Source organism: Erythrobacter sp. NAP1 (genome assembly GCF_000152865.1).
Classification (GTDB): Bacteria; Pseudomonadota; Alphaproteobacteria; order Sphingomonadales; family Sphingomonadaceae; genus Erythrobacter.
Genome location: NZ_CH672390.1, coordinates 1 through 113,271, shown reverse-complemented (window position 1 = coordinate 113,271; position 113,271 = coordinate 1). Strand labels below are relative to the sequence as shown.

107 protein-coding genes, 2 tRNA genes and 1 other RNA gene (1 of these 110 only partly in view) are annotated in these 113,271 nt (G+C 62.2%); 58 read left to right on the top strand and 52 right to left on the bottom strand.

The genetic code is table 11. The features are described 5' to 3' along the window. Positions 1–153: the 3' end of a CocE/NonD family hydrolase gene (locus NAP1_RS00540; protein WP_007163244.1), read on the top strand. 1,620 nt of this gene lie to the left of the window's left edge; 153 of the gene's 1,773 nt are visible here — the last part of the coding sequence; its start codon lies beyond the left edge, outside the window; it ends in the stop codon at positions 151–153. Here the strand turns inward: NAP1_RS00540 and NAP1_RS00535 are convergent. The 7 genes from NAP1_RS00535 to rpsU form a co-directional block, all read right to left on the bottom strand. Beyond that, positions 150–1,148 (bottom strand): esterase-like activity of phytase family protein, encoded by a 999-nt coding sequence (locus NAP1_RS00535; protein ID WP_007163243.1) that lies wholly within the window; start codon positions 1,146–1,148, stop codon positions 150–152. The two genes, NAP1_RS00540 and NAP1_RS00535, sit on opposite strands and share 4 nt — an antisense overlap. Next, positions 1,149–2,645 carry an Asp-tRNA(Asn)/Glu-tRNA(Gln) amidotransferase subunit GatB gene (gene gatB / locus NAP1_RS00530; RefSeq protein WP_007163242.1) on the bottom strand — a complete coding sequence of 499 codons (1,497 nt, stop codon included), beginning with the start codon at positions 2,643–2,645 and terminating at the stop codon, positions 1,149–1,151. Continuing rightward, positions 2,638–2,802: a glutamyl-tRNA amidotransferase gene (locus NAP1_RS00525; protein ID WP_241761154.1), complete on the bottom strand. Its 165-nt coding sequence runs from the start codon at positions 2,800–2,802 to the stop codon at positions 2,638–2,640. Before NAP1_RS00525 ends, gatB begins: the two co-directional genes overlap by 8 nt. Next, positions 2,799–4,280: an Asp-tRNA(Asn)/Glu-tRNA(Gln) amidotransferase subunit GatA gene (gene gatA, locus NAP1_RS00520; protein WP_007163240.1), complete on the bottom strand. Its 1,482-nt coding sequence runs from the start codon at positions 4,278–4,280 to the stop codon at positions 2,799–2,801. The genes NAP1_RS00525 and gatA overlap by 4 nt, the downstream gene beginning before the upstream one ends. A gap of 16 nt (positions 4,281–4,296) precedes the next feature. Continuing rightward, positions 4,297–4,599, bottom strand: a complete 303-nt coding sequence (gene gatC / locus NAP1_RS00515; RefSeq protein ID WP_007163239.1) for an Asp-tRNA(Asn)/Glu-tRNA(Gln) amidotransferase subunit GatC — start codon at positions 4,597–4,599, stop codon at positions 4,297–4,299. A 40-nt stretch (positions 4,600–4,639) separates the two neighbouring features. Beyond that, positions 4,640–5,227, bottom strand: a complete 588-nt coding sequence (locus NAP1_RS00510; protein ID WP_007163238.1) for an FKBP-type peptidyl-prolyl cis-trans isomerase — start codon at positions 5,225–5,227, stop codon at positions 4,640–4,642. Positions 5,228–5,417: 190 nt separating this feature from the next. Next, positions 5,418–5,624, bottom strand: coding sequence for a 30S ribosomal protein S21 (gene rpsU / locus NAP1_RS00505; RefSeq protein ID WP_006834591.1), 207 nt, complete (start codon positions 5,622–5,624; stop codon positions 5,418–5,420). A 216-nt stretch (positions 5,625–5,840) separates the two neighbouring features. On the opposite strand from rpsU, the gene crcB reads away from it, so the two are divergent. From crcB to NAP1_RS00480, 5 genes are read left to right on the top strand one after another with little or no spacing between them, the layout of a single operon-like run. Continuing rightward, the gene (crcB, locus tag NAP1_RS00500; RefSeq protein WP_007163237.1) at positions 5,841–6,257 is read left to right on the top strand and encodes a fluoride efflux transporter CrcB; all 417 of its coding nucleotides are present in this window, start codon (positions 5,841–5,843) and stop codon (positions 6,255–6,257) included. Then, positions 6,254–7,441 (top strand): RluA family pseudouridine synthase, encoded by a 1,188-nt coding sequence (locus NAP1_RS00495; RefSeq protein ID WP_007163236.1) that lies wholly within the window; start codon positions 6,254–6,256, stop codon positions 7,439–7,441. Before crcB ends, NAP1_RS00495 begins: the two co-directional genes overlap by 4 nt. Next, positions 7,438–8,097: an HAD-IA family hydrolase gene (locus NAP1_RS00490; RefSeq protein WP_007163235.1), complete on the top strand. Its 660-nt coding sequence runs from the start codon at positions 7,438–7,440 to the stop codon at positions 8,095–8,097. The genes NAP1_RS00495 and NAP1_RS00490 overlap by 4 nt, the downstream gene beginning before the upstream one ends. Next, a complete protein-coding gene (locus NAP1_RS00485) occupies positions 8,094–8,348 on the top strand; it encodes a hypothetical protein (RefSeq protein ID WP_007163234.1) in 255 nt (84 codons plus the stop codon). Before NAP1_RS00490 ends, NAP1_RS00485 begins: the two co-directional genes overlap by 4 nt. Continuing rightward, positions 8,345–9,043, top strand: a complete 699-nt coding sequence (locus NAP1_RS00480) for an ATP12 family chaperone protein (protein ID WP_007163233.1) — start codon at positions 8,345–8,347, stop codon at positions 9,041–9,043. Before NAP1_RS00485 ends, NAP1_RS00480 begins: the two co-directional genes overlap by 4 nt. Here NAP1_RS00480 and NAP1_RS00475 read toward each other — a convergent pair. The 4 genes from NAP1_RS00475 to NAP1_RS00460 form a co-directional block, all read right to left on the bottom strand. Further along, positions 9,040–9,666, bottom strand: coding sequence for an ABC-type transport auxiliary lipoprotein family protein (locus NAP1_RS00475; protein WP_241761153.1), 627 nt, complete (start codon positions 9,664–9,666; stop codon positions 9,040–9,042). The genes NAP1_RS00480 and NAP1_RS00475 overlap by 4 nt on opposite strands. After that, a complete protein-coding gene (locus NAP1_RS00470; protein ID WP_007163231.1) occupies positions 9,663–10,610 on the bottom strand; it encodes an MlaD family protein in 948 nt (315 codons plus the stop codon). The genes NAP1_RS00475 and NAP1_RS00470 overlap by 4 nt, the downstream gene beginning before the upstream one ends. Before the next feature lie 62 nt (positions 10,611–10,672). Beyond that, complete coding sequence (locus NAP1_RS00465; RefSeq protein ID WP_007163230.1) at positions 10,673–11,548, bottom strand: ABC transporter ATP-binding protein; 876 nt, start codon at positions 11,546–11,548, stop codon at positions 10,673–10,675. A gap of 3 nt (positions 11,549–11,551) precedes the next feature. After that, positions 11,552–12,664, bottom strand: a complete 1,113-nt coding sequence (locus NAP1_RS00460; RefSeq protein WP_007163229.1) for an MlaE family lipid ABC transporter permease subunit — start codon at positions 12,662–12,664, stop codon at positions 11,552–11,554. Between the two features lie 133 nt (positions 12,665–12,797). Between NAP1_RS00460 and NAP1_RS00455 the strand changes: the two genes are divergently transcribed. The 5 genes from NAP1_RS00455 to NAP1_RS15730 all read left to right on the top strand — a co-directional run bounded on the left by NAP1_RS00455 (position 12,798) and on the right by NAP1_RS15730 (position 19,339). Next, positions 12,798–13,469, top strand: coding sequence for an enoyl-CoA hydratase/isomerase family protein (locus tag NAP1_RS00455; protein WP_007163228.1), 672 nt, complete (start codon positions 12,798–12,800; stop codon positions 13,467–13,469). A 42-nt stretch (positions 13,470–13,511) separates the two neighbouring features. Continuing rightward, entirely contained in the window at positions 13,512–16,265 is a 2,754-nt protein-coding gene (locus NAP1_RS00450; RefSeq protein WP_007163227.1) for a valine--tRNA ligase, read from the top strand. Between the two features lie 4 nt (positions 16,266–16,269). After that, a complete protein-coding gene (locus NAP1_RS00445; RefSeq protein WP_007163226.1) occupies positions 16,270–16,629 on the top strand; it encodes a VOC family protein in 360 nt (119 codons plus the stop codon). A gap of 169 nt (positions 16,630–16,798) precedes the next feature. After that, on the top strand, positions 16,799–17,536 hold the full coding sequence (locus tag NAP1_RS00440; protein ID WP_007163225.1) for a 7-carboxy-7-deazaguanine synthase QueE: 738 nt from the start codon (positions 16,799–16,801) through the stop codon (positions 17,534–17,536). A gap of 24 nt (positions 17,537–17,560) precedes the next feature. Continuing rightward, positions 17,561–19,339 carry a TIR domain-containing protein gene (locus tag NAP1_RS15730; protein ID WP_007163224.1) on the top strand — a complete coding sequence of 593 codons (1,779 nt, stop codon included), beginning with the start codon at positions 17,561–17,563 and terminating at the stop codon, positions 19,337–19,339. 12 nt (positions 19,340–19,351) lie between these two features. Here NAP1_RS15730 and NAP1_RS00430 read toward each other — a convergent pair whose 3' ends face one another. From NAP1_RS00430 to NAP1_RS00410, 5 genes are all read right to left on the bottom strand, one after another. Then, a complete protein-coding gene (locus tag NAP1_RS00430; protein WP_040464115.1) occupies positions 19,352–21,031 on the bottom strand; it encodes an ATP-binding protein in 1,680 nt (559 codons plus the stop codon). 140 nt (positions 21,032–21,171) lie between these two features. Next, positions 21,172–21,885, bottom strand: coding sequence for a TIGR02186 family protein (locus tag NAP1_RS00425; protein ID WP_007163222.1), 714 nt, complete (start codon positions 21,883–21,885; stop codon positions 21,172–21,174). A gap of 59 nt (positions 21,886–21,944) precedes the next feature. After that, on the bottom strand, positions 21,945–22,859 hold the full coding sequence (locus NAP1_RS00420; RefSeq protein WP_007163221.1) for a sulfite exporter TauE/SafE family protein: 915 nt from the start codon (positions 22,857–22,859) through the stop codon (positions 21,945–21,947). A gap of 81 nt (positions 22,860–22,940) precedes the next feature. Further along, the gene (locus tag NAP1_RS15725; protein ID WP_007163220.1) at positions 22,941–24,134 is read right to left on the bottom strand and encodes a hypothetical protein; all 1,194 of its coding nucleotides are present in this window, start codon (positions 24,132–24,134) and stop codon (positions 22,941–22,943) included. Then, entirely contained in the window at positions 24,134–25,561 is a 1,428-nt protein-coding gene (locus NAP1_RS00410; protein WP_007163219.1) for a glycosyl transferase family protein, read from the bottom strand. The genes NAP1_RS15725 and NAP1_RS00410 overlap by 1 nt, the downstream gene beginning before the upstream one ends. A gap of 95 nt (positions 25,562–25,656) precedes the next feature. On the opposite strand from NAP1_RS00410, the gene nhaA reads away from it, so the two are divergent. Then, positions 25,657–26,913, top strand: a complete 1,257-nt coding sequence (gene nhaA, locus NAP1_RS00405; RefSeq protein ID WP_050750394.1) for a Na+/H+ antiporter NhaA — start codon at positions 25,657–25,659, stop codon at positions 26,911–26,913. Positions 26,914–26,946: 33 nt separating this feature from the next. Here the strand turns inward: nhaA and NAP1_RS00400 are convergent, their stop codons facing one another. Beyond that, entirely contained in the window at positions 26,947–27,384 is a 438-nt protein-coding gene (locus NAP1_RS00400; protein ID WP_007163217.1) for a VOC family protein, read from the bottom strand. A 164-nt stretch (positions 27,385–27,548) separates the two neighbouring features. After that, complete coding sequence (locus NAP1_RS00395; protein WP_050750443.1) at positions 27,549–28,460, bottom strand: TorF family putative porin; 912 nt, start codon at positions 28,458–28,460, stop codon at positions 27,549–27,551. A 381-nt stretch (positions 28,461–28,841) separates the two neighbouring features. On the opposite strand from NAP1_RS00395, the gene NAP1_RS00390 reads away from it, so the two are divergent. The 3 genes from NAP1_RS00390 (at position 28,842) to NAP1_RS00380 (ending at position 34,775) form a co-directional block, all read left to right on the top strand. After that, the gene (locus NAP1_RS00390) at positions 28,842–29,648 is read left to right on the top strand and encodes a metallophosphoesterase family protein (RefSeq protein ID WP_007163215.1); all 807 of its coding nucleotides are present in this window, start codon (positions 28,842–28,844) and stop codon (positions 29,646–29,648) included. A 62-nt stretch (positions 29,649–29,710) separates the two neighbouring features. After that, positions 29,711–31,021 carry a UDP-glucose/GDP-mannose dehydrogenase family protein gene (locus tag NAP1_RS00385; protein ID WP_007163214.1) on the top strand — a complete coding sequence of 437 codons (1,311 nt, stop codon included), beginning with the start codon at positions 29,711–29,713 and terminating at the stop codon, positions 31,019–31,021. A 232-nt stretch (positions 31,022–31,253) separates the two neighbouring features. Further along, complete coding sequence (locus NAP1_RS00380) at positions 31,254–34,775, top strand: autotransporter domain-containing protein (RefSeq protein ID WP_007163213.1); 3,522 nt, start codon at positions 31,254–31,256, stop codon at positions 34,773–34,775. Between the two features lie 77 nt (positions 34,776–34,852). On the opposite strand, the gene NAP1_RS00375 is transcribed toward NAP1_RS00380, so the two are convergent. The 5 genes from NAP1_RS00375 to NAP1_RS00360 all read right to left on the bottom strand — a co-directional run bounded on the left by NAP1_RS00375 (position 34,853) and on the right by NAP1_RS00360 (position 38,046). Beyond that, positions 34,853–35,638, bottom strand: a complete 786-nt coding sequence (locus tag NAP1_RS00375) for a hypothetical protein (RefSeq protein WP_007163212.1) — start codon at positions 35,636–35,638, stop codon at positions 34,853–34,855. 77 nt (positions 35,639–35,715) lie between these two features. Then, positions 35,716–36,134: RNase P RNA component class A (gene rnpB, locus NAP1_RS16160), an RNA gene on the bottom strand. A 42-nt stretch (positions 36,135–36,176) separates the two neighbouring features. After that, complete coding sequence (locus NAP1_RS00370; protein ID WP_040464568.1) at positions 36,177–36,896, bottom strand: N-acetylmuramoyl-L-alanine amidase; 720 nt, start codon at positions 36,894–36,896, stop codon at positions 36,177–36,179. Positions 36,897–36,937: 41 nt separating this feature from the next. Continuing rightward, positions 36,938–37,591 (bottom strand): histidine phosphotransferase family protein, encoded by a 654-nt coding sequence (locus NAP1_RS00365; RefSeq protein WP_007163210.1) that lies wholly within the window; start codon positions 37,589–37,591, stop codon positions 36,938–36,940. A gap of 11 nt (positions 37,592–37,602) precedes the next feature. Next, positions 37,603–38,046, bottom strand: a complete 444-nt coding sequence (locus tag NAP1_RS00360) for a M67 family metallopeptidase (RefSeq protein ID WP_241761152.1) — start codon at positions 38,044–38,046, stop codon at positions 37,603–37,605. On the opposite strand from NAP1_RS00360, the gene NAP1_RS00355 reads away from it, so the two are divergent. Both NAP1_RS00355 and rpoH read left to right on the top strand, forming a co-directional pair. Next, positions 38,027–38,980, top strand: a complete 954-nt coding sequence (locus NAP1_RS00355; RefSeq protein WP_007163208.1) for an RluA family pseudouridine synthase — start codon at positions 38,027–38,029, stop codon at positions 38,978–38,980. The two genes, NAP1_RS00360 and NAP1_RS00355, sit on opposite strands and share 20 nt — an antisense overlap. A 132-nt stretch (positions 38,981–39,112) precedes the next feature. Continuing rightward, complete coding sequence (rpoH, locus tag NAP1_RS00350; RefSeq protein WP_007163207.1) at positions 39,113–40,009, top strand: RNA polymerase sigma factor RpoH; 897 nt, start codon at positions 39,113–39,115, stop codon at positions 40,007–40,009. A gap of 3 nt (positions 40,010–40,012) precedes the next feature. On the opposite strand, the gene NAP1_RS00345 is transcribed toward rpoH, so the two are convergent. Next, positions 40,013–40,639, bottom strand: a complete 627-nt coding sequence (locus tag NAP1_RS00345) for a hypothetical protein (RefSeq protein WP_007163206.1) — start codon at positions 40,637–40,639, stop codon at positions 40,013–40,015. 10 nt (positions 40,640–40,649) lie between these two features. Continuing rightward, positions 40,650–41,396 carry a helix-turn-helix transcriptional regulator gene (locus tag NAP1_RS00340; RefSeq protein WP_156777158.1) on the bottom strand — a complete coding sequence of 249 codons (747 nt, stop codon included), beginning with the start codon at positions 41,394–41,396 and terminating at the stop codon, positions 40,650–40,652. Between the two features lie 174 nt (positions 41,397–41,570). On the opposite strand from NAP1_RS00340, the gene NAP1_RS00335 reads away from it, so the two are divergent. The 7 genes from NAP1_RS00335 to NAP1_RS00305 are packed head-to-tail and all read left to right on the top strand — an operon-like array spanning position 41,571 to position 48,896. Next, positions 41,571–43,838 (top strand): marine proteobacterial sortase target protein, encoded by a 2,268-nt coding sequence (locus tag NAP1_RS00335; RefSeq protein ID WP_241761151.1) that lies wholly within the window; start codon positions 41,571–41,573, stop codon positions 43,836–43,838. Positions 43,839–43,894: 56 nt separating this feature from the next. Then, positions 43,895–44,461, top strand: a complete 567-nt coding sequence (locus tag NAP1_RS00330; protein ID WP_083776319.1) for a class GN sortase — start codon at positions 43,895–43,897, stop codon at positions 44,459–44,461. Positions 44,462–44,519: 58 nt separating this feature from the next. Then, positions 44,520–45,758: an aspartate aminotransferase family protein gene (locus NAP1_RS00325; RefSeq protein WP_007163202.1), complete on the top strand. Its 1,239-nt coding sequence runs from the start codon at positions 44,520–44,522 to the stop codon at positions 45,756–45,758. A 36-nt stretch (positions 45,759–45,794) separates the two neighbouring features. Next, entirely contained in the window at positions 45,795–46,490 is a 696-nt protein-coding gene (mtgA, locus tag NAP1_RS00320; protein WP_007163201.1) for a monofunctional biosynthetic peptidoglycan transglycosylase, read from the top strand. A gap of 5 nt (positions 46,491–46,495) precedes the next feature. Next, positions 46,496–47,485: a cation diffusion facilitator family transporter gene (locus tag NAP1_RS00315; protein ID WP_007163200.1), complete on the top strand. Its 990-nt coding sequence runs from the start codon at positions 46,496–46,498 to the stop codon at positions 47,483–47,485. After that, positions 47,485–48,090, top strand: coding sequence for a sigma-70 family RNA polymerase sigma factor (locus NAP1_RS00310; RefSeq protein WP_007163199.1), 606 nt, complete (start codon positions 47,485–47,487; stop codon positions 48,088–48,090). Before NAP1_RS00315 ends, NAP1_RS00310 begins: the two co-directional genes overlap by 1 nt. Further along, a complete protein-coding gene (locus NAP1_RS00305) occupies positions 48,087–48,896 on the top strand; it encodes an anti-sigma factor domain-containing protein (RefSeq protein WP_156777157.1) in 810 nt (269 codons plus the stop codon). Before NAP1_RS00310 ends, NAP1_RS00305 begins: the two co-directional genes overlap by 4 nt. A 69-nt stretch (positions 48,897–48,965) precedes the next feature. Here the strand turns inward: NAP1_RS00305 and NAP1_RS16375 are convergent, their stop codons facing one another. Beyond that, a complete protein-coding gene (locus NAP1_RS16375; protein ID WP_007163197.1) occupies positions 48,966–49,169 on the bottom strand; it encodes a hypothetical protein in 204 nt (67 codons plus the stop codon). Between NAP1_RS16375 and NAP1_RS00300 the strand changes: the two genes are divergently transcribed. Beyond that, positions 49,168–49,737 (top strand): fasciclin domain-containing protein, encoded by a 570-nt coding sequence (locus tag NAP1_RS00300; protein WP_007163196.1) that lies wholly within the window; start codon positions 49,168–49,170, stop codon positions 49,735–49,737. The genes NAP1_RS16375 and NAP1_RS00300 overlap by 2 nt on opposite strands. A gap of 129 nt (positions 49,738–49,866) precedes the next feature. Here NAP1_RS00300 and NAP1_RS00295 read toward each other — a convergent pair whose 3' ends face one another. The 4 genes from NAP1_RS00295 to NAP1_RS00280 form a co-directional block, all read right to left on the bottom strand. Further along, the gene (locus tag NAP1_RS00295; protein WP_040464109.1) at positions 49,867–50,559 is read right to left on the bottom strand and encodes an aspartate/glutamate racemase family protein; all 693 of its coding nucleotides are present in this window, start codon (positions 50,557–50,559) and stop codon (positions 49,867–49,869) included. A gap of 7 nt (positions 50,560–50,566) precedes the next feature. Then, the gene (locus NAP1_RS00290; protein ID WP_007163194.1) at positions 50,567–50,911 is read right to left on the bottom strand and encodes a hypothetical protein; all 345 of its coding nucleotides are present in this window, start codon (positions 50,909–50,911) and stop codon (positions 50,567–50,569) included. Then, positions 50,911–52,173 carry an ATP-dependent Clp protease ATP-binding subunit ClpX gene (gene clpX / locus NAP1_RS00285; protein WP_007163193.1) on the bottom strand — a complete coding sequence of 421 codons (1,263 nt, stop codon included), beginning with the start codon at positions 52,171–52,173 and terminating at the stop codon, positions 50,911–50,913. The genes NAP1_RS00290 and clpX overlap by 1 nt, the downstream gene beginning before the upstream one ends. Positions 52,174–52,382: 209 nt before the next feature. Beyond that, the gene (locus NAP1_RS00280) at positions 52,383–53,090 is read right to left on the bottom strand and encodes an ATP-dependent Clp protease proteolytic subunit (protein ID WP_007163192.1); all 708 of its coding nucleotides are present in this window, start codon (positions 53,088–53,090) and stop codon (positions 52,383–52,385) included. 116 nt (positions 53,091–53,206) lie between these two features. Between NAP1_RS00280 and NAP1_RS00275 the strand changes: the two genes are divergently transcribed. Next, positions 53,207–54,736: an amidase gene (locus NAP1_RS00275; RefSeq protein WP_007163191.1), complete on the top strand. Its 1,530-nt coding sequence runs from the start codon at positions 53,207–53,209 to the stop codon at positions 54,734–54,736. A gap of 54 nt (positions 54,737–54,790) precedes the next feature. Next, positions 54,791–56,119, top strand: coding sequence for a sodium:proton antiporter (locus NAP1_RS00270; protein WP_007163190.1), 1,329 nt, complete (start codon positions 54,791–54,793; stop codon positions 56,117–56,119). 75 nt (positions 56,120–56,194) lie between these two features. On the opposite strand, the gene tig is transcribed toward NAP1_RS00270, so the two are convergent. Beyond that, positions 56,195–57,766, bottom strand: a complete 1,572-nt coding sequence (gene tig, locus NAP1_RS00265; protein WP_007163189.1) for a trigger factor — start codon at positions 57,764–57,766, stop codon at positions 56,195–56,197. A gap of 59 nt (positions 57,767–57,825) precedes the next feature. Beyond that, positions 57,826–57,910 (bottom strand) — tRNA-Leu (locus NAP1_RS00260). Between the two features lie 179 nt (positions 57,911–58,089). On the opposite strand from NAP1_RS00260, the gene NAP1_RS00255 reads away from it, so the two are divergent. From NAP1_RS00255 to NAP1_RS00245, 3 genes are read left to right on the top strand one after another with little or no spacing between them, the layout of a single operon-like run. Next, positions 58,090–58,377, top strand: coding sequence for a DUF3297 family protein (locus tag NAP1_RS00255; RefSeq protein ID WP_007163188.1), 288 nt, complete (start codon positions 58,090–58,092; stop codon positions 58,375–58,377). A gap of 51 nt (positions 58,378–58,428) precedes the next feature. After that, the gene (gene der / locus NAP1_RS00250; RefSeq protein ID WP_007163187.1) at positions 58,429–59,856 is read left to right on the top strand and encodes a ribosome biogenesis GTPase Der; all 1,428 of its coding nucleotides are present in this window, start codon (positions 58,429–58,431) and stop codon (positions 59,854–59,856) included. Then, positions 59,856–60,350: a DUF2721 domain-containing protein gene (locus tag NAP1_RS00245; RefSeq protein ID WP_007163186.1), complete on the top strand. Its 495-nt coding sequence runs from the start codon at positions 59,856–59,858 to the stop codon at positions 60,348–60,350. The genes der and NAP1_RS00245 overlap by 1 nt, the downstream gene beginning before the upstream one ends. 43 nt (positions 60,351–60,393) lie before the next feature. Here the strand turns inward: NAP1_RS00245 and bfr are convergent, their stop codons facing one another. Continuing rightward, positions 60,394–60,897, bottom strand: coding sequence for a bacterioferritin (bfr, locus tag NAP1_RS00240; protein ID WP_007163185.1), 504 nt, complete (start codon positions 60,895–60,897; stop codon positions 60,394–60,396). Positions 60,898–61,057: 160 nt separating this feature from the next. Then, on the bottom strand, positions 61,058–61,273 hold the full coding sequence (locus NAP1_RS16615) for a bacterioferritin-associated ferredoxin (protein WP_007163184.1): 216 nt from the start codon (positions 61,271–61,273) through the stop codon (positions 61,058–61,060). 202 nt (positions 61,274–61,475) lie between these two features. On the opposite strand from NAP1_RS16615, the gene NAP1_RS00230 reads away from it, so the two are divergent. Further along, positions 61,476–62,222 (top strand): hypothetical protein, encoded by a 747-nt coding sequence (locus tag NAP1_RS00230; protein ID WP_007163183.1) that lies wholly within the window; start codon positions 61,476–61,478, stop codon positions 62,220–62,222. Positions 62,223–62,236: 14 nt separating this feature from the next. On the opposite strand, the gene NAP1_RS00225 is transcribed toward NAP1_RS00230, so the two are convergent. Next, positions 62,237–63,529 carry a DUF418 domain-containing protein gene (locus NAP1_RS00225; RefSeq protein WP_007163182.1) on the bottom strand — a complete coding sequence of 431 codons (1,293 nt, stop codon included), beginning with the start codon at positions 63,527–63,529 and terminating at the stop codon, positions 62,237–62,239. A 103-nt stretch (positions 63,530–63,632) separates the two neighbouring features. Next, complete coding sequence (locus NAP1_RS00220; RefSeq protein ID WP_241761150.1) at positions 63,633–64,622, bottom strand: SPOR domain-containing protein; 990 nt, start codon at positions 64,620–64,622, stop codon at positions 63,633–63,635. Between the two features lie 290 nt (positions 64,623–64,912). Between NAP1_RS00220 and NAP1_RS00215 the strand changes: the two genes are divergently transcribed. The 3 genes from NAP1_RS00215 (at position 64,913) to NAP1_RS00205 (ending at position 67,815) form a co-directional block, all read left to right on the top strand. After that, positions 64,913–65,641, top strand: a complete 729-nt coding sequence (locus tag NAP1_RS00215) for a ParA family protein (RefSeq protein WP_040464559.1) — start codon at positions 64,913–64,915, stop codon at positions 65,639–65,641. A 14-nt stretch (positions 65,642–65,655) separates the two neighbouring features. Continuing rightward, positions 65,656–66,279, top strand: a complete 624-nt coding sequence (locus NAP1_RS00210; RefSeq protein WP_007163179.1) for a hypothetical protein — start codon at positions 65,656–65,658, stop codon at positions 66,277–66,279. Between the two features lie 69 nt (positions 66,280–66,348). Continuing rightward, complete coding sequence (locus NAP1_RS00205; protein WP_050750393.1) at positions 66,349–67,815, top strand: SPOR domain-containing protein; 1,467 nt, start codon at positions 66,349–66,351, stop codon at positions 67,813–67,815. A 390-nt stretch (positions 67,816–68,205) separates the two neighbouring features. On the opposite strand, the gene NAP1_RS00200 is transcribed toward NAP1_RS00205, so the two are convergent. Further along, positions 68,206–69,441 carry a dihydroorotase family protein gene (locus NAP1_RS00200; RefSeq protein ID WP_007163177.1) on the bottom strand — a complete coding sequence of 412 codons (1,236 nt, stop codon included), beginning with the start codon at positions 69,439–69,441 and terminating at the stop codon, positions 68,206–68,208. Then, entirely contained in the window at positions 69,438–70,466 is a 1,029-nt protein-coding gene (locus tag NAP1_RS00195; protein ID WP_007163176.1) for an aspartate carbamoyltransferase catalytic subunit, read from the bottom strand. The genes NAP1_RS00200 and NAP1_RS00195 overlap by 4 nt, the downstream gene beginning before the upstream one ends. Positions 70,467–70,598: 132 nt before the next feature. Here NAP1_RS00195 and sppA point away from each other — a divergent pair, with 132 nt between their 5' ends. Continuing rightward, complete coding sequence (gene sppA, locus NAP1_RS00190; RefSeq protein ID WP_007163175.1) at positions 70,599–72,488, top strand: signal peptide peptidase SppA; 1,890 nt, start codon at positions 70,599–70,601, stop codon at positions 72,486–72,488. 106 nt (positions 72,489–72,594) lie between these two features. After that, positions 72,595–72,669 (top strand) — tRNA-Val (locus NAP1_RS00185). A gap of 14 nt (positions 72,670–72,683) precedes the next feature. Here the strand turns inward: NAP1_RS00185 and NAP1_RS00180 are convergent. Continuing rightward, positions 72,684–73,085 carry a hypothetical protein gene (locus NAP1_RS00180; RefSeq protein ID WP_007163174.1) on the bottom strand — a complete coding sequence of 134 codons (402 nt, stop codon included), beginning with the start codon at positions 73,083–73,085 and terminating at the stop codon, positions 72,684–72,686. 47 nt (positions 73,086–73,132) lie between these two features. Next, positions 73,133–74,683, bottom strand: a complete 1,551-nt coding sequence (locus NAP1_RS15720; protein ID WP_162013453.1) for a caspase family protein — start codon at positions 74,681–74,683, stop codon at positions 73,133–73,135. A 428-nt stretch (positions 74,684–75,111) separates the two neighbouring features. On the opposite strand from NAP1_RS15720, the gene NAP1_RS00170 reads away from it, so the two are divergent. From NAP1_RS00170 to NAP1_RS00155, 4 genes are read left to right on the top strand one after another with little or no spacing between them, the layout of a single operon-like run. Beyond that, a complete protein-coding gene (locus NAP1_RS00170) occupies positions 75,112–76,323 on the top strand; it encodes an acyl-CoA dehydrogenase family protein (RefSeq protein WP_007163172.1) in 1,212 nt (403 codons plus the stop codon). A 4-nt stretch (positions 76,324–76,327) separates the two neighbouring features. Continuing rightward, positions 76,328–77,431: an acyl-CoA dehydrogenase family protein gene (locus NAP1_RS00165; protein ID WP_007163171.1), complete on the top strand. Its 1,104-nt coding sequence runs from the start codon at positions 76,328–76,330 to the stop codon at positions 77,429–77,431. Between the two features lie 3 nt (positions 77,432–77,434). Continuing rightward, the gene (locus NAP1_RS00160) at positions 77,435–79,303 is read left to right on the top strand and encodes a beta-galactosidase (protein WP_007163170.1); all 1,869 of its coding nucleotides are present in this window, start codon (positions 77,435–77,437) and stop codon (positions 79,301–79,303) included. A 55-nt stretch (positions 79,304–79,358) separates the two neighbouring features. After that, positions 79,359–80,093 carry a hypothetical protein gene (locus NAP1_RS00155; protein ID WP_007163169.1) on the top strand — a complete coding sequence of 245 codons (735 nt, stop codon included), beginning with the start codon at positions 79,359–79,361 and terminating at the stop codon, positions 80,091–80,093. Here the strand turns inward: NAP1_RS00155 and NAP1_RS00150 are convergent. After that, a complete protein-coding gene (locus NAP1_RS00150) occupies positions 80,071–80,748 on the bottom strand; it encodes a Fe2+-dependent dioxygenase (RefSeq protein ID WP_007163168.1) in 678 nt (225 codons plus the stop codon). The genes NAP1_RS00155 and NAP1_RS00150 overlap by 23 nt on opposite strands. 84 nt (positions 80,749–80,832) lie before the next feature. On the opposite strand from NAP1_RS00150, the gene NAP1_RS00145 reads away from it, so the two are divergent. Further along, positions 80,833–81,600: a hypothetical protein gene (locus NAP1_RS00145; RefSeq protein ID WP_007163167.1), complete on the top strand. Its 768-nt coding sequence runs from the start codon at positions 80,833–80,835 to the stop codon at positions 81,598–81,600. Positions 81,601–81,676: 76 nt separating this feature from the next. Here NAP1_RS00145 and NAP1_RS15715 read toward each other — a convergent pair whose 3' ends face one another. Continuing rightward, positions 81,677–82,069, bottom strand: coding sequence for a hypothetical protein (locus NAP1_RS15715; protein WP_007163166.1), 393 nt, complete (start codon positions 82,067–82,069; stop codon positions 81,677–81,679). 140 nt (positions 82,070–82,209) lie between these two features. On the opposite strand from NAP1_RS15715, the gene serS reads away from it, so the two are divergent. From serS to NAP1_RS00125, 3 genes are read left to right on the top strand one after another with little or no spacing between them, the layout of a single operon-like run. Beyond that, positions 82,210–83,490 carry a serine--tRNA ligase gene (gene serS / locus NAP1_RS00135; RefSeq protein WP_007163165.1) on the top strand — a complete coding sequence of 427 codons (1,281 nt, stop codon included), beginning with the start codon at positions 82,210–82,212 and terminating at the stop codon, positions 83,488–83,490. Then, a complete protein-coding gene (surE, locus tag NAP1_RS00130) occupies positions 83,490–84,254 on the top strand; it encodes a 5'/3'-nucleotidase SurE (protein ID WP_007163164.1) in 765 nt (254 codons plus the stop codon). Before serS ends, surE begins: the two co-directional genes overlap by 1 nt. Positions 84,255–84,266: 12 nt before the next feature. Next, a complete protein-coding gene (locus tag NAP1_RS00125; protein WP_007163163.1) occupies positions 84,267–85,370 on the top strand; it encodes a TrkA family potassium uptake protein in 1,104 nt (367 codons plus the stop codon). Between the two features lie 134 nt (positions 85,371–85,504). Here the strand turns inward: NAP1_RS00125 and NAP1_RS00120 are convergent, their stop codons facing one another. Next, positions 85,505–85,903: a DUF1761 domain-containing protein gene (locus NAP1_RS00120; RefSeq protein WP_007163162.1), complete on the bottom strand. Its 399-nt coding sequence runs from the start codon at positions 85,901–85,903 to the stop codon at positions 85,505–85,507. 109 nt (positions 85,904–86,012) lie between these two features. On the opposite strand from NAP1_RS00120, the gene rimO reads away from it, so the two are divergent. The 7 genes from rimO to NAP1_RS16745 all read left to right on the top strand — a co-directional run bounded on the left by rimO (position 86,013) and on the right by NAP1_RS16745 (position 96,671). Continuing rightward, on the top strand, positions 86,013–87,413 hold the full coding sequence (gene rimO / locus NAP1_RS00115; RefSeq protein WP_050750392.1) for a 30S ribosomal protein S12 methylthiotransferase RimO: 1,401 nt from the start codon (positions 86,013–86,015) through the stop codon (positions 87,411–87,413). 248 nt (positions 87,414–87,661) lie between these two features. Then, positions 87,662–88,471, top strand: a complete 810-nt coding sequence (locus NAP1_RS00110; protein ID WP_007163160.1) for a transglutaminase family protein — start codon at positions 87,662–87,664, stop codon at positions 88,469–88,471. A gap of 86 nt (positions 88,472–88,557) precedes the next feature. Next, positions 88,558–90,018, top strand: a complete 1,461-nt coding sequence (gene zwf, locus NAP1_RS00105; RefSeq protein WP_007163159.1) for a glucose-6-phosphate dehydrogenase — start codon at positions 88,558–88,560, stop codon at positions 90,016–90,018. Further along, positions 90,011–91,816: a phosphogluconate dehydratase gene (edd, locus tag NAP1_RS00100; protein ID WP_007163158.1), complete on the top strand. Its 1,806-nt coding sequence runs from the start codon at positions 90,011–90,013 to the stop codon at positions 91,814–91,816. The genes zwf and edd overlap by 8 nt, the downstream gene beginning before the upstream one ends. A gap of 4 nt (positions 91,817–91,820) precedes the next feature. After that, positions 91,821–92,816: a glucokinase gene (locus NAP1_RS00095; RefSeq protein ID WP_007163157.1), complete on the top strand. Its 996-nt coding sequence runs from the start codon at positions 91,821–91,823 to the stop codon at positions 92,814–92,816. Next, positions 92,813–95,602, top strand: a complete 2,790-nt coding sequence (locus tag NAP1_RS00090) for a phosphoenolpyruvate carboxylase (protein WP_007163156.1) — start codon at positions 92,813–92,815, stop codon at positions 95,600–95,602. The genes NAP1_RS00095 and NAP1_RS00090 overlap by 4 nt, the downstream gene beginning before the upstream one ends. 133 nt (positions 95,603–95,735) lie before the next feature. Next, entirely contained in the window at positions 95,736–96,671 is a 936-nt protein-coding gene (locus NAP1_RS16745; RefSeq protein ID WP_007163155.1) for a L,D-transpeptidase family protein, read from the top strand. 4 nt (positions 96,672–96,675) lie between these two features. Here NAP1_RS16745 and tilS read toward each other — a convergent pair whose 3' ends face one another. The 5 genes from tilS to NAP1_RS00060 form a co-directional block, all read right to left on the bottom strand. After that, entirely contained in the window at positions 96,676–97,656 is a 981-nt protein-coding gene (gene tilS, locus NAP1_RS00080; RefSeq protein ID WP_241761233.1) for a tRNA lysidine(34) synthetase TilS, read from the bottom strand. Between the two features lie 74 nt (positions 97,657–97,730). After that, positions 97,731–98,651, bottom strand: a complete 921-nt coding sequence (locus NAP1_RS00075; RefSeq protein WP_007163153.1) for a tol-pal system YbgF family protein — start codon at positions 98,649–98,651, stop codon at positions 97,731–97,733. Between the two features lie 241 nt (positions 98,652–98,892). Then, positions 98,893–99,765 carry a helix-turn-helix domain-containing protein gene (locus tag NAP1_RS00070; protein ID WP_007163151.1) on the bottom strand — a complete coding sequence of 291 codons (873 nt, stop codon included), beginning with the start codon at positions 99,763–99,765 and terminating at the stop codon, positions 98,893–98,895. Positions 99,766–99,915: 150 nt separating this feature from the next. Beyond that, entirely contained in the window at positions 99,916–102,186 is a 2,271-nt protein-coding gene (ptsP, locus tag NAP1_RS00065; RefSeq protein ID WP_007163150.1) for a phosphoenolpyruvate--protein phosphotransferase, read from the bottom strand. Between the two features lie 114 nt (positions 102,187–102,300). Then, the gene (locus NAP1_RS00060) at positions 102,301–102,468 is read right to left on the bottom strand and encodes a DUF465 domain-containing protein (RefSeq protein WP_083776318.1); all 168 of its coding nucleotides are present in this window, start codon (positions 102,466–102,468) and stop codon (positions 102,301–102,303) included. Between the two features lie 293 nt (positions 102,469–102,761). On the opposite strand from NAP1_RS00060, the gene NAP1_RS00055 reads away from it, so the two are divergent. Both NAP1_RS00055 and NAP1_RS00050 read left to right on the top strand, forming a co-directional pair. Next, positions 102,762–102,959 carry a YdcH family protein gene (locus NAP1_RS00055; protein ID WP_007163148.1) on the top strand — a complete coding sequence of 66 codons (198 nt, stop codon included), beginning with the start codon at positions 102,762–102,764 and terminating at the stop codon, positions 102,957–102,959. A gap of 304 nt (positions 102,960–103,263) precedes the next feature. After that, positions 103,264–103,725 (top strand): DUF1465 family protein, encoded by a 462-nt coding sequence (locus tag NAP1_RS00050; RefSeq protein WP_007163147.1) that lies wholly within the window; start codon positions 103,264–103,266, stop codon positions 103,723–103,725. Between the two features lie 40 nt (positions 103,726–103,765). Here the strand turns inward: NAP1_RS00050 and glpK are convergent, their stop codons facing one another. Next, positions 103,766–105,238 carry a glycerol kinase GlpK gene (glpK, locus tag NAP1_RS00045; protein WP_007163146.1) on the bottom strand — a complete coding sequence of 491 codons (1,473 nt, stop codon included), beginning with the start codon at positions 105,236–105,238 and terminating at the stop codon, positions 103,766–103,768. A gap of 54 nt (positions 105,239–105,292) precedes the next feature. Here glpK and NAP1_RS00040 point away from each other — a divergent pair, with 54 nt between their 5' ends. Continuing rightward, on the top strand, positions 105,293–106,171 hold the full coding sequence (locus NAP1_RS00040) for an MBL fold metallo-hydrolase (protein WP_007163145.1): 879 nt from the start codon (positions 105,293–105,295) through the stop codon (positions 106,169–106,171). After that, entirely contained in the window at positions 106,156–106,878 is a 723-nt protein-coding gene (locus NAP1_RS00035) for a DUF4230 domain-containing protein (RefSeq protein WP_007163144.1), read from the top strand. Before NAP1_RS00040 ends, NAP1_RS00035 begins: the two co-directional genes overlap by 16 nt. On the opposite strand, the gene NAP1_RS00030 is transcribed toward NAP1_RS00035, so the two are convergent. Both NAP1_RS00030 and NAP1_RS00025 read right to left on the bottom strand, forming a co-directional pair. Continuing rightward, positions 106,868–107,311 (bottom strand): DUF1499 domain-containing protein, encoded by a 444-nt coding sequence (locus NAP1_RS00030; RefSeq protein WP_199796957.1) that lies wholly within the window; start codon positions 107,309–107,311, stop codon positions 106,868–106,870. The two genes, NAP1_RS00035 and NAP1_RS00030, sit on opposite strands and share 11 nt — an antisense overlap. Positions 107,312–107,374: 63 nt before the next feature. Beyond that, positions 107,375–108,982 (bottom strand): class I adenylate-forming enzyme family protein, encoded by a 1,608-nt coding sequence (locus NAP1_RS00025; RefSeq protein WP_007163142.1) that lies wholly within the window; start codon positions 108,980–108,982, stop codon positions 107,375–107,377. Positions 108,983–109,090: 108 nt separating this feature from the next. Here NAP1_RS00025 and nadA point away from each other — a divergent pair, with 108 nt between their 5' ends. Both nadA and NAP1_RS00015 read left to right on the top strand, forming a co-directional pair. Then, complete coding sequence (gene nadA, locus NAP1_RS00020; protein ID WP_007163141.1) at positions 109,091–110,092, top strand: quinolinate synthase NadA; 1,002 nt, start codon at positions 109,091–109,093, stop codon at positions 110,090–110,092. 37 nt (positions 110,093–110,129) lie between these two features. Beyond that, complete coding sequence (locus NAP1_RS00015; RefSeq protein ID WP_007163140.1) at positions 110,130–111,449, top strand: DUF2254 domain-containing protein; 1,320 nt, start codon at positions 110,130–110,132, stop codon at positions 111,447–111,449. On the opposite strand, the gene NAP1_RS00010 is transcribed toward NAP1_RS00015, so the two are convergent. After that, positions 111,446–112,390 (bottom strand): DMT family transporter, encoded by a 945-nt coding sequence (locus NAP1_RS00010; RefSeq protein WP_007163139.1) that lies wholly within the window; start codon positions 112,388–112,390, stop codon positions 111,446–111,448. The genes NAP1_RS00015 and NAP1_RS00010 overlap by 4 nt on opposite strands. 67 nt (positions 112,391–112,457) lie before the next feature. On the opposite strand from NAP1_RS00010, the gene NAP1_RS00005 reads away from it, so the two are divergent. After that, the coding region (locus NAP1_RS00005; protein WP_007163138.1) for an alkene reductase at positions 112,458–113,271 on the top strand (814 nt) is incomplete at its 3' end.

The following is a 113,271-nucleotide window of genomic DNA, read 5'->3' as shown; positions in this document are numbered from 1 at the left end:
ACACTGAGATTGGTCATCCAGGGGCGCGATCTGTTCGACCATCCCGCACTTGCACACGGCTATCCTGTAAACCGTGGCCAGCACACGGTTCATGCGGGCGGGAAATACGATTCACACCTGTTGGTGCCAGTTATCCCGCGCCAGGAAGACTAGTTCGCCAGCTCTCCGCCAACGATCTCGAACTTCATCAGCAGCGTGCGCTGGTTCGACGAGAAGTTGTCGTCGCTGACGAGGTAGAGGAAGGTGCGACCTGCTTCCTCGCGCACGGCGAGACCTTCGAAATTGTCGGTTGTGAGCGGCGGGGTAATCGTCATCAACTCGCGGCGCTCGCCTTCGGGCGTGTAGGTGACAATCGCTGCTCGGTTATCGTCGGCTGGCGACCACGAGCGGAAAAGGACTGTATAAGTCCCGTCTTGAAGCGCGTCCGCATCGGTTGGAACAGCTCCAAACTCGACAAGCTCCTGCGGCGGATTGACGGGAAACGGCGAATAGGTGTCGTCAGCGTAGTCGAAGAACTGGCAATTGGCTTGGCTTGGCGCAGCCAACCGCTGGACACAGATCAATTGGCTTTGGTTACCCAGCGCGAATGCTTCGATCCCGCTGTTTCCTTCAAGTTCGCCGAATACCGCTTCCGGGTCGAATAGGGTTCGGACAGGGGTGCCGGACAGATCATCGCCGTAGCTCAATATCCGGTGATTGCGCTCGAACGAGACGGCCCAGCCGGTCTCCGGATCGTAGATTATCCCTTCGCTGTCACCGTCTTCCTTGCCGGTCAGAACTTCGCCGGAGACGCCAAGCAACGGGCCCGTTTCAAGGTCGGCAATTCCCGTCAGCCGCCCGCCTACTTCGACCGGCGTCATCCAGACCCAGCGCGCATCGTCGGTGATGGCAAGCAGCCGCCCGCTTTGCGCATCCCAGCGAAGGCCCGAAAGCCCTCCAATATTTTCGCCCATGCGCGGGATATCGAGACCGCCGAGATACTCGAGCTGGCCGATGCGGGTGCGCGAAGGGTCGGCAGGATCGAGCGCCACGGCGACAACTTGCGTGTCACTCGCCTCGCGATGGTTCGCAAACAGCGCATAGCCGATGATCACGGCGCACAGCGCAACCGCGATTACGAGAAAGCGACGGCTGCGCGCCGAGTTCATCTAGCCCAGCTTGTCCTTGAGGATCTGGTTCACCACCGCCGGGTTAGCCTTGCCCTTCATCGCCTTCATCGTCTGGCCGACGAAGAAGCCGAAGAGCTTGTCCTTGCCGCCCTTGTACTGCTCAACCTTGTCCTCGTTTTTGGCGAGGATGTCGTCGATGGCAGCCTCGATCGCGCCAGTGTCGCTGACCTGCTTGAGGCCCTCTGTCTCGGCGATTTCGGCAGGCTCGCGGCCCTCTTTCAGGACGATCTCGAAGATTTCCTTGGCCTGACCGCCGCTGATCTCGCCCTTGTCCTGCATCGCGAGGATAGCAGCCTGACGCTCGGCGGTGGCGTGCTCGACATTGGCGTCGTCACCCAGCGACTTGATCACGCCCGGCGCAACCGAAAGCGCCCAGTTCGCAACCTGCGTCGCGACGGTCTTCTCGTCCTTGCCGGTGGCCTCAGCCGTCGCAGTGAGCAACGTTTCGAAGCGCGCAAAGGTCTCGACCTCGGCAGTCAGCTCGCGCGCGTTGTAAGGCGTAAGACCAAGCTCGCTCTCATACCGCGTGCGCTTGGCATCGGGCAGTTCGGGGAGCGAAGCGCGACATTCATCAAGGAAGTCGTCTTCCAACACCAGCGGCAGCAGGTCAGGATCGGGGAAGTAGCGATAATCGTGCGCGTCTTCCTTCGAACGCATCGTGCGGGTCGTGCCGGTTGCGACGTCGAACAGGCGCGTTTCCTGATCGACCGTGCCGCCGCTTTCCAAGACGTCGACCTGACGGTTCGCCTCATATTCGATGACCTGCATGACGAAGCGCACAGAATTGACGTTCTTCGTCTCGGTCCGCGTGCCGAGTTCCTCGCCCGGCTTGCGGACGGAAACGTTCACGTCGGCGCGCATCGAGCCTTCTTCCATGTTGCCATCGCACGAACCAACATAGCGCAGGATCGAGCGCAGCTTGCGCACATAGGCGCCGGCTTCGGCAGGCGAGCGCATGTCGGGGCGCGAGACGATTTCCATCAGCGCAACGCCCGAACGGTTCAGATCGACATAGGACATGGTCGGATGCTGATCGTGCATCAGCTTGCCTGCATCCTGTTCGACGTGGATGCGTTCGATCCCGATGATCTTGTCTTCGGGAATGCCGGTCTTCTCGTCCGCTTCGATCAGCAACTGCCCCTCACCCACGAGAGGGTGGTAAAGCTGGCTAATCTGGTAGCCCTGCGGCAGATCGGCGTAGAAGTAATTCTTGCGGTCAAAGCGCGACCACTGGTTGATCTCGGCCTCGATCGCCATGCCGGTGCGCACAGCCTGACGGATGCACTCGCGATTGGGCACGGGCAGCATTCCGGGCATCGCCGCATCGACGAGGCTCACCTGGCTGTTCGGCTCCGCGCCGAACGCGGTGGAGGCGCCCGAAAACAGCTTGGCGTTGGAAGTCACCTGCGCATGGACCTCAAGGCCGATCACGACCTCCCACTCGCCCGTTGCGCCCTGGATGCGATAGTCACTCATCGTTTGTCTCTTTGTCAGAAATCATCTTGCCATCAGGCCCGAACCGCGCCTCTCCGTGGTCGACATTCTTGCGCACCCAGTTCGCGACCATGAAGGTCAGCGGAACGGCGAGAATGATGCCAATCCCGGCGAGAAGCAGCGGGGTGTCGATGGTCACCACCACTTCTCCGGCGCTTGCTCGAAACCGCTGCGCTGCTGGATCGCAAGGCCGGCGTCGAGCACGGTCTGCTCGTCGAAGGGCTTGCCGACCAGTTGCAGGCCGAGCGGCAGGCCGTCGGGGTTAAGCCCGGCGGGAACGCTCATGGCCGGAAGGCCTGCGAGCGATGCGGGAACAGCGAAGACGTCGTTCAGATACATCGTCAGCGGGTCTTCGTTGAGGCTGCCCAGCGGGAAGCTTGCCGTCGGCGTGGTCGGCGCGAGGATCAGGTCGCACTCGCCCCATGCCTGCTCGAAATCGCGGGCGACAAGCGCGCGGACCTTCTGCGCCTGGTTGTAATAGGCATCATAAAAGCCTGCGGAGAGCACGTAGGTGCCGATCAGGATGCGGCGCTTGACCTCGTCGCCGAACCCTTCGGCGCGGGTGGCGGCGTACATGTCCTGAAGGCCTGCGCCTTCGGGCAGGTCGCGAAGGCCGTAACGCACGCCGTCATAGCGCGCGAGGTTGGACGAGGCTTCGGCTGGCGCGATGATGTAGTATGCGGGCAGCGCGTATTTGGTGTGCGGCAGCGAGACATCGACGATCTCTGCGCCTGCATCCTTGAGCCATGCCTTGCCCTGCTCCCACGAGGCAAGGATGGCCTCGTCGGTGCCGTCCATGCGGTATTCCTTGGGAATGCCGACCTTCTTGCCCTTGAGGTCTGCGTTGAGCGCCGCTTCCCAGTCGGGCACGTCCATCTTGAGGCTCGTCGCGTCCTTCGGATCGAAGCCCGCCATCGCGCCAAGCATGATCGCGCAATCCTCCACCGAGCGCGCCATCGGGCCAGCCTGGTCAAGCGAGCTTGCGAACGCGACCACGCCCCAGCGCGAGCAGCGGCCATAGGTCGGCTTGATCCCGCAAATGCCGGTGAAAGCGGCAGGCTGGCGGATGGATCCGCCGGTGTCGGTGCCGGTCGCAGCAGGCGCGATGCGCGCGGCAACCGCGCTGGACGAACCGCCCGAGGAACCGCCGGGCGACATGGCGGCGTTGCTGCCTTCCTTGCGCCATGGCGAGGCGACGTTGCCGAAGTACGACGTCTCGTTCGACGAGCCCATCGCAAACTGGTCGAGGTTGAGCTTGCCCAGCATGCCAGCACCCGCATTCCACAGGTTTTGCGAGACGGTGCTTTCGTATTCGGGCTTGAAGCCTTCGAGGATGTGACTTGCGGCGGTGGTCTGCACGCCGTGCGAAGCGAACAGGTCCTTCATGCCAATCGGCACGCCGCCCATTGCGCCCAGATCCTCGCCCTTCGCGCGCTTCGCATCCACCGCATCAGCAGCGGCGAGTGCGTGGTCGGGCGTGGTCACGATGAAGGCGTTGAGTTCAGCAGCGCTGGCGACCGCGGCGTTGAAGCTTTCAGCCACTTCGCGCGCGGTGAAGTCTCCGCCGGCAACGCCGTCGCGGATGGCTTTGACACCAAGATTTGTGAGGTCAGTCATGTGCGTTCAGCTCAACCTATTCGATAACTTTGGGCACGCCGAAAAAGCCGTGCTCGGCCGCCGGAGCATTGGCGAGCACTTCGTCGCGCTTGCCGCCGCCCGTTTTGGGATCGGCATCGACCACGTCGTCGCGAAGGCGCAGCGTGTTGGGAATGACAGCCGACATCGGCTCAACGCCTTCGACGTCTACCTCGCCAAGCTGTTCGACCCAATTGAGGATGCCGTTCAGTTCCGGCACCATGCGTTCGAGTTCTTCATCGCCCATCTTGATGCGCGCCAATGACGCGATCTTGGCGACGGTCTGTTTATCAACCGACATTGTTGTATTCCTCGGCGGGTGCAAATCACCCGGTTCAAGATTATTGCGGTGGTACTGTGCCCGGCACGTCCTGCGCCTGACCTTCCGGAGGGCCTCCAAGACCGCCTTGCATGGCGCGTTGCAGGATCGTTAGGTTCCGGTCGAAGACTTCGCGGCTCATGATATCGACCACTTCGATCTCGAACACGAGGTCTGCGTTCGGCGGGATCGGCGCGCCGGGAGGCGGCTCTGCACCATAGGCCATGTCGGACGGAATATAGAGCTCGTACTTCCCGCCTTTCTGCATCTGCTGAAGGCCCTGGTAGAAGCCTTCGATGGTGGAATCAGGCTCGACCGGGAACGGGCTGCCTTCCGGGAAGACGCCTTCGACCGGGAGCGGGATATCCTGCGATTCGTCGAACACTTCGCCGGTCGAGGCGAGCGAGCCCTTGTATTTTACGAAGACCATGTCGCCCTGCTCAGGGTTCGGCCCTTCGCCCGCGACCAGCGTGTCGATGCTGAAACCCTTGGGCACGGCTGCGAAAGCGAGGCTTGCGCCCACCAGCAGCGCGACGATGACGCCGAGCCAGATCTTGGTCAGCGAGCCCTTGGCAACGGGCTGAAGCGGAACGCGGGTAATTTCGGCCATTGATGATCCCTGAAGAAAGCAGGCGCCCCATAAGCAAAAGGGCGCGGAGACTGTCCGCGCCCTGATGGCTTATCCAGTGGCGGGTTTCAAGCATTTCGCGCTTGTTTTCGGCTCGGCCCTTCCGGGCGCAAAACCTGTTCCCACTTTGGCTGAAGGGCCTCGGCACAAAGCCGCTGCCCTTCGCGGCATCTTACTTGATGCCGTCGCGCTCCATGCGCTTACGCTCGAGCTTGCGAGCGCGGCGAACGGCAGCTGCCTTTTCACGGGCGCGCTTTTCGCTGGGCTTTTCGTAGTGACGACGCAGCTTCATCTCGCGATACACACCTTCGCGCTGCAGCTTCTTCTTGAGAGCGCGCAGGGCCTGATCGACATTGTTATCGCGAACCATGATTTGCATAAACGACTACTACCTCATTTCAAATGCGCCGAGCCCGCTAAACCGAATCGCGGGAATGCGCGTAAATTTGACGCTAAAAACGGCGCGAAACCCACCTTCCTAAGGCTCGGTCGCGCTGAAACTGGGGCCCACATAACGCTCAGCGGCGAAAATGGCAAGGCTTGGAGTGCTTTCACTGTGGCGGCGCAGCCACCTTGTCGCTAATGCGGACCGCTCATGAGCACCGCTTCACTCTCCCCAGCCCTTGCATCACTCTACGTCGCCCTTGGCGGCGGGATCGGTGCTGTCGGCCGCTATCAGGCGGGACGGCTGGTCACGCATATGGCGCCTTCGGGCGCAACATTCCCCTGGCCCACGCTTGCCGTCAACGTGGTTGGCAGCCTTGCGATGGGCCTTCTGTTCGGCTGGCTGGCGCGGGCAAGCGTGGCCGCACAAACGGGCGAAACGCTGCGGCTGCTGGTCGGGGTTGGCCTGCTCGGCGGGTTCACGACGTTCAGCGCGTTCAGCGCAGAGATGGTCACGATGATGCATCGCGCTGCATACCTCCCGGCCCTCGCCTATGTCGGTGTTTCGGTGATCGCCGGGATGGCCGCTTTCATTATCGGTCTTGTCATGGGGCAAAGTTCATCATGAACAAGAATGCAAACGAAGTACGCCAATTCACCGTCTCGGACGACGATGACGGCATCCGCCTCGACCGCTGGTTCAAGCGTAACCTGCCGAAGATCGGATTTGCGACCATCTCGCGCTGGGCACGGACCGGTCAGGTGCGCGTCGATGGCGGGCGTGTGAAACCGGAAGATCGGCTCGAAGCAGGGCAGGTTCTGCGCGTTCCGCCCGGCGGTGAAGACCAGAAACGCGGTCCCAAGCCGCGCCGCCCTCTGACCGAGGAAGAGATCGCCGAGGCGCGCGCCATGGTGATCCGCGAAACGCCGAGCGCCATCGTGCTCAACAAGCCGCCTGGTCTCGCGACGCAGGGCGGAAGCAAGACAACCAAGCATGTCGACGGGCTGCTCGATGCCTTTGTCGATGATCAGGAGGAGGACGCCCCGCGGCCGCGCCTCGTCCACCGGCTCGACAAGGATACTTCGGGCGTGCTGCTGATTGCGCGCACACCGGGAAGCGCGGCGACCTATTCGCGCAAGTTCTCAGGCCGAAGCGCGCGCAAGGTCTACTGGGCGCTGGTCGTGGGCGTTCCCGAAGTGCGCGAGGGCACAATCGACGCCCCGCTCGCCAAGCAGCCGGGCACGGGCGGCGAGAAGATGCATGTCGACGAGGAAGGCGGCCAGATTGCCAAGACCCGCTACCGTGTGGTCGAGCGGGCAGGCACGCGCGCGGCATGGGTGGAGCTTGAGCCGCTGACCGGCCGCACCCACCAGCTGCGCGTCCACTTGGCAGCGATCGGCCATCCGATTGTAGGCGATGGCAAATATGGCGGGCAGGATGCGTTTCTCACCGGCGCGATCAGCCGCAAAATGCACCTGCACGCACGCCGCCTGATCATCGGCACACCTGAGAGCAAAGGCGCGGGCGGCAAGCTCGACGTGACCGCTGACCTGCCCGAACATTTTGCGACCAGCATGGAATCGCTCGGCTTCGATTTGTCGCTCAGCGATGCCTCCCCGATCCGCGACGAAGCGCCAGAGCGCACGCCTGCGGAGAAAAAGCAGGCGGCGCGCCGACACGCCAAGCAATTCCGCAAGGACCGCCGCGGCGAGCGCCGCACGCGCGCGACGTCGAAGGTAACGGCGAAGAAGAAAGCCAAGGGCCCCGCCAAGGGCAGGGGTCCGGGCAATCCGAAGGGTCGCAAAAAGTGACGAGGCTCGCCGTCTTCGACTGCGACGGCACGCTTGTCGATGGGCAGGCGGATGTCCTGTGGGCGATGGCGCATGCTTTCCAGAAAGCGCGACTTCCCGAGCCCGATCCTGCACAGGTCCGCCGCCTCGTGGGCCTGAGCCTGCCGGTTGCGATCCGCGAACTCGCTCCTGATGAGGACGTGCGCAAGCAGCGAGATCTCACCGAATTCTACAAGTCATCATTCCGCGCTCGGCGCGAGGAAGGCCTGCTGAGCGAACCGCTCTATGACGGCATCGCCGAGCTGCTCCATGCTTTGCACGACGACGGCTGGAGCCTCGCGGTCGCCACGGGCAAATCGGATCGCGGGCTCACCGCCTGCCTTGCGACCCACGGCCTCACAGACCTGTTCGTCTCGCTACAGACCGCCGACCGCCATCCGTCCAAGCCCCATCCCGCCATGCTTGAAGCCGCTCTGTTCGAAGCCGCTGCTCAGCCCGCAAACGCGGTGATGATCGGCGACACGAGTTTCGACATGCAGATGGCCCGCGCTGGCCGGGTGCGCGGGATCGGGGTCGCGTGGGGCTATCACACAAGCGAAGAACTCGAAGCGAGCGGCGCCGATGTGGTCGTTAGCGATGCAGCGGCCCTGCGCGAAGAACTGGAGCGCGCCTCTTGAGCACTTACACAGACGAAGAACGCGAGCGCGCACAGCAGCGCTACGTCTACCTGCAACTCACCCGCTTTGCCGCGATTGGCGCTGTGCTGCTCGGCATCGCGATTGCCCGCGCTGTCGTGCCTGCGCCTTACTGGCTGGGCGTCGCGCTCGCGGTGGGCGGGCTCGTCGCGTTCTTCTTCGGACCTCCCCTTCTCGCGCGGCGTTTCAAGGCCCGCGACACGCATCTGCCCGAAGGCATGGATAAACCGTGAAGCGATTTTATAAGGAAGTTGACATCCAGCCCGCGCTGGGTGGGTGGCAAGTCACGCTCGACGGGCGCGCAATTCGCACCCAGAAAGGCGCAGGCCAGATCGTGCCCACCGAGGCGCTCGCGCGAGCGCTGGCGGCGGAATGGGATGCACAGGGCGAGAAAATCGATCCAGCCACGCTCCCTCTGCGCGATATGGCCGATTACGCGCTCGATGTGATCGCGCCCGATCCTGCAGCGGTCGCGGATAAAGTGCTCACCTATGGCGACACCGACACGCTGCTCTACCGCGCCGATCCGGACGAGCCACTCTATGTGCGCCAGCAAGAGCTGTGGGAACCGATCACGAAGCGTTTCGAAGAGCGCCACGGCATCGAACTCGTGCGGGTGAGCGGCATCGTGCATCGGCCGCAAAACGAGGCGACGCTGGCCAAGTTGCGTGACGCGCTCGGCAAGCAAACGCCGTTTGCTCTTGCAGGGATGGAGGCGATGACATCGCTTGCCGCATCGCTGATGGTCGCGCTCGAAGCGAGCGAGCCGGGTGCCGATGCGCTCGCTCTATGGCAGGCCGCTAGCCTTGAAGAAGAGTGGCAGGCGGAACTATGGGGCCGCGACGAAGAAGCCGAGGAACGCCGCGCTAAACGAGAATCCGATTTCCTGCGCGCGCGAGAATTCGTGCGGCTCGCAGCTTCCGATTAGGGGTTCGCAATCGCCCAGTCGGCGACTTCGCCGGCCAGCGTGTTCGCCGCGCGGTTGAGCGCCGGGCCCACATCAGACGCTTCAGCGAGAATACCCTCTTCGCGCGCTTCGAAGCGCCGCGAAGTGACCGTGCCATCGTCGCTGGTCAGGATCGCGTTGAAGCTCACCACCACCGACGAAGTCGGCGCGTCGTAGCCGAGCTCAATCAGGCTGCCGCGCAGGTAACGCGTCGCGACCGTGGGCGAATCCTCGCCATCAAGCACCAGCATCGAACCGCGTGTACGCAGCGTCTCACCCAAGAGGCGGCGGAACAGGCGCGCAGGCTTTTCGACCCAGACGGCTTCCTGCAGATAAGCAATCTCGGTGTCCGAGACGTTCACCGGCACGCGCTGCACGTCGAGCTTGGCCGGGACTTCGGGAGTGAGCACCGCGATTGCCGAGGATTCCCCGGCGCGATTGTGCGATGCGCCCGAGCCAGCCGGCGCCATCGCGGTCGGCGTCAGGCTTAGCAGGCTTTCAGGTGGCTCTGCCCCGCCGAGGCTCACGCAGGCAGACAGCGCGAGGCTTGCGCCCACAAGCGCGGAAAGGGTGAAAGCCGGTTTGATCATTCTCGCAGTTTTCATGGCTCATAATCAGGCAGCGCCTGTCCCCCGAGCAGCGAACCTGCCCCTTGCGTTTCGATCTGTTCGGTAATGGCGCGAAGCGAGCGACTGGTGCTGCGCAAGTCGCGCAGGGTGGCCTCGGCTGCGGGCAAGGTGCCCTCGCGCAGCTGGCGTGCGGCGGGCCGCGTGTCTTCCAGCGTCGCCGCGAGCGCAGCCGCCGCCTCGTTCGCGCTGCGCAAGGTGCCGCGCAGTTCTTCGGCCAGAAGCGGGCCTTCCTGATTGATCAGTTGATCGGTCGAGCGTGTCGCCGTTTCGAAAGCGTCAAGCGCCTCGCCTGCTTCGCGAAGCGCAATCTCGAACTCGGCAAAGGTGCCTTCAAGACGAGGTGCTGCATCTGCGAGCTCGTTGGTCAGACGGTTTGAGTTTGCCAGAATACCGCGCAGGTTATCCTGGTTCTCAGGGCCAAGCAGGATGTTCAGGTTCTCGGTCAGCGTTGCCAGCCGCTCCAGCAGCAACGGCGCGTTGTTGAGGAGCGCGTTGATGCCGCCATCCTTGGGCGGGATAACAGGTCTACCTTCCGGGCACGCCGTGGTGTCGCAGGTGATGGCCGGAGCACCGCCGCGCGCGCCGTCGAGCAAGATGGTCGAAACACCGGTAAAGCTCGACTGGATCGTCGCCGTGGTTCCGATCAGGATCGGCACCTCATCTCGCACCCGGATACGCACGCGCACGAATTCAGGGTCGTCTTCGGACAGGGCGATGTCGACCACCTGCCCGACCGGGACGCCGGCGTAAGCGACCTGGCTACCCTGCGCGAGGCCCGAAACCGACTGCGCATAGAAGATGTCGTATTCGTTCACGTCGCCCTGGTTCAGCCGTGCGATCCAGACGATGAATGCCGCCATTGCCGCAAGCAGCGCCAGCGTAACCGCACCGACCCAGAGGTGATTGGCTCTCGTTTCCATTGCGCTACCCTATGAACGCGCAAAGGCGCGCCTGTCCAATATGTTGTGCAAGTGCCACTGGATTAATCCCCCCAATCGGCTGCGCGGCGACCGGCGTTCAGGCGATGCGCGGTCATCGCCCCGCGACCGCGTGGGCCGTTGAAATATTCGTCGATCCACGGATGGCGAGTCTCAAGCAATTCGGGGATCGTACCGACCGCGATAACCTTCTTGTCGGCGAGCACCGCGACCCGGTCGCAAATCTCGTAAAGCGTATCGAGATCGTGCGTAATGAGGAAAACGGTAAGGCCCAGCGTCTCTTTCAACTCGCGCGTCTGGCTATCGAACTTGGCCGCGCCGATAGGATCGAGACCCGCGGTCGGCTCATCTAGGAAAAGCAATTCGGGATCGAGCGCAAGAGCGCGGGCAAGGCCTGCGCGCTTCCTCATGCCGCCTGAAAGCTCGGACGGGTACTTCGCGACGGCTTCTTCCGGAAGGCCGGAGAGCAGCACCTTGTAGCGCGCGATTTCCTTGCGCAGGTCGTCGGAAAGCTCAGGGTAAAATTGCTTGAGCGGAACCTCGACATTCTCGCCGACGGTCAGTGTCGAGAACAGCGCCCCGCCCTGGAACAATACGCCCCAGCGGCAGCGCACGCCGATATTCTCATCCGGGTCGCCATCGGTGATGCAGCGGCCCAGCACCTCGATCCGCCCGGCGGTGGGTGTCTGAAGCCCGATGATCGAGCGCATCAGCACCGATTTACCCGTCCCCGATCCGCCGACAACGCCAAGGATCTCCCCACGCCGGACTTCGAGGTCGAGCCCGTCATGCACGGCAAAATCGCCGAACTTGTTGACCAGCCCTTCGACAACGATGGGCGGATGCGAGGCAAAGCGGTCGTGGTCTTCGGGATGAAGCTCTGCATTGTGCTGGACGGTCATTGCGCGCTTGTCTGCCATGCCTCAGCCCCAACCGATCTCGGTGAAGAACACCGCGAAGAATGCGTCGAGAACGATGACGGCGAAGATCGCGGAAACCACCGCCATCGTCGTGCGGATGCCGACCTGCTCGGAATTCCCCTTGACCTGCATGCCGTGATAGCAACCCGCTAGCGCGACGATCAGTCCGAAGACCGGCGCCTTGACGAGGCCGACCCAGACATCGTGCAGCGGCACCACTTCCTGAATGCGTTCAAGGAAGGTGAAGAACGGGATGCCGAGCGACAGATGCCCAACGACCGCGCCGCCGACGATGCCGACGATCGAGGCGTAAAAGCCCAGCACCACCATCATGAAGGTGCAGGCGAGGATGCGCGGGATGACAAGCCGTTCGATCGGAGAAATGCCGATCGTGCGCATCGCGTCGACTTCTTCGGTCAGCTTCATCGTCCCGATCTGCGCGGCAAAGGCGCTTCCTGAACGGCCTGCGACCATGATCGCGGTCATCAGCACGCCAAGCTCTCGCAAAGTAATGCGGCCCACGAGGTTCACGGTCAGCGTCTCTGCCCCGAACTGCGCAAGCTGAACCGCGCCCTGCTGCGCGATGACGATACCGATGAGAAAGCTCATCAGCCCGATGATCGGCAGGGCCGCCACGCCGACCATCTCCATCTGGCGCACGGTCGCCTTCAACGGGAATGTCGAAGGATGCCGCAGCAGGCTGCCAAATCCGATCAGGATCTGCCCGAAGAATCCGACCACCCCGTAAACGCCGGAGCGCGCGGCATAGACCTTTTCGCCCAGGGCAAGCGGCACACGCTCCCAGACAGGGGTGCGGTCCGGGGTGATTTCGACATCGCTCGATGCGGCCTCGACCGCTTCGAGCAGGCGCTTGGCAGACGGGGTGGTTCCGGTGATGGCGGCGGATTGATGCGTGGCGAACCGGCACACCACCCACGCGCCGACCGTGTCCATTTCCTCAACATCGGAGAGATCGACCCGGCCAACCTCGTGCCCTAAGCGGCTGAGCTCGCGCTCAAGCTTGCCAATGGTCGAGACAAGCAGCGGCCCCGACAGCGCGAGCATCGTCCCGCCGCCTTCCTCATCGTGAAGCGTGAATTGAGCGCCGCCGTCCATTGCCTCAAGCGTATGCGCAACTTTCCCGCTCGGCTCAAGCGGTGTGTTGGTTAAATCATACAACCATTGTGGCAATTTGGACGCTACTGAGGCAATCGAGAGACTGCGACGCGCGCTGAGGGAGGAGCGGCATATGGACCATCTGGGCATCGAACAACGCGGCGATGTGACGCTGGTGACGCTCGACAATCCTCCATTCAACACCGTCCATGCAGAGATCATGCGCGAAGCCTCGCGCCGTTTTTGCGAAATGGCGGCATCGAGCGACGTCCAAGCCGTTGTCCTCACCGGTGCAGGCTCCGATTACAGCCGCGGAATGGACCGCAAGGTCGCGGAAAACTTCACCGACGAAACGCGCGAGGAAACGCGCGAGGCAATCAATCACATGATGGCGGACATGCACCGCTTGCCCTGCCCGTTGGTTTCCGCGGTCAACGGCCATTCGATCGGGGCTGGCGGGATCATGATGCTGTGTTCGGATTGGGTCGTTGCGGCTGAAGGCGGCTACAAGATCGGCCTTCCCGAAGCGAAAGCCGGGCTCCCTTTTCCGGCGGTCCCGCAAGCGATCATCGACCATTGGCTGGACCCGGTATGGCGGCGCCGGCTGGCGCTTACCTCGCAGCTCTTCGGGCCCGAGCAGGCGGCTGCTACAGGCCTCGTGGACGAGATCGTCTCGCCGGAGACCTTGATCGACATCGCAGTCCAGCGCGCAAGCGAACTGGCAAGCCAGCCCGCCTTTCGCGACTGCAAGCGTCAGCTGCGCGCCAAGGCCAATGCGGAGATTGATGCAATTCTCGCCAAATAGGCGGTTGGCACGCGCGAATGGCAGTGGCATTGGCCATCGGCTATGAGCACTGAACTCTCTACGACTTTCGACCCCGCTGCGATCGAGAAGCGGTGGTATGCCCACTGGGAAGAAACCGGCGGTTTCCGCCCTGAGCGCCCCGACGCGGAACCCTTCACCATCGTGAACCCGCCGCCCAACGTCACGGGCTCGCTTCACATCGGCCACGCGCTCGACAACACGCTTCAGGATATCGTGATCCGGTATGAGCGCCTGCGCGGCAAGGATGCGCTGTGGGTGGTCGGCACCGATCATGCGGGCATTGCGACGCAAATGGTGGTCGAACGCCAGATGGAGGAGCGCCAGGACAAGCGCACCAATTACTCGCGCGAAGGCTTCGTCGAGAAGGTCTGGGAATGGAAGCACGAAAGCGGCGGGACCATCACCAACCAACTGCGTCGGCTTGGCTGTTCGATGGACTGGTCGCGCGAGCAGTTCACGATGGACGAGCACTTTACAAAAGCCGTGCTCAAGACCTTCGTCGACCTCTACCAGGATGGCCTGATCTACCGTGACAAGCGGCTGGTGAACTGGGACCCCAAGCTCAAGACAGCGATCAGCGATCTTGAGGTCGAGCAGCAGACGATTGCAGGCCATTTCTGGCACTTCAAATATCCGCTCGCGGATGGTGTGAAGCTCGATGATGGCCGCGATTACATCGAGGTCGCGACCACCCGGCCCGAAACGATGCTCGCCGACATGGCGGTCGCGGTTCACCCGAGCGACGAACGCTACAAGAGCGTCGTGGGCAAGGAAGTTGTGCTTCCAATCACCGGGCGACGGATCAAGATCGTCGAAGACGAACACGCTGACCCGGAGCTTGGCTCGGGCGCGGTGAAGATCACGCCGGGGCACGACTTCAACGATTTCGAAGTCGGGAAGCGCGCGGGGATCGAAGCGGGCGCGATGCTCAACATGCTCGATGGCGATGCGAATGTCTGCCAGACCGCCGACGGTTTGGTGCCGGACGAATATATCGGCCTCCACCGCTTCAAGCGCGACGGCGTTGATGGCGCGCGCGAACTTGTGGTCCAGCGCCTCAAGGAACAAGGCTATCTGATCCCGCACATTGCCAAAACCAAGAAGGGCGAGGAAGTCGAACACGACGCCGAACCGCGCCAGATCGCAACGCCCTTCGGCGACCGCGGCGGCGTGGTGATCGAACCGTGGCTGACCGACCAATGGTATGTCGATGCTGCCAAGCTTGCCGAAAAGCCGATCGAGCAGGTCCGCGATGGCACCATCGAAATCGTCCCCAAGAGCTGGGAGAAGACCTTCTTCAACTGGATGGAGAATATCCAGCCGTGGTGTGTTTCGCGTCAGCTGTGGTGGGGGCACCGCATCCCCGCGTGGTTCGACGCCGACGGCAACGTGTTCGTTGCCGAAAGCGAAGATGCGGCACAGGCTGAGGCCGGTGAAGGCGTTGAACTGACGCAAGACCCCGACGTCCTCGACACGTGGTTCTCCTCGGCGCTTTGGCCGTTCGCGACGCTCGGCTGGCCGGAAGAGAATGCGCCGCTGCTCGACAAGCACTTTCCCAACTCGCTGCTCATCTCCGGCTTCGACATCCTGTTCTTCTGGGATGCGCGCATGATGATGATGGGGCAGTACAATATGGGCGAGGCCCCGTGGCCGCGCCTTTATTTGCATGGCCTCGTGCGGGCGGCCGATGGCTCGAAGATGTCGAAGTCGAAGGGCAATGTCGTCGATCCTCTCGGCCTGATCGACCAGTTCGGCGCGGACGCGCTGCGCTTCTTCATGGCGGCGATGGAAAGCCAGGGCCGCGACATCAAGATGGATGAAAAGCGGGTCGAGGGTTACCGCAACTTCGCGACGAAACTCTGGAACGCGACGCGTTTCTGCCAGTCGAACGGCATCGGCGCATCGACCACGCTCAAGGCCCCGACCGCCCGACTTGCCGCGAACCAGTGGATCATCGGCGAGGTTCAGGCCGCGTGCGAAGAGATCGAGGCGGCGATGGCCGACCTGCGCTTCGACGCGGCGGCGAATGCGATCTACCAGTTCACCTGGTCGAAGTTCTGCGACTGGTATCTTGAGCTCATCAAGCCGGTCTTTGCGGAAGGTTCCGATCCGGACGCCATGCCGGCAAAGGAAACCCGCGAAGTTGCCGGATGGGCGCTCGATCAGATCCTCGTGATGCTTCACCCCTTCATGCCCTTCATCACCGAAGAGCTGTGGCACGCGCAGGCCACTTACCGTGGGGGTGAGCGCAAATACGACCTCATCACCGCTGCGTGGCCCGACCCGCGCGCGGAAGTCAGCAAGGATGCAACCGACGCGATTGACTGGGTGATCGACCTCACCACCAATGTTCGCAGCGCCAAGAACGAGCTGGGCATTCCGCCGGGCGCAAAGCTCGCGGCCTATGTGCCTGAGGCGAGCGCGCTAGCGACCAGCACCATCGACCGCTCTTCCGCAGCCATCGAACGCCTTGCTCGCCTGACCCCGGTGGTTCACGGCGACGCGCCCGATGGCCCGGCGATGCAGGTGACAGCTCTGGGCGACGTCTTCGTCATCCCGCTCGAAGGGATCATCGATATCGACGCCGAGAAATCACGCCTCGAAAAGGCGCTCGCTGCCAGCCAAAAGGAAGCAAGGAGCCTCGAGGGCAGGCTGTCGAACGCGAACTTCGTCGAACGCGCCAAACCCGAAGCGGTCGAGAAAGCCAAGGCGGATTTCGCACACCACTCGGCAGAGGTCGAACGGCTCGAAGCGGCGCTCGCACGGTTGGGGTAGCGCGATGAAGCTCGATCACATGGTGGTACTGGTCCGCTCGATAGAGCGCAGTTTGCCATGGTATGCAGCGATGCTTGAACTCATCGGCTTTACCAAGTCGCGCGACCACGTCTGGCTGAGCGACGATGGGCTTGCGATCGACCTCAAACAGGCGAAATCGGATACTTCTGACTATGCGCGGTATGCGCCGGGGCTGAACCATCTGGGCTTTACCGCGCCCGATATGGCGGCGCTCGATGCGGTGCGTGACGGGATGGCAAAGGCGGGTTTCGAAGTGCCTGAAAAGCAGCACTTCGATGGCGAGACTGCGACCTTCTTTCGCGACCCTGACGGGATGCGGGTGGAGGTGACGGTCTACGACTAGGCCGTTTCCTACTGCGGCGCGCTGTGCCAGAAGGCCCCGCATGAATTCGCCGCTCGCCCTTACCGATCATGCCCAAGGTTACACTTTTGGCGCGCAAGTTGACACTTTGGCTGTTTTCGCCCTGGACCGTGTAACATGCGGTCCACTTCTCGGATAAGGTGCTGAAAACATGGCTGATCTGATCTGCGCCACGGACGACAATGGAAAGGCCGAGATCTTCGCCTCGATCCAGGGCGAAGGGCCAAGCATGGGCACGCCGGTGGCCTTCATCCGCCTGTCGCGCTGCAACCTTGCATGCACCTGGTGCGACACGGCTTATACCTGGCGGTTCGAAGGCGACAATCGACCCCACCGCGACGGGATCGAGTATGAGCGCAAGGCCAATCAGGTCGCGCTCTCACCAGCCAAGGCAGCGGCCAAGATCGCGGTATTGGGGCAGAAACGCCTCGTCATCACCGGGGGCGAACCGCTGATGCAATGCGGACCGCTTGCTGACATGCTCGCGATCCTGCCCGACATCGAAGTCGAGATTGAAACCAACGGCACGACGCGGGCGAGCGCGCATATCGACATCCGCGTGGACCAGTACAATGTCAGCCCCAAGCTCGCGCATTCGGGCAACGATGCTTCGCTGGCGCTGATCGCCGAGCGCCTGGACGACTACGCCGCAGACCCGCGCGCCTTCTTCAAGTTCGTGATTGCCGAGCCGGGAGACGTCGCCGAAGTGCTCGAACTGCAGCGTCGTCACCGCATCCCGTCAAAGCGCATCTTCCTGATGGCCGAAGGAACCACGAGCGAGGCTCAGCGGGCCCGTCAGGAGTGGCTTGCGCCGCTGTGTCTCGAACAGGGATTTCGCATGTCGGACAGGTTGCACATCCATCTTTACGGAGACACGCGCGCGACATAAGATGCCTCATAGGGGGCATACCAGGTGGACATATTCATCTCATACTCGCGGCAGGACCGCGAACGCGTCGGCTTCATCGCAGAGGCTTTGCAGGCGGAAGGCTACTCGGTCTGGTGGGACCGCGACATCCGCGCAGGCGAGGAATTCGACGACGTCATCGACAAGGCGATCAAGAAATCCGCTGCAATCGTAGTGGTTTGGTCGAAAACCTCGATCCGCTCTAACTGGGTCAAGGAAGAGGCCGAAGACGGGGTAGAGGACGACAAGCTGGTCCCCGCGCTGATCGACGAAGTGGTCATACCGCGCGGCTTCCGCCGCATCCAGGCGGCCGAGTTGCAGGACGCGAGCGAGAACCCCACGCAGAGCGCGAACTGGCCCGAGTTCCTCGATTCGATCCACAAGATCGCAGGCCAGCCCAATGGCGAAGGTGCAACAGCAGGCGACACGGCTGTGCAGGGCCTCACCAGCGCGGCCGCCAGCCGGCCGGCACCAACGCCCCCTCCGGCAGCGTCGAGCGCTGGCGGGTCTTCGTGGAAACGCTTCGTGCCTGCTGGCGCTGCGGCTCTTGCTCTCGTCGCCGCGCTCGTCATCGCGGCGCAGTTCTTCAACCCGTTTGGCAAGTCGCCTCCTCCGCCGCCCGAAGACATGACGCCAATCGTGCTTGGCATCTATCCCGAGGAAGGCTTTGGCGAGGACCAGCGGCTCGGTCTCACATCAGCGCTGAGCGGCAGCGATATCGACGTGATCCATCTCACCGCAACGCTCGATGCGATGAAGGGCCGCGATGCACCCGAGCTGATCGAAGCGCTCAAGGCTAACCTTGAGAAACGCAACGTCATTGCGATCGTCGGCCCTTCGATCACCGAACTCACGCCGGAAGTGTTGAACGTGGTCGAAGAAAGCGGGCGCGAACCGGCGATCATCCTGACGACTGCGGCGCCGCGACAGGCGATCGGATGGGACGAGAGCCCGCTGCCGCTGTTTCGCGTCGGATCGGGCGTCGATGAACGGGCCAAGCAGTTCGCGCTTCTGGCGCGCAGCACGGTGACAAGCGGAACCGAGCTGGTGCTGCTTTACGAATCCGTCCCAAATTCGACCGAGAAGACCTATGGCGAGGTGTTCTTCGACCGGATCAAGGACAACCTGCCCGAGTGGAACCAGTGGATGCGCGAGGACAAGGTCCACGACATCTCCTACCTGCGCGGCAAGATCATGGACAGCCTCGAGCGCCCTGCCCAGCAGCGTCACTTCAACGAGCGCAAGATGGTTGTGGTCGTCGGCCTGTCGAGCGACTTCATTGCACTGGCGGTCAACATGTACCGCGCCGACCAGCCGGAGCGCGCGGCGCTGCTTGGCGGATGGAACACCGGCAAGGCGGTTCGCGATCTGGGGCGTGAGATGGATATTCAGCACACGCGCCTGTTCGACATGACCGACGTCGTGTCGAGCCCAGCCGAAGTGCGCGGGCTTCCAGACTCGCGACGCTTCGAGAAGGACTTTGGCGAACTCAACGCAGCCAAGCGCCAGGAAGCGGTCGCCTTCGATTCCGCGCTGGTGGTCAAGCAAGCCGTCGCTCAGATCGAGGAAGGCACGCCGATCACCGCAGAAGCACTCGTCGATGTGTTGCGGTCGCGCGACTTCACCGGGATCACCGGCGAGATCGAGTTCGCTGAGAACGGCCAGAATGCAGGCGAAGCCGGCGGTCGCTCACTCCGCAGTCTGATCTACGACCCGGCGCAGGAACGCTGGAGCGTGATCCCAGGCTTCGACGACATGCTGAGGACCGACGTCGCCAGCCGCTGAGCGGGATAGGGCCTAACCCTGACTGCGCCAGCGCAGCACGACCCGGTCGACAATCTCTTCTTCGCCGCCGCCGGTCTGCCACAGATCGGAGAAGCTCGGGTCTTCGGACGCGGGTCGTTTGTGCTCTTCGAGCGTGTCGAAATTCACGCGGATCGGAATAGCAACACCCTCGCCGCAGACGATGCATTCGCGGTTGCGAAGCGCCGGGATCGAATCGAGGAAGCCGCGCGAACCTTCGGGCATTGCCGAGCGCACGAATGCCTGATCTCGGTCGTTGTTGAGACGCATCGAGATGATCGTACCGCACTGCGAGAGCACGCCCTCTGCAAGGTCAGACGGTCGCTGTGTGATTAGGCCGAGGCTGATACCGTACTTACGGCCTTCCTTCGCGATACGGCTGAGGATGCGGCCTACCGACGATCCGTCAGCGTGCTTCTCATTCGGCACGTAGCGGTGCGCCTCTTCGCATACGAGCAGGATTGGGCGCGTCTTCTCCTCGCGCCCCCAGATCGCAAAGTCGAAAACGAGGCGGCTGAGAACCGCGACCACGGTCGAGGTGATGTCGGACGGAACGCCCGAGACGTCGATGATCGAGATGGGTTTGCCATCCCCCGGCATGCGGAAGACCTTGGAGATGAAGTCGGTCATCGTGTCACCGACCAGCATCCCTGAGAACATGAACTGGTAGCGCGGGTCGCCCTTCAGTTCTTCAAGCTTGCTCTTGATCCGCATGTAGGGCGCGGACGAGGTCGCCTTGTCGAGCTTGCCCATCTCATCCTGGAGCTTGCTCGAAAGGTCGGACAGCAGGTAGGGGATCGGCGAATCGACCGTGATCTTGCCCATCGTTTCTGCCAGCCGGTTCTTTGAACGTGCATGCAAAAGGCACTTCGCCAGAATGTCCATGTCGACCTGGCGTTCATTGCCATCGCTGGTGAGCAGGACTTCGCAGTGCTCCTCAAAGTTCATCAGCCAATACGGCATCTGCAGGTTCGAGACGTCGAGGATCTGCCCGGTCTGACGGAACGCTGCCGAATACTCGCCGTGCGGGTCGATCATCACGATGTGACCTTCGGGCGCGGCCTGACAGATGCGGTGCAGGATCAGCGCGGCGCTGGTCGACTTACCGGTACCAGTCGAACCCAGCAGCGCGAAGTGTTTGCCCAGCATAGCATCGATGTAGAGGCCCGCTCGAATATCGCGGGTCGGGAACACGGTTCCAATGGTGATGTTGGCTCGGCCGTCGCTGGCGTAAATCTGTTTGAGGTCTTCCGTCGTCGCGGGATAGACCAGCGCGCCGGGGATCGGATAGCGCGTCACACCGCGCTTGAAGCCGTGAATGCGTCCGGTGAGCTTCTCTTCCGAACCTTCACCGAGGAAATCGATGTGCGCGATGATCCCGTTCGCGGCCCGGCGATCCTTGCGCTGGTCTCGGACGTTCGCGAGCAGCCAGGCATCACCGACGCGGATCTTGATCTGGCTGCCGACCTGTCCGGCGAGAGCGATCGAAGGGTCGTCGTCCTCCATGCATTCGTTGATGCGTTGAAGGTCGAGGGCGATCTGGGAACCCGCCCCTGAAATCTCCAGCACGACTCCGATCGGAAGGCGGGCATTGTCCTCGCCCTCGAACTGGTCTGTGCTTCCTGCGGACGCAGCCGCGTTCTGGTGGAAATTCTGGTTGCCCATATCAGTCATGCGAGCGTCCTTGTCCCTCTCGGATCGGGTTCCGGTTTCGGGTCGCCAATGACGGATACAGCGACCCCAATTTGTGAGTGATTTGATATGGGTGAGCGGGGTTAATATCGCGTCAACGCTACCCGCAACCGGACGCTGGTTTACATCCGTGCGAAGAGCCGGCCCGCAAGCCAACCCATGCCCAGCGACAGGGCAATGGCGAGAAGGCCGTAGAACAGCGACCAGCGCTCCGCCGCCTGCACCACCCGCCCTTCCAGCCCTACCTTCACCACCTCGATGTCCGCCGTGGCACTGGCAAGCACCCGGCCGTTGGCGATGGCAAAGGTTTCGGCCGTGTATTCGCCGGTGGTAACATTGGAAGGCAGAGCGATACGCGCCTGGTAGAGCACGCCTTCGCTGATGCGGACGCCTTGTGTGTCTTCCTTGTAGAGACCGGCGCGCTCTCGCATGTCGACAAGGCCGCTGGCAAAGCGTGCCTGTTCTTCGGGCTCGATCTGACCCGATGGGCTGAGCTGGATGAACTCGGTGCCAAGCTCATAGATTGCGGCGGTGAGAGGGTCGACTATCTCCTCGACCGGACGCGAGGAAGCAACCGCGAAGAAGGAAGGTGCGGAGCGAAAATCGCTCGATCCTGCATTCATCCAGATGCCCGCAATGCGCTCTTTCTCGCGCAGGCGGATTGGCTCGGTCGGGCCCTTTAGCACCACCACAATATCGTATTGCGTATTGGAACGCGCCCCTGCCGGGTCGATGACCGCGCCGTAAAGGAGCAGGTTCGCGCCGGTGAACCCTTGCCGCACTTCGACACGCGATTGGCTGACTTCGGGTACCAGTACCGGCTCACTCTGGCCCATTAGCAATGGAGCAGAGAGCAGAAGGGCGAGCGGAGCCCAAAGATATTTGGGCGCTCTGATCACAGCGGGCTGACCGTGTAAATTTCGTCGGGCTGTACGCCCAGGCCGTACAGCATCCGCAAAGCCACTGCGATAACGATGGCAGCAAGGACAATGCGCAAGATTTCGGGCCGAGCCTTCATCGCGATCTGTGTCCCGAACTGAGCCCCCATGACCGAGCCCAGTAGAAGCAAGCCGGCGAGCACGATGTCGACTGCCTGCGTGGTCAGCGCATGGGTCATCGTCGTCACCATGGTCACAAACAGGATCTGGAACAGCGATGTCCCAACCACGACATTGCCGCTCATCCCTAGAATATAGAGCATCGCTGGCACGAGGATGAACCCGCCACCCACTCCCATGAGCATGGTGAGAATGCCTACCAGAACACCGAGGATCAGAGGTGCGAGCGGCGAAATGTAGAGGCCCGAAGCGTAAAACCGCGCTCGGAAAGGCAGCCCGGCGACCAGCGGATGATGGCGCCTCTTGCGGGGCTGCGCCGATGCGCCTTCCGCCTTTCCTCGCAGGGAATCGATGGATTCGCGCATCATGAGCGACCCGATCGTGCCGAGCAGCAGGACATAGAGCACCCCGATGACGACATCAATCTGGCCCCACGCCTGAAGCAGGCTGAATAGGACAGCGCCCAGCAGTGCTCCCACGACCCCGCCGCCAACCATCACAAGTCCCATGCGATAGTCAACGCCCTTACGCTTTCCATGTGCGATCACGCCCGAGACGCTGGCTCCTGTCACCTGAGTGGCAGCCGAAGCGGCAGCGACGGTTGGTGGTATGCCGTAGAAGATCAGCAGAGGCGTCGTCAGAAATCCGCCGCCCACGCCGAACAGTCCTGACAGGATGCCAGTCAGCCCGCCAAGGAACACGATGAAGAGACCATTCACCGAGAGATTCGCAATGGGCAGGTAAACGTCCATGCCGATGCGACTAGCCCACCGCGACGGGCGTTGGAAGCGAGCATTGCGCCCCTTCCCCGCCTACGCCTCGAAACCGGGCGATCAGAAGCGCGTCGAAAGCGTCGCGGCGATGCCTGAAGTGGGCTCGGCGTCGCCCGCAACCCGCTCTCGCCAATCGACCGAGATGCGTGCAGGAACACTGCCGAGCGTCATATCGAGCCTCATGGTCGGTCCGACGTCGAGCCGTTCGGCGTCCCTCTGCGCGCCGCCCCATGCCGCGCCGCCAAGACTGAGCCTGAGCGGCTGATCCGTCATGCCTTTGAGCCGGACAAGCTCGCGCGTGATGCCAGCCTGCCCGTCGACGAAGAACGTGTCGGCAGCGCCGCCAACGTAACCCGCCCCGGCATAGGTTTCGACCGCGAGACCCAACGGCAGCTTTTGCGGCGCGATCTCCGTCACGGCATAGGCAGCAGGCCGCGCCTGCGTCGCAAAACGATTGCGCACCACGCGAACTTCAGCGGCGGTACGAAGCGGGATCGCCGCGATCGGCCTTGCTGAGAGACCGGCCGCAACCTCCGTTTCTGCATCCGCGACGAGCGCATGATAGGCGCGCGTGTAGGCACGCGGATCGTGCTGGGAAGACGGCGCAAGGCGGTATTGCAGGTTCGCAGCCAGCTGGCTTGCACCGTAGACTGGAACGCGGCCTTGCGCAGTAGAGAGCGACGAAGAGCCTGACCGGAAGAACGCAAAGGCATCGAGCGACCAGCGGTCATCGGAAGGCATGGGGGTGTTCGAGACAGGCGATTGCGCGAGGAATGGCGGCGCACCGCCGTCAAGCGCCGAAGCGCGTTCAGCCTGCGCGCTCACACTGCCGGGAGCATAACCTTCCAATTCGGAGCCGCTGGTAAAGCCGCGGATCGAAAAATCCTGCTGGAAGGCTGCGGTCATCAAGAGATGATGCCCCGCCGCGACTTGCGACGAATGAGAGGCCGAAATGAAGCCTCCCCCGCCATGCTGCGCGGTATCACTCAACCCTAGCAATGCCTCGTTGCCCTCGCCGGCTTCATCTGGAATGCCACTGGCAATGCGCTGATCGCCCTGCGCCAGTGCGACCTCGCTGCCCTGTGCCAATGGCTCGCGTTCAACCAGCAATATCCCGGCTGGTGAGAGCTCGAATTCGGGCAGGGCGAAGGGGCTCTCCCAAACCATGCTCCGACCAGCGGTCCAGCCCGCAAGAATGACCACCAGCAGCACAAGCGGTGCGCCGCGCCGTTGGTTCTTCGAAACCTGCTGCATCAGCGCGTTCCCGCGATCTTGGGCGGCTTTGCCAGCCCCTTGATCGACTGCGCTGGGTGATGGCTGTGAGGTGTCTTGTCCCAAGTCGCGCTGTGGCCCGCGAATGTGCGGGCATAAGCGAACAAAGCGCGTCTCCCGGCCATGATCGAGATCACGTTCGTCACTGGAATGCGCATTACGGCGAAGACGCCCTCAGCCAAGCCGTAATTGCGCGCGGTGAAGGCAAACCGCATCACAGCTCGCCAAATGAAGAAGCCAAGATTGACCGACAGGAGCGCAACAAGCGCTGGTGTCAGCTTCATCGGCTCTGTCCAGCCAGCATTTGCCGCGGTTGCCAGCAGCACCGTCAGGAGGAGCAGCGTGTAGCCGAACAGGAGTACGATCGCGGTAAGCGGTCCGCGCCGGTCGCGCGCTCTCATCCAGCTTTCAGCGATGCCTCCAGCCCAACCGGTACGGTCCCAACCTTGCAGCGCTATCCCGTGCACCCAGCGGGTCTTCTGGCCGACCACGTCGGCAAGCTGCGAAGGGAAATAAGCACGAGTTGCCACCAGGAGGTCGTCTTCGCCGCGCGCGCGGACAAAACGGCATTCGCCGCCTCGTGCCGCAATGTTGAGCCCAAGCTCGTAATCCTCAGTCAGCGATACCGGGTCGAATGGCAGGTTGTTTTCCCCTCGTTCGGCGAGAGTATCGAGCATCGAACGCTCCACCCCGCAGCCAACGCCCGCTGCAGGAAGAGCCGCCCCCACGGCGCTGCGCACGACCATCGCTTTACCGTGAGCTTCGGCGAATTCCTCGCAGTAATGGCTGCCCAGCCAATGGCGCGCGGCCTGCGGCAATGGCTCCACGGGAAGCTGCGCGAAATGCGCTCCATCGGCAATTGCCCAATCGAGCAAGCCGAGACCTGCCGGGTCGACCATGTCTTCGGCATCGTGGAACACAAGCATGGCAAAGCGTTCGCCTGCCCTCGCCTCGTCATCGCGGACGGCCTGATAAAGCCGGTTGAGGCAGTCTGCCTTGGTACTTGGCCCTGCCCGGTCATGGATGACCAGCCTCAAGCGACTGTCGCCGTAAGCAGCGCTCATCGCAGCTTCGAGCGTATCGGCGTCGTTGCGATAAATCCCGACATAAAGGCGCAGCGCGCGCTGCGGCCAGACGCGCAGCATGTGCTGGATCGTGTCTGCGATCACATCGGCTTCGTTCCATGCAGGAATGACGATGGCTGCCGGACCGGAAAGCTCGTTGCACTGAAGTTTTTCACGATCGACCCTGCCGGTCCGGGCTCTGCCCGTCAGCTTCAACCACAACCACGACAGGTCGACCGCGACGTCATCGAGCGCCCCGATCAGAAAAAACACGCCCGCAAACAAAAGCAATTCGTGCTGAACAACTGCTAGCCACTGCCACAAATCCCAATTTTCAACGCTCAAGGCGACCCTCCTTGATGCAAACCGGCCCCGATTCTCCCTTCAGGCCCGGTTTGACCTTGCACTCTGGTCAGGTTTTCTGAAAAGGGGCACCCAACATGTCAGATAACGCCCACACTTCGTCCAGCCCTCTCCGTCGTGTCTTTGCTCCCGTGCGCGCGCTGTTCGTCAGCGACGCATCGGCCGGGATCCTGCTGATTCTGGTAGCAGCAGCCGCGATGATTGCCGCCAATTCTCCCATGGCGGATGAATATCGCGAGCTGTTTTACGGAAAACTGCCCTGGACCCCGATAGAGAAGCTAAAGGACCTTCACTATTGGATCAATGATGGTTTGATGGCGATCTTCTTTTTTGTCGTCGGATTAGAAGTAAAACGCGAAGTTGTGTCTGGATCTTTAGCAGATCCCGCGGCCCGGCGTCTTCCTATGCTGGCGGCTGCCGCCGGAATGGGCGTCCCCGCGATAGTCTATCTGCTGGTCACCGGCGGTGGAGAGTATTTCAACGGTTGGGCGATCCCGGCCGCAACCGATATCGCCTTCGCGATGGGCGTACTGGGTCTTTTGGGCAACAGGGTGCCCGCCTCTCTGCGCCTGTTCCTGCTCACCGTCGCGATCGTCGACGACATTGGCGCCGTCCTCGTCATTGCCGTGTTCTACACGCAGGGGCTCTACACCGAATGGCTGGTCGCTTCGGTCGGTGTCGTCGCTTTGATGGTGGCGCTCAATCGGATGCGGGTGGACTATTTCTGGCCCTACATCCTGTTGTCGGTCGTGCTGTGGTACTGCGTTCTGAATTCAGGTGTTCATGCAACCATCGCTGGCGTTGTGGCCGCACTCACCATTCCTCTCAAACGACGCGACGGCAATTCGATGCTGGAACGCCTCGAGCACTCGATTGCGCCGTGGAGCGCCTATCTCGTCGTTCCTGTCTTTGGCTTTGCCAATGCAGGCGTATCGCTTGAGGGCATGGGCCCCGAAGCGCTGCTTGCGCCGCTTCCCATTGCGATTGCCGCTGGTCTGGTGGTCGGCAAGCAGATCGGGATTTTCTCGGTCGTCTGGCTGGCCGACAAGACAGGCTTCGCGCCGCGACCGGACAATGCGAGTTGGGCCGAGATCTGGGGCATTTCGATCCTGTGCGGTATCGGGTTCACGATGAGCATATTCATCGGCGGCCTGGCCTTCCCCGATACGCCGCTGCTGGTTGAAGAGGCCAAGATTGGCATTCTCACCGGGTCGGCCGTATCGGCGATCCTCGGCTATATCGTGCTTCGGATGACCACGAGCCACACGGCCGAAGAGTGCGACGATCAAGGTCCGATCCCGCAGGACACGCACCCCAACGATCCGCTCCGCTAAACACAGAAGCTCGTGAGGCCCGCTATGCCGGGCCTACCAGCTCCCGGTGTTTTCCATGCTGGCCCAGGGCTCCTGCGGCTCCAGATTGCCTTCCTGAAGCAACTCGACGGAAATACCGTCAGGTGATTTGACGAAGGCCATATGGCCATCACGCGGCGGGCGGTGGATCGTGTGGCCAGCATCGGCGAGCCGCTGACACGTGTCGTAGATGTTCTCGACCCGGTAGGCGAGGTGGCCGAAATTGCGCCCGCCATCATAGTCTTCAGGCTCGCTGCCATCTTCAGGCGGCCAGTTGTACGTCAGCTCGACCTCGGCAACGCCCTCTTGTCCGGGCGCTGCAAGGAAAATTAGCGTGAAGCGTCCTGCCTCGACATCGAAGCGGCGCACTTCCTCAAGCCCGATCAGCTTGAAGAAATCGACCGTCGCCTGCGGATCGGTGACTCGGATCATCGAGTGGAGATATTTGACCATGAGAGCAGTCCTTTCGCGTGCCGAGTTAAGTGCGTCCGGCCCGCGTCGCAAGGGCGAGGCTCTCCCCAGAGGAAAGCCAAAAGGAAAGAGCGCGAGACCGTCAGGCCCCGCGCTCCGTTCCTCCCGCTTACCCGCGGGCTATGTGGTTTGAACGAAGTCCGGCGTCAGAAGCTCGCGCTGAGCGTTGCGACGACGGTTGCATCAGTGAAGTCATACTGACCGGGAAGGAAATTACCTTCCGCTTCGACATACGCGACGCTGGCAGAGAAATTCCCGCCAAGGCCGACGCTTGCACCAATCGACCAGTCAAACGCCTCGCCGTCATTCGTGAAGGTCAGTGAACCGTCGGTGTAGCCGAGGTGGCCGTCGATTGAGATCGGCGTATTGGGAATGCCTACGCTGAGATCGGTGTAGAGGTAGAGGTTGTCATCCGTCCCTCCCCCGAAATCAAGCCCGTCCTGGCCGGGAGCATAGGCGATACCCGTTGTGGCCGATGCCGGCCCGAGCGAAAATCCGAGCGATCCGTAGAACTCATAATAGTCGAAATCGCCAGCAGGAGCGTCGGGATAGGTGTAGGCGATGAAGCCTACATCGACCGAAACTGCTTCGGCGACATTGCCGCTCCAGCCACCGTAAAGGTCAAGCTCAAGCGAGCCATATCCGACAGTGTCTTCATCGAGGTTCGATGCCCATGTACCGACGTAGAAGCCGGAAGAGTGGCTGACATCGAAACCGCCCTGTACGGCCAGTTCACCGCCAGACAAATCAACCCCGCGGAAGCGATACTCGCTGGTCAGCGCAACATTGGCAGAAAACGTCAGGCCGCTTTCGCCAGCCATCTTGTTTGCCGTTACAGCAACAGGCTCGCTCGCACGATCGATCGAGGATGCGGTTTGGGTGGAAAGAACAATTTCGGCGCCCTCCGCACCGTTATTGTCGAGTGCAGCCGAGGCCGCGATGAGTTCTTCACTGATAGCGCCATTGTTCTCGGCAGTTTCAGCGAAAGCGGGAGCGGCGGTAACCAGCGCACCCACAGAGAGGGTTGCAGCCGTAAGGCCGCGGATGGACGTGAGCATGACAACTTCCTTGTTTGTGTTGTTGCTTCGTCCCACCTGCACATCTGGCGGCTGCGTATTATTATGAGCAATCTCAGCCAAATGCGAAACAATCGTGCACGGTTATGCTGCATAGCACAAGAGAAATTACTCGCGTTTCCCCAATCCCACACTTGTGTTGAGTTTTTGCATCAATTCGGTGGGTTCGGCACTTTACGAAGATCGCCGCGCTTGGTTGTGTTGGCTCCCTGTCAACAGGCGTGACTGCGCTCACTCAGTTGCCGTTCAGTTGCGATGCGACTAAAGGCACACACTTTCAAAAATCGCCCTTGGAACAGCGCGCAATTTGCGTAGCGAAACACATTTAAACCAATCGTCGATAGGACACTCATAGACTCCGCGATGTTCAACGCTTTTCGCAAGATGTTCGGCCCCAAGCCACAGCCGCGCCTTCCGGCAGTGCCGCAGGGTACGCGCTATTATGTGATCGGCGACATTCACGGTCGGCGAGACCTTTATCGCGCCATGATCGACGCCATCGAAGAAGACGATTGCGGTCGCGAAGAGTGCGATTCGCACGTGATCTTGCTTGGCGACCTGGTCGACCGCGGACCCGACAGCGCTGGGGTGGTGTCGGATACGCGCGAATGGCAGGGCAAGCGATCGGTACGCGTCCTTGCCGGCAACCATGAAGAGATGCTGCTCGATTCCTTCGAGAAGCCCGAAGTGCTCCGGCATTTTCTCAAGCACGGCGGCCGCGAGACGGTCATGAGCTATGGCCTGTCGAAGAAGCAGTTCAACGCGCTGACGTTGGAGGAACTGTTCGATCTGTTGCCAGAGCTTATCCCTCAGTCAGAGCGCGATTACATCGCCGGGTTTGAAGAGATGATCGTCGCGGGCGATTACCTGTTCGTCCATGCAGGGGTCGACCCCACTGTTCCACTGGACGAGCAGAATCGCCGCGACTTGCTTTGGATCAGGGACCGTTTCCTCAATCATGAGGGCGCGCTCGATAAGGTCGTGGTCCATGGGCACACCATCTTTGATAGGGTCATGGATTGCGGCAATCGGATCGGGATTGACACTGGCGCTTTCCGCTCAGGTGTGCTTACCGCGCTCGTGCTTGAGGCTGATCAACGCCGAGTGATCCAGGCGATCGAGGCGAAGAATGGCCCGATAGAAATTTTCCACGGGGAACGCCCCCAGTAGCGGAGCCGGGTGCAGTCCGAAGTCGGGTGCATTGACGGCATGAAATCACGAGGAAAGTATCAATGAAAATTGCAATGGTTGGGTCAGGCTATGTCGGGCTCGTTTCTGGCGCCTGCTTTGCCGATTTCGGGCACGACGTGGTCTGCATCGACAAGGATCAGGGAAAGATCGACCGGCTGCACGACGGGATCATGCCGATCTACGAGCCGGGCCTCGACGCGCTGGTTGAAAGCAATGTGAAGGCAGGCCGTCTTTCATTCACCACTTCGCTTGCCGAAGGGATCAAGGATGCCGCAGCGGTTTTCATTGCTGTGGGCACACCAAGCCGCCGCGGCGATGGTCATGCCGACCTGTCCTTCGTTTATGCAGTCGCCAAGGAGGTGGGAGAGAGCCTCGCGAACGATGCTGTCGTCGTCACCAAGTCGACCGTCCCCGTGGGTACCGGCGACGAGGTCGAGCGCCTCCTGAAAGAGTCGGGCACACCGCATCGTGTTTCGGTCGTCTCGAACCCTGAGTTCCTTCGTGAAGGTGCAGCTATTGGCGACTTCAAGCGCCCGGATCGCATCGTCATCGGTGCCGAAGATGATTTCGGTCGTGAGGTAATGCGCGAGGTATACCGACCGCTGTTCCTCAACGAAAGTCCGATCCTGTTCACCTCGCGCCGCACCAGCGAACTGATCAAGTACGCCGCCAACGCATTCCTCGCGACCAAGATCACCTTCATCAACGAGATGGCTGATCTGTGCGAGAAAGTCGGCGCGAACGTACAGGACGTGAGCCGCGGGATCGGAATGGACAACCGCATTGGCGCAAAGTTCCTTCACGCTGGACCTGGTTATGGCGGCTCGTGCTTCCCGAAGGACACGCTCGCGCTGCTCAAGACTGCGGAAGACTATGACAGCCCCACCCGCATCATCGAAGCGGTGGTCAAGGTCAACGACAGCCGCAAGCGCGCCATGGGCCGCAAGGTGCTGGATTCGATCGGCGGGCCGGAGAACGCGCGCGGCAAAAAGGTCGCGCTGCTTGGCCTTACCTTCAAGCCCAATACCGACGACATGCGGGACTCGCCCGCGATAGCGGTCGCACAGACGCTCACCGATGCGGGCGTCAAGGTTTCCGCATTCGATCCGGAAGGTATGGAACAGGCAAGGCCGCTAATGCCCGCCGTGAACATGTGTGACGATCCCTATGCAGCGATCGAGGATGCAGACGCGACCGTGATCGTGACAGAGTGGGATGCGTTTCGCGCGCTCGACCTGTCTCGGGTCAAGGATCTGGCAAAGGCTCCGGTGCTGGTCGACCTGCGAAATATCTACAATCCCGACGATGTCCGCAACGCCGGTTTCACCTACGCGAGCATTGGCCGCGACTGAGCCTCCGCTGGCAGAACGCCAGTCCGACAGTTTCAACAATTCACAAGCGGGACTTGCGCAAGGTTTGCCAAGTCCCGCTTTTCTATTTGCATAGGTCGATTGCACGCCATGCAAGTCATTGATGCTGTGTAATTTAGTTTCATTTTATTTGCGAACAGGGCTTCAGAATCACTTAACAAAAGGCTAGCCTTCGCTCTCGGGGTAGATTCTTACCAAGAATGAGGGGCTAATCATGACAAACCGTGCATTTCTTTCCGGCGTTGGACTCGCAGCGCTTGCCGGAGCGCTTACTGCTGCACCGGCGCATGCGTCAGGCGGCAATGGGGGCGAGTTCTCGCTCGAGAACGAAGAGTTGGGCGAAGCTTCCGACTACCGCCTTCCGCTCGGCGTAGCGAGCGCGGCGACACCGCGTTCTGCCGCTCCAGCGATCAGCACGTCGACCGCAGTAGACAGCTTTGCAGGCTTCCGTCTGACGCCGCGCAGCTCGCTCGATCTCACCTTTGATCCGAACGTGCTGCTCGATGCCACCGTTTCGGGCGGTGCACTGGACAACGTAAACCAAGATATTTTCGTTCGCGACGATGTTGGCCTCGACGCATCATTTGACGCAGCCGATACGCAACCCTCGGTCGTGCAAATGTTCATTGGCCGCAACTCGGATGGCGCGGTTTTCCTAAACTGCACGGGCAGCCTCATCAACCCGCGCACGATCCTGACGGCCGCGCACTGCGTGAACTTCTTCCCGTCAGAGATTTACGGCACGGCGGAAAGCGGATCGCCGTTTGCTATCCTTATCGGCACTGGGCCCGATACCGAACCGCGGGTTGCCAATTTCTCCGCCGGAGCGAGCTATTCCGAGGGCGGCCTTGCTACCAGCACGGACGTGGTCATCCACCCTTCGGCAAACCAGGAAAACGGCGCGCTGCCATTCCCGTCAGCTGACATCGCCCTGATCGCGGTCGACGAGCCGATCACCGACATCCCGGCGCTGCCGATCCTTCTCACGCCTCTTACAGAGCTGACCCATGTTGTCGTGACCGGCTATGGCTCGTTCGGTACCGCTCTTGGCGGCAGCGGACAGGGCAGCGACTTCCTGCGCCGCGTTGGCGAAAACATGCTTGGTGCGCTCGGCTCGTTTGCGAACTTCGACGATGTCGTTTTCTCTGCATTCGCACCGACCGCTGAGAGCGGGAACCTCACCCAGCCATACTACTTCATCGATTTCGACTGGCCCGATCGTGACGAAGCGGGTTTCCCCGGCTGCCAATTCAACGGGTTCGGTCCCGAATGTCAGTTTGTCGGTGACGTCCTGTCGCTCGACTGGTTCGATGGCGATGCGCTTCCGCGCGAAGTCACGACTGCACCCGGCGACAGTGGTTCGCCGCTAATCGCTGACGTCGCCTACGATTTCCCGGTGGCAATCGGCGTCCTGAGCGGCGGTGTGAGCTTCTTCGATCTGAGCGGTTTCGGCCTGCCACAGACATATGGCGACATCAGCTTCTACAACCCGATCTATCCGTTCTTCCAGTTCATCAGCGAGAACACAGCCTACAAGTACGTCTCTGCCAAGCGCGGAAACGGCAACTGGTCGGATCCCGACCACTGGACGCAGGATCTCGATCCCGGCTTCTTTATCGACGACGGCACTGGCACTCTCGTCAACGGCCTGCCGGAAGGTGAAGAGAACGGCATCTTCGAAGTCGGCAACTCGATCGGCACGATTCTGGGCGTCGACATTTCGGAATTCCCCGAAATCGTCTCGCCGTTTGGTCCGCAGCCGGGTGATGAGAACTTCGGCAACAACTTGCCCGAAAGCTCTGTCCTGCTTGGCCCGGGTTCGACCGGCTTTGTGCCCAACAACACCGACGGCACGCCAGGCATCGCTTTTGCCAACCCGGCGCAGTATTTCGAAGTCCACTTGAACCAGCGCGGCCGCACCACGGTCGACATGGATGTGGAAATCGACAAGCTCGTGATCGACAACGAGCGCGCGACTTTCCGTCTCGGCTCGGGCTTCGACTTCACCTCGCTGATCGGCGTCGAGCAGTTCAGCGGCACGTCGGAAATCAACGGCACGCTCAACACGCCGCTTTACACGTTGGCTGGCGGGCAATTGACGGGTCGTGATGGTGTCATCAACACCAACGCCCTGATCAACGTCGCCGGCCTTCTGAGCGCAGGCGGTGATCGCCGGGTCAGCACGCTGACCATCAATGGCGATTACGTGCAGACCAGCGGCGCTGGCCTTTACGCCAACTTCCAGGGCGGATCGCGCAACCGTATCTCGAATGACTTTTACGACATTTCGGGCATCGCGGTTCTCGATGGCGTTCTGCTTCTCGAAGCACGTGGTCGCCGTGTTCGTAACGGATCGGAATTCTCGATCCTGTCGGCTGCTGAGATCGACGGCGATTTCGCGGAAACGATCTTCCTGTCGAACTCGCCGATCTTGACCGCGTCGAGCCGTGTCGAAGGCAATGATGTCATCGTCTCGATCGGCGCCCGCTCGATCCGTGACCTGTTCAGCAACAATCGCAGCCTTCGTAACCTCGGCGGCGCGCTCGACACGATCCGTGCCACGCGCTTCAACGAGTTTGCCGACATGTTCGCGATCGTCGACAACGCCACCTTCGAAACGCTTGGGGCAACGCTTGGCGCTCTGACCCCGGTCAGCGCGTTCAGCCAGACCTTCACCGCGAATAGCTTCTCGCAGCGCTTCACGGGCCAGATCGCACAGCGTACGCTCGCTCTGCGTGGCGGTTCGATGGCAGCGGGCGGCTTCACCGCTGCTGGCAACGCTGCATACGCAATCAACGGCACCACGCCTGCCGAAACGGGTAAGCTGGGTGTCTTTGGCAGCGCATCGGGCGTTTATCTCAACAATGGCCAGCAAGGCGGCCTGCTTGGCAACGGACTGGGTGCGTTCGGCAGCCAGGGCGTCGCCAGCACGCAGCTTGGTGCGAGCGCGCTCGAACAGACCGCTCTGACCCAGGCCGGTGAGATGACCGTTGGTGTCGACATGGCTCTGTCCGAAGGGTTCAGCTTCGGTGTGGCAGTCTCGAACATCCAGTCGAGCCGTCAGACCGTGAACCCGCTCCAGCCGGAAGCAGACCGCAGCCAGTCGGTCGCAATCTACGCGACCTATTCGGATGGCGGCCTGTTCGCAGACGGCTATGCCGGTACGGCGGATCAGCGCTTCGGTGCTGAGCGTGCAAGCGGCGGCGACTTTGCGACCTATTTCGCGAATGCCGTTGGCCAGTCCGATGCGCGTCAGACCTTCGGCGGTATGCGCCTGGGCTACGCCTTCGACATCGCGAAGGGTCTCGAAGTGGGACCGGTGGCGAGCCTCGACTACGTTCGCAGCTCGATCGGCGGCTTTGACGAAATCGGCGCTGGCGGCTTCGGCCTCTCGGTCGCGGATCGCACCTTCACTTCGCTTGGCGCGAAGGCCGGTGCGATGGCTTCGTTCGACATCGCTGTCAGCGAGACCAGCACGATCCGCGCCTTCGGTTCGGTCGCCTATGCAAGCGAGATGGCAGACAATGCCGACGTCGTCACGGCGCACTTCTTCGGTGCATCCGACACGCCGTTCAGCATCGCCAACGAGCTCGACACCCAGTGGATGAGCGTGAATGCCGGTGCAGAAATGCAGGTCGGCACGAACCTCAACGCGCAGATCTCGTTCACGAGCGATATGGGCCGCGGCCTGCTCTCGAACGATCAAGGCCGCGTGTCGCTGATCTGGAAGTTCTAAGGCTTCAACCGACCTAAGCGGTCACGCGAAATGGCCGGGTCTTGCGAGAAGCAAGGCCCGGCCTTTTGCTTTGTGCGTCAGAGGCCGAGCCAATGTTTGCGGTTGTTGGCCTGAGAGAGCCCGACCGCCATCGCAAGCGTCACCAATACACCGCTGAACATACAGGCATATGCAATCGACGATGCTTCCTGCCCACCGCGAAAGAAGATCGCGAGAAGCGCCCAGCAGAAGACCAGCGCGTACCACGGGTTCCCGCGCGAACGCACCACGGCAAGGCTGGCGATCACGCCGCCCATGGCAACCATCGCGGCGGCGGCAAGCGGGTACTCAAAGCCTCCGCCTACGCCGTGATAAACAAGGCTGGCGGAGATATTGACGATGCTCGCCGCCGTAAGCCAAGCGGCAAGAGCGCTGAGTACAAGAGCCGAGAACCAGCGCTCGCCGGTGGTCAGCCAGGCCTGAGTGCTAAGCGTACGGAGGCAAGCCAGCAGCCCGGCCAGCGACGCCAGGATGATCACCGCCGATATCGCCGTTAGGTTCGCGAACTGGGTGTAGATCGCCCATACCCCTTGCGCCGCGAGGGCGATCGCTGCCGGCCACGCAATCTGGTTGAGCAGCCTGTTGGTGCGCTGACGCGGAAGCGCCTGCCAGATCGCGAAAACTGCCGAACCAAGGAACAGCGGCCCCCATATCGCGAACGCCCAGCCCGACGGCGTGATCAGGGTGCGTACGCTGTCGGACCGATCACCTATCGGATCACCTAACCCAAGCTGCGGCAGGAAGGTTGCGCCAATCTGGACGAAGACTGCGACAAGCACGGCAAGGCGCTGAGTTGTCGGGCGAAGCACGGTCGGTTCTTTCATAGAAGACCAATGGCCGGGCGGCTCGCAGGTTCCGATCATCGCGCGCGAAATCGGACATCACATAAGCTTCGTCAGGTGCATCAGGGAGCGTCATAAGCCGGGTTCTGTCTCCGCGACCGGTATCTTTCGACCAGCGCCGCGGCGGCAACCATTCATCTGGGCCGCATGTTGCCACGCGGCTCAAGCAGCCAACCCGGGCCTCTCGGAGCGAAGCGCTCCTGCCCTGACCGTATCTGGTCGGGCGCGAGGCCCCTATTTGGCCTTGCTCCGGGTGGGGTTTGCCATGCGGAGCCTGTTGCCAGACCCCCGGTGCGCTCTTGCCGCACCCTTTCACCCTTGCCTGTGAGGTTCGACCTCCATCGGCGGTATACTCTCTGTGGCACTTTCCCTGAGCTCAGCCCGAAAGCCTCACCCGGCGGGCGTTACCCGCCACCCTTGCTTCGTGGAGCCCGGACTTTCCTCGCGGTCGAAACCACGCGGTTGCCTCGGCTCCCTGATGCGCGGGTCCTCATATACCAAGGCAATGCTGTAGGGAAGCTTAGCGCGCAGCGCCGCGGTCACGTTCAAGCAGATGGTGCCACAGGATTGCGCCGAGCTGTGCGTCGGGCTTGCCCTCGATGCGCTCAGGGCGCCAACGGCGCTCAAACGCCTCGATGGCCTTGCGACCCTCGGTAATGTCGTAACCGAACCGTTCCAACGCCAGGATAAAGGCGCCCGCATTGTGGAACGGGTCCGCGCGCTCGATCTTGGCCGGCGTTGGCAGGCAGAGGCCATATTCGGCAAGGCGGTCCCACGGGAACAGTTCGCCGGGGTCGATCTTGCGAATGGGCGCGACGTCGGAATGCCCGACAACATTCGCGCGCGGAATGTCGTATTGTTTCACAATCCGCGCGACGAGCGGGACAAGAGCCTCGAATTGCGCTTCGGAAAAGCCGCGATAGCCGCCGTTCTCTTCGGTATGTCCGGGATGGTCGAGCTCGATCCCGATGCTCGCCGAATTTACGTCCTTGATCCCGCGCCAGTAGCTTGCACCTGCGTGCCAAGCGCGCTTTTCTTCCGAGACGAGCTGGATAACCTCGCCCTCTTCGGTGATGAGATAGTGTGCGCTTACCCCGGCTTCAGGATCGGTAAGCTTTTCAAGCGCAGTCTCAACCGGCTTCATCTCGGTGTAGTGAAGCACCAGCATGTTGATCGGCAGCGAACGCTCACCGAAATTGGGCGATGGCACGACTCTGTGAACGAGTTCGCTCACTTCCATATCGCGCCACGCGGCGCCCCCCTGCTCGCCTGCGCCTGAAGTCACCCGATCATGCCCTCCGGCTCGGGGAGAACCGCCCCGAGCACAAGCGCATCGTCAGAGACCGCATATTGCAAGCCTCCGCCCATCTCGCCTGCGACCAGCGCGATCATGTGTGCAGCGGCGGTGCGGCTGGAGATATCGCTGTCGGCTAGCTCGCCTTGCAGCGCCTGTCCGATGGTTTCGTCAAAGGCGATCCTTTGACCGGCTGCACGCGCGACGATCTCGATGTTTCCTTCGCGCTTTTCTGCGCCGATATCGAGCGTCCCGCCGCGCACGAGCGCATCGAGCGCAATCTGTGCAAGATTGAGCATCACCTTGACGGCGGGCTTGGGCAGAGTGCTGTCGGCAAGCGCCCAGTTCACCTCGACCCGCTTTGCGTCAGCTGCAAGCGCGCCAATCACTTCCTGCGCTTCCTCGACCGGCACGTTTTCGCCAAACCCGCCCGCTGCGCCAAATGCGAGGCGGAAGAACTTGAGCTTGTCGGTGCTGATCTTGGCGCTTTGTTCGAGCAATTCGATGCAGCGTTCGCGCATTTCTGCGTCGGTTTCGTCGGCAAGGAGTTCAAGCCCGTTCGAAAGGGCTCCGACGGGCGAAAGCATGTCATGGCAAAGCCGCGAGCAAAGAAGCGCGGCCAAATCGGTTTGAGAAGTCATGGGCAGGCGTTCTAGCCGTCGATCAGGTCCATGGAAAGCCTTGTGAAACCGCCTTTCCCAGACCGGAAAAACCGAATGTCGCTCGCATCGCTCTCTCCGGCGCAAATCGCCCAGATCGAGCCGTCACCCGCCGCCATCTCGACGTCGGTGGCCGATGGCTCGGCAGGGCCGGACGGGTGCGAGTGAAAATAGCCCAGAACAGCCGGTCCGCCATCTCTCGCCTGGCGGTGTGCGTCGATGAGAGCCTGGGGGTCGATCTCGAAGTGAGTTTGAGGAGATGGATGGACATTCGTAGCTTCGCACAGTGTCGTGACCCTCGACGCCGGGCCGAGCAATATCCCACATGCCTCATGCGGATGGGCGAGGCGGGCCGCACGGCGCATGGCTTCGAGAGCCTCTCTTGTCACTTCGACGACCATCGCGCATGGCCATACCATGGCCGCTGAGGAAATCATTACGGGTTCGATTCAGGTCCCCGCCCGCCTGGACAAGGCGCTCGCCGATGCGACAGAGCTTTCGCGCGCACGGGTTCAGGCTCTCATTGCTGAAGGAGCGGTGGAGATCGCCGGCAAGGCCGTCACCAGCGCCTCGGTAAAGGTCACTGAAAATACCCCATTTCGTATTACCGTCCCAGCTGTTGTCGAGGCCGAGGCGCAGGCACAGGACATTGCACTGGATGTGGCATTCGAGGACGAGGACCTGATTGTCGTCAACAAGCCTGCCGGAATGGTGGTCCACCCTGCTGCCGGGAATCCGGACGGAACGCTCGTCAATGCGCTGCTTCACCATTGCCGAGGCCAGCTTTCCGGCATTGGAGGCGTTGCACGTCCTGGCATCGTCCACCGGATCGACAAGGACACCTCAGGCCTGCTGGTTGTCGCCAAGTCCGACGCGGCGCACGAAGGGCTCGCGGCCCAGTTTGCCGAGCACAGCGTTCATCGCCGCTATCTCGCGGTGTGCGGCGGTCATCCTTCCCCGGCCGAGGGCACCATCAATGAACGCCTCGGACGCTCTGACGCCAACAGAAAGAAAATGGCGGTCCTGCCAAAGAATTCCTCACGCGGAAAACACGCCATTACGCATTATAAGGTTCTCAAGCCGATTGGCGCTGCTGCGCTGATCGAATGTCGCCTCGAAACGGGCCGGACACATCAGGTTCGCGTTCACTGTGCATCAATCGGTCATGCGCTATTAGGAGACCCTATCTACGGCAGAACACCCAAGGTTCTGAAGCCTCTGCTATCACAGCTTAAATTCGCGCGTCAGGCGCTTCATGCGGCAGAATTAGGCTTCATTCACCCGATTCTCGGGAGCGAACTGCGTTTTAGCGCGGATTTACCCGCCGATATGCAGGAACTAATCGACGAACTTGGTTGTTCTAATCGATGAAAAGCTCACCCATTTGCGAAGAAAGCGCGTATATATGGTGGGCCTGCCAAACAGGTAACCTCGTGGCCCAATGAAACGGATGCCCATCAGGGGTCCGTCGAGAGAGGCCGACACAGAAAGGTTGGAAGAAACGTGAGCAAAGCAACTGTACCGGCGCTCAGTGGAGAGCAGAGCCTCAACCGCTACCTGTCGGAAATCAAGAAATACCCAGTGCTTACCGCCGAGCAGGAATACATGCTCGCCAAGCGCTATGCCGAACACGAAGACCCCGAAGCCGCTTCGCAGTTGGTTTCGAGCCACCTGCGTCTCGTCGCGAAGATCGCGATGGGTTATCGCGGGTATGGCCTGCCGGTCAGCGACCTCATTTCCGAAGGGAATGTGGGCCTGATGCAGGGCGTCAAGAAGTTCGAACCCGATCGCGGCTTCCGCCTCGCGACTTACGCGATGTGGTGGATCAAGGCGTCGATCCAGGAATATATTCTGCGTTCGTGGAGCCTCGTGAAGATGGGGACCACTGCCGCGCAGAAGAAGCTGTTCTTCAACCTTCGCCGGATGAAGAAGCAGCTCGAAGCCTACGAAGACTCCGACCTGCACCCCGATGACGTGACCAAGATCGCGACCGATCTGGGCGTGCCGGAGCAGGAAGTCGTCAACATGAACCGCCGGATGATGATGGGTGGCGACGGCTCGCTCAACACGCCGATGCGCAATGGCGAAGATGGCTCGGGCGAATGGCAGGATTGGCTGACCGACGATCGTCCGCTTCAGGACGAAACCGTCGCAGACGCTGAAGAAGCCGAAGTGCGTCACGAAATGCTGGTCGAGGCGATGGACAGCCTTAACGAGCGTGAGCAGCACATCCTCACCGAACGTCGCCTGACGGAAAAGCCGCAGACGCTCGAAGAACTGTCACAGGTCTACGACGTATCGCGCGAACGCATCCGCCAGATCGAAGTGCGCGCATTCGAAAAGCTGCAGAAGGCCATGCAACGGATCGCTGGCGAGCGTCTGCTGCCGGGCGTTGCGTAAACCCTAGGTTGGCAAACGCTCGATCAGAGCATCAAACACCGAAACATCGAAGCGCCGGGGGGCATCCTCCGGCGCTTTTCTTTTCAGTTCAGCCAGTAGCGCGTCCTGGTCAGGAAAAGCGAACTCGACCTTCTCGGGCAAAGCTTGAGAGAGGGCTTCAAACCAATCCATCAAGTGCGGCTGCAGGGCAAGGTGCATGTCGAAATTGCGGCGTGACCGAGTGGCATCGCCTTCCTTCTGCGCGCGGGCGATGTCTGGTGCGATATGCTTCACATAATATTGGTCGCCGAAACCGATCCTGCGGTCTGAGATTGCCTTGCGCACCATCGGGATAGACGCGTTGAAGACGTCCATGGACTTGAAGCCCGCACGCGCCATGCACCAATCGAAGTGGATCTTGAGCGGCTCTGTGTCGCAAATCGCAAAGCCGTGCTCGCGTTCTTTGGTCAGTGCGGCCTGAAACCGGCGGATGTTGTGCCGAAGCCAAAAGGCCGCATGCACCTCGACTGGATCGCTCTTGCCGGGCACGACACCTTGGTCCGGGAACTCAGGCACGTGATGCGCTTCGCCGAAGTGGCGGGCGAACGTGGTCTTGCCAGCAGCGCTGATCCCTTCAAGGACGATAATCATGGGGCAAGCGCTAGCGGCGCATTCGGCAAAAATCACCCTCAAGCGCGCTGTCGAGGATCGAGCGACAATGAGAACAGCGCTCCTCTCCCTCCCGCATCAGACCAAAGACAGGCTCCTCGACCTGCCCAATCGGTACGAATGCGACCGGGCACGAGACCGGCACCAATTGCGACCCCTGCCCCACCTGCAGGGTCGTGAGCAGTCCGAACATGCGCGCCTCGCGCGTGGCGCGGCCGAGCATGATCATGCGGTACTGCCCCTCCTCGGAGGTCATCAGATACGTATGACCCGAAAGGTGCGGCATCGAGACGAAACCCGCCTGCTCAAATGTTGCATCGACCCGGTCACTCTCGGCGAAGACGAGGTGCCCTTTGGCGGAGCTCCACCGGATTTCAGTACGGTAGGCGTAGACCGCACCGTCTTCACCGAAGCTCGCGCGCAATGTGAGGTATTCGCCCTCGATCCAGCGCACGGCTGGGCGAGCGTAGCTGCCCATTTCTGCCGGGGCGAGCGAGGGCTCTATGGAATGGTGTGTGGCCTGTTCGCGAAGACTGGCCCCAAGTGCCTCCTCAAGTCGCACCACGGTCGCAAGCGTAAACCGCCGTCTTCCGGACAATGCTTTCTCAAGCGTCGAGACTGATAGCCGCGCATTTTCTGCGAGCCGGGCGCGCGACAATCGCTGACGCGCGATCTCCTCGCGCAGACGGACCGCCACTTCCCCGCTGTCGAAATCGCTCATCGCCGTTGCAAACCCCATCGTTTCCTCCTTCATCTTGCCGCTCACCCGCACATATCCGGACAAATCCGCACAAAACCGCCTCTATCCTCCATCCCGTCCGCCCCCGCGGCGGAAACCGGCCAATCTTGGCCGTGGCATAGCGGCTCAGTTCATCGCTAGTGGAATACATAACAGCGATGAACGGAGGCTTACATGCGACGAATTACATTGTCACTAGACCGCGACGCACTTGTCGTCATGCTCATTCTCGGCATCACGGCTTTGCTCGCGATCGCGAGTTCGACGCTGTCGGCGCGGCCGGGACACGGCACCGTTGCGGGCGCAGCCCTCGACGCAGCAGGCGACGCCGTGCGCATGGGCGGCACTACGGAACAACGCCCGTCACCGCGCCTGGCTACAACTTCCGAGGGAGGGCTGATCCTCCGCCCCGTCTCTTCAGGAGCGGTCGCCACCGATGTCCCTGCCACGCGGCTCGGCACCGACATCGTTGCGAATGTTTCGGGCCAGACCGCGCGCGTGACAGTCACGCAAGCCTTCCGCAACACGTCGGAGCAGTGGATGGAGGCAACCTATCTATACCCGCTACCCGACGATGGCGCGGTCGACACGCTCAAGATGGTGGTCGGCGACCGCATCTTCGACGGCAAGATCAAGCCGCGCGAGGAAGCGCGCGAGATCTACGAAGAAGCCAAGGCAAACGGCCAGAAAGCTGGCCTCGTTGAACAACACCGCCCCAACGTGTTCCGTAATTCAATCGCGAATGTAGGCCCCGGTGAGACAGTGCTGGTGCAGATCGAGTTCCAGGCTCCCATCGCGCAGGTCGCGGGCGACTATTCGCTGCGCATGCCGCTGGTGGTGGGGCCGCGCTACATCGCGGGTTCGGCCAATGCAAACGGCACTCTCAGCCGCGCCTCCCTGCTTGCTGGCTCGGCTGACCTGATCGCGCCCACCGCCGACCCGAATATGGTCGCGCGCGCTGGAGGCGGGCTCAATCCGGTGAGCATCACGGTCAATCTCGACCCCGGCTTTGCGCCCGAGGCGATTTCCAGCCCCTATCACGCGGTGAGTGTGCGCGGTTCCGGCTCGACACGCACCGTGACGCTCGCAGACGGAGCCGTGCCCGCCAACCGCGATTTCGAGCTCCGCTGGAGCGCATCGGGAGACGCGCCGATGCTCGGCCTCTTCAAACAGCGCCATGGCGAACTCGAGTATGTCATGGCGACGATCACCCCGCCCGCGCTGGAACGGGTTGGCGAGGCTCCCCCGCGCGAGATGATCTTCGTGATCGACAATTCGGGCTCGATGGCAGGTGAAAGCATGCCCGCCGCGCGCCGCAGCTTGCTCTACGCGCTCGAAACGCTGCGGCCACAGGACAGGTTCAACGTCATCCGCTTCGACGACACGATGACCGAGCTCTTTGCGAGCGCAGTCCAGGCAAGCGACAGCAACATCGCGGCGGCAAAGACCTTCACTCACAATCTCATGGCCAATGGCGGCACGGAAATGCTGCCCGCCTTGCGCGCCGCGCTGCGCGATCGTGCCCCGGATGAGCGCGTGCGGCAGGTGATCTTTCTCACCGACGGCGCGCTCTCGAACGAGGCGGACATGATGGAGGAGATCAATCGCAATCGAAAGGACAGCCGGGTCTTCATGGTCGGCATCGGCTCGGCTCCCAACACCTACCTCATGCGCCGCATGGCAGAAGCCGGGCGCGGAACCTTCACGCATGTCGGCATGGGCGAAGAGGCAGAAGACCAGATGCAGCGCCTTCTCGATCGGCTCTCGCTTCCCGTCGCGACCGGCCTCACCGCGAATGTCGAGGGTGGCAATATCGACTTCGCGCCGCGCGATTTGCCCGACCTTTACGCAGGCGAGCCCCTGGTTTTGCTGGGCCGTACTCGCCATCTCGAAGGAACGCTGACGGTGAGCGGCATGATCGAAGGCGTGCGCTGGACGCGCAGCATCGACCTCAAGGATGCGAGCGACAGCGATGTCGTAGCCAAGCTCTGGGCCTCGCGACGGATCGCCGAGGTGGAGGCTGAACGCTGGTCGGGCGAGACTTCGCACGAACGGGCCGACACTTCGATCGAGGAGCTCGGCATGGCCTTCCACCTCGTCACCAGCCGCACCAGCCTTGTCGCGGTCGACGACACGCCTAGCCGCCCGGACGGCGCATCGCTCACCCGCGAGGAACTGCCGCTGCTGCTGCCAGCTGGCTGGGATTTCGATCACTTGTTCGGCGGACGCGTGGCGAATGCTGCTGATTGGCAAAGGTTGGCCGATGCGATGGGCGAAGAAGAACGCCAGCGCCTCGAACTTCCGAACACCTCGACCGGGTACCTCCTCACCCTTGCCCTTGGCCTCCTGCTCTTCCTGGCAGGTTCGCTTGGCGGCCTGTGGTGGCGGGAGCGGCTGGCTGACGGCCTCGCCTCGCGAAGCCTCCGGCAGGCGGCGGTCTGATGCTGGCCGTTCCCGCAATCCGGCAACAAGGGCGCGCGCAGAGGAAAGGAGATTTGATGCGCGCCCTTCCCTTTTTGGTCGTCGCGGCGCTGCTTGTGAGCGGCGCCGCGCTCGTGGCGAAGGCGCTCTACATTCCGGTCAAGGCAGAGGTCGCTCAGGTCCTTCTGGAGCGGGCGTTTGAGCGAGGCGTGGCAAGCGGCGCGCCGGTCAAGCCATGGAGCTGGGCCGATACCGCGCCGGTTGCCCGCGTCAGCGTGCCGCGCCTCGGCGCAAGCGAGATTGTGTTGTCGGGTGGGTCGGGTGAGGCCATGGCGTTCGGGCCGACCGCGCTACTCGACGATGCGGCGCGCGGGATAACCGTGCTCGCCGCTCACCGCGATACGCATTTCGAATTCGTCGCCGATGTGGAGGCGGGTGATCTCGTTCGCTTTGAACGCATCGACGGGGGCGCCGTCACCTATCGCATCACTCATCTCGAAACGGTGCGCTGGGACGAATTTGCCTACCCGACGCACGCCGACAATGGCATTCTCGCCCTGACAACCTGCTGGCCGTTCGGCACGCATACGCCCGGCCCGCTTCGCCGGGTGGCCTGGGCCGAGGAGGTTGATCTTCGCGTTTGAACTCGCTTGCCGCTTGTGACACTCACATAGGCGAGAGACGCTTTGAGGGAGAGAGCGAATGGCAATGCCGAAAGCCGGCAGAAGCTGGGAGGACGTGCGCGAGGAGATGATCGCTCGCGGCGCAGGCGATGCAAAATGGCGTGACGGCAAGACCGCCGTCTATGTCTTCAATGCAGGCCCTGAAATCGGTGAGGTCCAGCACGAAGCCTACACGCTTTTCATGTCCGAGAACGGGCTCGGCCCGCTCGCCTTCCCATCGCTCGCCCAGATGGAGCGCGAGGTGGTTGAGATGGCGCTTTCGGTCCTCCACGGCCCCGAAGGCGCAACCGGAGCGATCACCTCAGGAGGAACCGACAGCATCACGATGGCGATGAAGGCCGCGCGTGATTACGCCCGTGCGGAGAAGGGGCTTAGCGGACCGGCGAACATCGTGCTCCCCCAATCCGCGCATCCCGCTTTCGATAAGGCCGCGCACCTCATGGACATCGAAGTGCGGCGCGTGCCGCTCAAGGTCGATGGCAGCTACGAAGCAGACCCTGCAGCGATGGGCGAAGCCTGCGACCAATCCACGATCATGATGGTCGGCTCTGCTCCCAATTTCCCTCACGGCATCATCGACCCGATCGAGGCGCTGGGACAGGTGGCCGAGGCCAAGGGCGTTTGGCTCCACACCGATGCCTGTGTCGGCGGATATTTCGCCCCGTTCGCGCGCATGAATGGCGTGCCTGTCCCGCCGTTCGATTTCGAAGTCACAGGCGTCCATTCGATGAGCGCGGACCTTCACAAATATGGCTACGCCGCGAAAGGTGCCTCGACCGTGCTGTTTCGCAGCAAAGCGCTGTTCGAGCACATGCCGTTCGACACCAAGAACTGGAATGGGGCGCCTATGAAGACACCCACCCTCGCCGGAACACGGCCCGGCGGCGCTATTTCTGCGGCTTGGGCGGTCATGAATGTGCTGGGGATCGAGGGCTATCGCGAGAAGCAGGGGCTGGTCTGCGAAACCCGCGAACGGGCTGAAAAAGGGCTGGCGCAGCTTCGCTTTGAAGTGCTTGGCAAACCGATGCTTGGGTTGATCGCTTTCCGTCACCCAGAACACGATAGCTTCGCGCTTTATTCCGAGATGTATCGCAAGGGCTGGTTCACCTCGATCACTATCGATCCGCCAAGTCTGCACCTCATGCTCTCGCCCAAACATGCCGAGGTGATCGACCAGTATCTCGATGATCTGCGCGAAGCATGCGAAACTGTTGAGGCAGGCAAGGAAGGCGCGAAGGTCGAAGCTCGCTACAATTAGTAGCCAAGCGGCGCGCAGCCGAGTAATCGGCGCAAAATGGCACAGGCGAAAACCCGCTCAATCCCCGCACGCGTCGCGCGACTGATCGCGCAGATCATCCTGTGGTTCATCGGGCTAAGCCTGCTTCTGGTGATTGCCTACAAGTGGCTCCCCATCCCCGTCACCGCGACCATGGTGATGGATGAAAACGGCATCACCAAAGATTGGGAGAGCCTCGACAATATCGACCCCAACCTTGTGGCAGCCGTAATCGCGGCGGAGGACTCCAAATTCTGCGAGCATTTCGGCTTCGACACCGAGGCTATCGAGCAGGCAATGGAGGAGAACCGCGAAGGCGGACGCATTCGCGGTGGCTCGACCATCAGTCAACAGACCGCCAAGAACGTCTTCCTGTGGCAAGGCGGCGGCTACTTCCGCAAGGGCGTGGAAGCGTGGTTCACGTTCTGGATCGAAGCCGTCTGGGGCAAGCGCCGGATCATGGAGGTCTATCTCAACGTCGCAGAAACAGGGATCGGGACTTACGGCGCCGAAGCCGGGTCGCAGCGCTATTTCGGCCACTCCGCCGCCCGCATGTCGCCGGACGAGGCGAGCCGTATGGCCGCAGCGCTCCCACAGCCCAAGAAACGCGCTGTGGTCAGCCCCGCTGGCTGGCTCGCGCGGCACGGTAATTCCATCGAGGCCCGGATTAACGTCGTCAAAGGTGACGGGCTCGACGACTGCGTCTATCAATAGACCCGATGGCGCACGCACACGCTCACCACCACGGCCATTCTCATCCGCACAGCTCGGGTGAGAGCGATTGCCACGGCCTGCATGACCGCCATGGCCATCACCACGCGCCCAAGGATTATGGCACCGCATTTATCCTCGCCATCCTTCTCAACACCGGTTTCGTGATCGTCGAGGCGACGTTCGGCTTCCTCTACGGCTCGATGGCGCTCGTGGCAGATGCCGGACACAACCTGTCGGACGTTCTCGCCTTGCTCCTTGCATGGGGTGCCAGCGTGGCCGCCAAGCGCGCACCGACCGAACGGTTCACCTATGGATACAAGAGCTCCACGATCCTTGCCGCGCTTGCCAACGCCCTGCTTCTGGCGGTCGCGATCGGTGCGATCCTGTTCGAGACGATCCATCGCATGTTCGAACCTGCCGAGCCTCAGGGCATGGTGATGATGATAGTCGCTGGAATCGGGATCGTCATCAATGCGGGCACGGCTATGCTGTTCCTTCGCGGACAGGAAGATCTCAATATCAGGGGCGCTTACCTTCACATGGCCGCCGATGCGCTGGTTTCGGTCGGCGTTGTCCTCGCCGGGCTTGCGATCCTGCTGACCGGTCTCGCATGGATCGACCCCCTCGTCAGCTTCGCAATCGTCGCAATGATCGCTTGGGGCACATGGGGACTTGCCAAGGACTCTATCCTTTTGAGCTTGCTTGCAGTTCCTGCAAGGCTTGACGTGGCCGAGGTGCGCGCGCATTTGGCTCGCATGGACGGGGTGGACGACGTGCACGACTTACATATCTGGCCGATGTCGACGACCGAGACGGCATTGACCGCGCATCTTGTGATGCCCGGAAAGCCGGCGAGCGACACGTTCCTGAAATCGGTTTCAGACTCGCTCGAAGCGCGCTTCGGGATTGGCCACTCGACGATCCAGGTCGAAAGCGACCCGTGCGAGCATGGCTGCGAAGACGGATCACCAGAAAGCGAGATTACACAACACTGATGGTCGATGGTGGCTCACCCAAGGCATCCGATGCCAATGCGGACGCTGCCAAGGCGGCCCGCGAACGCCTGCGCGCTCAGATGGTTCGCCTCGCCGAAGGGGACCAGAGCGCACTCGAAGAGGTCTATGAAGCAACCCGCGTGAAACTGTTTGGCATCTGCCTGCGTATCTTGGGCGATCGAAAGGAAGCCGAGGACGCATTGCAAGACGTCTACATCAACCTGTGGCAGCGCGCCGGTAGCTACGACCCCTCGCGGGCGAGCCCTATCTCGTGGCTGGCGACATTTGCGCGCAACCGCGCGATTGATCGCCTGCGCACCGGGAAAGTGCGTGGCGGAGCTGTGCCTGTTGAAGAAGCAGCACCGCTTGCCGACGAAGCTCCACTGGCGGACAGCTTGCTGATCGATGCGGAAAAATCCGCACAGATTCACACCTGCCTCGACACTCTCGACGATCGCACCGCGATGCATATCCGCAGCGCGTTTTTCGATGGCTACACTTACGCGCAGCTGGCCGAGCGCGCCGACGTGCCACTGGGCACGATGAAGAGTTGGATCAGACGCGGGCTGCAACGCCTGCGTGCTTGCCTGGAGGCGAGCGAATGAGCAGTCCGAGGGATCAGGACATGGATGACGATTTCAAGCGCGGCAACGCCTTGTCAGCGGCCGAGTATTCGCTCGGCCTGCTTGAAGGCGAGGAATTGCTCGCCGCCAAGGGCAGGCTCGCGAATGACGACGGCTTTGCCTGGCGCAAGGTCTGGTGGGACAACTGGTTTGCCCCGCTGACCGACCAAATGCCTGCCGCAGAGCCGAGCCCACAGGTTTGGGAGCGTATCTCCGCCGAGATCAAATTGCGCCCAGCCGATGACATGCCCGCAAGCGGCGTGGTCGCTGCCAATGACGGGACTGAGAGCAACGTGGTCGATATCACCGCACGCCTGCGCCGCTGGCAGTGGACCGCCGGCCTGACCGGCGCAGCAGCGGCGGTTCTCGCCGCGGTCGCATTTGTCGGTGAGGGCACTGGCCCTGCTCCGGTCCCGACCGCGACCGAGGCTCCGCAATTTGCGAGCGCAGATCCACTGGTGGCGCAGGTACCGATCGGCGACACCGGCCTGCGGCTCGACGTGACCTATATTCCGGAAAGCGACCGTCTGTTGGTGGGCGCGATCGGCCTTACCGCTGACGGCGTGCACGATCACGAATTGTGGCTCGTTCCCGAAGACGGCAGTGCACTACAATCGCTGGGCGTCGTCGCGCCGGGCGAGGTGCGCAGCTTTGAGCTGACAGACGAGATCGTCGGCAACATGGGAAGCGGCGTGAATCTTGTCCTCACGCGGGAGCCCATTGGCGGCAAGCCTGAAGGTGAAGATGCGGGCCCAGTTGTGGCCGAAGGCACTTTGACCTCCGTCTAATCTTGCTCGCGACGAGCATTCTCCAGTACTGAAAAGAGCTGATACGGCGCCCCTAGACGGGCGCCGTTGTCATTTCTGCGTGCAGCAAGCGAACGCGCTTGTGTACACATCGCGTACCAATTTACTCGCTTCATCGCATGCACGAGGCGTTTCAACGTTGCTTTCTGCCAATTCTGCAACAAAATCGAGAATTGCTCGCATCCGGTGCAGCAGCGCCAGCGTAGTTCTCCATGCAAGACCGGGAGGGATTGCGACAATGGAGAGATCAATCATGACCACTGCCAAGACCTTCCGTAACTTCGTCATCGCGGCTGTCGCCGCAACCACCGGCATCGCTGCCGTTGCCACCGCACCGGCCTATGCGGGCCACCATCACCGCACCGCGAGCACGCAGGCTCCGAACATCGTTCAGACCGCGCAATCGACCGGCGTTCACAACACGCTCGTTGCAGCCGTGACCGCGGCAGACCTCGCTGGCACCCTCTCGAACCCTGGCCCGTTCACGGTGTTCGCCCCGACCGACACTGCCTTTGCAAAGCTCCCCGACGGCACCGTTTCCACGCTGCTTCGTCCCGAAAACAAGGGCACGCTGACCACCGTCCTCACCTATCACGCCGTGTCGGGTTCGGTGACGTCGAGCGATCTTGTGAGCCTCATTAAGCGCCACAACGGTACCGCGACGATCGAGACGCTTGCAGGCGAAGAACTGACCGCTCGCCTGTCGGGTGACACGATCGTCATCACCGATGCCAAGGGCCGCGCCACCGCCGTGACGCAGGCCGACGTCCAGACCTCGAATGGCGTCATCCACGTGACCGACGGGGTGTTCCTCCCCGCCTAACCCTTAAACCCTCTCACAGCTGGCGCTGCCCCCATCGATCCCCCCTCCCAACCCGGGGTCAGCGCCGACAACCGCCCCGCCCGGTCGTACCTCCACGACCGGGCGGGGTTAGTTTTTGGGCGTGGTTTTTTACGAGAGCGCGAAGTCGACGGCGGCTAGCGCATGCAGTTCAGTCGTGTCGAAAACTGGCACAGGACTGTCGCTCTGGCTGATGAGAAGCATGATCTCCGTGCAGCCGAGGATCACGCCTTGCGCCCCCTGATCGACCAGCCTTGCGATGATCTCGCGATAGGTTTCTCGCGAGGCATCGAGCACTTCGCCCGCAATCAGTTCTTCGTAGATGATCCGATGAACCTCGGCCCTGTCGCCGGCTTCCGGGATGATCACGTCGAGCCCGTGATGCTCCTCGAGCCGCTCGCGGTAGAAGTCCTGTTCCATGGTAAAGGCTGTGCCCAGAAGCGCCATTTTGGTCAGCCCTTCTGCGCAGGCCGCATCCGCCGCGCTATCGGCGATATGCAGCAGCGGGAGGTCGCTCGCCTCCTCAACATCGTCGGCTAGCTTGTGCATCGTATTAGTGGCAATCAGCAGGCAATCGGCTCCGCCCGCTTCGAGAGAGCGGGCACTGTCCGCCATCGCCTCGCCCAGTTCCTCCCACTCGCCATCCGCCTGCAACTGCGCAATCGGCGCGAAGTCGAGGCTGTGCAGAAGGATGCGCGCCGAGTGAGGCGAGCCCAGTCGGTCGCGCACTGCCCGATTGATGATGGCGTAGTATTGCGCCGAGCTTTCCCAGCTCATCCCGCCGATTATACCGATCGTTTTCAAGCGAAAGTCAGCCTTGTTCGTTCGCCCAGCGCACCAGGAGCCACAGGATGAAGACCTGGGCAGCAGCGCCGACAAGGCTGGCAATCACGACCCCGGTTCCCGGTTCACCTCTGATGCTTTCCGGCGGGAAAAGCGCCGGGGTGAACACAGCCAGAGCTATCGCGCCGATAATGACAGCGGGCACGAGCCAGATGATGAGCCAGCGCGGGCCGTAGGATGTTGGCTTGAGAGTGAAGCCGAATTGCCGGGGCAGGCGATCATATCCGGCGAAGCGACGCTCCGCCCAGAATGCAGATGCAATGAGGAACAGGCAGGTTACAGCTGCAAGCAGCAATGGCCCGCCTGAAACCATCAGGCCGCTTCTTCCTTCGCCTCGCCGCCATGGACGCGGATCGGGTCTTTCTTGCCTTCGACCACATCCTGATCGATCACGATTTCGGCAACGCCTTCCATATCGGGAAGGTCGAACATCGTATCGAGCAGAATGCCTTCGACGATCGAGCGCAGGCCGCGCGCGCCGGTCTTGCGCTTGATGGCGCGTTCGGCAATCGCGACGAGGGCTTCGTCGGTGAAGGTCAGGTCAACATCCTCAAGCTCGAACAGCTTGCGGTACTGCTTGACCAGCGCGTTCTTCGGCTCCTTCAGGATCGTGACCAGAGCATCGACGTCGAGGTCGTGCAGGGTCGCGATCACCGGCAGACGACCGACGAATTCCGGGATGAGGCCGAACTTGAGAAGGTCTTCAGGTTCGCTCTTTTCAAGCAGTTCGCCAACCTTGCGCTTTTCCGGATCGGCGACATGCGCGCCAAAGCCGATCGAACGCTTCTGCAGGCGGTCGGCGATGATCTTGTCGAGACCGGCAAACGCGCCGCCACAGATGAACAGAATGTTGGTCGTGTCGACCTGAAGGAATTCCTGCTGCGGGTGCTTGCGACCGCCCTGTGGCGGGACGGAAGCGGTGGTCCCTTCCATCAGCTTGAGCAGAGCCTGTTGAACGCCCTCACCCGACACGTCGCGCGTGATCGAGGGGTTTTCCGCCTTGCGCGTGATCTTGTCGATCTCGTCGATGTAGACGATGCCGTGCTGCGCTTTCTCGACGTTGTAGTCCGATGACTGCAGCAGCTTGAGAATGATGTTCTCAACGTCTTCACCCACGTAACCCGCTTCGGTCAGCGTGGTGGCGTCGGCCATCGTGAACGGCACGTCGAAGGTACGCGCCAGCGTCTGTGCGAGCAGCGTCTTACCCGTACCGGTGGGTCCCACCAGCAGGATGTTCGACTTGGCCAGTTCAACCCCGTCGGCTTTGCCCGAGTGCTTCAGGCGCTTGTAGTGGTTGTGAACCGCGACCGACAGGTTCCGCTTGGCCGAGTTCTGGCCAATCACGTAGTCGTTCAGCGTTGCAAAAATTTCGGAAGGGGTCGGGACCTCGCCTTCCTTCTTGCCGGCAATGCCAGCCTTCGTCTCTTCGCGGATGATGTCGTTGCACAGCTCCACGCATTCATCGCAGATGAACACGGTCGGGCCGGCGATGAGCTTGCGCACTTCGTGCTGCGACTTGCCGCAGAAGCTGCAATAGAGGGTGCTCTTGCTGTCAGATCCGCTCAATTTGGTCATTCCTGTTGTCCTCGGATCCAGTGGGCCAAATTGAGAGAATCCGACCCATGGATTCGGCAAATGTATCTTTCCCGCCAGATGAATCAACTCATCGGCGTCGATTTTTGGTCCACGTTACGTGGTAATCGTGCACCACTTATGAAGATTGGCCTGAACCATCGGTAAGCGCGTCCCATGCTGGGGCGCTTACCAAGGTTCAATTTAAGGCCTTACTCGGGCGCGCCGCCCGAACCTTTTTCCTCTTCGCCTTCGTCACCTGACTCAGGGCGGGTTTCGAAGACCTTGTCGACGAGGCCGAACTTCATCGCTTCCTCAGCCTCGAGGAAAGTGTCGCGGTCCATTGCCTTCTCAATCTCGTCGAGGCTCTGGCCGGTGTACTTCACGTAAAGGTCGTTCATGCGCGAACGAATGCGCAGGATCTCGCGAGCCTGGATCTCGATGTCCGAGGCCATACCGCGCGCACCGCCCGAAGGCTGGTGGACCATAATGCGGGCATTGGGAAGCGCGACACGCATGCCCGGCTCACCTGCGGCAAGCAGGAAGCTGCCCATCGACGCAGCCTGACCGATGCACACGGTCGAAACGCGCGGCTTGATGTACTGCATCGTGTCGTGGATCGCCATGCCGGCAGTCACCACGCCGCCCGGCGAGTTGATGTACATGCTGATCGGCTTCGAGGGATTTTCGCTCTCGAGGAACAGCAGCTGGGCAACGATCAGCGATGCCATCGTGTCCTCGACCTGGCCGGTCACGAAAACGATGCGTTCGCGAAGCAGCCGGCTGAAAATGTCGAAGGCTCGCTCACCCCGGCTCGACTGCTCGACCACGGTGGGCACCAGAGCTCCCGTCAGCGGGTCGCGCTCGAACTGGCCCTGAGTGCCGTGGGTTTCGCCGGAATTGCCGAACAGATCGATCATGAAAGGATTTCCTCGTCCAAAAGTTTGACCGTCTATGTCGGACGCGACTGTCGATTGTTCAAGGGGATTAACTTTGCTCTTGGGGAAAGGGCGGAAAAGTGCCAGCATCCTGCCCCATGATCAGGACATCTGCTGCGCTCATAGCGCTCTCGCTTTCCCTTGGCCTTTCATCAGCCAGCGCTCAAGAGAATGAGGCGAACAGCGCATCGCACATGCATGACAGCTTCGGCGAGACCATGCGCGTCACTGACTACATCCTTCGTATTCAGGCGCTCGACGATAACGGGCCGGAATTGAACGCGGTTATTGATTACAATGTCGAAGCACCGGTCGAAGCGCGCAGGCTCGCCTCCACCGGTATCCTGCGCGGGCGCAGTGTGCTGGTGAAAGACAATATCGACACACGCGAATTCGCGACCACTGCAGGCAGCCTTGCACTGGCGAACAACCGGACGGGCCGCGATGCGCCGCTTATCGCCAACCTGCGCGCTGCTGGCGGAGTGGTACTGGGCAAGACCAATCTTTCCGAGTGGGCGAACATTCGCTCCAACGATTCCACCAGCGGGTGGAGCGCGGTCGAAGGGCTGACCCGCAACCCACATGCAATCGATCGCAACACCTGCGGTTCCTCCTCGGGCAGCGGTGCGGCGGTCGCGGCGGAATTTGCATGGGGCGCAATCGGGACCGAAACGAATGGATCGATCACCTGCCCGGCCTCGATCAACGGCGTCGTCGGCTTCAAGCCTTCGGTTGGCATAGTGAGCCGCACGCATGTCGTGCCGATTTCGAGCACGCAGGACACCGCAGGGCCGATGACGAGGACGGTCTATGACGCGGCGCTTCTGCTTTCCGCCATGGCTGGTGAAGACGAGGCAGACGCAGCGACAATCGGCGTACCGCGCATCGCAGACTACACGGCGGGCCTTGGCGATTTCAGCCTCGAAGGGGTTCGCATTGGCGTCATGCGCGAGCAGGTTGGAAACAACGAACAGGTCGAAGAGGTGTTCGAAGCGGCCTTGAAAGATCTTAGCGACGCAGGGGCCGTGCTGGTCGATATCGAGTTCGAGCCTAATTCTGAAATGTACCGCGACAGCTTCACCGTGCTGCTGTTTGAGCTGCGGGAGCAAATGGGCAAATACCTCGCCTCGATCCCGGAGATGGAAGGCGCAGAGACGCCGCGCACGCTTGCCGACTTGATCGCGTTCAATGAAGCCAACGCGGACACGGAAATGCGCTGGTTCGACCAAGGCATTTTCCAGACCGCCGAAGCCACGACCGACCGCGAGGCTTATGAGACAGCCCGCGCCAACGCGATCCGGATCGCAGGCGAAGAAACGCTCGACAAGCTGATGGCCGACAACGACGTGCGGTTCCTAGTCTCACCCACCAGGGGGCCTGCATGGATGAGCGACCTCGTGCTCGGAGACCAGTTCAACGGCTCGATCGGTTTCGGCTCGCCTGCCGCGATTGCAGGCTATCCGCATCTCACCGTGCCTATGGGGCATGTCGAGCGGTTGCCTGTCGGGATCAGCTTCTTCGGCGCGAAATGGGCCGATCACGATGTGCTGAAAGTGGGCGCAGCCTATGAAAGAGCGCGCACGGCCGAATTGCCGCGCCCTTCCTTCCGCCGCTGGTCGCCCGAGTGACGCCCTAGGCGTAGGTTCGGGAACCTCGACCCCGACCTGCGCGTAGAGAAAGGCATGGTCGAACCCCGCATTTTCATGATTGCAGCGTTTGGCGTGGCGCTCGTGCTTGCCGTTGCGCTTGAGCGAAAGCTCGCCAGATTCTCGCTCAGCCTGCCTATGGTCTACGTGCTGGCGGGGTTTCTGATCACGCTCCTCCCGGTCGACTTGCCCTCGCTCAATCCAGCATCCGACAGCTTCGATGCGTTGACGCTCGAATATGTGACCGAATTCATCGTGATCGTTTCGCTCGCTTCGGCTGGCATCGCGATCGACAGGCCTGTCAGCTGGACGAATTGGGGGCAAATCTGGCCGATGCTTGCAGTCGCGATGCCGCTCACCATTGCTGGCGTTGCCTTTCTCGGCTGGTGGGCGCTGGCCCTGACACCGGCGAGCGCGATCCTTCTGGGGGCGGCCCTGGCGCCCACCGACCCGGTGCTCGCGCGCAGCGTGCAGGTCGGCCCACCGATGCAGGATGAACGCAACGATGTGCGCTTCAGCCTAACGGTCGAGGCAGGGCTCAACGATGGCCTCGCCTTTCCATTCACCTATCTCGCGATCGCAGCGATCGGCATGACGAGCCTGGGCAACTGGACGCTTGAATGGGCCGGGTTCGACCTTGTCTGGCGTATAGCAGCAGGACTGGCCATCGGCTGGGCCATCGGGCGGATCGGCGGCTGGTACGTCTTCGAATTCGAAGCCGACACACCGATGGACGAGTTCGAGGAAGAAGGTCCCCGCTACCAAACGCGTGAAGGGCTTGTGGTGCTAGGCACTCTTCTCAGCGCTTATGCCATCGCAGAGCTTATCGAGGGATACGGGTTTCTCGCCGTCTTCGTCGCTGGCGTCGTCGCGCGCCAGCTTGAGAACCGCAGCGAATACCACCGGATCAGCCACCACTTCATCGACCAGCTCGAACACATCGTGCTGATTCTCGTCCTGCTCGGCTTTGGCATGATGCTGGGAAGCGGAGTGCTCGACGCGCTGACCTGGCCTGCCGCCCTTATTGGGCTCGCTCTGATCTTCATCCTGCGCCCGATCAGCGGGATGCTGGGCCTCGCACGTTGCGGGCTGCACACCTATGGCAAGTTCGCCATCGCGTTTCTGGGAGTGCGGGGGATGGGGTCGATCTACTACCTTGCCTACGGCCAGAATGCTGGCGACTTTCAGGGCCTCGATGTGCTGTGGGCGACGGTCAGCTTCGCGATCCTTGTATCGATCGTGGTCCATGGGTTGCTTGCCGGGCCGCTGGTGCGCTTTGTCGAGCGTGGCGGCTACCATGTCGATCACACGGGCGAAGACATCTACCGCGAGGGCGAAGTCGAAGAAGCCAAGGCGGCGCAGTAACGCTCCGGCAAATACGAAAAGGGCCCGGTCAGCATGCGCTGGCCGGGCCCTTTCGTGATTATGCGGTGATGAAGCTTACTTGTCGGCGCTCTTCTTGGCCGGAGCTTTCTTGGCAGCCGGCTTTTTGGCCGGGGCCTTCTTAGCGGCAGGCTTCTTCGCCGGTGCTTTTTTGGCGGGAGCCTTCTTGGCGGCCGGCTTTGCCTCGGCATCGTCTGCCTTCTTGGCCGGAGCCTTCTTCGCCGGCGCTTTCTTCGCAGCAGGCTTCTTGGCAGGAGCCTTCTTTTTCGGCGCAGCCTTGGCCTTTTCCGCTTCGGCTTCCTCGTCCGCTTCGATTGCGGCCTGCAGTTCTTCGGCGGTCACTTCACGCTCGGTGACATCGGCCTTGTCGAACAGGAAGTCGACGACCTTGTCTTCGTAAAGCGGTGCGCGCAGCTGGGCAGCAGCCATCGGCTCTTGCTGGATGTACTGTACGAAACGCTCGCGATCTTCTTCGCGATACTGAGCAGCGGCCTGCTGGATCAGCATGTTCATTTCCTGGCCGGTCACTTCGACGCCGTTTGCCTGACCGATTTCGGAAAGCAGAAGGCCGAGGCGCACGCGGCGTTCGGCGATGCCCTTGTAATCGTCCTTCTCGTCCTCGATCTGCTTGAGAGCGGCTTCGGGATCTTCTTCCTTGGCGGCTTCCTGCTGAAGCTGGGCCCAGATCTGTTCGAACTCGGCATCGACCATCTTCGAAGGCACTTCGAAGTCGTGACCCGCAGCCAGCTGGTCGAGCAGCGAACGCTTCATCTGCGTACGCGTGAGGCCAGCGGTCTGCTGTTCGAGCTGACCCTTCATGATTTCCTGAAGCTTCTCGAGGCTGTCGAGGCCGAGGTTCTTGGCGAACTCGTCGTCGATCTTGGTCTCGGTTTCGACCTTCACCGCCTTAACGGTGACGTCGAAGGTTGCTTCCTTACCGGCGAGGTGTTCGGCCTGGTAATCTTTGGGGAAGGTCACGGTGATGGTCTTCTCATCGCCTGCCTTCACGCCGACCAGCTGCTCTTCAAAGCCGGGGATGAACGCACCCGAGCCGAGAACCAGCGCAGCATCTTCGGCCTTGCCGCCTTCGAATTCCTCGTCGCCAAGCTTGCCGACGAAGTCGATGATGAGCTGGTTGCCGTCGGCTGCCTTCTTGGTCTTGGCAGCGTCCTTGTAGCTCTTGTTCTGACCGGCAATGCCAGCGATCGCTTCTTCGATCTGCTCATCCGAAACCGGAACGGTCAGCTTTTCAAGCTTGAGACCTTCGATGCTGGGCGCGTCGACCTGCGGGAGCACTTCGAGCTCGACCGTGATTTCGGCATCCTTGCCTTCTTCGTAGTCTTCGTTGAGCGAAACCGCCGGCTGCATGGCCGGGCGCAGGTCCTCGTCCTTGATCAGCGAATCGACCGAATCGCGGATCATGTCGTTGAGCGTCTGGCCGTGAAGCTGCTCGCCGTGCATTTTCTTGACGAGGTTTGCCGGCACCTTGCCCGGACGGAAGCCCGGCATCTTCACCTGCGGGGCGACCTTTTTGATCTCCGCGTCGATCTTGTCCGAGATCTCTTTCGCGCTCAGAGTGATCACATAGGCGCGCTTGAGGCCTTCGTTGGTGGTCTGCTTGATAGCCATGAGTAGTGAACTTGTGCCTTCTAATATGGATCGAGGGGATCAGCGAGCCAGGGCGAAGTTGGTGCGGGCGAAGGGACTCGAACCCCCACATCTTGCGATACTGGTACCTAAAACCAGCGCGTCTACCAATTCCGCCACGCCCGCCTGCCCGAACGAAGCCGCGCGGGAAACCGAAAGGTCCCCGCGCGCGTTGCCGATGGCCTCTAGAGACGTTGGCGCAAAAGGGCAAGCGCCCAGAGTAGTGATAAGTGTGCGCAGTGATAGATGTGCGAAGTGATGTGCGCGCTTGTTTCGCCGGCAAAGCGGCCCTATGGGCGCTGCCCATGTCTGAAGAACAAAAAAACGATCTCCCGCCCGACCACCTCTCGGTCAATCCGCGCAGCGAACACTTCAACGCCGAAGTGCTTCAGCGCGGCGTTGGCATCAAGTTCAAGGACCGGGTGCGCACCGACATCGAGGAATACTCGATTTCCGAAGGCTGGGTCCGGGTGCAGGCGGGCAAGACCGTCGACCGCAAGGGTCAGCCGCTGACGATCAAGCTGACCGGTCCTGTCGAGGCATGGTACGAAGATCTCGGCGACAATCCGCCGGTTGCTAAGAAGGAAGGCTAATCGGCCCGTTTGCTTGCCAAGTGGCGAGTGAAGCGCCACTTGCGTGTGCAAATGAAACCCCAGGTCATCATCATCGGACGCCCCAACGTGGGCAAATCGACGCTGTTCAACCGGCTCGTCGGCAAGAAACTCGCGCTGGTCGATGATCAGCCGGGCGTGACGCGCGACCGCCGCATGGGCGATGCCGAGATTGCGGGGCTGAAATTCACCATCGTCGATACCGCCGGTTGGGAAGATGAGGACGAGCTCACCCTGCCCGGCCGCATGCGCAAGCAGACCGAGGCGAGCCTCGAGGGCGCTGATGCGGCGCTTTTCGTGGTCGACGCGCGTGCTGGACTGACCCCGCTCGACGAAGAGATTGCACGCTATTTGCGCGAACATGACGTGCCGATCGTGCTGGTTGCGAACAAGGCGGAGGGTTCCGCAGGCGAAAGCGGCGTGCTTGAGGCCTACTCGCTCGGCTTTGGTGAGCCGCTCGCAGTGTCGGCTGAGCACGGCGAAGGCATTGCAGACCTGTTCGGTGGGCTTTGGCCAATCATCGGGGAAAAGGCCGACGCCGCAGAAGTCGAAGACGAAATCGAAGAGAGCGAAGACGAGGACGCGCCGCTGGGCCCGCTCAAGCTCGCGATTGTCGGACGGCCCAATGCGGGTAAGTCGACGCTCATCAACCGGCTTCTTGGCGAAGATCGCCTGCTGACCGGCCCGGAAGCTGGCATCACGCGCGATTCGATTGCGATCGACTGGGAATGGACTGATCCGAAGTCGGGCGAAACTCGCGAGATTCGGCTGATCGACACCGCAGGCATGCGCAAGAAGCGCAATGTGGTCGAAAAGATCGAGAAGCTCTCCGTCGCCGATGCGCGACGCGCGGTCGATTTTGCCGAAGTCGTCGTGCTGCTGCTCGACGCGACACAGGGGCTTGAGCACCAGGACCTCAAGATCGCATCGCTCGCGCTCGAGGAAGGCCGCGCATTGATGGTCGCAATCAACAAGTGGGACGTTGCCGAGGAAGCCTCCTCCTTGTTCAACGGGATCAAGCAGGCGCTTCACGATGGGCTGGCGCAGGTGCGCGGGCTGCCGGTGCTTTCGGTGAGCGCCAAGACCGGCAAGGGCCTCGACGCCATGCTCGGCGCGGCTTTCACCTTGCGCGAAAGCTGGTCGAAGCGTGTGCCCACCGCCGCGCTCAACCGCTGGTTCGACGACGCGCTTGACGCCAATCCTCCGCCCGCACCCGGAGGCCGCCGGATCAAGCTGCGCTATATTACGCAGGCCGGCACCCGCCCGCCGCGTTTCGTAATCTTCGGATCACGCCTCGACGATTTGCCCAAGAGCTATGAGCGTTATCTGGTGAACGGCATCCGCTCCAAGCTTGGTTTCGAAGCGGTGCCGGTGCGCGTGACGCTCAAATCTCCTAAGAACCCCTACAACGCCAATCGCGGTGGAGGCGGTAACTACTCCGGAGGATCGTCGAAGAACTGATGCTCGACCTCCTACTAGCCACCAATATTGCCACAGACCTGCTTGAGCGCACCGCCGACACCCCTCGCGTCCTGCGCGCCGTACAGCTGAGCCTCGCGCCGGCGTTCCTGCTGGTCGGGATTGGCAGCATCATGAATGTCATCATGGCGCGGGTCACTTGGATCGCCGGACGAATCGAGCGGCTGTGCGAAACATCGGACGACCATCACACGGCGGAACAAAAGCGCGAACTCGATTGGCTGAAGCGCCGCCGGGTTCTGGCCCGCAGCGCGATCAAGTTCGCCACTGCGGCGGCTGTCGTCATCAGCATCGTCATCGCGCTGCTGTTCGTCTCCGCCTATATCGAGACGCGGCTGGGCACGATCGTTGCGGTCTTGTGGGTGACAACTGTTGTGCTTCTCATCATCGGTCTGTTCTCGTTCCTTCGCGAAACGCTGATGGCGTCCGAAGGCCCGCGTGAACAGCGTTGGCGCAAGAAAAAAGGCGAGGGCTAAAGAGCCTCCGCCTTTTTCAAGCGACGCCTAAGGGCGATCTCGATTACTTGGCGCCCGCGCCGGTTTCCCCTTCGCCAGCGGGTGCACTTTGCAGCTGGTTGTAGTTCTGCAGGCCCATACGCTCGATCATGTCGAACTGCGTTTCGAGGAAGTCGACATGCTCTTCCTCGTTGGCGAGGATGTCTTCGAACAGCTTCTCTGACGTGTAATCGCGCACGCTCTTGGCGTATTCGGCTGCGTCGCGCAGGAGCGGGATTGCCTCGTGCTCGAGCGCGAGATCGGCTTTCAGGATTTCCTCGACGCTCTCACCGACTTTCAGGTTGTGTATCGCCTGAAAGTTGGGAAGCCCTTCAAGGAACAGGATGCGCTCTGCCAGTTGGTCGGCATGGTGCATTTCCTCGATCGATTCCTTGCGCTCGTATTCGGCAAGCTTGGAGATGCCCCAGTCGGCAAGCACGCGATAGTGCAACCAGTACTGGTTGATCGCGGTCAGCTCGTTCGTGAGCGCCTTGTTGAGGTATTCGATGACTTTCGGATCGCCCTTCATGGCTCTCTTTCCTTGCAAATTTGAGTTTGCGCCAGGTCAATGCACTGGCGCCGGCAAGGAGACATATAGGGCCTCGCACCCCCTATGTGCAAGGGGATGGCAGAGATTTTTCGTTTAAAATCAGGGCTTTGCGATCCGTTCGCAATTGCGCTTCAGAAACTTATAATGCGACTTTCTCGCATTCCCTGCGCGCTGGATCGAGGTTTGCAACAAGGGCGCGTTCCTGCTCCAGAATTTCGCCAGCCTTTGCAAGGCATTGGCCGCAATTCGGACGTTTGCCGAGTGTTGCATACGTCGCCTCAGCGTCGCCGCCGCTCGTCAAAGCGGCCGCACGAAGGTCGGTTTCCCGGATGGCATTGCAAATGCAGATGTACATGGCGGCGCGAATCTCTCCTGCGAGGCGTTTGCAAAAAGGAATATATGCAACTCTTTCTCAATAGCAAGCGTCATTCGCGCGAAAATCGACCACGCGGCCCGGATGCCTGCCACGCTCTTTTGCAATTGCTCCGTTGCGCCGCTCGACTAGACTGGCTCAGTGACGGCCATGGCGTGTCGTTGCACTTTTGGGATCATGGGTCGTGACGCGCAGCCGAAACAGCAAATGGCACGCTTGCAGCAAGGCTCCTCTCGTTGCTCTCGCACTCGCGTTGGCAGCATGCTCTGCCCCGCCCGATAGCGAACGCGCCGCGATCGAGGCGAGCATCCTGAGCACATCGGGTCAGGAAGAATTGTGGCGTACGATCCTCGAGGAGTATCCCGACGACTTCGCCGCACTGGTGAGCGAGATCGAAACCATCGACCCACAACAGCGCAGCGACGAGGCCGTGGTTGAGCAGGTCGGCGCCCGCTGGCTTCAGACCTTTTTCGAACGTGTCGCGCCCGATGCGGTGCGCGCTCCATCTGGACAATTGCTCGCCTGGAGCAAGGCCGAACATGCGCTCTACAAGAGCCTCCAAAGCGCAGCGACGCCGCAATGCGCGCAGCTAACCATGGGCGAGTGGATCACCATCGACCCTGACAACCTCGAAGCGACCTCGGCAATCGCGAGAAGAAACGCCGCGATGGTGCGCGCGGCGTCAGCTGGCAGACAGATGCCATCCGACTATGCCGACCCGAACGAGCAGGACCTCCAGCAATTCGGCAACGCGATTGCAGCAACCGGGCTGGCCCCGCCGCTTCAGGCCGCCTTGGGTTCGACCGAGCAGATGGAAGCGCTCACCGCGACGCAGCAATGCGCGATAGGTGTGGCTGTGTTCGAAGCACTTACCGCTTTACCTGACGAAGACGAGCCTGTGATGGCCGCCTACATGCTCGCCCCGGAATAGGGCCGTGTCGCCAGTTATCGCTTGAGGGCGAAGAGCTGGCGATAGGTGAGGCAACGCCACAGCCATTCCAGCGGACCATAGCGATAACGATCAAGCCACGGCTTCGACCATGCCAGCATAAGGACCCATGTGAGAGCGGTGACGAGATACAATTGCGGGCGATTGAGCTCACCGAACAGCCCCAGCGCCCAGCCGTGAAACACGAAGAGCATTACGATCGATGTGCCGAGGTAATTTGTGAAAGCCGCCCTGCCCGCCGCTCGAACGCGCTCCGCCAGCCACCCGGTCCATGCGGGCGAATAGGTGACGAGCAGCGCCGCCAGCCCCAGCACCATTGCGAGACGCGGCAGCGGGCTCCAGCCGAGAAACGCGGCGTTTCCGGCGTAGAATGTAAAGCCGGCCTGTTTGACGATCAGGCCAAGTCCGAGATGAGCGAGGCCCCCGCCAATCACGCCTATCCAACCCCACATGACCATCTTCGATCGATTGAACGCGCCGCTGAAGAAGCCGAGGCGATAAAGCGCCATGCCAAGCAGCATAAGCGGAAATGTTTCGAAGAAGAACAGCGCCGGATTGGCTAGGACCATCGCTCCTTCCTCGCTCACGCGGCGCTCGACGAAGGCACCATAATCACCAGACTGCTTGATCTCGGTCATCTCGGCATCGTCTTCGAGAGCAGCTGTGATACCCTCTTCCATCGCTCCGCGCGCTTCGGCCATTTCGGGCATGTCACCCACCGAGGTATCAACGACGAGATACGGGAAGGAGAACATCGCCAGATACAAAAGCGCGCCGAAGAAATAACCGACGAGGCCAACGACAAGCTGCGATTTGACCGTCCAGCGCATGCACGCGACCGCGATGAAGCCTATCAGCGCGTACATGGCGAGGATGTCTCCGATCCAGATGAAGAAGAAGTGGATCAGACCGAAGATCAGCAGGATGAACAATCGCCACAATTGCAGCTTGCGAGTCCCCCCGCGTGCCCAGGTCCGCTCCATGAACAGGTACATGCCTGCACCGAACAGGATGGTGAAAAGGCCGCGCATCTTGCCATCGACGAGGATGAATTGCGCAATCCACATCCAGCCGCCCGGATCGCCTGCTCCGCCGATGAAGGCTTCTGGGTAGATGTAGGCGTTGAAGGGCTGGCCAAAGGCGACGATGTTGGCCGCGAGGATCCCCATGACCGCGATCCCGCGGATAAAATCGAGGCTCGAAATTCTCTCGCTTGCTTTTACCGGTGCCTGGTCCGTGCTGGCTTCGTCGGAAAAGACTTCCGGCCCGGCCGCTATCGCGTCACTCATCTGCGTTACCCCTGATCCCTAAGGTGCCGCATCGTAGCAGCCTCGCGGATCAGGGAAAGCGTTCAGGCAAATTGCCTGTGATCATTGCAGTAAAGTGTGGCTTTTAGCTGTTGCCAGCGACGATGCAGCCCTGCCCCTGACGCTTGAGCGCATCGCAAGCAGACTGTGCTGCGGAGCGGCTGGAAAACCCGACGGCCTGGAGCCGAGTGACATTGCCGCCAGGGACCAGAGCCTTGCGCGTACCGGACAGTGCCGGATTGCTCGACACCTGAGACCAGAGCCGGTCGGCATTACTCGGAACGCCGAATGCGCCGAGCTGCACGCGCCAATTGCCCGAAGGCCGCGGCGTTGCGGATACGGGCGTCGGCACCGCGGGTTGCTGAGCAGCAACGCGCGTTGGCGCCGGTGACGGTGCTGGCTGAACCGGCTGCTGTGTCGTTGCCGCTACCTGAGGAACGGCTCGTGCGGGGCTCGGCGTCCCGGCAGGCGCATTTGCTGGTGGTGCCGGACGCGAGCCCAGATCAACCGCCGCAAGCTGAGCACTGCGGCGCGCCTGCGCGTCTTCTTCAAGCTGACGGGCCAGCAACTGAGCGCGCTGGCGCTGGGTCAGCGGGATGTAGTTATCCATCTGCTGCAGCGCATTGCTCGCCTGTGGCAGGCCCGAGCCGTTGGAAAGCGTCATCAGCGCATAGGCGCGCACCCAATCCTTCTGCGCATAATCTGCATTGAAATGCGCAAGGCCCAGCACATACTGCGCACGCGGATCACCGCGATCGGCAGCGGCACGGATTAAAGGCATCGCGGTGTCCTGCTCGCCCTGTTGGAACAGCAGGAGCCCGTAGTTGTCAGCCGCCTGGACGTGGCCCTTCTCGGCGGCCTCTGCATAAAGCTGGCGCGCACGGGAAATGTCGGCATTGACCCCGCGACCGAGACGATAAGCCTGCGCGAGATTGAAGATCGCATCGGCATCGCCGTTTTGAGCGGGGATACGCCATTCGGCGACTGCGGCGTCATAATCGCCCGAGCTCCAGGCATCGACTCCGGCTTTCACATCGGCAGCTGCGGGCGCCGCAAAAAGTGCGAGCGCTGCCATGGGGGCCGCGACAAAGAGCGATTTGAAAAGGCTACGATTTACCATCTTTACTGAACTCCACGGTGTGCACCACGTGTGGGCGATCTGGATACAACGGCGTCGTTCTTAACCAAATAATGGTTAGCATATCGTTGACCACGCCCTGAGGCCTTTGCGCGCGATCCGCTCAATCCTGCGGGGTTCGGTAAGGGCCACGTTGTTAACCCAAAATTAGGGGTAGTCTGCGATCCATCCTCTTCAAGTGTCGCATTTGGGCGGCGCAGATGGTCACAAACCAGGGGGACCGAGCGTTGCGTGTACTCGCTTTGGCATCGCAGAAGGGCGGATCGGGAAAAACGACCCTTTCCGGACATTTGGCTGTACAGGCTCAGCGCGCTGGCGCCGGTCCGGTCGTACTTATTGATATCGACCCGCAAGGCTCGCTCGCCGATTGGTGGAACGAGCGCGAAGCGGAATATCCGGCATTTGCGCAGACCACCGTGTCGCGACTTGCAAACGATCTCGCCGTTCTGCGTCAGCAGGGCTTCAAGCTTGCAGTGATCGATACGCCCCCTGCCATCACCATGGCGATCCAGTCGGTGATCGGTGTGGCAGAGCTTATCGTCGTCCCGACCCGCCCAAGCCCGCACGACCTGCGCGCTGTTGGCGCAACGGTCGACCTGTGCGAGCGTGCCGGCAAGCCGCTGGTCTTCGTGGTCAACGCCGCGACGCCCAAGGCAAAGATCACGTCAGAGGCAGCCGTCGCGCTTTCGCAGCACGGCACCGTTGCACCGATCACGCTTCACCACCGCACCGATTTCGCCGCATCGATGATCGATGGCCGCACGGTCATGGAAGTCGAGCCCGAAGGTCGCTCCGCAGCCGAAATCACGGCGCTGTGGAAGTACATTTCCGACCGGCTCGAGAAGAATTTCCGCCGTACCGTCTTTGCAGCACCGGGCACGGGCCCAGGTGCAGCCAATTCGCAAGGCGGCGTGCATCGTCCCGGTGGCGGCTTCGGTCGCCGGGTGGCCCAGTAAGGGAGCGCTGAGCGATGTCCGAAGCCAGCTTCGCCTCGCTTGGACCGACTTTGCTCGCACGCAAGGGTGGAGCAAAGCCCGCCATGCGTCCGCAACTCGCCCCCCTTCCCGAGATGGTCGAGCCTGAACAGCTCGAAGATCTGGGCTGGAACGACATGGGTCAGGATGACGACGACGCATCGCAGGACGGTGCGAACATCGTCTCGATCAACCCCGCGGCAGCACCTGACGCGGAAGCCAAGGCAGACAACGACGTCGAGAGCCCGCTCGTCCACCGTCAGCAGCGCGATCTCGCGGACCGGATCCTCGCGGATGCGGCGACCGGCAGTGTCCGTGAAGAGACCATTGAAGAATCGCTGGTTGAGCAGGCACCTGCCAAGGCGCCAGTCAAACTCAAGGCTGCCAAGCCCAAGGCAAAAACCAGGAAGTCGGCAGCCAATGCCCGCCGCGCAGCCTTTACCCTGCGTCTCGACACCGAACGTCATCTCAAGCTTCGTCTCGCTGCGACCATGCAGGGTGTGAGCGCGCAATCGCTCGTCACTCAGGCGCTCGATTCGATGCTGTCGGAAATCGAAGACCTCGATGCCCTCGCCCAGAAGATGGGCAAGCAAATGGGCACGCAGCTCAAGACAACCTGATTTTTCAACGAAGACCCAACCCATTCAACCAAGCCGCAGACAAACATGGTTAAATTGAAGGAAACCAACATGGCCAGCCGTAACCAAGCATTTACCGAAAGCGCCTCAAGCGGCCGCAAGCTCGGCCTCTTTGTCAGCACCGCGCTGGCCAGTTTTGCTTTGGCAAGCTGCGCCGGGACCGCGCCACCTGCACAGGCGTCCTTCGCCAAGGCTCAGGCTGCGCTGGAAGCGGGCAAGGTCGATCATGCCATCACGCATGCCGAGGCTGCCGTTCTCGCCGAACCGCGCAATCCGGGCTATCGTGCGATGCTTGGCGCAGCCTATCTTGAAGCCGGTCGATTCCAGTCTGCAGCGACCGCATTTGGCGAATCGATCGAGCTTGGCGAAAGCGATCCGCGCACCGTCCTCAGCTATGCGCTGGCAAAGGTTGCAACCGGCGAGAACAGTGCAGCCCTCGCCCAGCTTTCGGCTTTCGAAGATGGTATTCCGCCCGCTGATCTTGGCCTTGCGCTTGCGCTTGCAGGACAGCCGGATCGCGGTGTGCAATATCTCATCAATGCCGTGCGTCAGGGCCACAACAGCCCGAAGGCGCGCCAGAATCTCGCCTACGCCTATGCACTTGCTGGCAACTGGCCCGCAGCGCGCGTGATGGCGGCAGAGGACGTGCCGGTTGACCAGATCGAAGCTCGCATGGCTGAATGGGCAGAGACCGCTCGTCCGGAAGATTATCAGGTGCGCGTGGCCACGTTGCTTGGCGTAACCCCGGCTTACGACACCGGCCTTCCGCAAAGCCTTGCCCTGTCGAACTTCCCGGCCATGGCGACCATGGTTGCCGAAGCCGAAGAACAAGGCGATTTTGAAGTCGTCGAAACTGAAGAAGCACCTGTCGCGGTCGCCTCAGCCGAGCCTGCCAGCGACGTTCCGCTGCCATTCGGTATCGCGGGTATCGACACCGTAAGCTTTGAAAGCGATCCGGTCGTGCAGTCGGTTGATCCCGATGAAGGAGCAGCCGCTCCGGTCCGCGTCGCAGAGGCTCCCAAGCCCGCTCCTTCGCCGACCACCGCCGCTCCTGCGCCGGTCCGCATGCCTGCGGTCGCAGCGGCACCGTCACGCGGTGCGCCGCGTTTCGTATCGAACGCGGTTGTCCAGAACGTTCCAGCCGCAGCTGAGCGCACGCCCGCGCGCGCTCCTCAGGCAGCGCCCGCTCCGCAGCAGCGCCGCATGGCGGTTGCCAGCGGTTCGGCAGCCACTCACCTCGTCCAGCTTGGCGCATTCGACAGCCGCCAGGTTGCCGAGAACAAGTGGGCGCAGTTCCAGCGCCGCTATCCCGACCTCAAGGGCCGCGACGTCGTGATCACCGAAGCGCTGGTCAACGGCCGCACCTACTTCCGCGTGGCTGCCGCCGGTTTCGGTTCGCGCAGCGCCCGCTCGATGTGCAACACGCTCAAGGCAGGCGGCACCGGCTGCTTCGCTTACTCCGCATCGAACCCGCCAGCAGGCGCGGTCGATCGCGGCGTGCGGATCGCCGCTCGCTAAAGATTTTTCTCATCCTCTCTTGATTGAGAGCTTCAGCGAAACTTGCCCTCGGAGCCTTCGGGCTCCGGGGGTGATTTTTGTGTGGCCGCGGAACCAGGCGCTTCGACACCAGCGGTGTCGCAAGGGCGACCGCCCGTCCGCAGGCGCCCGTAGCGAAGCGAAGGAACAGCGCCGAGGATGATCGCCCGGATGGGCGATCTCAGAGCATGGATGCTGGTTTTCCTACTCTGCGCCCGATCTGTACAAGACAGCCCATCACGCAGCGCAAATCGCGGGAAATCGAAAGCTGATCGGAAAGTCACACCTCCTACAAGCATTGTGTCTTTATATCAGAGACTTACTTCCAATCCCGTTTTTCCAAACCACCCACTTGCGTGGTCCAACCGCAGCTCAAAGCTCGACCAAAACACCGCCCTTGATAAGCGCCCTCACCCGCCCCTGCGCGCCTTGGCGGTCGAAGGGCGTGTTGTCGGCAGTGGCTTCCATCTTGGTTCGGTCGACAAACCAGGGTGCGTCGGGATCGATCAGCGCGACATCGGCTTCGCGTCCGACCTCTAACGCTCCCGCCTCAACGCCGAGCAGCCTCGCCGGATTGGCGGCGAGCAGATCAAAAGCGCGGCCCAGGTCGATCACCTCATCGCGCACCAGCCCCAGCACCATGGCGAGCAGCGTCTCGGCCCCCGCCATGCCGGGAGCCGCATCGGCGAAGGGGAGCCGCTTGTCCTCTGGCCCTCGCGGGTCGTGGCCGCTCAAGATGACATCGACCGTCCCATCTGCGATCGCAGCGCGTGCGGCCTGGCGGTCGGCCTCGCTGCGCAGGGGCGGCGAGAGGCGCGTGAATGTGCGGAAGTCGGCTGTCGCGAGGTCTGAGAGCATGAAATGCGCAGGCGTTATCCCGCAGGTCACGCTCACGCCGCGCGCCTTGGCTGAGCGCACGAGGTCGAAGCCCGCTGCCGTAGTGACCTGTCGGAAGTGCACCCTCGCCCCGCTCATCTCGGCAATCGCGATGTCGCGTGCGAGCGCCAGGGTCTCTGCTTCGGCAGGTGCGCTCGGCAAGCCGAGGCGCGTTGCGACCTCGCCTGCGGTCGCAGCAGCCTCGCCCGCGATCCCGCTATCCTCGGCATGGGCGACCACGACGAGGCCCAGCATCGCGGCGTACTGGCACAGGCGCAGCATGACGCCGCTATCGGCAATCCACTTGCGCCCGGTCGCCACACCGCGCGCGCCCGCATCGCGCATCAGTGCAATCTCGGCGAGTTCGGCCCCTTCGAGCCCGCGTGTCGCGGCGGCAAGCGGATGAACCCACAGATCGGGCTTCCCGCTCTTGGCAATGTAGTTGACCCGGCTCGGATAATCGAGCGGCGGGGACTGGTCAGGCATCAACGCTGCGCGCGTGATGCCGCCGAAATGGAAGGCGGGCTTGTCGACCGCGAATACGCCGAAATCGACGATGCCGGGCGCAATTAGCTTGCCCTTAGCGTCGATCACTTCGTCGCCATCGCGGGCGCTGACGTCAGCGCCCACAGCCTCGATCAGGCCGTCGGCCATGCGCAGTGCGCCCGCTTCGACGCCGCCGGGTGTGACGAGCTTGCCGCCTGTGATGGTAAGTGGCCGTGCCTGCTTCATGACCAGCCCTCCACACCGCGCGCGCTTCGCGTCAGCACGTCGAGGCAGGCCATGCGGATCGCGACCCCCATCTCCACCTGGCTGGTGATGATCGAACGGTCGAGCATATCGGCAACGTCGCTGTCGATCTCGACACCCCGGTTCATGGGGCCGGGATGCATGACGAGCGCATCGGGCGCCGCGCGCTTCAGCCGCTCCCGAGTGAGGCCGTAGAGATGGTGATACTCGCGCGCCGAAGGGATGAACTGACCCGCCATGCGCTCCGACTGGAGGCGCAGCATCATCACGACATCGCTGCCGTCGAGGGCTGCGTCAAAGTCGTGGAAGGGCTGCGCGCCCATCGCCTCAACCCCTCGCGGCATCAGCGCAGGGGGGGAACACAGGCGCACACTTGCCCCCATCGCCTGAAGGCACAGGATGTTGGAGCGTGCGACGCGGCTGTGCAGGATATCGCCGCAGATCGTTATGGTGAGACCGGTAAAGTCAGCGAGCGCATCGCGGCTGCCCCGCCCTTGCTGCGCCAGAGCTTCGCGCAAAGCCAGCGCGTCGAGAAGGCCTTGCGTCGGGTGTTCGTGCTGACCATCGCCTGCGTTCAAGACCGGGCAATCGACCTTGTCCGCGATCAGCTGTGTCGCCCCGCTCGACCCGTGGCGGATCACGATGGCATCGGCGCGCATGGCGTTCAATGTGATCGCCGTGTCGATCAGCGTCTCGCCCTTCTTCACGCTCGACTGCGCGGCATGCATATTGACGACATCCGCACCCAGCCGCTTGCCCGCAATCTCGAAGGACAGGAGCGTACGGGTCGAGTTCTCGAAGAAGGCGTTGATGATAGTGAGACCGGAAAGGAGCTCGGTGTGCTTTGTGCGCTGCCGGTTCAGCTCGACCCACTGTGCCGCCTGATCGAGAAGATAGAGGATCTCATGCCGTTCAAGCTGGCCGATGCCGGTGAGATCGCGATGCGGAAAGGCGAGCCGACCCGCGGGAAAGCGGTCAGCTGCGCTCGAAGTTGGCGTGTTGTCCATCAAAGCCACGCCCTTAGTCGAGTGCTATCGAACGCTCAACCCATCACGCATGCGGTTCCCCATGGAACTTTGCGTCCATCCAGCCTACCTCAGTCGTAACTGGGACACGCAAGACAGGGAAACGCAGACGCAATGAGCTTTATCGGCAAGGCATGGAAAGTCATCGTCGGGATCAAGGACGCGATGGTCATCGTGTTCCTCCTGCTGTTCTTCCTCGCCCTTTTCAGCATCCTGTCGGCCACTCCCAATCCCGGCCAGGTGCGCGAAGGCGCGCTCTACATCGACATGTCAGGATATGTCGTCGAGGAACGCGCTGCGGTCGATCCCGTGGCAACGCTACTCAGTGGCCGTGCGCCGCCTGTAGAACTGCAGGCCCGCGACCTTGTCCGTGCACTCGACGCAGCAGCGGGCGATGATCGCATCAAGGCGGTCGTTATGGACATGAGCGCCTTCGTCGGCGGCGGTCAGGTGCACATGCAAGCTATCGGCGAAGCGATGGACCGCGTGCGCAAGGCCGACAAGCCGGTCCTCACTTACGCGGTCGCTTATGGCGACGACCACATGCACCTTGCAGCGCATGCGAGCGAAGTGTGGGCCGATCCTCTTGGCGGGGCGATTATAGCAGGGCCGGGCGGCGCAAACCTCTATTACGCAGAATTGCTCGACAAGCTGAACATCAACACCCGCGTCTACCGCGTGGGCGAATTCAAGTCGGCGGTCGAACCCTATATCCTCAACGGTCCGTCCGACGCCGCGCGCGAAAACCGCGAGGCGCTTTACGGCGCGCTGTGGGAGGAATGGCAGGCGAATGTGAAGAAGGCCCGCCCATCGCTCGATCTCGACCGCGTGATCGGCGATCCGGTGGCATGGGTCGAAGCGTCATCGGGCGACCTTGCAGAAGCTGCTCTCGAAGCGGGGCTGGTCGACAACCTCGGAGACTCCGTCGAGTTCGGAACCCGCGTTGCAGAGATCGTCGGCGAAGACACCTCGACCAAGAAACCGGGCACCTATGCCAAGAGCGACCTTCGACCCTTCCTGGCCGATATCGGCAATGGCGATTCCAGCGGAGAGATCGCGGTCGTGACTGTTGCAGGGACCATCGTCGATGGCGATGCAGGTCCGGGCGCAGCAGGCGGTGCGCGGATCGCAGGCCTTCTCAACGATGCGCTCGCCACCGATGACATCAAGGGCCTCGTGGTCCGGGTTAACTCGCCCGGCGGATCGGTCCTAGCCTCGGAGGAAATTCGCCGCGCGGTCCAGCGCTTCCGCGACAAGGACATCCCCGTCGCCGTCTCCTTCGCCAACGTCGCTGCGAGCGGTGGCTACTGGGTCGCAACGTCGAGCGACCGTATCTTCGCGCAGCCCGAGACGATCACTGGTTCCATCGGTGTCTTCGCCGTTATCCCGACCTTCGAGGACGCAGCCGCAGAGATCGGTGTCAATGCAGAAGGTTTTCGCACCACGCCGCTGTCGGGTCAGCCCGACCTCATCGCGGGCCTCTCACCCGAGGTCGATGCGATCCTCCAAGCGGGCGTTTCGGATACTTACAGCGACTTCCTCACCCGCGTAGCCGAAGCGCGCGGACTGACTGTCGAGCAGGTCGATACCATGGCGCAGGGCCGGGTCTGGGACGGCGGCACTGCGCGCCAGCTTGGTCTTGTCGACCAGTTCGGCGGACTTCAGGATGCTATCAACTGGGTGGCCGAGAAAGCCGAACTGGAAGAAGGATCGTGGAGCGCGCGGTTCCTCGGCTCGCAGGAAGCCAGCTACGATTCCCTCATTCGTCAGCTGATGACTGACACGTCAGCGCCTGCCGCGAATATCGGCTCGGGCGATCTGTTCTCGCTCGCCGCACACCAGCGTGAGGCGCTTCTGGGCCAGATCACGCGCGATGCTCAGCTGCTTGCCGGGACACGAGGCGTACAAGCCTATTGCCTCGAATGCCCCAGCGAAGCGCGGCCCATGACATTGCGCGAGCGAGGCAGCTTGTTTGAGCTCGTTGGAGCGTGGCTGGGCCGCTAGGGTCGGCAGGCCGAAGCTCGCTAAAGTGAAGCTTGCAATAGCGCCTGCGCCACAGTAAACGCCCGCCCCTGTCCAAGCGGCTTCACCAGCCCGCTCAAGCACGGACGGGCGCGTAGCTCAGTGGTAGAGCACACCCTTCACACGGGTGGGGTCGCAAGTTCAATCCTTGCCGCGCCCACCACTCCTCAACGAGCGCTAACGCCCTGCTTCAGTATCGCGGTGATAGGTTTCGCCGGTGTTCGGTCCTTGGATATCGTAAGCGAACCAAGCGCCCGCGGCGTAGTCGTATAGCTGTACCAGGCCGTCCTCGACATGAGCGGAATAGTCGCTCGCGCTCGCTCGATCGTGACCCTTTGCCTTGTCGCCGACGATCTCGAATGAAACGTGGGTCTTCTCGCCCTCATCGTACAATTCGGGGAGCGTCCCGCCGAACCTTACGCCTCGCTCGCCATCGAAGCCTTGCAGCCGATTGCCTCGGCATTCTGCTGCGATCTTGAGATTACGGCGCGAAGTGTGATCGTAGATGCCGGCAACCGTCTTGCCGGTGATCGCGGCGAAGGTGGATGCGGCTATGATTGCGCGGGTGTAAGGTTGCATTGCGCCTGTTGGCACCAGGATAGTCGGAAGATCAATACTGGGCCGTGTCAGCGGCTTTCGGAAAAGCTGAAGGTTTCGAGCAGCGAAGACGAATCCCACGGCACCTGGTCCCCGCTGGTCATCTCGACGACCTGTCGCCTGACCTCCCGAAATGTGACCTCGATTGGCCTGTCAGGGACCAGCATCTGGGTCGCGAGAGCCTCTGCAAAGGGGCTGTGAATGCCTCCACCGTCTGCCGCCGTGCTTCCCGGCGAGGTGGAATAGGCAACGAAGCTGCCATTGGGCGTTTCCATGCGCGCCAGCCCCCGCAGGCCATTCCTAGTGCGGCGGCGCAACGGCATGTTGCGGCAGGCATCCAGGATCACGATGCGGGTTGAGATGTAAGCCTCTTCCATCTGCGCAAGGATCGCATCGGCTGACACCGCTTCGAGCTCAAGATCGCTTTCGGAATCGACGACCGAGCCGACAGGGATGAGGAAGTTCGCGCCCTTGGATTGCACCCCGTGTCCTGCATAATAGAACAGGCCCGTTGCGTTCTCACCAGCCGCAAGCAGGCGATCACCCAGGCGGCGGACGGCTTCTTTCATCTGCCTTTGCGTTGCGTCGGTGAGTATCTCGACATCGAAACCCAGGCTGCGAAGCGTGGCTCCGATCAGCACCGCATCGTTCACGGGATTGGAAAGCGCTCCCATGGAGCCTGCATATTGCTCATTGCCAATGACGAGCGCGATCCGCGGGCCGCTCGCTTCCATGATCGCAAGCTCGATCTCCTCTTGGGTGGATGCGCCCGGCCCCTGAGAAAGCATCCTGCCGCGGCCGGGAACGGTGGGCGATCCGCGCGAAGCGCTTGCCCTGTTGCCCGCGATCTGGGCTTTCTTTGATGGCGTCGACTGATTGGAGATTACGCGCTCAGGCGCGGTCTCCCGAGGCACTTGCTGTGACGCAGCCGGAGGCGGCGGATCGGCTCTTGCCATGCGCACGGGGGGCCGCGACTGGACTGGCGCAGATCCTTGAGCCTGAGGCATTCGACCAGCAGAAGACGTGCTTCGCTCGGCCGGTGTACTTTGAGCCAATACAGCTTGCTCGGTGGGCTGTGCCGGTTCGGAGACCGGCGTTTGCCCTTGTGGCTGTGAGGATTGCGCCACCTGCGCAGACGATTGAGCCTCGCCTGAAACCGGCAGTCCCCGCTGCGCAAGCAACTGCCTGTGCGCTGCCATGTCGCGCTCATACTGCTGCTGCTGGCGCTCGATCTCAGCGACTTCGGCGCTATGACCCTGTAGCTCGCGCTCGTACTCGCGCTCCTTGCGTTCGGCTTCTGCGACTTGAGCGTTGTATTCCGACATCGCGTCATTGAACGTGTTGACGCGGTTCGCGTTCATTTCGTTGATGGCTCGGGCGTAGACTATGCCCTCTTCCCCGACGATGCATTGCTGGATGTCGCGCTCGATCTTTTCAGCGCTTTCGTCCGTCGCCTGACCTGTAATCCTTGCGCGGCAATCGGTGCGGGCGCGGGCCATGCGAGCATCGATATCGATGCCTTCATCGCGCAGCATCTGCATCATTGCCGTGATGCCGATATCGGCTGCGGAGGGCTGCACGACCCGGGCGCCCTGCTCTCGTGTTCCAGCATCACCTTCGCGCACAGGTGTACCGCCAGCCTGCGCTGCAGCCAGCGCAGGTACAAGGCCAAGCGCTAAGGCCCCTAGAATTGACAAGACTGACACCCGGTTTGACGCCATAATTCCCCCCGAAACGCGTCGCTCAAACCGACGTAAACGATCAAAACAGCGAGTCAACACGGCCGGACGGGCACTAAAGGCCCAGAACGGGACAATATTACGTGCGAAAAGAAGCGGAGGACCCGCTCAATGAATGCGCGACAAAAGGCTGGTTCAATCCGGGCGGCGATGCCTCCGCGATATTCGAACGCTGCATTACACCGACAAGCCAACATACGCTTTGGACTTGCCTAAGCGCGCCCTTCGTTCATGGTAAGAAGCTCAAACTGAGACGAGAGAGACACCTGATGAATGTCGAGTTTTCGCCAGAGCTCGAAGCCTTCCGGCGCGAGGTCGCGGAGTTCTTTGCCACCGCGCCGACACCCGCCATTCGCGAGGCGGGCCGGAAGACGACAAGCGTTTTTGCACCCTTCGATCAGTGCATGGCCTGGCATCAGATCCTGTACCAAAAGGGTTGGGCTGCGCCGCATTGGCCCAAGGAATATGGCGGGACAGGATGGAGCGTCGAACAACGCTTCATCTTCGCAGAGGAGTACCGAAAGGCCGACCTGCCCCCGCTCCTGCCGCAGAGCCTTGGCATGGTGGGACCGCTTCTGATCGATCTTGGGACCGAGGAGCAGAAAGCGAAATACCTGCCGCCGATCCTGAAAGGCGAAGATTTCTGGGCACAAGGCTATTCCGAACCGGGATCGGGGTCGGATCTCGCTTCCCTCAGTTGCCGCGCGGAGGCGGATGGCGACGATTACATCATCAACGGCTCGAAGATCTGGACGACCTACGCGCACCACGCGAACCGCATGTTCATGCTCGTGCGGACCAGCACCGACGGCAAGAAACAGGCTGGCATCACCTTCCTGCTGCTCGACCGAATGGACTATCCCGGCATGGAAGTGCGCCCGATCTACGGCCTCGATGGCTTTCCCGAACAATGCGAGGTCTTCTTCGACAATGTCCGCGTTCCGCAATCAGGCCGCGTGGGCGAGGAGAACCAAGGCTGGAGCGTCGCCAAACACTTGCTGAAGCACGAGCGCGGTGGCGGCAATGCGGCGAGCCCGACCCTGATGCGCTATCTTGAGCGCGCGCGCGAAGCCGCTGGACAAACGCCCTCGCCATTTGGCGGGATGCTGGCCGACGACCCGGTGTTCCAGCGCGATTTTGGAGAGCTGGAGGCCGATGTCATCTCGCTCAGCCATCTCGAAAAGCTGGCGATCAGCGGCCACGAGATCGCGCGCGACCCGGCATTCCCTTCCATGAACAAGACGATCAATTCCGAACTTATCCAACGCGCCAGCGTTATGATGAGCAGGGTATCGGGCGTGGGCGGCCTCGCCCGCCAGTTGGAAGCTTTACGTGTGGGATCGAACGTCGAGCCGCAGGGGAGCGAATTCGACCTCATCACCATGCCGCTCTACCTCAACAGCCGGGCGACCACGATCTATGCGGGATCGAACGAGGTCCAACGCGACCTGATCGCGCGCAGCCTTGCGGCGGGAGCCTGAGCCGATGGATTTCAGCTATTCGCAAGAACAGGTCATGCTCACCGACAGCGTCGCGCGTTATCTTGAGAAGAACTATGATTTCGATACGCGCAAAGCGCTCGTCGCATCCGATGCGCCTTGGTCGGCAGATGTTTGGGGGCAGTTTGCCGAGCTTGGCTTGCTCGCCCTCCCCTTCAGCGAGGAGCACGGCGGGCTTGGAGGCTCGATCAGCGATCTCGTCGCGTTCACGAGGAGCTTCGGCAAACACCTCGTCGTCGAACCTTATGCCTTCGCAATCATGCTTTCCGGCGCTGCGCTTGCGTCGAGTGCGAATCCCAAGGCGGCGGAATGGATCGAGAGGATCGTGAGCGGCGAAGCCATCGCAGCGTTCGCGTACGAGGAAGGCAACGGCACCGCATCACCCGGCATGATTGCGACGAGCGCTGGCGTTGACACTGATGGTTTCGCGCTGTCCGGCGAAAAGCGGATCGTTATCGCAGGCGGCGATGCAGACGTGCTTGTCGTTGCCGCGAAACATGAAGCCTCCGGCAAGCTCGCACTGTTCCTTGTCGATGCGAATGCGGACGGCCTTTCGATATCACCCTACACCACCATAGACGGGCGCAGTGCAGCCAACATCCGCTTCGACGATGTCCAGATCGGCAAGGATGCAGTCCTGATCGAGGATGCTACCGACACGCTCGAGCGCATCGTCGCGCAGGCGATCATCGTCCTTTCTGCCGAAGCGCTTGGCGCTATGGGCGCCTTGCTCGAAATCACCGCAGATTACGCGATGACGCGCAAGCAATTCGGCCAGCCGATTGCCATGTTCCAGGCGATCGCGCACCGGCTTGCCGACATGAAGATCGCCTACGCCAAGGCGATGTCCACGCTGACCTATACGACTGCGCTCGCCAATTCGGGCGCTGCCACGGCTCGCGATATCCATGTGCTGAAGGGCCAATTGGGCAAACTGGGGCGCGAAATCGGAGAGTCGGCGATCCAGGTGCATGGCGGCCTTGGCCTCACCGATGAGTTGAACGTCGGGCACTACCACAAGCGCCTGCTCGCTTATGATGCGATTTTTGGCGATCACGACTACCACCTTCGCAAGCTGGGCCAGCGCTGAACCATGGATCTTGGCGTTTGCTACTATCCCGAGCACTGGCCGGAAGAACGATGGGCGCTCGACGCGGCCCAGATGCGCGAAACTGGTCTTACCCGCGTTCGCATCGGCGAATTTGCGTGGAGCCGGATCGAGCCTGAGCCGGGGCGCTTCGACTGGGACTGGCTCGACCGCGCGGTCGAAACCCTGCACGAAGCGGGCCTCGGCATCATCATGGGCACACCCACCGCAACGCCTCCGAAATGGGTGGTCGACCAGATACCCGACATGGTGGCGCTAGACCTCGAGGGCAAGCCACGCGGGTTTGGCTCGCGGCGGCACTATTGCTTCAGCCATGCCGGATACCGGGCCGAGGCTGCTCGCATCACGCGCGCTGTGGCGGAGCGATATGGCAAGCATCCCGGCATCGTCGCGTGGCAGACCGACAACGAATATGGCTGCCACGATACAGTGCAGACCTTCTCGCCAGCAGCCCGCGATGCGTTCCGCGTCTGGCTGGCGGATCGCTATGGAAGCATCGAGGCGCTCAATGCGGCCTGGGGCAATGTCTTCTGGAGCATGGAGTATCGCAGCTTCGAAGAGATCGAACTGCCCAACCTCACCGTGACGGAAGCCAACCCTGCGCATTGGCTGGCCTTCCGCCGCTTTTCGTCCGACCAGGTGATCGCCTTCAATCGCGCACAGGTTGATATCCTGCGCGAGTGCTCGCCGGGGCGCGATATCACGCATAACGCGATGGGATTCTACACCGGCTACGATCACCACGACCTTGCCGCCGATATCGACGTGCTGGGGTGGGACAGCTACCCGCTCGGCTTCCTCGAAATGTTCCGCTTCTGCGAGGAAGACAAGCGAACCTACGCGCGTCAGGGCCACCCGGACATCGCCGCATTTCATCACGACCTGTATCGCGGAGCGGCGATCGACGGGCGCTGGAGCGTGCTGGAACAGCAGCCGGGGCCAGTGAATTGGGCGCACTACAATCCCGCGCCTTTGCCCGGCATGGTCAAGCTATGGACGATGGAGGCCTTCGCGCACGGGGCGGAGATGGTGAGTTATTTCCGCTGGCGGCAATTCCCAAGGGCGCAGGAGCAAATGCATGCGGGGCTTCTTCGTCCCGATGGCGAGCCTGCCCCGGCACTGGCCGAAGCGCGCGAGGCCGCTGAAGCGCTCTCCGAATTTCAGGGCCTCGACAAACAAGCGACGCCGAAGCACGCGGCAATCGTCTTCGCCTACGATGCAGAATGGATCACGCAAATCCAGCCGCAGGGTCTGGGGCGTTCAGCGCTTTGGGCGGCGTTCGCCTGCTACACGGCGCTGCGCAGGCTCGGGCTCAACATCGACATCATCTCGCCGAATGCTGATCTTTCTGACTATCCCATGGTCGTCATTCCCTGCCTTCCGATTGTTCCCGACGCTCTGGTCGCGGCGCTGGAAGAGTATGACGGCGAGATCGTGATCGGTCCGCGCACCGGCAGCCGAGACGACGACTTCGGCATCCCGCCAAACCTCGCGCCGGGAAAGCTGGAGCCGCTGGTCGGTGGCACGATCACGCTGAGCGAGAGCCTGCCCGACAAACTCGACGAGCGCGGATCGCATGGCGTCACAGGCGGGTGGTACGATTACTATTCGGGCGAGGCCGAGGCCGAGATGGAAGGCGAGAAGGACCAGGTCCTTTGCTGGAAGCATGGCAAGGTTCGCCTATGCACCACCTGGCCCGATCGCAGCGGATTTGCGAGCGTCCTTGAACGTGCAGCCCGCGATGCGAAGCTGCCTGTGCAACAAATGCCCGAAGGCATTCGCGAACGTCAGATCGGCAACATCATCGTGCGTTCGGACTACCTCAATGCAAAGACCAGTTGGCGCGAGGTGTAGGGCCCGGTCATAAATCGCTTCGAATAGTGTCCAGAAAACTGTACATGTCGGGTGTATGCACCTGTTCGAGATCCTCGTCGTCCTGCACGTGATCACCGGAGCGACCGGGCTCATCGCGTTCTGGGTACCGATCGCGACTCGCAAGGGCGCGATGAACCACAGACGCTGGGGGCGCATCGCCTGCTACGGTTTCATGGGCGCAGGCGCGCTTGCCGTCGCCATGGCGCTGCTCTCGCTCTACGGCCCTGAAGAGCGCATCCCGTCGGTCACCGACCGGGTTCTGTTTGACGGGTTGTTCGGCTGGATGATGCTCTATCTCGGCCTGCTTACCATCGGGTTCGCCGATTACGGGCTCGCTGTCGTGAAGCATGGCCGTGATCGCACGCAGCTGAGGCGCTTCCGCTACCAAGTTGTGATCGCGGCAGTGATCCTTTCGGCACTGCAATGCGGCATCTATGGCGCGCGCATCGCAGAGGTGCTGATGATGGCGGTCGCACTGCTCGGCATAATCGCGATGAGCCTGCAACAGCTATTCATCTGGCGCAGTGAAGTGCCTTCACCCAAGTCCTACGTCGGCGAGCATTTTCGCGCACTCATCGGCATGGGTATCTCGGCCTACACCGCCTTCATGTCGGTTGGACTGATCCGCTGGGTTCCCGAACACGTCTTTAACCCGCTGATCTGGGCCGGCCCCAGCATCGTGGGTGTCAGCCTCATCATCTGGTTTACCTTGAAGACCAAGCGTCCTCACGCAAGGCCAGCCAGCGCTAAACCTGCCCCCACATCCTGAGCAGGTTCGCGATCGTCTTGTCGATCGTGAGCAGTTCCGCCGATCCGCCCGGCAGTTTTTGTCGCAATGTGGTGCGAAGGTTTTCCAGATCGAACAGCATTTCGCGCTGATGATCGTCGCGGATCGTGCTTTCGATCCAACCGACAGCCACGATCCGGGTGCCGCTGGTGACGGGTCGCACTTCGTGGATGCTGGTTGAGGGATAGAGGATCAGCTCACCCGGCTTGCCCTTTATCGACTGAGTCATCCCTGCGGTGTGGATGACCAGTTCGCCGCCCTCGTAGCTTTCCGGATCGCTTAGGAAGAGCGTGAACGAGATGTCGGTGCGCATTCGGGCGTTGCCGGTGCCCATGATTGCATTGTCGACATGCGCGCCATAGTGCCCGCCATCCTCGGTCTTGCTCACCATCGGATTCGAAATGCGACGGGGTCTTGCCGCTGCCTTTACGACCGCGTTCTCCGCGATCGTTGGCCCCAGCAACGCGCTGAGATCGCGCCACGCAGTGTCGCTCATGACAGCCTGCGAATTGCGCTTCACCTCGCGCGCCACCGCACCTGCGGTTGCGCGGCCATCCTGCCATGTAAGCGCGCCGAGCTTGCCGTCAATTTCAGCGAGTTTCACCTCGTCAGTGATCGCAGCGATGCTGAGGATCATGGCAGCCGTCCAATGATGATTTGCACTTGCCCCCTCCACGATTATGGCATGACCAGACCATGCGATAGAGTCGGAGAAGGTTCAATGAAAGTCGAGATGAAGACCTGGGGCGCGCTTGGCCTTGCGACCGTTTTGGTCGGCGCAGGGCTTGCCGGATGCGGCGGTGAGGCTGGCGAAGGCGGCGAAGCAGCACAGGTTGGAGAGGCTGGTAGTGCAGGCGAAGGCGGCGAGGCCGGTGAAGGAGGCGAAGGTGGAGAGGGCGGCGAAGCCGGCGCTTTGCCCGTAGAGCAACGACTCGTATTCATGGCAGGCCATGTCGAGGCAGGCCTTGCGCTCTATCGCGCTGGTGAGAACGAAGCGGCTGCGCCTCACCTTCTGCACCCCGTGTCAGAAACACATGCCGATGAGAGAGCGGGTCTGGATGCGCTGGGCTTCGATCCTGCGCCCTTCGAGGAGGTGTCGGCAGCGCTCGAAGCGGGCCGTCCCGCTTCCGAAGTCGAACCGCAGCTCGCCGCTGCCGAAGCCAATCTTGAAACCATGCGCGAAGCTGCCGGGGGCGATCCGGCAGCGCAGATCCGTTTTCTCATGGATACCGCGAGCGAGGAATACGCAATCGCAGTGACTGACGGAGCGATCACCGACCCGGCCGAATATCAGGATGCATGGGGCTTCGTCACGGTCGCGCGCCGCATCGCCGACGATCTCGATGCGCCGGGTGCTGCTTCGGTGCGCGAGACGCTTGACCAGATGCTGGGCCTGTGGCGGGAGGACGGGCCGTTTCCCAAAGGCGAACCCGCGCCTGCCGGTCAGGTCTCCGCGCTCGCATCGCGGGTGCAGCTCGACCTGCCCTGAGCTTCGGCCACAGATACACAAAGCGCGAGCCGGGCGGGGACCGGCTCGCGCTACTGCATTCGGTTTTTGGTCGGGATTAGTTGGTCGGGACAGTCGGCATCCCGATACCGCCACCATTCACCAACGGTGCGGGCGGTGAACCGGCCATGTCGGCCTTGCGGCTGCGCGAGGTGCTCTTCGCCTTGCTCTTCGTTTTCCGGGCGGGCTTGGTCTCGGGCAGTGCATCCATGCTCTCGCCGTCGATGCTTGTGCCTGCAATCTGCACTTCGCTTTCGCGAGCGCGTTTGTCGTCGCGGTACTTCTTCAAGAAGTAGCCGCCTGCGCCGACAGCCAGCATTGTAGGCAGGCTCATCCGCTTCAGCGCAAACGGGATTGCGCTACCCAGCAGCGCGCCTGCGGTTCCGCCTGCGATGGGGACTTGTTTGGTGACTTGCGAGCCGACGAGGGCTCCGATGACGTTCCTAAGCATGTGAGTTCTCCTTACCCCTCATTAATGGCGACGCAGCGCGAAGGTTCCGTTTTGCTTTCAAGCGGTTCGGCGGACCGTTTTGCGATTGCGGTAAACTCGCCCTTTTCATCGCGAGGGCGACAAGGCATAGGCTGGCGCCCATGCACGATATCCGTATGATCAGGGACAATCCGCACGAGTTCGACGCCGTCATGGCGCGGCGCGGGCTTGAGCCGGTTGCAGCGCAAATTCTCGCACTCGACGAGGAACGCCGCGCGCTCACGACGAAGCTCCAAGAGGCGCAGAGCCGCCGCAACGAAGCCTCGAAAGCCATTGGCGCGGCGATGGGCAAAGGCGACAAGGACGCTGCCGAAGCGCTGAAGGCCGAAGTTGCGCAGATCAAGGCCGACATGCCCGCACTCGAGGAGAGCGAGCGCGAGGTCGCAAAGCGGCTCGATGACATGATGCTCGCTTTGCCGAACCTTCTCGACCCGTCGGTTCCCGATGGCGAGGATGAGGACGACAACGTCTACCTGCGCGAATGGGGTGAGAAGCCAAGCTTCGTTTTCGATCCGCAAGAGCACGCTGACATTGCGCCTGCGCTCGGCATGGATTTCGAAACCGCCGCCAAGATTTCCGGTGCGCGCTTTACGTTCCTGCGCGGCGATATGGCGCGGCTGCACCGGGCGCTTGGCCAATTCATGCTCGACAACAACACGCGCGAGCATGGCTTTACCGAATGCAACCCGCCGCTTCTGATCAACGAAGAGGCGGGGTATGGAACGGGACAACTCCCCAAGTTTGGCGAAGACCTGTTTCGCACAACCGACGGGCGTTTGCTGATTTCGACGTCCGAAATGGTGCTTGGCAATTCCTTCCGCGAACAGCTGTTTGCCGAGAGCGATTTTCCGATGCGCCTGACAGCGCTCACGCCCTGCTTCCGCAGCGAAGCAGGCGCAGCGGGCCGCGACACGCGCGGGTTTATTCGCCAGCACCAGTTCGAAAAGGTCGAGATGATCGTTGCCTCCTTGCCTGAGAAGGCCGAGGAGGAGCTCGATCGCATCACCGCCATCGCAGAAGGCATCCTGCAAAAGCTCGGTCTGCATTACCGCGTCGTCGCGCTGTGCTCCGGTGACATGGGCGCGGCGATGATGAAGACCTATGACATCGAGGTGTGGCTGCCGGGCCAGGGCGCTTATCGCGAGATCAGCTCGTGTTCCAATGGCGGCACGTACCAGCCGCGCCGGATGAACGCACGCTATCGCCCGGAAGGCTCCAAGAAGAGCGAGTACTTCCACCTTCTCAACGGCTCCGGCCTTGCGGTGGGCCGCACGCTGGTGGCGCTCATTGAGAATTACCAACAGGCCGATGGCAGCGTGCTGGTGCCCGAAGCGCTCGCTCCCTATATGGGCGGCGTGACGAAGCTGGAACCTGCCGCCTGATGCGTATCCTCCTGACGAACGATGATGGCATACGCGCGCCGGGGCTCGAAGTGCTTGAGGCGATCGCGCGCGAGTTTACCGACGACATCTGGATTTGCGCTCCTGACGAAGAGCAATCGGGCATGGGCCACGCGCTTACGCTCACGCGCCCCGTGCGCCTGCGCAAGCATGGCGAGCGGCGCTTCTCGGTCACGGGCACGCCAACCGACAGCGTCACCATGGGTCTTCGCAAGGTCGTCGATGCAGCGCCCGACCTCATCCTGTCAGGCGTCAATCGCGGCGCGAACCTTGGCGATGACATCACCTATTCGGGCACCGCTTCGGCAGCGATGGAAGGCGCGCTTGCGGGCATTCGCTCGATCGCGCTGAGCCAGGTCTATGCCCGCAACGGAGCAGCGGACGAGGACACCTTCCGCGCTGCGCTTGCTTGGGGCAAGCGTGTGATCGAGCCGCTGCTCGATGCGCCGATGCCGGATCGTTCGCTCATCAACGTCAACTTCCCGCCGCTCGCCGCAGAGGACGTCAAGGGCATCCGCGTCGTGCGTCAAGGCTTCCACGACTATGCCCGCGGCACGGTTGTCGAAGGACGCGACCCGCGCGGCTTCCAGTACTACTGGTTCGGCCTCGACCCGATCGAACACACGCTCGACCACGGCACCGATCTTGAGGCAATCGACGACGGCTTCGTCTCGGTCACGCCGCTGCATCTCGACCTGACGCATTACAGCAGCCTCGACACTCTTGCATCGCGGTTCGAGGGCTGATTCAAGAGGCTCATGGCGAAGCGCGAACCTCAGACGACGATCTCGAACCAGCGGGGCAGGCATCCGGTGCAAAAGCGGCTCAAGCCGCTGAGGCGTGCAGTCAAGCTGCCGGTCTGGGGCGACCTGTCGATCCGACTTGGCGCCGCATTGTTCCTCATCTTCATCGTCGTCATGATCCATTGGTGGGACCGCGACGGCCTGGTCGACAGCGTCGATGGGGATGTGAGCTTCCTCGATGTGGTCTACTTCACCATGATCTCGATCACGACCACCGGCTTTGGCGACATAGCCCCGGTCACGGACAGCGCGCGGCTCAAGGAAGCGATCATCGTCACCCCGATCCGTTTCGCGGTGTTCTTCATCTTCGTGGGCACAGCCTACAACTTCATCATCAAACGCAGCTGGGAGAAGTGGCGCATGGCCCGTATCCAGGAGAAGCTTTCGGATCACGTGGTCGTCCTCGGCTATGGCGTGTCGGGTTCGCAAAGCGTCGAGGAACTCATCGAACGGGGAACCAAAGCCGACGACATCGTCGTGGTCGACCCTAGCGAGGAGCGTCTCAAGGAAGCCGAGAAGCTCGGCGTCAACGTGATTGCCGCCGATGCAACCCGAGACGAGACGCTGAAGGCCGTCCGCGTGTCGATGGCTAAGAACGTGCTTGTCTCGGCAGGCCGCGACGACACCTCGATCCTCATCGTGCTCACCGTTCGCCACCTCGCTCCCAAGGTGCCGATCAGCGTGGTGGTGCGCGCCGACGACAACGAACTGCTGGCGCGGCAGGCGGGTGCAAACAACGTCATCAACCCGGTGCGCTTCACCGGTCTCCTTCTCGCAGGCTCCGCCAACGGCCCGCATATCGCCGACTACCTCGCCGACCTCGCTTCGGTTTCGGGCCGCGTTCACCTTGTCGAGCGTGTTGTGACCGAAGAGGAATGCGGTTGCTCGATCACCGAGCTTTCGACCGGCGGCAGGGGCCTTCGCGTCTATCGCAATGGCCGCGCCATCGGCTTCTGGGAGGAGGAGTGCCAGAACCTCCAGCCCGGCGACGTGATCGTCGAGATCGTGCCCTCGACCAACGGCAATGGGAACGGCAACGGCAACGGCAACGGCGAGTAGTGTTGTCTTGCGCTCACCCATCCGGGTGAGCGTCCTCGCTAGACGCGCAGCAAAGCTGCGCCCGCTGCGGGCGGCCGGTCGGCCTTGCGAACCCCGACGGGTTCGATCCACCGCTGACCAATAGGATCACCGGCTTACAAGAACAACAAGAACACCCCGCCCATCGCCGCCATGCCCGCGATGAAGTGGCCTGAGTCGATTGCGAACAGCATCCCGCTCTTTCGCTGGTAAAGGTAGTTGATCCCGACCGCCGGGATCATCACTCCGACCGCGAAACCGATCGACATCATCATCACCACATGTGGCTCTGGCGAAGTGCGCGCGATCAGGTGCCACAGCACCATTGCGATCAGCATCTCGAATGCGAATGTCAGCCCGAAGATGAGAGCCATGTTGCCGCCCTGTACGTCTTCGTCCGACATGCCCGCCGCGCGCTGCCACGCCTTGCCGAACAGCACCCCGTACCAGATCGCTCCGACCACGAAGAACGCCGCCGCGCCCGCAAGCACCGGCCATAATGCGAAATCGCCCATCTCTCTTCTCCCCTGATCGACCCGGTGCACTTGGTAGCGCGATGCGGCGATGTAGGAAAGCTGCACACTCTGGCACTTCCTCAACATCCGGTGTAAGGGCGCGGCCATCATGACAACTGCCACCACGACCCCCCGTCAATTGGCGGACGCCAAGCGCGTCGGCATGGTCTCGCTCGGCTGCCCCAAGGCGCTGGTCGATTCCGAGCGTATCCTCACCCGCCTGCGCGCAGACGGCTATGCGATGAGCGCCGATTACGCGGGCGCCGACGTCGTGCTGGTCAACACCTGCGGCTTCCTCGACAGCGCCAAGGAAGAGAGCCTTGCCGCCATCGGTGAAGCCATTGCCGAGAACGGTCGCGTTATCGTGACCGGCTGCATGGGCGATGAGGCCGAGGCGATCCGCGCCGCTCACCCGCAGGTTCTCGCCGTCACCGGCGCGCACCAGTACGAGCAGGTCGTCGAGGCCGTTCACGAACACGCCCCGCCATCGCAGGGCCCGTATATCGACCTCATCCCGCAGCCAGACGTCAAACTGACGCCGCGCCATTACAGCTATCTCAAGATCTCCGAGGGCTGCAATCACTCCTGCGCCTTCTGCATCATCCCGCAGCTGCGCGGGAAGCTCGCCAGTCGCCGGATCGACGCGGTGCTTCGCGAGGCGGAGAAGCTGGTCGCGGCAGGCACGAAGGAGCTGCTGGTCATCAGCCAGGACACCAGCGCCTACGGCGTCGATACGCGGCACGAGGCGAGGCCGTGGCCAATGGGACAGGACACGCGCGAAGTGCGCGCGCACATGACCGACCTCGCCCGTGAGCTTGGCCAACTGCGCACCGCTGAAGGCAAGGCTCCGTGGACGCGGCTCCACTACGTTTACCCCTACCCCCACGTCGACAAGGTCATCCCGCTGATGGCCGAGGGACTGCTGACGCCCTATCTCGACATCCCGTTCCAGCATGCGAGCCCGAACGTGCTCAAGGCGATGAAGCGTCCGGCGAACGAGGCCAAGGTGCTCGAACGCCTCAAGGGATGGCGCGAAATCTGTCCCGAGATCGCCGTGCGCTCCAGCTTCGTCGTCGGCTTCCCCGGCGAGACCGAAGACGACTTCAAGTACCTCATCGACTGGCTCGAGGAAGCGCAGCTTGACCGCGTCGGCGCGTTCCGTTTCGAGCCCGTAGAAGGCGCGGCGGCGAACGACCTGCCGAACCCCGTGCCCGAAGAGGTCAAGGAAGAGCGCTACGCCCGTCTCATGGAAGTGACCGAGCGCATTTCCGCCGCCAAGCTCGCAGCCAAGGTCGGCAAGACCCTGCCCGTCATCATCGACGATGTGGGCGAACCCGATGAGGACGGCGACATTGGCGCAACCGGACGAAGCCAGGCCGACGCGCCCGAGATCGACGGTGCGGTTTACCTGCGCAATGTACCCGAAACGCTCGAACCCGGCGCGATCGTTGACGTCGAGGTTGAAGACGCCGATGCTCACGACCTTTATGGCGTGATTACAGACGTTTAGGCGAGAAGTGGACCGCATGTTACACGGTCCAGGGGCAAAACCCGCTCTTGTGTCACCTTGGATGCGAAAAGTGTCACCTTGCAGTGTGAAGTGTGACTTTGAGCGCTCAGGTGTCACTTTCACACCAGGCAAGTGTCCAGAACAAATGGGGCGCGCGACTGCCATGCAAGCTGCCCTATCAAGCGCGCGGCGAGTAGGAAAATGCGCACGCCTCGGAACCGCTGTGTTGTCATGCGTTAGGTAAGTATATGTCCGTTCTCGTCTCCTCCCGCTTCGCCTTCTGCTTCGACCAGCCAACCTCGGCGCTGCTTCAGTTCGAAGCGGCATCCTTGCCTGAGCAGGAGTTGATCGACACAGCGACTTCCATCACGCCGACAGAGCACCTCGCGCGCGTTGCCGCGCAGGACGATATCGGTGAACGTATCTGGCTCGAGGGACAGGGCCGGATCGAGGTGCAGTATGAGGCCAACGTCCGCGTCCAGCGCCGATTGCACGACCTTTCGAGCCTCGCCGCTCTGCCGCCTCACATGCTGCCGGGCGAGACGGTCAAATTCCTGCTCGATTCCCGTTATTGCCGGGCCGACCAGTACCAGGCGCTCGCCTCAGCCGAATTCTCAGGGACAAGCGGCGGTGCGCGCATCGCTGCCATCCGCGACTGGATCGAGCAGAACTTCACTTACACACCCGGCATCTCCGACGCGTCCACCAGTGCGAGCGACAGTTTCATCGCGCGCGCCGGCATCTGCCGCGATTACACGCATGTCCTGGTGATGCTCGCCCGCGCCTCTTCCATCCCCGCACGTTATGTCGCCTGCTATGCGCCCGGCGTCACGCCGCAGGATTTCCATGCCGTGGCCGAGGTCTTCCTCGCCGATCCGCAAGGCAGTGAAGGTGAAGGCGCAGGCAGCTGGCAGCTTGTTGACGCAACCGGAATGGCCGACCTTGCAAGCGCGGTGAAAATCGGCATCGGGCGCGATGCCGCCGACGTCTCCTTCATCACCACCTTCGGCCCAATGCAATTCGAATACAGCAAGGTTTCCGTAGCGTTTGGAGACTGAATCTTACGTTTTCGCACCTGCAACAATTCTTTCGTTGCAGGTGTCCTGACATGACGTTACGCCCCACTTGAATATTGGGGATCAGAATGACTGAATTTGCTGCTGACCGCTTGCTCTTGTTCGGAGCGACGGGCGACCTTTCGCGGCGCAAGCTGCTGCCGAGCCTGTGTGCTCTCGACGCCGACGGACTTCTGCCTGAACGCCTCGCCATTATCGGCACGGCGCGAAGCGACATCGACGACGGCGAGTTTCGCAACATGGCGCGTGAGGCGCTGGAGCAGTTCCTGCCAGCAGAACGCCGTGGCAGCATGGCGCAGTTTCTCAACAGGCTGAGCTACCAGCCGCTCGATGCGTCGAGTGTCGAGGGCTTTGATGCGCTTGCCGCCAAGGTCGCGGAAGTCGGCCAGAGTGATGAGGAGAACGGCGGCCTTGCTATCTTCCTCTCGACCGCGCCGAGCCTGTTCGGCCCGACGATTGCCGGGCTGCAACATGCGGGGCTGACGGGTGAGAAGGTGCGCATGTGCCTTGAAAAACCGCTAGGCACCGATCTGGAAAGCTCCGCTGAAATCAACGACGCGGTGGCGGGCGCGTTCCCCGAAGAGCGCATTTTCCGCATCGACCATTACCTTGGCAAGGAGACGGTGCAGAACCTCCTCGCGCTGCGCTTTGCCAACATTCTGTTCGAGCCGATCTGGAATTCGAACATCATCGAGCATGTGCAGATCACCGTCGCCGAAACGGTGGGCCTTGAGGGGCGCGTCACATTCTACGACGATGCAGGCGCGCTGCGCGACATGGTGCAGAACCACATGCTGCAACTGCTCGCGCTGGTCGCGATGGAGCCGCCGACGAGCTTCGATGCGACCGCCGTGCGCGATGAAAAGGTCAAGGTCCTGCGCGCGCTGCGCAAGGCTGTCGCCAGTGAAACCGTCACCGGTCAGTACCGCGCAGGTGCGGTCAACGGACAGGCGGTGCCGGGCTATGACGAGGAACTGGGCAAGCCCTCCAACACCGAAACCTTCACCGCGATCAAGACGCATGTCGACAACTGGCGCTGGAAGGGCGTGCCCTTCTACCTTCGCACCGGCAAACGCCTGCCCGAGCGCGTGACCGAAATCCTGGTCAAGTTCCGCTGCGTCCCGCACTCGATCTTCGAAAGCATGGGCGCAGGGCTTCAGCCCAACCACCTTCTCATCGGTATCCAGCCCGAAGAGGACATCACGCTCTCGCTGATGGCGAAAGTCCCGGGCCTCGACGAAGACGGAGTGCGCCTGCGCGAAGTGCCGCTCAAGATCGCGATGCCATCGGCCTTTGCCGAAACGCAGCGCCGGATCGCTTACGAGCGCCTGCTGCTTGACCTCATCAAGGGCGATCAGACACTATTCGTGCGCCGCGACGAGGTCGAGGCGCAGTGGCACTGGATCGACGCGATCCGCGCCGAATGGGAAGCCAATGGCGTCACGCCAAAGACCTACACCGCAGGCAGTTGGGGACCGAGCGCGGCAATCGCGCTCACCGAACGCGACGGAGTAAGCTGGCATGAGTAACCTCAACGACACCATCCACCGGGTGACGCAGCGGATTATCGAACGCTCGAAGCCGTCGCGCGGGCGCTATCTCGACCTGATGAAGCGCGAGGCCGACCGCCGCCCAGAACGCGAGCAGGTCTCGTGCTCGGTGCTCGCCCACGCCTTTGCGGGCGCGCTTGAGGATCAGGACGCGATGAAGGAAGGGCGCGGTCCCAATATCGGGATCGTGTCGGCCTACAATGACATGCTGTCCGCGCACCAACCCTATGGCCGCTATCCCGACCGCATGAAGATCTATGCGCGCGAAGTCGGCGCAACGGCTCAGGTCGCAGGCGGCACGCCTGCCATGTGCGACGGGGTCACGCAGGGCGAGGACGGGATGGAGCTTTCGCTCTTCAGCCGCGACAATATCGCCATGGCCGCCGCGATTGCGCTCAGCCACCAGATGTATGACGGCGCGGCCTATCTTGGCATCTGCGACAAGATCGTACCCGGCCTGATGATCGGCGCGCTGCGCTTTGGCCACCTGCCCGCCATCTTCGTCCCTTCCGGCCCCATGCCGAGCGGGATTTCGAACAAGCAGAAGCAGGAAACCCGCCAGAAATATGCAAGCGGCGAAGTGGGTCGCGACGTGCTTCTCGAAAGCGAGCTTGGCTCTTACCACTCGCCGGGCACCTGCACATTCTATGGCACCGCCAACTCCAACCAGATGATGATGGAGATGATGGGGCTGCACGTTCCGGGCGCGGCTTTCGTCCAGCCGGGCACGAAATTGCGCCAGGCGCTGGACCGGGCGGCGGTTCACCGGGTTGCTCAGCTTGCCGGGACGACAGAGCGCACTCTGGCGCAGGTGGTCGATGAAAAGGCGATCATCAACGCCGCTATCGGCTTGCTCGCAACGGGCGGTTCGACCAATCACGCGATCCACATCCCCGCCATGGCGCGCGCTGCAGGGGTCATCCTCGACTGGACCGACCTTGCAGAGCTTTCGAGCGTCGTGCCGCTCGTCGCGCGGGTCTATCCCAATGGCTCGGGCGATGTGAACCAGTTCCACCATGCAGGCGGAATGGGTTACGTGATCGGCGAGCTTCTGGGCGCAGGCCTTGCGCACGCCGACATCCTCACCGTGTGGGAGGAGGGCTTTGAAGCCTACACTCAAGAACCCGTCTGGCAGGACGACAAACTCCAGTGGGCCCGCGTCACCGAGACGCGCGACGACACGATGCTTCGCCCGGTGGCAGAGCCTTTCCAGCACGACGGCGGGATGAAGCTTTTGACCGGCAATCTTGGCCGCGCCTGCTTCAAATCATCGGCGGTCGCAAAAGAGCGCTGGACCATCGAAGCGCCTTGCCGCGTGTTCGAGAACCAGCATGACGTGACGAAAGCCTTCAAGGCGGGCGAGCTTGACCGCGATGTCGTGGTCGTCGTTCGGTTTCAGGGCCCGCGCGCAAATGGCATGCCCGAACTCCACTCGCTCACCCCTCCGCTTGCCGTGTTGCAGGACAAGGGCTTCAAGGTCGCACTCGTCACCGATGGCCGCATGTCGGGCGCATCGGGTAAAGTGCCGTCCGCGATCCACATCACGCCCGAGGCTGTCGGCGGCGGCCCGCTCGCTTACCTGCGCGATGGCGACATGGTGAAGGTGTGTGCGGAGACGGGCGAGCTTTCGACCACTGCCGACTTCGATTCGCGCGAAGCGGCCCGCGATCCCGAACCCGAATGGGGCGTCGGGCGTGAGCTTTACCGCATGATGCAAGCGCAAGCCGACGGCGCCGAGCAAGGCGCGTCAGCGATGCTCGCCAGCGCGGGACTGTAACGCCTTGGCTGGAAGCACGGATATCGTCACCGTCGATGTCGGCGGCACGCATGCCCGCTTTGCGATCGCGACCATTCATACCGATGGCGCGATCGCGCTAGGCGAACCGGTCACGATCCACACCGAAACCCATGCGAGCTTTCAGACCGCGTGGGAGGATTTCGCGAGCCAGATGGGCGGCACCATCCCCGACCAGCTTGCGATGGCGGTGGCAGGACCGATCAAGCCCGACATCATCCGCTTTACCAACAATCCGTGGATCATCCGCCCGCCGCTGATCGAGAGCAAGCTGGGCTGTACAAACCACGTCATCGTCAACGATTTCGAGGCCGTCGCTCACGCCGCCGCGCGCGCGCCTGACGAGGAATTCCTGCACCTCGCTGGACCGGACGAGCCTTTCCCCGAACCCGGCACGATCAGCGTGCTTGGACCGGGCACCGGGCTTGGCGTTGCATACTTCTACCGACGCCCCGACGGCTCGTACCGCGTGCAGGCGACCGAGGGCGGGCATGGCGATTTTGCACCACTCGACTCGATCGAAGACGCAATCCTTGCTCGCCTGCGCAAACGACACACGCGCGTTTCAGACGAGCGCGTCGTCTCAGGTCCTGCCATAGTCGATATCTTCCACGCGCTTGCCGCTATCGAAGGGCGAGCCGTGCGCGAATTAAGCGACGTTGAAATCTGGACCGCCGGGACTGACGGATCGGACAGCCTCGCTGCCGCCGCCGTCGACCGCTTCTGCCTCGCGCTGGGATCGGTTGCTGGCGATATCGCGCTGGTTCAGGGCGCCAAGGGCGTCGTGATTGCGGGGGGCCTTGGCTACCGCATTCGCGAGACGATCCGCGCATCGGGCTTCGCCTCGCGCTTCACCGCCAAGGGGCGCTTTGCTGGCCTGATGGCGACGCTCCCCGTCAAGCTCATCACCCACCCGCAACCCGGCCTGCTCGGTGCAGCCGCCGCATTTGCCCAGACCCATCTTGAGGAGCCGCAGCCATGACCCTTCCGCTGACCACGCTCGGCTCGCTTTCGCAGCGGCTGCAGGAACTCCACGCCCGCACGCGCGAGACGCCATTGTTCAATCCGGTGTTCCAGCTGGGCCTCGACCTCTCGCGCGCGCTCGAAGGCGGCGTGATGGACCTCGACGCGCTCGAAGACTTGGTGGTGGAGATGGAATGCACTTCGCTCAAGGCCCGCGCCAAGCGGCTTGAGCGACTGGTCGCGCCGGTCGAACCGCAGGCAAACACCGCCGCCCTCAAAAGCGCGCTTGGCCCCGGCGAGGATTTCGACGCCTTCCGAGCGCAATGGGAGGTGCCTAGCCTGCACGCGGTCTTCACCGCGCACCCGACCTTCCTGATGACGCCTGCACACACCGCGGTCGTCGCCGAGGCCGCCGCGACGGGGGCAAAGCTGTCATGCGATGCCTGCGCCACCAGCGAGCCGCGCCCTGCCGTGACGCTCGATTACGAACACGAACAGGCGATGGCAGCGATCGCCAATGCGCAAGATGCGCGCAGCCAGATCGTGCGCGAGGCGCTGGTCCATGCAGCAGCCTGCTGGCCATCGAAATGGAAGATTTCCAAGCCACTCCCGTTCCGCTTCGCGACCTGGGTCGGATACGACATGGACGGGCGCACCGACATCAAGTGGTACACCTCGATCCGTTTTCGCCTGTCGGAAAAGGCCGAGCGGCTGGAGCGGTATGCGGCAGATCTGAAGGCCATCGACGCTGGGCACGAGCTCGTCGAAACGCTTGCCGCCGCTGCCGAGCATGCCGCGCGCGGTGCGAAGGACTTCGCCGATGACCTGAGCGATGCGGACAAGCTTTCCGCCGCCGCGAACCGACTGACAGCCGACGATCCGGCAAAGCTGACCTCGCTCAGCGGCGTGATCGAAAGGCTCGAACAGGAAGCCGAGTCGAGCGACGATACCGAGCGCGCCATCGACCTCCTCACCCTCGCCGCCGCGATGCGCGCCGATGGGCTTGGCATGGCGCATGTCCATTTCCGCGTGAACGCCAAGCAGCTGCACAACGCGATCCGCACGCATCTGGGCGAGCAATCGGGCCTCGACCTCGCCAGCAAGGGCGCGATGGCGACGCTTCGCCGGATGCTTTCCGAGGTTGAGCCCAAGCGCACCAATTTCGCCTCGCTCGCCATCGAAAGCTCAACCGCGACGCGGCAATTCCTCGCGATGGCGCAGATCCTTGGCCATATCGACGCGGACACGCCGATCCGGATGCTGATCGCCGAATGCGAGCAGCCCTCAACCATCCTTGCCGCCCTGTATCTCGCCCGCCTGTTCGGGATCGAGGACAAGGTCGACGTCTCGCCTTTGTTCGAAACCGAAAGCGCGCTTGAGCATGGCGGGCGGTTCCTCGAAGCGCTTTGCGCAGAGGACCAGTACAAGGACTATGCGCGGACCCGCGGGCGCGTCTGCATCCAGACCGGCTTTTCCGATGCCGGGCGGTTCGTCGGGCAAATTCCTGCAAGCCTCGCGATCGAGCGCCTTCAAGGGCGGCTCGCGCAGGCGATGGAGCGCAACGGGCTGAAAGACGTCGCGGCGCTCATTTTCAACACGCATGGCGAGAGCATGGGCCGCGGCGCGCATCCCAGCGGCTTTGCCGACCGCCTGACCTGGCCGCTCAGCCCGTGGGCGCGCAGCCGGTTCCACCGTCACGGGATTGAGCTCGAACCCGAAGTCAGCTTTCAGGGCGGCGACGGATATCTGCTGTTTGCCAACCCCGCGCTTGCCCGCGCGACGCTGACGCGGATCATCACCGATGCGCCGGAAAAGAGCGAGGTCTGCGACGATCCGTTCTACGCGCGCACCGATCTCAGCCTCGATTTCTACCGCGCGATCCGCGCGCATCAGCGCGCTCACCTGCGCAGCCAGACTTACAGCCGCGCGGTCACCGCCTTCGGCCTCGGCCTGCTCAATTCGACCGGCAGCCGCGTTTCGCGCCGCCAGTCGGACCTTAGCGCGGACCGTGACATGAATCTGCGCCAGATCCGCGCGATCCCGCACAATTCGATCCTCCAGCAACTTGGCTTCCCGGTGAATATCATCGCCGGGATCGGAAGCGCGGCGGATGGCAATTATGAGGAGGTCGCAGCGCTCCTGCAGGAAAGCGAGCGTGGACAGCAATTGCTCCGCCTTGCGCGCGCGTCCAACTCGCTTGCGAGCATCAAGACCGTTGCAGCGCATGGCGAGCTGTTCAATTCGGCCTATTGGGCAAGCCGCCCCTATCGCGGGACCGAGCCGCATCTTTCGGCTGCGTGCGAGGTTTTGGCTGAGTATCTCACCAAGGACGACCGCACCGGCGTGTTCCGGCGTCTTGCCTCGCGCCTGCGGGTCGATGCGCTAAAGTATCACCGCCTGCTTGAACAGCTTCCCCCGTCCGAACCGTCGATCCCGGTCGAGGAAACGCGCCGGATGATAGGCGCAGCTCAGGCGCTGAGGCTTGCGCTTATGCAGCACATCTTCCTTCGCGCCGTGTCGGTCCCGGTCTTCAGCCGCGCTAACGATGTCAGCCGCGAGGACGTGCTGGAAATGGTATTCAGCCTCCGCATCGAAGACGCGCTTGCCCAGATGCGCCGCGCCTTCCCCACGCACTTCCCCTCGCCTTCCGACTTCGCGATGGACGCGCCTGCCGACTATCCGGACGCGCAGGCCGAGGGCTATGCCGCGATCACGCGCGACTATATCGACCCGATTGAGCGCGCTTATTCGCTGATGCTGCGTCTCAGCATTGCGATTGCCAACCAGTTCGGAGCGCATGGCTGAGCGCACAAAACAAGGGCAACGTTAACGATTCGCCCCCGCGCACGTCCCCCGGAGGGACGCCGCCGGGTTAGCCACTGGTAGCCGGGTTCATTTAACGCCATAATGCGCAGCAATGGATCAAGGGTTTTTGCATATGGCTTTCACAAATTTCCGCCTCACCGCGCTCGCCGGGATTGCCGCGCTGACCGGGGGCGCGTCACTCGCGCTTGCTCAGACCAGCGCCGATGACGCCGCCGATGCAGCCGTGCAGGTTGCCGCCGACGCCGAAGACGCAATCCGCGCCATCGACCCGACAACGGGCGGCGCTTCGCTGGTGGTCGATCCGAGCCTTCCGCAACCCTACGGTATCGACACGGCAACCGACGATCTGCCTGAACTTCCACCAGCTCCCGCATCGGTGAACGCGCTTGCCAATGCGCCGAGCGAAACGCCCGACGAAGCGCCTGCCATCGTGACCGGCAGCGCCTACGATTTCGACGAAGTGACCTACAATACCGTCCCCGCGCAATACGCCTCGGCCAACACACAGCCGCCGCGCGGGCCCGCAACCCGGATGATTTCCGAGCCGCAGGTCCAGACCGTACCGGTCGTCCAGAGCGATGATCCCTTTGTGATCAAGTCGATCCTGCCGATTGAAGGCACGATCCGTTACGGCGACTGGTACTGGGACGAAAGCCGCGCTCCGGCGACGGGCAAGATCGTCATGACGGTCGACCTCGATGCGCGCGTCATCAGCGTATTCCGCGACGGGCATGAGATCGGCACGGCAGTGGCGCTGCTCGGCACACAGTCGCACCCGACGCCGCTCGGCACGTTTCCGATCCTGACCAAGGAACGCGACAACGTATCGGAGAAGTACAACAACGCGCCGATGCCCTGGACGCTGCGCCTTACGTGGGACGGTATCGCGATCCACGGCTCGCCAGTGATGAACGGCTACGCCTCGCACGGCTGTATCGGCGTGCCCGATCCCTTTGCCGAAAAGCTGTTCGCAATTGCGGGGCGCGGCGACAAGGTCGTGATCACCCGTGGCAAGATGATCGGCCTCGGCGACAAGATCATGTCGTGACCCGTTAGTGCGTGTTCCTTGGCGGTTCGGGTGAGAACCGCCAGACGCGCATTTCGACACCGACTTTTTCAACTTTCTCTATTTCGCAGCGCCCCAGCACGCCTCCGAGCGAGGCATTCTCGCCGCGCCAGAGCCGGTCGGCAGCGTTGCCCGCTTCGCTTCGGCTGACCCGGCCACCAAGCGCGCTCACGATCCGGCTCACAGTCTCGATCTGGATCGCGCGCGGAACATTACAGTAATACCGGTATTGCGGAGCGCCCTCCGGTGTGTCCTCGCGGCTGACCATCTCTTCCCAATCGAGCTGCGCATACCATTCTAGCGCGCGCCACCCTTCGGCAAGATGATGCGCGCTTGTCGCCAGCGCTTCAGCGTCGAGCCAGTCGTGCTCAGCCAGATGCTGGCGCACGCGCACGCGGTCGAATGCGGGATTTTCATTGGAGGGATCGCTCACTGGCGTGATTCCCGCGCTCGCTACAACCGCCTCCAACTCGGCCTTGCGAAACCCCAAGAGCGGGCGGATCAGGGGCACGTCGCTGCCCGGCAGATGCGTCCATTCACGCACTCCTGCTAGACCCGGAAGCCCGCTCCCACGCGCAAGCCGCATCAGAAGCGTTTCTGCCTGGTCGTCGATGTGATGCGCCGTTGCGACGTGACCGATCTTCTGCTGCGCGGCCCATTGGACGAGCGCTGCGTAACGCGCCTCACGCGCCTTTGCCTGCAGGTTGCCTGCACCCAGCGTCACCTTGGCCGACGTGAATGGGACATCCAGCGACTGGCAGATGGTTTCGACGAAAGCGACCTCGCGAGCGGCTTCGGGCCGAATGCCATGGTCGATGCTCATCACCGCAATGTCGCCCGGACGTGCCGCAGCGCCGAGCAACAAGAGCGCAAAGCTATCAGGGCCGCCTGAGACCGCGAGACCCAGCGGTCCGTCCCAATCTTCGTCAGGGCAAAGGCGGTCGAGCGCAGCGTCAAAGCGCGCGATCAGTTCAGGATCAATCGCCTCAAGGTCGATATGCGTATCAATCAGCGCCCCCTTGCGCCCGGGAACCGGACCAATCAGCCCTCGCAGTTCACCCGGCGACGATTGCTCTCATACTGGTCGGCAAGCCGTCCGGTCGCAACAGCCGGATAAGTGTCGCCAAACTCGGCAAGCGCAATGCAGGCACGCCGGGTGTCGCCCATCGCGATCATGCTCTCGGCGAGGTACAGCAGGCTGTCCGGCGCACGGCGCGCAGTGCGATCGGCCTGGTAGTTGCGCAGGAACCAACGCGCCGCCTCTTCGGGCATTCCATCATCAAGGAATGCGCGGCCAAGCAGGTTGCGGCCATAGGTGACGCGGAAGTGGTCGGGGTGCTGCTCGACGTAAGAGGCAAGCTGCTGGCGTGCCTCCGGATAGAAACCGGCATTCCACAGGCGGAAGCCGTAGGAATATTCATCGTCAGCCGGATCGTCCGTCTGCGGCTTGGTGATCTCCTGAACCGCGGCGAGGCGTTCGGGACTTGGTCCGTTAGCCGCGGGGGCCTGCGTTTCCGCTTCGCTCGCTCCGGTCATGGCAGCAAGGTTGCTCTCGGCGGCGCTAGGCTGGTCTTCGTCCTCGCCTTCATCGCTGCCCATCTCGGCAGGGGTGTCCACGGGCGTTTCAGCCGCAATCATCGGCGCTTCGACAGCGCGCGCTTCGAGCCCGGTCACCCGCTCACCCAACAGGCCAAGCGCGTTGGTGTTTTCCTCGGTCAGAGCAGTGAGGCGCTGAAGCTGCAGTTCGATCGCGTCGAGCCGCGCGAGGATGTCGGTCACAGCGGTTGTCGAAGGCGCGCTCGAGGTGGTCGGGCCGGTGCTCGTGCCATCAGCGGTAATCTGCGGCTCGAAAAAACGCCCGTCTCCGCCCGGAAATACGGCGCGTTGCAGCGCGCGGATTTCGGCTTCGGCCCGGCGCAGGCGCGCCTCGGCATTGTCCTGTGCCATCGAAGGCACCGGCATGGTGACAACCACGGCTGCGGCGACGAATGCGCCGAGCGCGGGAAAGGTCTGGCGGACCAGGGATTTCGAAGGTTTTGCGGGGGTCATGGTGGTTCAGGCTCCCTCTTTCATTGGCATGTGCGCATCGTGGAGCGACGCGCATGAATATGACCGGAATCTGTGGCGAAGCGGTGCGTTCAAGTCGACCCCGTAAGCGCACTAAACGGGGGAATGTGGGGTATGAGAGTTAAGCGGTGCTCGCTCAGTTGTTGGTGAGTTGCGGCTCGTCCGGAGTGTCGGCACGCGCAAGCAGAGCGGCGGCTGAAACCGGCGCATTGCCCACTGGCACCATTTCCTCGGCAAGCGGCGGAACCGTCTGGCCGTTGATGGTGATCTCAAACACGTTGGGGCGTCCGGTGTTGAGGCGCGGATCGTCGGCGTCGAGCGGCACTTCGTAGGTGTCGCCTTCTTCCATCACGCCTTCATAAAGGCGCTCTCCGCCTTCTTCGTAAAAGCGCACCCAAGCGCCCTCGCCCGTGGCCGTGAAAACGACCTGCCCGTCGGGCAGTGGCGCGGTGGCTCCGGTCGCGTCAGCCGCGCCCTCGTCATTCGCAGCAAGCTCGGTCTCGCCAGCGGCATCAGCTGTGTCAGCCGCAGTCTCGTCCTGCGCGATCAGTGACGGAAGGTCAGCGCCCGCACCGAAATAGGTGCTTGCAAAGGCGAACGCGCCAATGGCGAAAATCAGCGCCGCAATTCCGCCGAACCATGCAAGTCCGGACGAAGGAAGCTTGGCTGGATCGCCCGGCTCCATCCCGCCCTGCATTGCCGACTGGCGTGCTTGTCCGTCGGCCAGTTCTTCGCGAACCATGCCGACGATCTGTTCGGGATCCAGTTCGACCACGCGGGCGTAATTGCGGGTGAAGCCGATTGCATATGTGCGCGAAGGCAGCGAGGCATAATCGCCCGACTCAATCGCCTCGAGATGTCTGAGCGGAATGCGCGTTTCGGCGGCAACATGCGCAAGATCAAGGCGCTTGGCCTCGCGCGCTTCACGCAAGCGGCCGCCAGCCGTGTCGGAAGTGATGTCTTCCGCCACCCCATCGTCCTCGAGAGAGCTGTCCTGTTCGTTATCCATGACCCGATCCACGTTATCGTGGTTATTTTGCATTTTCATTGTGGATGCAAGAAGCTTCCCACCCGGTCAGGAGTCAAGCGGGCGATTTCGAAAAGCCGGGAGCATGAGCCAGAGCGCCCCAAACGGTCGTTAACCAGAGGCAGCCTGCCCTTATTCCGTTTCGATTTCGCGTTCAGCGGCCCAATGCGCCAATGCTTCGCGCAGGTTGACGCCGGGTTCTGACAGCCACTGATTCATCGCATCGGTGATCTCGGCCAGATCGACCTTGCGCACCAGTTCCTTGATCGGGCCAACCGCCGCCGGAGTGATCGACAGGCGCCGCACGCCGATGCCCAGAAGCGCGAGCGCTTCAAGCCGGCGACCGCCCATCTCGCCGCATACGCCAAGGTCAATGTTGCTTCCGACCGTGCCCTGCACCACGCGGCGCAAGAACCGGAAGATCGGCGGGCTGAGCCAGTCGTAGCGTTCGGCAAGCGCCGGATTCCCCCGGTCCGCTGCAAACAGAAATTGCGTCAGGTCGTTAGTGCCGATCGACAGGAAGGAAAGGCGCGGGACGAGAAGGTCGAGCATCTCGGCGAGCGCTGGCACTTCGAGCATGGCACCGAAGTGGATTTGTTCAGGCACCATCTTCTTTTTCGAGCGAAGAAATTCGAGCTGCTCGTCGAACACCTTCTTGGCCGCGTCGAACTCCCAGACTTCGGAGACCATCGGGAACATGACGTAAAGCGAGCGCCCCGCTGCCGCCTCAAGCAGCGCGCGGGCCTGCGCCTTCATCAGCCCTTCGCGGGTGAGCGCGAGGCGAAGTGCGCGCCAGCCCATTGCCGGGTTCTCGTCATTGTCGGCAATGTCGGAAGCGAGATAGGGCACCGACTTGTCGCCGCCGATGTCGACTGTGCGGAAGATCACAGGCTTGTCGCCCGCCGCATCGAGCACATCGCGGTAGAGTTTCAATTGCCTCTCACGCTGAGGAAGCGTGGCGGAAACGAGGAACTGAAACTCGGTCCGGAACAGGCCGACCCCGTCCGCGCCGGTCATGGCCAGCGCGCTCATATCGTCGCGCAGCCCTGCATTCATCATCACAGTCACGCGCGTGCCGCAGCGGGTGAAGGGTTCCACATCGCGCAGTTCAGCGTAGGCGGCCTGGCGCTCTTTCGACTTGGCGAAACGCTGCGCAAAAGCATCGGCCATCTGCCCTGAAGGGCGCACTGTCGCAGTGGCGGCGGTTGCGTCGAGAAGTATTTCATCGCCTTCGCGGATGGTCGAGCGTGCGCGGCTCGCCCGGCCCAGCACGGGCACGCCCATCGCGCGCGCGACGATCACGACATGCGCGGTGAGCGAGCCTTCCTCAAGGATCACGCCCTTCAATCGCCGGCGATCATATTCGAGCAATTCAGCAGGACCCAGATTGCGCGCGATCAGGATCGTATCATTACGAAGCCCTTGCTGCGCGGCGGTCCCGATCTGGCCCGACACGATCCGCAGCAGGCGGTTTGCAAGGTCTTCCAGATCGTGCATCCGGTCAGCGAGCAGCGGATCGTCGATCTCGCGCATGCGCATGCGGGTGTGCTGTTGCACGCGTTCGATCGCGGCCTCAGCGGTGAGGCCTGAATCAATTGCCTCGTTGATACGCCGCGACCAGCCTTCGTCGTAAGCGAACATCTTGTAGGTCTCGAGCACTTCCTCGTGCTCTCCGCCCACGCCAAAGTCGGCCTGGTTGGTGAGGCCGTCGATCTGCTCGCGCATCTTGTCGAAGGCACGGTAAACACGCTGGCGCTCAGCCTCGATATCGTCGGCCATGACCTGCGTGATCTGCACGCGCGGCTGGTGATAGGCGGCAACCCCGGCGCCAAGCCCTCTCACCAGGGTCAGCCCCGACAAAGTCTGAGTGCCCGATTGCTGCGGCGAGAGGCTGAGCGCTTCTTCCTCGTCGACCAGTTCAGCGTTGGTGATGAGTTCGGACAGGACCATCGCGGTGGTCTGGAGCGCTTCGATCTCGACCTCTTCGTAGCGACGCGGATCGACGTGCTGGACGCACAGAACGCCCACGGCCCGCTCGCGATAAACGATCGGCACGCCTGCAAAGGAGTGGAACTTGTCCTCTCCCGTTTCGGGGCGGTAGCTGAAGTCGGGATGCGCTTTCGCTTCGGCGAGATTGAGCGTTTCGACGTTGTCGGCAATCGTGCCGGTCAGTCCTTCGCCAATCGCCATGCGGGTGACGTGCACAGCCGTCTTGTTGAGACCGCGCGTTGCATAGAGTTCCAGCATGCCTTCGCGCAGGAGATAGATCGAGCACACCTCGCTCGACAGGCATTCGCCGATGATCTCGACCACCTGGTCAAGCTTGCCCTGAGCGTGAAGGCGCGAGGCCATCACTTCGTGAAGGCGGGTGAGGATTTGTCTGGCGGAAGCGGCGGCAGTCATGACTTGGACCTGACTAGGCCCTCAGCTCTGCAAAAGCAAAGCCTTGCATGAAGCGCCGCGCACTTCGTCGGCGCCATTTTGGTTGGTTTGGTCGGCGGGGTAACCGGCGCGCCGCTAACAGCGCGCAATCTCTTCTTTTAGCTTGAGCTTTTGCTTCTTGAGAGCCTGGATCATCGCCGTATCGGGAGCGGGCCGAGCAAGCTCATCGCGGAGCTTGGCCTCTAGGCCTGCATGTTTGGATTGGAGAGCATTCACGTGAGACGTAGATGCGGACGATGCCATAAGCGTTCTCCTTTGCTTGTGTCGGGGGGATGCCCCCGGGGAGCGACTCGGCATCAAGCGGCCGGGCCGCACATCTCGATACAATCACAAACACAGTTAACTTGCAAAGGGCTGATGAAAGGTGAATCGGCGAACCGCGCCAAATCCCGAGACGACCTGCGGTCACTACCTAGCGCGGATCAGTCCGAGGAGCATATGCACAGCCGCGCAAAAGCCCTTGGCGAATGGCGGCAAGATGGCGCATGAACCGATCAGTTATGGCCCTTTAGCCACGAGGACGATTCGTTTGCGACATGAATGAGCAGGAGCTTCTCAAACGGCTCGAACTGCTGCGCACCGAGCATCGTGACCTCGACGCCGCCATAACCGCGCTGACCGATGCAGGTTCGACCGATCAGCTGCAGATCGCCCGCCTCAAGAAGCGCAAACTGCGCCTCAAGGATCAGATAGCGATCATCGAGGACACGCTGCTGCCCGATATCATCGCGTGATACCTTGCGTGCCCCCATCCGGGGGCAAGTCCTCGCTAGATGCGCGGCAAGCCGCGCCCGCTGCGGGCGGCCAGTCGGCCTTGCGGCTTCAGCGCAGCCGAAACCAGTGCTCCACAAATGAGGTCGCGCTAAATCGACGCCGCAGGCGTCGCAAGCGCGACTGCGCGCCCGCAGCGGGCGAATTTAACAAAGCGTTAAACGCGCCCTCATAATGTACCGCAACGGGACGCCACAGAAACGACAACGGTATAGTAACCATGGGCAGCTGGTAACGCGGCCCCGTGAGGCGTAGCGAAACCCCTGAATGTCACGCACTTCCAATCTTTCACGCCCGATTATCGAGGCGCTCTACAGCGAGGCGCTGCTGCTGGCCGACGAGGTGCGAGCGGTGTTTGCGCTGGGCACGCGCGAGCCGGAGAACGGTGAGGCCTCCGACATCAGGCTGGCGCTTTCAACCGAGGGCCTCAAGACAACGACGCGCATGATGCATGTGCTCGCATGGCTGCTAAACCAGCGCGCCTTTTTCTCTGGCGAGCTCAGCGAAACGCAAGTGCGCCTGCACGGCACCCTGCCTTCGGACCGGGGCGCGGACCCCAAGGCACTCGAGGTGCTTGAACCGGAAACTTGCGCACTTATCGCCGAAACGGAGCGGCTGCATGAACGCATCGCTCGGCTCGATGAAGCGTGGCGCTGCGGGTTCGAAATGGCATCGCCTGCGCGCGCGATCCACAGCCGGCTGAAACGCCGGATCGAGGATTTGGGGTAGGTGGTTTGTATGCGAAACCGCATGTGCGGCTTCGTCCTCGCTAGACCGCTTCAAGAGCCTTGCGCCAGCGCGCCAAACGCTCCTCGCGCACATTCTCGCTCATAGATGGCGCAAAGCTCGTAAGCTCACCGCGCATCTTTTCAGCAGCGCTCGCAAGATCGGGGTAAAGCCCCACGCCCGCCGCTGCGAGCATGGCCGCCCCCAATGCCGTCGTCTCGATGAAGCCAGGGCGCTCGACCGTTACATCCAGCATGTCGGCAAGGTCCTGAGCCATCCAGTCGTTCGCGGCCATCCCGCCGTCGATGCGCAGCGTCTGCCACGCAGCACCATCGGCGGCGAAAGCATCGGCGAGATCGTAGGTCTGGTGCGCCATCGCCTCGAGCGCGGCGCGCGCCAGTTGCGGCTTGCCGCTCGCAAAGCTTAGCCCTGTGATGACCCCGCGAGCATCGGCTCGCCAGTGGGGCGCGCCAAGCCCTGACAGAGCGGGCACGATGGTGACGCCGCCGCTGTCCGGGATCGAACGAGCGAGTTTCTCGGTCTCGCTCGCGACCTCGACGATACCAAGGGAATCGCGCAACCACTGAACGAGACTCCCCGCGACAAAAACCGAGCCTTCGATCGCATAGGTTCGCTTGCCATCCAGCTGCGTCAGGACAGTGCCGAGCATTCGGTTGGCCGAGAGCGGAATGTTCTCGCCTTGGTTGGTGAGCACGAACGCCCCCGTTCCGTACGTCGCCTTTGTCTCGCCCGGTGAAAGGCAAGCCTGCCCGATGGTCGCGGATTGCTGATCGCCAGCAAGACCCGCAATCGGGATAGCCGCGTCAAGGACCGAACGATCGGTTTCAGCGAGGCTTCCCGACATATCGACCACCTGAGGCAGCGCCGAGATCGGCACGCCGAGAAGCTCGCAAAGCCCCTCGTCGAAGCCATCATCCGCGAGGCCCATAAGAAGGGTGCGGCTCGCATTGCTGGCGTCAGTGATGTGACTTTTGCCAGCAGTCAGCTTGAACACCAGCCAGCTTTCAACCGTCCCGAAGGCAAGCGTGCCAGCATCGGCTGCGGCGCGCACTTCGGGGACGTTATCGAGCATCCAGCGCATCTTGGTGCCTGAGAAATAGGGGTCGAGCAGCAAGCCGGTCTTACGCTGCACCGCCTCTTCATGGCCGCCTGCGCGAAGCTCGGCACAAAACGGAGCGGTGCGGCGGTCCTGCCAGACGATGGCGCGGGTAAGCGGCTGACCCGTTTCCTTGTCCCAAGCTACCACCGTTTCGCGCTGGTTGGTGATGCCGATGCCTGCGATCATCGCAGGGCCGCCCGCCTTTGGGATCACCTCGAGCGCGCATTTCAAGGTCTTTTCCCATATCTCGCTCGCGTCATGTTCAACCCAGCCAGCTTGCGGATAATGCTGGGTCAGTTCCTCCTGCGCGCTCGCGACAAGCACGCCATCGCTCGCAAACAGCATGGCGCGGGTCGACGTGGTGCCTTCGTCGAGGACGAGTATGTAATCAGACATTTGATCCCTCTCTTGGGCGTGACTTCTGCCACGCTTCAGCCCATATGCAAGCCCATGCCGCCCATTCCTCCCAAGCCATGGCCCACGGGGCTTGCCGATCAGGTCGAACCGCTTGTGACGCGGGTGCTGGCGCCCAATCCATCGCCTTACACCTACACCGGGACACAAACCTATGTGGTCGGGCAGCTCGATGGTCCCGATTGCGCGGTGATCGATCCGGGCCCGAACGAGTCTGCACATATCGAGGCGATCCTCGCCGCCGTTGGGGAGCGCAAAGTCACCGCGATCATGTGCACGCATACGCACCGCGACCATTCGCCCGCCGCAGCGCCTTTGTCCGAGAAAACCGGAGCCCCAGTGGTCGGCTGTGCGCCGCTGGTTCTCAAGACCAATTTGCCGCGCGCAGACGAGGCTTTCGACACGAGCTACGAACCTGACCGGGTGCTCGAAGATGGCGAGCAGATGCGCGGGACCGGCTGGACGCTGACCGCGGTTGCAACGCCGGGCCACACGTCGAACCATCTGTGCTTTGCGCTGGAGGAGAGCGGGTCGCTCTTCACCGGCGACCATGTGATGGGCTGGTCGACCAGCGTTGTCATCCCGCCCGATGGCGACATGGGCGACTACATGGCAAGCCTTGAAAAGCTGCAGGCGCGCGAAGACACGGTCTACCACTCCGCCCATGGCGAGGCGATCACAAAGCCGCGCCAGCTGGTGCGCGGCATGATCGGCCATCGCCGCCAGCGCGAGAACCAGATCTTGCGTCTGCTTGGCGAGGAAGCGCGCCGCGTCAGCGCCTTCATCCCGCACATGTACAAGGGCCTCGACGAGCGCCTCATCCCTGCCGCCGAGATGAGCGTGACCGCGCATCTGATCGACCTCGAAAAGCGCGGACTTGCGACCAAAGAGGGCGAGATTTGGCGGACGGTCTGAAGAAAGCAAGCGAGGTGACGCCTGCGATCAAGCAAGACGGAGGCAAGCTCAACGCGCATGGCGAGCGAATGCTCAGCCTCGCGGCCGCGCTTCTTCTGGTCGCGTGCCTGTTCCTCGCCTGGCGCGCCTATTTCTATCAGGAAGAAGGCGATCCGGTCGCAAGCGCGATGCTGGCCTTCGAAAGGCAGAACTCGCTGATCGTCTTCTCCAGCCGCTTCGAAGTGGTCGCCGAGAGCATCGACACGCGCAGCTTCGCAGGCGTCGACCTGCTGGAGACGCGGCAGGCAACGATCATTCCGGCTAGCGTCGATTATCGCATCGACTTTTCAGGCATCGACGAAGAGGCCTTCGCATGGGACGCGGAGGCCGAGACGCTGACCGTCACGCTACCGCCCTTGCAGACCTCGCGCCCCAATCTCGACGAGGCCAAGGCGCGGGTTTTCACAGAAGGCGTTTGGGTCACGCGGCAGGCCGCGCAAGACCTCGCCGCCAACAATTCCGAGCAGGCCGAGCGCCGCGCGCTCGCCTTTGCGAAGAACCCTGAAATTTTGGCCCTTGCCCGCACGGCTGCGCGCGAGGCGGTGAGGCAAAACCTCGCAATCCCGCTTCAGGTGGCAGGCTTCGAAAACGCCAGCGTGGACGTGCGCTTTGGCGATGAACCAACCGACCTGCCCGAAGCGGGCGTCGAAACCGAACTTATTCGCTAAGCGCCCGGCGCAGCGCTTTCACCCGCTCTCCGTTCACGCCGCCATCCGAATAGCCGACGCGCGAGGCGGAGCGCACGTGCACGCCGTCATCACCTTTGCGAAACTCCACATCGTCGACGAAACCGAAGAAGGACGATTTAAACTCGGCCGCGATGTAATCCGAAGTGTTCGTCGTGACAGTCCCGCCCATCTCCTCGATCGCCTGCGGCACTTCGTCCCATGCGCCCGGTGGCAGCGGTTCGACCGATTTTTCAGCACTGGTGCCTTCTTCGCTGCTGACGCAATTCGGGCTGTCGGGACAAGGGGTAAGGCGACCATCGACGAGACCGGGTGCAGAGCCGTCTTGCGAGACAAGACCAAGCGTGAAGAAGCCTCCAATCCCAAGCGCGCCGAGACCGGCGAGTGTGTAAAGTCCTTTTCTGAGCGCGCTCACATGCATTCTCCCTTGCCTGATACGGGTCTAAACGCGCGCATCGCCGCGCCAGTTCCAAACGGCCTAGCCAAGCTCGCCTTTCGCGAAACTCTCTGCCAGCTGGAACTTCTGGATCTTGCCCGATCCGGTGAGCGGGAATTCCTTCATCCAGACCCAGTGCGCCGGGGTCTTTTGCGGGGAGAGCCTTTCGCGAATAAAGGCCTTCAATTCGTCGTCGGTCGGACGTTCGGCACCGTCAGTCGGGCGCATGAAGCAGGCCACGATTTCGCCCCACTTCTCGTCCGGCACGCCTGCAACCGCGGCTTCGGCGATGGCCGGATGTTCGAGCATCGCGGCCTCGATCTCGGCAGGAAACAGGTTCTCTCCCCCGCGGATGATCATCTCCTTCACGCGTCCGGTGATCTTAAGATAACCGTTCGCGGCCATCGTCCCCAGATCGCCGGTGTGCAGCCAGCCCTCTGCGTCGATCGTTTCAGCCGTCGCCTGCGGGTTGTCGTTGTAACCCACCATCTGGTTGTAGCCGCGCATGCAGATCTCGCCCTGCTCCCCTATGCCGAGGATCGAATTGTCCTGCGGCGAGAGGATTGCGACCTCGATATGCGCGATGGGCTGGCCAATAGTTTCGAACAGCTCTTCTCCGCTATCGCCCGGCCACACGGCGGTGATGCCGGGATAGGTTTCGGTCTGGCCATAGACGATCAGGATCGGCACGCCGAAAGTCTCAATCGCCGCCTTGTTGAGAGCAGGCTGCACCATAGCGCCGCCGCTCACGACAGTCTCGAGGCCGGTGACATCGGTGCCGGTCGCTTTGGCCGCCTCAATGACCGCAAAGATCATGGTGGGCACACCGCCGAGGATTTCCGGCTTCTCGCGCTCGATCGCCTTGGCCACCGCGACCGGATCAAAGACTGAGACAAGCAGCAGGCAAGCACCGTGTGCCATCACGCCAAGAACGCAGACCGCGCTGCCCGCCGTGTGGAACAGCGGGAACGGACACATCACCGTCTTGCCGGGCGCAAGGTTCCAGCGAACGAACACGTCGCGGTTCGATTGAACGAGGCCATGCTGGTGCAGCAACACGCCCTTGGGAAAGCCGGTCGTCCCGCTCGTATACTGGATCATCACGATGTCGTGCGGGCCGGTCGGGCGAAGTTCGCCATCCTTCTCGCCCGCGAATAGCTCGCCGTGGTCGGTGATGTCGATGATGTGGTCGTGTGCTGGAAGGCCTGCCGCAGCCTCGTCAACGATGGGGCGAAGCGCCGTGCCGCGCACATTGGGTTGATAATAGACCGCTCCCGAGCCCGATTGTTCGAGCACATATCGCACCTCGCGCGCGATGAAGCTGGGGTTCACCGTCACCAGCGTCAGGCCTGCCATCGCCGCGCCATACTGAACCAGCACCCATTCGGGGCAATTGCCGCCCATGATCGCGATCCGCGTGCCCGCCGCATGGCGCGAGGCCAATGCCCGCGCACAGCGCCCGGCATCCTCAAGCAGCTGCGCATAGGTCCATTCGCGGCCAATGTTTCCGTCTGCCAGCAGTTCGCGCAGCGCCATCGCGTCCGGTCGCTCGGCAACCTGAGCGCGCAATTCGCCTTCGATCGTGCGCTCCTTGTAATCGGTATCGGTCTGCGCCGGGAAATACGCCTCTTCGAGGTCTAGCTCATACATACGGTTCCCTCCCCAAAGGAAAGCTAGCACGGGGCGCTGCGCAAAACACTCGCAAATCAGCGCATCAATCCCTATGTCGGGCGCAAGATAGTTATTGGGGATACGCGCATGAGCATCGAGACCAAAGTGCCCACCGGCGACGATTTGCTGGCCGAGATCAATCGGCTTCGCAAGGAGCGCAACGCGGTCATCCTCGCGCATTATTACCAGACCCCCGATATTCAGGATATCGCCGACTTCGTGGGCGACAGCCTTGAACTGTCACGCAAGGCCGCCGAAACCGACGCCGACGTCATCCTGTTCTGCGGCGTCAAGTTCATGGCGGACACGGCCAAAATCCTGTCGCCCGAAAAGACCGTTATCCTGCCTGACATGGATGCAGGCTGCAGCCTCGAAGACAGCTGCCCGCCGGACAAGTTCAAGGCTTTCCGCGAAGCGCATCCCGATCACATCGCGCTCACCTACATCAACTGCTCGACCGAGGTGAAAGCGCTTTCCGACGTCATCGTCACCAGCTCCAGCGCGGAGACGATCCTGTCGCAAATCCCGCCTGAGCAGAAAATCATCTTCGGTCCCGACCGCCACCTTGGTGGCTGGCTCAGCCGCAATTTCAATCGCGAGATGCTTCTGTGGCCGGGCGTGTGCATCGTACACGAGGCTTTCAGCGAGACCGAGCTCCTAAAGCTCAAGGAACAGCACCCCGATGCGCCGATCGCCGCGCACCCGGAATGCCCGCCCGCGATCATCGAACACGCCGATCACGTCGGGTCGACAAGCTCAATCCTGAACTTCGCCAAGAACTTCGAAGGCGACACGCTTATCGTCGCAACTGAACCGCACATCATGCACCAGATGGAGAAGGCGCTTCCCGAGAAGACCTTCATCGGTGCGCCCGGTGCGGACGGCAACTGCAACTGCAACATCTGCCCCTACATGGCGTTGAACACCATGGAGAAGATGTACACCGCCCTGCGCGATCTCGAACCGCGCATCGAAATCGACGAAGACCTGCGCCTCAAAGCCAAGGCCAGCCTCGACCGCATGCTCGAGATGGCAAGCGGCACGGTCGGCATGGGCGATCTCGGGCAGGTGCCGTTCAAGGCGGATTGATTGGCAACAAACGTGCAATTCGTGCGTTTGTTGACCTATGACCGCCGAAATCCGCTTTTTCTGGGCGCGCCTTAACGCGAATTACTGGTTCTATCCGGCGACCTTTGCCTTGCTGGCGGCGGCGCTTGCGTTGGTTACGGTTTATCTTGATCGAAGCGGGCTTACGCAGTTCCTCAACGACTATGAGTGGATCGTTCCGGTCCGCCCGAAAGGCGCGGCTGACATCCTGACCGTTCTGGCGGGCGCGACCATCGGGGTTGCTTCGACCGTGTTCTCGATCACACTGGTCGCGGTGACTTATGCGAGTGGCACTTACGGTCCGCGCCTCCTCACCAATTTCCTCGAGGACAAGGGCAATCAGGTCAGCCTTGCGACCTTCATCGGCAGCTTCGTCTTTTACATCATCGTCCTGCGATCGGTGCGCGCCGAAGACGAATCCGCCAGCGTTGCGAGCGACGCGGCGGCAAGCGCGCTGCCGGGCTTTGCGCCGCAGCTCTCACTGCTGGTTGCCTATATCCTGATCGTGCTGTGCGTCGCGGTGCTGGTGTTCTTCCTCCACCACGTCCCCTCCTCGATCCGGATCAACATGGTGATGAAGCGGATCGGGTCGCGCCTGCTCGACGAAATTTGCGAGACCTATCCCGACGAAGACGAATTCCGCGACGCGCGCGAACCGGTCGAAGGAGAGCCGCTCACCGCATTGGGCACGGGCTACGTCCAGATGATCGACTTCGAAGATCTCGAGGAGATCGCGAGGGGCTGTGATTGCACCTTCTCCCTGTGCGTGCGCACCGGCGATTTCGTCCACCGCGACATCCCGCTGATGGAGATCAAGGGCTGCAAGCCTGATGAGATCGAGGAAAAGGTCCGTGCCTGCTTCACGCTCGGATCGGTGCGAACGCCCACGCAGGACCCGCAATTCCTGATTGACGAGCTGGTCGAGATCGGCCTGCGCGCGCTTTCACCGGGCATCAACGATCCCTTCACCGCGATCACCGCGCTGCACTGGCTCGGCGCTGCGACAAGCGAGATTGCGCGCCGTGATTTGCGCAAGGACGTGTGCGGAGAAGATGCAGAGGACTGCCCCGTCATCCCGCGCTACGACAGCTTTGAGCACTATCTGACGCGCGGCTTCGGTTCGATCCGCAGCGCGGTCGCGTCCAGTCCCAACGCGGCGCTGGTGATGCTCGACGTGATGGGCAATGCCGCCGGACCCGTGCGCGACGAGGATCGCCGCGCGAGCATTCGCGAACAGGGCAAGCTGCTGATCGAGCAAGCGCGCGAAGCGTTGGTAGGCCCCGATCTCGCGGTGGTTGAGGAACGGTACCGCGAATTTCTGCAACGCTGCGCAGACTAGCTCTTCGCAGCCATCCCCGGCCCCGATTTGCGCTGCGCCGTGCGCGCCACCACCAGGGCGCTGCCCAGAAGAACCATTCCCAAGATATCGAGCGCGGTCAGGACCTCGCCAAAGACGCTGTATCCGATCACCGCGGCAATCGCCGGCTGGGTCAGCAAGGCAAGGCCGATGATGAGCGGCGGGAAATGGCCGAGCGAATAGACCAAGAGGCCCTGCCCGATCAGCTGGCTGGTGATGAAAAGCACGATCACCGGCGTCCAGTCGGTCGGCCAGACCGGCTCGCCAAGCGCAATCGCGAGCGCCAGCAAGGCGGGCGCGGCAAAGATGCTCACCCATACAAGCAGGCTCCAAGACCCGAACCGCGCGCGCTCGCCTTGAAGCGTGAGAAGGTAGACCGCGTAGAGCAGGCCTGCGGTGATGCAGAACAGGTCGCCGATGAAAGTCTCGGGCGAAATGTCGAGGCTGCGCCCAAGCAGGATACCCGCCCCGCCCAGCGCACAGACGATCGCAAGCCACTCGAATCCGCGCGGCAGCATGCGCGCAATGATGAAGCCCCAGAAGAGAAGAATGATCGAGCCCGCATTGCCGAACAGGGTCGCATTGCCAAGCCGCGTCATGCCGATCCCGATATGCCAGCTGGCAAGGTCTCCTGCGAAAGCAAGCGACCCGATGGCGACCAGCACCAGCGTGCGCCTCGGCATCCCTGTCAGGCGCTGGCCCGCCATCCATGCAAAGACCACCAGAAAGGGAAGCGCGAGGAACAGTCGCCAGAACGCCGCGCTCACCGGCCCGGTATCGGCAAGCCTCACCAACCACGGCCCCAGAGCGAGCGCAACGTTGCCGCCGAGCAGCGCAGCCAGCAACAGGGCGCTTCGCAAACCGCTTGCTTCGCCCGCCGAGTGTCCAGCAAGATTGTCTTTTGTGCCGGCGCCTTTTTCCATCCTTGCGCCCTAGCCCTATCGCCTCCAAGTGGATAGCCAATTGAAACCCAACAGGAGGATTTCGCCAATGCACGACGCTCTGTTCCAGCCGCTCACAATGGGTGCGCTCGAAGCCAGGAACCGCATTTTCATGGCCCCGCTCACCCGTGGCCGCGCTGCTGACCCGATGTTCGTGCCCAATGAAATGATGGGCACCTATTACCGCCAGCGCGCTGGCGCAGGCATGATCCTGACCGAAGCGACAGGGATCAGTACCGAAGGCCTCGGCTGGCCGAGCGCTCCCGGCATCTGGAGCGACGAGCAGGTCGAAGCGTGGAAGCCGATTGTCGAAGGCGTGCACGAAGAAGGCGGCCTGATCGCTATGCAGCTGTGGCATATGGGCCGGATCGTCCACCCGCATTTCCTCGGCGGCGAGCGCCCGTTCTCCGCAAGCGAGACCAAGGCTCCGGGCGAAGCGCACACGCCCGTCGGCAAGCAGGAATATGCGACCGCGCGCGCGATGACGCAGGACGATATCAACCGCACGATCGACGATTATCGCCGCGCCGCAGAAAACGCGAAGAAGGCCGGGTTCGACGCCGTCCAGCTTCACGGCGCGAATGGCTATCTCGTCGACCAGTTCCTGCGCGACAAGACCAACCTTCGTGACGACGATTACGGCGGCAGCCCCGAAAACCGCACCCGCTTCATGCGCGAAGTGCTCGAAGCGATCGTCGATGTCTGGGGCGCGGACCGCACCGGCATCCGCCTCTCCCCCAACGGCGACAGTCAGGGCACCGACGACAGCAATCCGCCCGCGACCTTCGGCGCTGCGACCAAGGTGATCGAGGAGCTTGGCCTCGCATTCCTCGAACTGCGCCAGCCCGGCCCCGACGGCACTT

Excerpts from the sequence above, each read along its gene's own strand:
- NAP1_RS00345 (WP_007163206.1), bottom strand. The coding sequence starts at position 40,639 with ATGATTATCGTCCTTGAAGGGATCAGCGCTGCTGGCAAGACCACGTTC.
- NAP1_RS00425 (WP_007163222.1), bottom strand. The coding sequence starts at position 21,885 with ATGGGCCAGAGTGAGCCGGTACTGGTACCCGAAGTCAGCCAATCGCGT.
- zwf (WP_007163159.1), top strand. The coding sequence starts at position 88,558 with ATGACTGAATTTGCTGCTGACCGCTTGCTCTTGTTCGGAGCGACGGGC.
- crcB (WP_007163237.1), top strand. The coding sequence starts at position 5,841 with ATGAGCACCGCTTCACTCTCCCCAGCCCTTGCATCACTCTACGTCGCC.
- NAP1_RS00040 (WP_007163145.1), top strand. The coding sequence starts at position 105,293 with ATGCCGCCCATTCCTCCCAAGCCATGGCCCACGGGGCTTGCCGATCAG.
- NAP1_RS00305 (WP_156777157.1), top strand. The coding sequence starts at position 48,087 with ATGAGCAGTCCGAGGGATCAGGACATGGATGACGATTTCAAGCGCGGC.
- der (WP_007163187.1), top strand. The coding sequence starts at position 58,429 with ATGAAACCCCAGGTCATCATCATCGGACGCCCCAACGTGGGCAAATCG.
- NAP1_RS00090 (WP_007163156.1), top strand. The coding sequence starts at position 92,813 with ATGACCCTTCCGCTGACCACGCTCGGCTCGCTTTCGCAGCGGCTGCAG.
- NAP1_RS00370 (WP_040464568.1), bottom strand. The coding sequence starts at position 36,896 with ATGGAAGTGAGCGAACTCGTTCACAGAGTCGTGCCATCGCCCAATTTC.
- NAP1_RS00125 (WP_007163163.1), top strand. The coding sequence starts at position 84,267 with ATGGCGAAGCGCGAACCTCAGACGACGATCTCGAACCAGCGGGGCAGG.
- NAP1_RS15715 (WP_007163166.1), bottom strand. The coding sequence starts at position 82,069 with ATGCTTAGGAACGTCATCGGAGCCCTCGTCGGCTCGCAAGTCACCAAA.
- NAP1_RS00445 (WP_007163226.1), top strand. The coding sequence starts at position 16,270 with ATGAAGCTCGATCACATGGTGGTACTGGTCCGCTCGATAGAGCGCAGT.
- NAP1_RS00335 (WP_241761151.1), top strand. The coding sequence starts at position 41,571 with ATGCGACGAATTACATTGTCACTAGACCGCGACGCACTTGTCGTCATG.
- tig (WP_007163189.1), bottom strand. The coding sequence starts at position 57,766 with ATGGCTATCAAGCAGACCACCAACGAAGGCCTCAAGCGCGCCTATGTG.
- NAP1_RS00160 (WP_007163170.1), top strand. The coding sequence starts at position 77,435 with ATGGATCTTGGCGTTTGCTACTATCCCGAGCACTGGCCGGAAGAACGA.
- NAP1_RS00460 (WP_007163229.1), bottom strand. The coding sequence starts at position 12,664 with ATGGACGGCGGCGCTCAATTCACGCTTCACGATGAGGAAGGCGGCGGG.
- rpsU (WP_006834591.1), bottom strand. The coding sequence starts at position 5,624 with ATGCAAATCATGGTTCGCGATAACAATGTCGATCAGGCCCTGCGCGCT.
- NAP1_RS00340 (WP_156777158.1), bottom strand. The coding sequence starts at position 41,396 with ATGGGGTTTGCAACGGCGATGAGCGATTTCGACAGCGGGGAAGTGGCG.
- gatC (WP_007163239.1), bottom strand. The coding sequence starts at position 4,599 with ATGTCGGTTGATAAACAGACCGTCGCCAAGATCGCGTCATTGGCGCGC.
- NAP1_RS00385 (WP_007163214.1), top strand. The coding sequence starts at position 29,711 with ATGAAAATTGCAATGGTTGGGTCAGGCTATGTCGGGCTCGTTTCTGGC.
- NAP1_RS16745 (WP_007163155.1), top strand. The coding sequence starts at position 95,736 with ATGGCTTTCACAAATTTCCGCCTCACCGCGCTCGCCGGGATTGCCGCG.
- rimO (WP_050750392.1), top strand. The coding sequence starts at position 86,013 with ATGACAACTGCCACCACGACCCCCCGTCAATTGGCGGACGCCAAGCGC.
- NAP1_RS00255 (WP_007163188.1), top strand. The coding sequence starts at position 58,090 with ATGTCTGAAGAACAAAAAAACGATCTCCCGCCCGACCACCTCTCGGTC.
- NAP1_RS00110 (WP_007163160.1), top strand. The coding sequence starts at position 87,662 with ATGTCCGTTCTCGTCTCCTCCCGCTTCGCCTTCTGCTTCGACCAGCCA.
- NAP1_RS00155 (WP_007163169.1), top strand. The coding sequence starts at position 79,359 with ATGCACCTGTTCGAGATCCTCGTCGTCCTGCACGTGATCACCGGAGCG.
- NAP1_RS00465 (WP_007163230.1), bottom strand. The coding sequence starts at position 11,548 with ATGGCAGACAAGCGCGCAATGACCGTCCAGCACAATGCAGAGCTTCAT.
- NAP1_RS00475 (WP_241761153.1), bottom strand. The coding sequence starts at position 9,666 with ATGAAAACTGCGAGAATGATCAAACCGGCTTTCACCCTTTCCGCGCTT.
- NAP1_RS00220 (WP_241761150.1), bottom strand. The coding sequence starts at position 64,622 with ATGGCAGCGCTCGCACTTTTTGCGGCGCCCGCAGCTGCCGATGTGAAA.
- NAP1_RS00470 (WP_007163231.1), bottom strand. The coding sequence starts at position 10,610 with ATGGAAACGAGAGCCAATCACCTCTGGGTCGGTGCGGTTACGCTGGCG.
- NAP1_RS00325 (WP_007163202.1), top strand. The coding sequence starts at position 44,520 with ATGGCAATGCCGAAAGCCGGCAGAAGCTGGGAGGACGTGCGCGAGGAG.
- NAP1_RS00310 (WP_007163199.1), top strand. The coding sequence starts at position 47,485 with ATGGTCGATGGTGGCTCACCCAAGGCATCCGATGCCAATGCGGACGCT.
- NAP1_RS00025 (WP_007163142.1), bottom strand. The coding sequence starts at position 108,982 with ATGTATGAGCTAGACCTCGAAGAGGCGTATTTCCCGGCGCAGACCGAT.
- NAP1_RS00210 (WP_007163179.1), top strand. The coding sequence starts at position 65,656 with ATGTCCGAAGCCAGCTTCGCCTCGCTTGGACCGACTTTGCTCGCACGC.
- NAP1_RS00165 (WP_007163171.1), top strand. The coding sequence starts at position 76,328 with ATGGATTTCAGCTATTCGCAAGAACAGGTCATGCTCACCGACAGCGTC.
- edd (WP_007163158.1), top strand. The coding sequence starts at position 90,011 with ATGAGTAACCTCAACGACACCATCCACCGGGTGACGCAGCGGATTATC.
- NAP1_RS00495 (WP_007163236.1), top strand. The coding sequence starts at position 6,254 with ATGAACAAGAATGCAAACGAAGTACGCCAATTCACCGTCTCGGACGAC.
- NAP1_RS00200 (WP_007163177.1), bottom strand. The coding sequence starts at position 69,441 with ATGAAGCAGGCACGGCCACTTACCATCACAGGCGGCAAGCTCGTCACA.
- NAP1_RS00145 (WP_007163167.1), top strand. The coding sequence starts at position 80,833 with ATGAAAGTCGAGATGAAGACCTGGGGCGCGCTTGGCCTTGCGACCGTT.
- gatB (WP_007163242.1), bottom strand. The coding sequence starts at position 2,645 with ATGAGTGACTATCGCATCCAGGGCGCAACGGGCGAGTGGGAGGTCGTG.
- NAP1_RS00390 (WP_007163215.1), top strand. The coding sequence starts at position 28,842 with ATGTTCAACGCTTTTCGCAAGATGTTCGGCCCCAAGCCACAGCCGCGC.
- NAP1_RS00280 (WP_007163192.1), bottom strand. The coding sequence starts at position 53,090 with ATGATCGATCTGTTCGGCAATTCCGGCGAAACCCACGGCACTCAGGGC.
- NAP1_RS00195 (WP_007163176.1), bottom strand. The coding sequence starts at position 70,466 with ATGGACAACACGCCAACTTCGAGCGCAGCTGACCGCTTTCCCGCGGGT.
- NAP1_RS00360 (WP_241761152.1), bottom strand. The coding sequence starts at position 38,046 with ATGATTTCCTCAGCGGCCATGGTATGGCCATGCGCGATGGTCGTCGAA.
- NAP1_RS00450 (WP_007163227.1), top strand. The coding sequence starts at position 13,512 with ATGAGCACTGAACTCTCTACGACTTTCGACCCCGCTGCGATCGAGAAG.
- clpX (WP_007163193.1), bottom strand. The coding sequence starts at position 52,173 with ATGACCAAATTGAGCGGATCTGACAGCAAGAGCACCCTCTATTGCAGC.
- nadA (WP_007163141.1), top strand. The coding sequence starts at position 109,091 with ATGAGCATCGAGACCAAAGTGCCCACCGGCGACGATTTGCTGGCCGAG.
- bfr (WP_007163185.1), bottom strand. The coding sequence starts at position 60,897 with ATGAAGGGCGATCCGAAAGTCATCGAATACCTCAACAAGGCGCTCACG.
- NAP1_RS00400 (WP_007163217.1), bottom strand. The coding sequence starts at position 27,384 with ATGGTCAAATATCTCCACTCGATGATCCGAGTCACCGATCCGCAGGCG.
- NAP1_RS00150 (WP_007163168.1), bottom strand. The coding sequence starts at position 80,748 with ATGATCCTCAGCATCGCTGCGATCACTGACGAGGTGAAACTCGCTGAA.
- mtgA (WP_007163201.1), top strand. The coding sequence starts at position 45,795 with ATGGCACAGGCGAAAACCCGCTCAATCCCCGCACGCGTCGCGCGACTG.
- NAP1_RS16375 (WP_007163197.1), bottom strand. The coding sequence starts at position 49,169 with ATGATTGATCTCTCCATTGTCGCAATCCCTCCCGGTCTTGCATGGAGA.
- NAP1_RS00075 (WP_007163153.1), bottom strand. The coding sequence starts at position 98,651 with ATGCCGGTGCCTTCGATGGCACAGGACAATGCCGAGGCGCGCCTGCGC.
- nhaA (WP_050750394.1), top strand. The coding sequence starts at position 25,657 with ATGTCAGATAACGCCCACACTTCGTCCAGCCCTCTCCGTCGTGTCTTT.
- serS (WP_007163165.1), top strand. The coding sequence starts at position 82,210 with ATGCACGATATCCGTATGATCAGGGACAATCCGCACGAGTTCGACGCC.
- NAP1_RS00510 (WP_007163238.1), bottom strand. The coding sequence starts at position 5,227 with ATGGCCGAAATTACCCGCGTTCCGCTTCAGCCCGTTGCCAAGGGCTCG.
- NAP1_RS15725 (WP_007163220.1), bottom strand. The coding sequence starts at position 24,134 with ATGCAGCAGGTTTCGAAGAACCAACGGCGCGGCGCACCGCTTGTGCTG.
- NAP1_RS00225 (WP_007163182.1), bottom strand. The coding sequence starts at position 63,529 with ATGAGTGACGCGATAGCGGCCGGGCCGGAAGTCTTTTCCGACGAAGCC.
- NAP1_RS00120 (WP_007163162.1), bottom strand. The coding sequence starts at position 85,903 with ATGGGCGATTTCGCATTATGGCCGGTGCTTGCGGGCGCGGCGGCGTTC.
- NAP1_RS00070 (WP_007163151.1), bottom strand. The coding sequence starts at position 99,765 with ATGGATAACGAACAGGACAGCTCTCTCGAGGACGATGGGGTGGCGGAA.
- surE (WP_007163164.1), top strand. The coding sequence starts at position 83,490 with ATGCGTATCCTCCTGACGAACGATGATGGCATACGCGCGCCGGGGCTC.
- ptsP (WP_007163150.1), bottom strand. The coding sequence starts at position 102,186 with ATGACTGCCGCCGCTTCCGCCAGACAAATCCTCACCCGCCTTCACGAA.
- glpK (WP_007163146.1), bottom strand. The coding sequence starts at position 105,238 with ATGTCTGATTACATACTCGTCCTCGACGAAGGCACCACGTCGACCCGC.
- NAP1_RS00050 (WP_007163147.1), top strand. The coding sequence starts at position 103,264 with ATGTCACGCACTTCCAATCTTTCACGCCCGATTATCGAGGCGCTCTAC.
- NAP1_RS00275 (WP_007163191.1), top strand. The coding sequence starts at position 53,207 with ATGATCAGGACATCTGCTGCGCTCATAGCGCTCTCGCTTTCCCTTGGC.
- NAP1_RS00205 (WP_050750393.1), top strand. The coding sequence starts at position 66,349 with ATGGCCAGCCGTAACCAAGCATTTACCGAAAGCGCCTCAAGCGGCCGC.
- NAP1_RS00395 (WP_050750443.1), bottom strand. The coding sequence starts at position 28,460 with ATGCTCACGTCCATCCGCGGCCTTACGGCTGCAACCCTCTCTGTGGGT.
- gatA (WP_007163240.1), bottom strand. The coding sequence starts at position 4,280 with ATGACTGACCTCACAAATCTTGGTGTCAAAGCCATCCGCGACGGCGTT.
- NAP1_RS00055 (WP_007163148.1), top strand. The coding sequence starts at position 102,762 with ATGAATGAGCAGGAGCTTCTCAAACGGCTCGAACTGCTGCGCACCGAG.
- NAP1_RS00290 (WP_007163194.1), bottom strand. The coding sequence starts at position 50,911 with ATGGTTTCAGGCGGGCCATTGCTGCTTGCAGCTGTAACCTGCCTGTTC.
- NAP1_RS00535 (WP_007163243.1), bottom strand. The coding sequence starts at position 1,148 with ATGAACTCGGCGCGCAGCCGTCGCTTTCTCGTAATCGCGGTTGCGCTG.
- NAP1_RS00315 (WP_007163200.1), top strand. The coding sequence starts at position 46,496 with ATGGCGCACGCACACGCTCACCACCACGGCCATTCTCATCCGCACAGC.
- NAP1_RS00375 (WP_007163212.1), bottom strand. The coding sequence starts at position 35,638 with ATGAAAGAACCGACCGTGCTTCGCCCGACAACTCAGCGCCTTGCCGTG.
- NAP1_RS00440 (WP_007163225.1), top strand. The coding sequence starts at position 16,799 with ATGGCTGATCTGATCTGCGCCACGGACGACAATGGAAAGGCCGAGATC.
- NAP1_RS00010 (WP_007163139.1), bottom strand. The coding sequence starts at position 112,390 with ATGGAAAAAGGCGCCGGCACAAAAGACAATCTTGCTGGACACTCGGCG.
- NAP1_RS00180 (WP_007163174.1), bottom strand. The coding sequence starts at position 73,085 with ATGCAACCTTACACCCGCGCAATCATAGCCGCATCCACCTTCGCCGCG.
- sppA (WP_007163175.1), top strand. The coding sequence starts at position 70,599 with ATGAGCTTTATCGGCAAGGCATGGAAAGTCATCGTCGGGATCAAGGAC.
- NAP1_RS00430 (WP_040464115.1), bottom strand. The coding sequence starts at position 21,031 with ATGACTGATATGGGCAACCAGAATTTCCACCAGAACGCGGCTGCGTCC.
- NAP1_RS00365 (WP_007163210.1), bottom strand. The coding sequence starts at position 37,591 with ATGACTTCTCAAACCGATTTGGCCGCGCTTCTTTGCTCGCGGCTTTGC.
- NAP1_RS00455 (WP_007163228.1), top strand. The coding sequence starts at position 12,798 with ATGGACCATCTGGGCATCGAACAACGCGGCGATGTGACGCTGGTGACG.
- NAP1_RS00270 (WP_007163190.1), top strand. The coding sequence starts at position 54,791 with ATGGTCGAACCCCGCATTTTCATGATTGCAGCGTTTGGCGTGGCGCTC.
- NAP1_RS00300 (WP_007163196.1), top strand. The coding sequence starts at position 49,168 with ATGACCACTGCCAAGACCTTCCGTAACTTCGTCATCGCGGCTGTCGCC.
- NAP1_RS00380 (WP_007163213.1), top strand. The coding sequence starts at position 31,254 with ATGACAAACCGTGCATTTCTTTCCGGCGTTGGACTCGCAGCGCTTGCC.
- NAP1_RS00245 (WP_007163186.1), top strand. The coding sequence starts at position 59,856 with ATGCTCGACCTCCTACTAGCCACCAATATTGCCACAGACCTGCTTGAG.
- NAP1_RS00015 (WP_007163140.1), top strand. The coding sequence starts at position 110,130 with ATGACCGCCGAAATCCGCTTTTTCTGGGCGCGCCTTAACGCGAATTAC.
- NAP1_RS00330 (WP_083776319.1), top strand. The coding sequence starts at position 43,895 with ATGCGCGCCCTTCCCTTTTTGGTCGTCGCGGCGCTGCTTGTGAGCGGC.
- NAP1_RS00170 (WP_007163172.1), top strand. The coding sequence starts at position 75,112 with ATGAATGTCGAGTTTTCGCCAGAGCTCGAAGCCTTCCGGCGCGAGGTC.
- NAP1_RS16615 (WP_007163184.1), bottom strand. The coding sequence starts at position 61,273 with ATGTACATCTGCATTTGCAATGCCATCCGGGAAACCGACCTTCGTGCG.
- NAP1_RS00060 (WP_083776318.1), bottom strand. The coding sequence starts at position 102,468 with ATGGCATCGTCCGCATCTACGTCTCACGTGAATGCTCTCCAATCCAAA.
- NAP1_RS00355 (WP_007163208.1), top strand. The coding sequence starts at position 38,027 with ATGGCCGCTGAGGAAATCATTACGGGTTCGATTCAGGTCCCCGCCCGC.
- NAP1_RS00420 (WP_007163221.1), bottom strand. The coding sequence starts at position 22,859 with ATGGACGTTTACCTGCCCATTGCGAATCTCTCGGTGAATGGTCTCTTC.